General features: G+C 67.4%; 113 protein-coding genes and 1 pseudogene (1 of these 114 running past the window's edge). 71 read left to right on the forward strand and 43 right to left on the reverse strand.

What is annotated here, in order from left to right:
- Positions 1-279: 279 nt before the first annotated feature.
- On the forward strand, positions 280-1,440 hold the full coding sequence (locus AB0M24_RS24665; protein WP_363772170.1) for an FUSC family protein: 1,161 nt from the start codon (positions 280-282) through the stop codon (positions 1,438-1,440).
- A 159-nt stretch (positions 1,441-1,599) separates the two neighbouring features.
- Here the strand turns inward: AB0M24_RS24665 and AB0M24_RS24670 are convergent, their stop codons facing one another.
- On the reverse strand, positions 1,600-2,229 hold the full coding sequence (locus AB0M24_RS24670; RefSeq protein ID WP_363772173.1) for an HNH endonuclease family protein: 630 nt from the start codon (positions 2,227-2,229) through the stop codon (positions 1,600-1,602).
- A 104-nt stretch (positions 2,230-2,333) separates the two neighbouring features.
- On the reverse strand, positions 2,334-2,984 hold the full coding sequence (locus AB0M24_RS24675) for a hypothetical protein (RefSeq protein WP_363772176.1): 651 nt from the start codon (positions 2,982-2,984) through the stop codon (positions 2,334-2,336).
- Positions 2,985-3,052: 68 nt separating this feature from the next.
- Between AB0M24_RS24675 and AB0M24_RS24680 the strand changes: the two genes are divergently transcribed.
- Positions 3,053-4,342, forward strand: a complete 1,290-nt coding sequence (locus AB0M24_RS24680; RefSeq protein ID WP_112276682.1) for an adenylosuccinate synthase — start codon at positions 3,053-3,055, stop codon at positions 4,340-4,342.
- 1 nt (position 4,343) lies between these two features.
- Here AB0M24_RS24680 and AB0M24_RS24685 read toward each other — a convergent pair whose 3' ends face one another.
- The gene (locus AB0M24_RS24685) at positions 4,344-6,716 is read right to left on the reverse strand and encodes a M48 family metalloprotease (protein ID WP_363772180.1); all 2,373 of its coding nucleotides are present in this window, start codon (positions 6,714-6,716) and stop codon (positions 4,344-4,346) included.
- Between the two features lie 143 nt (positions 6,717-6,859).
- Between AB0M24_RS24685 and AB0M24_RS24690 the strand changes: the two genes are divergently transcribed.
- Genes AB0M24_RS24690 through AB0M24_RS24705 form a run of 4 tightly spaced genes read left to right on the forward strand, consistent with a single transcriptional unit; the run spans position 6,860 to position 10,380 of the window.
- Entirely contained in the window at positions 6,860-7,639 is a 780-nt protein-coding gene (locus AB0M24_RS24690) for an ABC transporter permease subunit (protein ID WP_363772183.1), read from the forward strand.
- The gene (locus tag AB0M24_RS24695; protein WP_363772186.1) at positions 7,624-8,325 is read left to right on the forward strand and encodes an ABC transporter ATP-binding protein; all 702 of its coding nucleotides are present in this window, start codon (positions 7,624-7,626) and stop codon (positions 8,323-8,325) included. The genes AB0M24_RS24690 and AB0M24_RS24695 overlap by 16 nt, the downstream gene beginning before the upstream one ends.
- Before the next feature lie 13 nt (positions 8,326-8,338).
- Positions 8,339-9,262, forward strand: a complete 924-nt coding sequence (locus tag AB0M24_RS24700) for an ABC transporter substrate-binding protein (RefSeq protein ID WP_363772801.1) — start codon at positions 8,339-8,341, stop codon at positions 9,260-9,262.
- The gene (locus AB0M24_RS24705) at positions 9,259-10,380 is read left to right on the forward strand and encodes an LLM class flavin-dependent oxidoreductase (RefSeq protein WP_363772189.1); all 1,122 of its coding nucleotides are present in this window, start codon (positions 9,259-9,261) and stop codon (positions 10,378-10,380) included. Before AB0M24_RS24700 ends, AB0M24_RS24705 begins: the two co-directional genes overlap by 4 nt.
- Here AB0M24_RS24705 and AB0M24_RS24710 read toward each other — a convergent pair.
- Both AB0M24_RS24710 and AB0M24_RS24715 read right to left on the reverse strand, forming a co-directional pair.
- Positions 10,370-11,452 (reverse strand): glycerophosphodiester phosphodiesterase, encoded by a 1,083-nt coding sequence (locus AB0M24_RS24710; RefSeq protein ID WP_363772192.1) that lies wholly within the window; start codon positions 11,450-11,452, stop codon positions 10,370-10,372. The genes AB0M24_RS24705 and AB0M24_RS24710 overlap by 11 nt on opposite strands.
- A 68-nt stretch (positions 11,453-11,520) precedes the next feature.
- Positions 11,521-13,086: a Na+/H+ antiporter gene (locus tag AB0M24_RS24715; protein ID WP_363772195.1), complete on the reverse strand. Its 1,566-nt coding sequence runs from the start codon at positions 13,084-13,086 to the stop codon at positions 11,521-11,523.
- Between the two features lie 28 nt (positions 13,087-13,114).
- Between AB0M24_RS24715 and AB0M24_RS24720 the strand changes: the two genes are divergently transcribed.
- From AB0M24_RS24720 to AB0M24_RS24740, 5 genes are all read left to right on the forward strand, one after another.
- Positions 13,115-13,375: a UBP-type zinc finger domain-containing protein gene (locus AB0M24_RS24720; protein ID WP_363772198.1), complete on the forward strand. Its 261-nt coding sequence runs from the start codon at positions 13,115-13,117 to the stop codon at positions 13,373-13,375.
- A gap of 125 nt (positions 13,376-13,500) precedes the next feature.
- A complete protein-coding gene (locus AB0M24_RS24725) occupies positions 13,501-15,390 on the forward strand; it encodes a TRAP transporter fused permease subunit (protein ID WP_363772804.1) in 1,890 nt (629 codons plus the stop codon).
- Positions 15,380-16,357 (forward strand): TAXI family TRAP transporter solute-binding subunit, encoded by a 978-nt coding sequence (locus tag AB0M24_RS24730; RefSeq protein WP_363772807.1) that lies wholly within the window; start codon positions 15,380-15,382, stop codon positions 16,355-16,357. The genes AB0M24_RS24725 and AB0M24_RS24730 overlap by 11 nt, the downstream gene beginning before the upstream one ends.
- Positions 16,358-16,373: 16 nt before the next feature.
- Positions 16,374-17,630, forward strand: a complete 1,257-nt coding sequence (gene purD / locus AB0M24_RS24735) for a phosphoribosylamine--glycine ligase (protein ID WP_363772201.1) — start codon at positions 16,374-16,376, stop codon at positions 17,628-17,630.
- A complete protein-coding gene (locus AB0M24_RS24740; RefSeq protein ID WP_363772204.1) occupies positions 17,627-18,535 on the forward strand; it encodes an ADP-ribosylglycohydrolase family protein in 909 nt (302 codons plus the stop codon). Before purD ends, AB0M24_RS24740 begins: the two co-directional genes overlap by 4 nt.
- Here the strand turns inward: AB0M24_RS24740 and AB0M24_RS24745 are convergent.
- Positions 18,525-19,373, reverse strand: a complete 849-nt coding sequence (locus AB0M24_RS24745) for an AraC family transcriptional regulator (protein ID WP_363772207.1) — start codon at positions 19,371-19,373, stop codon at positions 18,525-18,527. The two genes, AB0M24_RS24740 and AB0M24_RS24745, sit on opposite strands and share 11 nt — an antisense overlap.
- A gap of 485 nt (positions 19,374-19,858) precedes the next feature.
- On the opposite strand from AB0M24_RS24745, the gene AB0M24_RS24750 reads away from it, so the two are divergent.
- The 9 genes from AB0M24_RS24750 (at position 19,859) to AB0M24_RS24790 (ending at position 26,619) form a co-directional block, all read left to right on the forward strand.
- On the forward strand, positions 19,859-20,317 hold the full coding sequence (locus AB0M24_RS24750) for a hypothetical protein (protein ID WP_363772210.1): 459 nt from the start codon (positions 19,859-19,861) through the stop codon (positions 20,315-20,317).
- Positions 20,314-20,913 carry a DUF3558 domain-containing protein gene (locus tag AB0M24_RS24755; RefSeq protein WP_363772213.1) on the forward strand — a complete coding sequence of 200 codons (600 nt, stop codon included), beginning with the start codon at positions 20,314-20,316 and terminating at the stop codon, positions 20,911-20,913. Before AB0M24_RS24750 ends, AB0M24_RS24755 begins: the two co-directional genes overlap by 4 nt.
- A 9-nt stretch (positions 20,914-20,922) precedes the next feature.
- On the forward strand, positions 20,923-22,200 hold the full coding sequence (locus AB0M24_RS24760) for a hypothetical protein (protein WP_363772216.1): 1,278 nt from the start codon (positions 20,923-20,925) through the stop codon (positions 22,198-22,200).
- Positions 22,201-22,222: 22 nt separating this feature from the next.
- Positions 22,223-22,960 (forward strand): ESX secretion-associated protein EspG, encoded by a 738-nt coding sequence (locus tag AB0M24_RS24765; RefSeq protein ID WP_363772219.1) that lies wholly within the window; start codon positions 22,223-22,225, stop codon positions 22,958-22,960.
- A gap of 105 nt (positions 22,961-23,065) precedes the next feature.
- Positions 23,066-23,371: a hypothetical protein gene (locus AB0M24_RS24770; protein WP_363772222.1), complete on the forward strand. Its 306-nt coding sequence runs from the start codon at positions 23,066-23,068 to the stop codon at positions 23,369-23,371.
- 10 nt (positions 23,372-23,381) lie between these two features.
- Positions 23,382-24,539 (forward strand): WXG100 family type VII secretion target, encoded by a 1,158-nt coding sequence (locus AB0M24_RS24775; RefSeq protein WP_363772811.1) that lies wholly within the window; start codon positions 23,382-23,384, stop codon positions 24,537-24,539.
- A 20-nt stretch (positions 24,540-24,559) separates the two neighbouring features.
- Positions 24,560-25,690, forward strand: a complete 1,131-nt coding sequence (locus tag AB0M24_RS24780) for a pyridoxal phosphate-dependent aminotransferase (RefSeq protein ID WP_363772225.1) — start codon at positions 24,560-24,562, stop codon at positions 25,688-25,690.
- Positions 25,691-25,705: 15 nt separating this feature from the next.
- Positions 25,706-25,855: a hypothetical protein gene (locus AB0M24_RS24785; protein ID WP_030465871.1), complete on the forward strand. Its 150-nt coding sequence runs from the start codon at positions 25,706-25,708 to the stop codon at positions 25,853-25,855.
- A gap of 38 nt (positions 25,856-25,893) precedes the next feature.
- Entirely contained in the window at positions 25,894-26,619 is a 726-nt protein-coding gene (locus tag AB0M24_RS24790) for an ion channel (RefSeq protein ID WP_363772229.1), read from the forward strand.
- On the opposite strand, the gene AB0M24_RS24795 is transcribed toward AB0M24_RS24790, so the two are convergent.
- Both AB0M24_RS24795 and AB0M24_RS24800 read right to left on the reverse strand, forming a co-directional pair.
- Entirely contained in the window at positions 26,563-27,159 is a 597-nt protein-coding gene (locus AB0M24_RS24795) for an HAD-IA family hydrolase (protein WP_363772232.1), read from the reverse strand. The two genes, AB0M24_RS24790 and AB0M24_RS24795, sit on opposite strands and share 57 nt — an antisense overlap.
- Position 27,160: 1 nt before the next feature.
- The gene (locus AB0M24_RS24800; protein ID WP_363772814.1) at positions 27,161-28,162 is read right to left on the reverse strand and encodes a GntG family PLP-dependent aldolase; all 1,002 of its coding nucleotides are present in this window, start codon (positions 28,160-28,162) and stop codon (positions 27,161-27,163) included.
- Between the two features lie 123 nt (positions 28,163-28,285).
- Between AB0M24_RS24800 and AB0M24_RS24805 the strand changes: the two genes are divergently transcribed.
- The 7 genes from AB0M24_RS24805 to AB0M24_RS24835 are packed head-to-tail and all read left to right on the forward strand — an operon-like array spanning position 28,286 to position 33,695.
- A complete protein-coding gene (locus tag AB0M24_RS24805) occupies positions 28,286-28,804 on the forward strand; it encodes a SigE family RNA polymerase sigma factor (RefSeq protein WP_363772235.1) in 519 nt (172 codons plus the stop codon).
- A 17-nt stretch (positions 28,805-28,821) separates the two neighbouring features.
- On the forward strand, positions 28,822-29,508 hold the full coding sequence (locus AB0M24_RS24810) for a hypothetical protein (protein WP_363772238.1): 687 nt from the start codon (positions 28,822-28,824) through the stop codon (positions 29,506-29,508).
- A gap of 27 nt (positions 29,509-29,535) precedes the next feature.
- Positions 29,536-30,120, forward strand: a complete 585-nt coding sequence (locus tag AB0M24_RS24815) for a TetR family transcriptional regulator (RefSeq protein WP_363772241.1) — start codon at positions 29,536-29,538, stop codon at positions 30,118-30,120.
- 57 nt (positions 30,121-30,177) lie between these two features.
- The gene (locus tag AB0M24_RS24820) at positions 30,178-30,711 is read left to right on the forward strand and encodes a SigE family RNA polymerase sigma factor (protein ID WP_363772244.1); all 534 of its coding nucleotides are present in this window, start codon (positions 30,178-30,180) and stop codon (positions 30,709-30,711) included.
- Positions 30,708-31,460 (forward strand): hypothetical protein, encoded by a 753-nt coding sequence (locus AB0M24_RS24825; RefSeq protein WP_363772247.1) that lies wholly within the window; start codon positions 30,708-30,710, stop codon positions 31,458-31,460. Before AB0M24_RS24820 ends, AB0M24_RS24825 begins: the two co-directional genes overlap by 4 nt.
- A 25-nt stretch (positions 31,461-31,485) precedes the next feature.
- Positions 31,486-32,904 (forward strand): adenylosuccinate lyase, encoded by a 1,419-nt coding sequence (gene purB / locus AB0M24_RS24830; RefSeq protein ID WP_363772250.1) that lies wholly within the window; start codon positions 31,486-31,488, stop codon positions 32,902-32,904.
- A gap of 2 nt (positions 32,905-32,906) precedes the next feature.
- On the forward strand, positions 32,907-33,695 hold the full coding sequence (locus AB0M24_RS24835; RefSeq protein WP_363772253.1) for an MOSC N-terminal beta barrel domain-containing protein: 789 nt from the start codon (positions 32,907-32,909) through the stop codon (positions 33,693-33,695).
- Here AB0M24_RS24835 and AB0M24_RS24840 read toward each other — a convergent pair.
- Entirely contained in the window at positions 33,692-34,117 is a 426-nt protein-coding gene (locus AB0M24_RS24840; RefSeq protein ID WP_363772256.1) for a hypothetical protein, read from the reverse strand. The genes AB0M24_RS24835 and AB0M24_RS24840 overlap by 4 nt on opposite strands.
- A gap of 89 nt (positions 34,118-34,206) precedes the next feature.
- On the opposite strand from AB0M24_RS24840, the gene AB0M24_RS24845 reads away from it, so the two are divergent.
- Both AB0M24_RS24845 and AB0M24_RS24850 read left to right on the forward strand, forming a co-directional pair.
- Positions 34,207-35,082, forward strand: a complete 876-nt coding sequence (locus AB0M24_RS24845) for a phosphoribosylaminoimidazolesuccinocarboxamide synthase (RefSeq protein WP_363772259.1) — start codon at positions 34,207-34,209, stop codon at positions 35,080-35,082.
- A 50-nt stretch (positions 35,083-35,132) separates the two neighbouring features.
- Complete coding sequence (locus AB0M24_RS24850; RefSeq protein ID WP_363772262.1) at positions 35,133-35,783, forward strand: DUF2334 domain-containing protein; 651 nt, start codon at positions 35,133-35,135, stop codon at positions 35,781-35,783.
- Here the strand turns inward: AB0M24_RS24850 and AB0M24_RS24855 are convergent.
- Positions 35,746-36,369 (reverse strand): MBL fold metallo-hydrolase, encoded by a 624-nt coding sequence (locus AB0M24_RS24855; protein WP_363772265.1) that lies wholly within the window; start codon positions 36,367-36,369, stop codon positions 35,746-35,748. The genes AB0M24_RS24850 and AB0M24_RS24855 overlap by 38 nt on opposite strands.
- Positions 36,370-36,618: 249 nt before the next feature.
- Between AB0M24_RS24855 and AB0M24_RS24860 the strand changes: the two genes are divergently transcribed.
- A complete protein-coding gene (locus AB0M24_RS24860; protein WP_363772268.1) occupies positions 36,619-37,572 on the forward strand; it encodes a serine protease in 954 nt (317 codons plus the stop codon).
- Here AB0M24_RS24860 and AB0M24_RS24865 read toward each other — a convergent pair.
- A complete protein-coding gene (locus tag AB0M24_RS24865) occupies positions 37,556-38,548 on the reverse strand; it encodes an NAD-dependent epimerase/dehydratase family protein (RefSeq protein WP_363772271.1) in 993 nt (330 codons plus the stop codon). The genes AB0M24_RS24860 and AB0M24_RS24865 overlap by 17 nt on opposite strands.
- A gap of 137 nt (positions 38,549-38,685) precedes the next feature.
- On the opposite strand from AB0M24_RS24865, the gene AB0M24_RS24870 reads away from it, so the two are divergent.
- From AB0M24_RS24870 to purL, 4 genes are all read left to right on the forward strand, one after another.
- Entirely contained in the window at positions 38,686-39,225 is a 540-nt protein-coding gene (locus tag AB0M24_RS24870) for a hypothetical protein (protein WP_363772274.1), read from the forward strand.
- Between the two features lie 229 nt (positions 39,226-39,454).
- The gene (gene purS / locus AB0M24_RS24875) at positions 39,455-39,694 is read left to right on the forward strand and encodes a phosphoribosylformylglycinamidine synthase subunit PurS (protein WP_030465889.1); all 240 of its coding nucleotides are present in this window, start codon (positions 39,455-39,457) and stop codon (positions 39,692-39,694) included.
- The gene (gene purQ, locus AB0M24_RS24880; RefSeq protein ID WP_363772279.1) at positions 39,691-40,362 is read left to right on the forward strand and encodes a phosphoribosylformylglycinamidine synthase subunit PurQ; all 672 of its coding nucleotides are present in this window, start codon (positions 39,691-39,693) and stop codon (positions 40,360-40,362) included. The genes purS and purQ overlap by 4 nt, the downstream gene beginning before the upstream one ends.
- Positions 40,359-42,611, forward strand: a complete 2,253-nt coding sequence (purL, locus tag AB0M24_RS24885) for a phosphoribosylformylglycinamidine synthase subunit PurL (protein ID WP_363772282.1) — start codon at positions 40,359-40,361, stop codon at positions 42,609-42,611. The genes purQ and purL overlap by 4 nt, the downstream gene beginning before the upstream one ends.
- 19 nt (positions 42,612-42,630) lie before the next feature.
- On the opposite strand, the gene AB0M24_RS24890 is transcribed toward purL, so the two are convergent.
- Both AB0M24_RS24890 and AB0M24_RS24895 read right to left on the reverse strand, forming a co-directional pair.
- Positions 42,631-43,422 carry a lysozyme gene (locus tag AB0M24_RS24890; protein WP_363772285.1) on the reverse strand — a complete coding sequence of 264 codons (792 nt, stop codon included), beginning with the start codon at positions 43,420-43,422 and terminating at the stop codon, positions 42,631-42,633.
- A gap of 42 nt (positions 43,423-43,464) precedes the next feature.
- Positions 43,465-44,304, reverse strand: coding sequence for an aldo/keto reductase (locus tag AB0M24_RS24895; RefSeq protein ID WP_363772288.1), 840 nt, complete (start codon positions 44,302-44,304; stop codon positions 43,465-43,467).
- A 145-nt stretch (positions 44,305-44,449) separates the two neighbouring features.
- Here AB0M24_RS24895 and AB0M24_RS24900 point away from each other — a divergent pair, with 145 nt between their 5' ends.
- Positions 44,450-45,994: a recombinase family protein gene (locus tag AB0M24_RS24900; protein WP_363772291.1), complete on the forward strand. Its 1,545-nt coding sequence runs from the start codon at positions 44,450-44,452 to the stop codon at positions 45,992-45,994.
- A gap of 322 nt (positions 45,995-46,316) precedes the next feature.
- Here the strand turns inward: AB0M24_RS24900 and AB0M24_RS24905 are convergent, their stop codons facing one another.
- Genes AB0M24_RS24905 through AB0M24_RS24915 form a run of 3 tightly spaced genes read right to left on the reverse strand, consistent with a single transcriptional unit; the run spans position 46,317 to position 49,078 of the window.
- Entirely contained in the window at positions 46,317-46,535 is a 219-nt protein-coding gene (locus AB0M24_RS24905) for a hypothetical protein (protein ID WP_363772294.1), read from the reverse strand.
- 3 nt (positions 46,536-46,538) lie between these two features.
- A complete protein-coding gene (locus AB0M24_RS24910) occupies positions 46,539-48,734 on the reverse strand; it encodes a hypothetical protein (protein ID WP_363772297.1) in 2,196 nt (731 codons plus the stop codon).
- A complete protein-coding gene (locus tag AB0M24_RS24915) occupies positions 48,731-49,078 on the reverse strand; it encodes a hypothetical protein (RefSeq protein ID WP_363772300.1) in 348 nt (115 codons plus the stop codon). The genes AB0M24_RS24910 and AB0M24_RS24915 overlap by 4 nt, the downstream gene beginning before the upstream one ends.
- A gap of 518 nt (positions 49,079-49,596) precedes the next feature.
- Here AB0M24_RS24915 and AB0M24_RS24920 point away from each other — a divergent pair.
- The 4 genes from AB0M24_RS24920 (at position 49,597) to AB0M24_RS24935 (ending at position 50,990) form a co-directional block, all read left to right on the forward strand.
- Entirely contained in the window at positions 49,597-50,043 is a 447-nt protein-coding gene (locus AB0M24_RS24920) for an Imm1 family immunity protein (protein ID WP_363772303.1), read from the forward strand.
- Positions 50,030-50,323, forward strand: a complete 294-nt coding sequence (locus AB0M24_RS24925) for a hypothetical protein (protein ID WP_363772306.1) — start codon at positions 50,030-50,032, stop codon at positions 50,321-50,323. Before AB0M24_RS24920 ends, AB0M24_RS24925 begins: the two co-directional genes overlap by 14 nt.
- On the forward strand, positions 50,320-50,532 hold the full coding sequence (locus AB0M24_RS24930; RefSeq protein WP_363772309.1) for a hypothetical protein: 213 nt from the start codon (positions 50,320-50,322) through the stop codon (positions 50,530-50,532). The genes AB0M24_RS24925 and AB0M24_RS24930 overlap by 4 nt, the downstream gene beginning before the upstream one ends.
- A gap of 212 nt (positions 50,533-50,744) precedes the next feature.
- A complete protein-coding gene (locus AB0M24_RS24935; RefSeq protein ID WP_363772312.1) occupies positions 50,745-50,990 on the forward strand; it encodes a hypothetical protein in 246 nt (81 codons plus the stop codon).
- A 10-nt stretch (positions 50,991-51,000) separates the two neighbouring features.
- Here the strand turns inward: AB0M24_RS24935 and AB0M24_RS24940 are convergent, their stop codons facing one another.
- Together AB0M24_RS24940 and AB0M24_RS24945 are read right to left on the reverse strand one after the other, a co-directional pair.
- Positions 51,001-51,729 (reverse strand): MBL fold metallo-hydrolase, encoded by a 729-nt coding sequence (locus AB0M24_RS24940; RefSeq protein WP_363772314.1) that lies wholly within the window; start codon positions 51,727-51,729, stop codon positions 51,001-51,003.
- The gene (locus AB0M24_RS24945; RefSeq protein ID WP_363772317.1) at positions 51,730-53,223 is read right to left on the reverse strand and encodes a hypothetical protein; all 1,494 of its coding nucleotides are present in this window, start codon (positions 53,221-53,223) and stop codon (positions 51,730-51,732) included.
- A 524-nt stretch (positions 53,224-53,747) separates the two neighbouring features.
- Between AB0M24_RS24945 and AB0M24_RS24950 the strand changes: the two are divergent.
- Positions 53,748-54,572 (forward strand): annotated as a pseudogene (locus tag AB0M24_RS24950) (LysR family transcriptional regulator); the annotation flags it as partial.
- On the opposite strand, the gene AB0M24_RS24955 reads toward AB0M24_RS24950, so the two are convergent.
- Together AB0M24_RS24955 and AB0M24_RS24960 are read right to left on the reverse strand one after the other, a co-directional pair.
- Positions 54,489-55,538: a hypothetical protein gene (locus AB0M24_RS24955; protein WP_363772320.1), complete on the reverse strand. Its 1,050-nt coding sequence runs from the start codon at positions 55,536-55,538 to the stop codon at positions 54,489-54,491. The pseudogene AB0M24_RS24950 and the gene AB0M24_RS24955 overlap by 84 nt on opposite strands.
- Before the next feature lies 1 nt (position 55,539).
- Positions 55,540-56,463 (reverse strand): hypothetical protein, encoded by a 924-nt coding sequence (locus tag AB0M24_RS24960; RefSeq protein WP_363772323.1) that lies wholly within the window; start codon positions 56,461-56,463, stop codon positions 55,540-55,542.
- A 72-nt stretch (positions 56,464-56,535) separates the two neighbouring features.
- Between AB0M24_RS24960 and AB0M24_RS24965 the strand changes: the two genes are divergently transcribed.
- Positions 56,536-57,348: an SAM-dependent methyltransferase gene (locus AB0M24_RS24965; protein WP_363772326.1), complete on the forward strand. Its 813-nt coding sequence runs from the start codon at positions 56,536-56,538 to the stop codon at positions 57,346-57,348.
- A 60-nt stretch (positions 57,349-57,408) separates the two neighbouring features.
- On the forward strand, positions 57,409-59,574 hold the full coding sequence (locus AB0M24_RS24970) for an EAL domain-containing protein (protein WP_363772329.1): 2,166 nt from the start codon (positions 57,409-57,411) through the stop codon (positions 59,572-59,574).
- Positions 59,575-59,624: 50 nt separating this feature from the next.
- Here the strand turns inward: AB0M24_RS24970 and AB0M24_RS24975 are convergent, their stop codons facing one another.
- Positions 59,625-62,264, reverse strand: coding sequence for a glycoside hydrolase family 2 TIM barrel-domain containing protein (locus AB0M24_RS24975; protein ID WP_363772332.1), 2,640 nt, complete (start codon positions 62,262-62,264; stop codon positions 59,625-59,627).
- 150 nt (positions 62,265-62,414) lie between these two features.
- Here AB0M24_RS24975 and AB0M24_RS24980 point away from each other — a divergent pair, with 150 nt between their 5' ends.
- The 5 genes from AB0M24_RS24980 to AB0M24_RS25000 all read left to right on the forward strand — a co-directional run bounded on the left by AB0M24_RS24980 (position 62,415) and on the right by AB0M24_RS25000 (position 67,238).
- Complete coding sequence (locus AB0M24_RS24980; protein WP_363772334.1) at positions 62,415-63,002, forward strand: DUF3558 domain-containing protein; 588 nt, start codon at positions 62,415-62,417, stop codon at positions 63,000-63,002.
- A 117-nt stretch (positions 63,003-63,119) separates the two neighbouring features.
- Positions 63,120-63,494 (forward strand): transcriptional regulator, encoded by a 375-nt coding sequence (locus tag AB0M24_RS24985; protein ID WP_363772337.1) that lies wholly within the window; start codon positions 63,120-63,122, stop codon positions 63,492-63,494.
- Between the two features lie 14 nt (positions 63,495-63,508).
- Entirely contained in the window at positions 63,509-64,735 is a 1,227-nt protein-coding gene (locus tag AB0M24_RS24990; protein WP_363772340.1) for a PPE domain-containing protein, read from the forward strand.
- Positions 64,732-65,538, forward strand: coding sequence for an ESX secretion-associated protein EspG (locus AB0M24_RS24995; RefSeq protein WP_363772343.1), 807 nt, complete (start codon positions 64,732-64,734; stop codon positions 65,536-65,538). Before AB0M24_RS24990 ends, AB0M24_RS24995 begins: the two co-directional genes overlap by 4 nt.
- Positions 65,539-65,594: 56 nt before the next feature.
- Positions 65,595-67,238, forward strand: coding sequence for a glycosyl hydrolase family 28-related protein (locus AB0M24_RS25000; protein ID WP_363772345.1), 1,644 nt, complete (start codon positions 65,595-65,597; stop codon positions 67,236-67,238).
- Here the strand turns inward: AB0M24_RS25000 and AB0M24_RS25005 are convergent.
- Both AB0M24_RS25005 and AB0M24_RS25010 read right to left on the reverse strand, forming a co-directional pair.
- The gene (locus AB0M24_RS25005) at positions 67,235-68,893 is read right to left on the reverse strand and encodes a hypothetical protein (protein WP_363772348.1); all 1,659 of its coding nucleotides are present in this window, start codon (positions 68,891-68,893) and stop codon (positions 67,235-67,237) included. The two genes, AB0M24_RS25000 and AB0M24_RS25005, sit on opposite strands and share 4 nt — an antisense overlap.
- Positions 68,890-70,455, reverse strand: coding sequence for a hypothetical protein (locus tag AB0M24_RS25010; RefSeq protein WP_363772350.1), 1,566 nt, complete (start codon positions 70,453-70,455; stop codon positions 68,890-68,892). Before AB0M24_RS25010 ends, AB0M24_RS25005 begins: the two co-directional genes overlap by 4 nt.
- A 58-nt stretch (positions 70,456-70,513) precedes the next feature.
- On the opposite strand from AB0M24_RS25010, the gene AB0M24_RS25015 reads away from it, so the two are divergent.
- On the forward strand, positions 70,514-70,891 hold the full coding sequence (locus AB0M24_RS25015) for a sterol carrier family protein (RefSeq protein ID WP_363772353.1): 378 nt from the start codon (positions 70,514-70,516) through the stop codon (positions 70,889-70,891).
- On the opposite strand, the gene AB0M24_RS25020 is transcribed toward AB0M24_RS25015, so the two are convergent.
- On the reverse strand, positions 70,888-72,930 hold the full coding sequence (locus AB0M24_RS25020; protein ID WP_363772356.1) for an alpha/beta hydrolase: 2,043 nt from the start codon (positions 72,928-72,930) through the stop codon (positions 70,888-70,890). The genes AB0M24_RS25015 and AB0M24_RS25020 overlap by 4 nt on opposite strands.
- Complete coding sequence (locus AB0M24_RS25025) at positions 72,927-73,250, reverse strand: type VII secretion target (RefSeq protein WP_363772359.1); 324 nt, start codon at positions 73,248-73,250, stop codon at positions 72,927-72,929. Before AB0M24_RS25025 ends, AB0M24_RS25020 begins: the two co-directional genes overlap by 4 nt.
- Before the next feature lie 95 nt (positions 73,251-73,345).
- On the opposite strand from AB0M24_RS25025, the gene AB0M24_RS25030 reads away from it, so the two are divergent.
- From AB0M24_RS25030 to arfB, 7 genes are all read left to right on the forward strand, one after another.
- Complete coding sequence (locus tag AB0M24_RS25030; RefSeq protein WP_363772362.1) at positions 73,346-74,092, forward strand: maleylpyruvate isomerase N-terminal domain-containing protein; 747 nt, start codon at positions 73,346-73,348, stop codon at positions 74,090-74,092.
- Positions 74,092-74,415, forward strand: a complete 324-nt coding sequence (locus tag AB0M24_RS25035; RefSeq protein WP_363772365.1) for a hypothetical protein — start codon at positions 74,092-74,094, stop codon at positions 74,413-74,415. The genes AB0M24_RS25030 and AB0M24_RS25035 overlap by 1 nt, the downstream gene beginning before the upstream one ends.
- Positions 74,415-74,732: a hypothetical protein gene (locus AB0M24_RS25040; RefSeq protein WP_363772368.1), complete on the forward strand. Its 318-nt coding sequence runs from the start codon at positions 74,415-74,417 to the stop codon at positions 74,730-74,732. Before AB0M24_RS25035 ends, AB0M24_RS25040 begins: the two co-directional genes overlap by 1 nt.
- 137 nt (positions 74,733-74,869) lie before the next feature.
- A complete protein-coding gene (gene purF / locus AB0M24_RS25045; protein ID WP_363772371.1) occupies positions 74,870-76,375 on the forward strand; it encodes an amidophosphoribosyltransferase in 1,506 nt (501 codons plus the stop codon).
- A gap of 32 nt (positions 76,376-76,407) precedes the next feature.
- A complete protein-coding gene (gene purM / locus AB0M24_RS25050; RefSeq protein WP_363772374.1) occupies positions 76,408-77,469 on the forward strand; it encodes a phosphoribosylformylglycinamidine cyclo-ligase in 1,062 nt (353 codons plus the stop codon).
- Positions 77,470-77,522: 53 nt separating this feature from the next.
- Positions 77,523-78,671, forward strand: a complete 1,149-nt coding sequence (locus AB0M24_RS25055) for a SigE family RNA polymerase sigma factor (RefSeq protein WP_363772377.1) — start codon at positions 77,523-77,525, stop codon at positions 78,669-78,671.
- 10 nt (positions 78,672-78,681) lie between these two features.
- Entirely contained in the window at positions 78,682-79,110 is a 429-nt protein-coding gene (arfB, locus tag AB0M24_RS25060; protein WP_363772380.1) for an alternative ribosome rescue aminoacyl-tRNA hydrolase ArfB, read from the forward strand.
- Here arfB and AB0M24_RS25065 read toward each other — a convergent pair.
- Entirely contained in the window at positions 79,107-79,778 is a 672-nt protein-coding gene (locus AB0M24_RS25065; protein ID WP_363772383.1) for a response regulator, read from the reverse strand. The two genes, arfB and AB0M24_RS25065, sit on opposite strands and share 4 nt — an antisense overlap.
- Entirely contained in the window at positions 79,775-81,313 is a 1,539-nt protein-coding gene (locus tag AB0M24_RS25070) for a sensor histidine kinase (RefSeq protein ID WP_363772386.1), read from the reverse strand. The genes AB0M24_RS25065 and AB0M24_RS25070 overlap by 4 nt, the downstream gene beginning before the upstream one ends.
- Positions 81,314-81,443: 130 nt before the next feature.
- Between AB0M24_RS25070 and AB0M24_RS25075 the strand changes: the two genes are divergently transcribed.
- From AB0M24_RS25075 to AB0M24_RS25085, 3 genes are read left to right on the forward strand one after another with little or no spacing between them, the layout of a single operon-like run.
- Positions 81,444-82,412: a tripartite tricarboxylate transporter substrate binding protein gene (locus AB0M24_RS25075; protein WP_363772817.1), complete on the forward strand. Its 969-nt coding sequence runs from the start codon at positions 81,444-81,446 to the stop codon at positions 82,410-82,412.
- Complete coding sequence (locus AB0M24_RS25080) at positions 82,409-82,927, forward strand: tripartite tricarboxylate transporter TctB family protein (protein WP_363772389.1); 519 nt, start codon at positions 82,409-82,411, stop codon at positions 82,925-82,927. The genes AB0M24_RS25075 and AB0M24_RS25080 overlap by 4 nt, the downstream gene beginning before the upstream one ends.
- On the forward strand, positions 82,928-84,445 hold the full coding sequence (locus AB0M24_RS25085) for a tripartite tricarboxylate transporter permease (RefSeq protein WP_363772392.1): 1,518 nt from the start codon (positions 82,928-82,930) through the stop codon (positions 84,443-84,445).
- 44 nt (positions 84,446-84,489) lie between these two features.
- Here the strand turns inward: AB0M24_RS25085 and AB0M24_RS25090 are convergent, their stop codons facing one another.
- The 5 genes from AB0M24_RS25090 to AB0M24_RS25110 form a co-directional block, all read right to left on the reverse strand.
- Positions 84,490-84,999 carry a BTAD domain-containing putative transcriptional regulator gene (locus AB0M24_RS25090; RefSeq protein ID WP_363772395.1) on the reverse strand — a complete coding sequence of 170 codons (510 nt, stop codon included), beginning with the start codon at positions 84,997-84,999 and terminating at the stop codon, positions 84,490-84,492.
- Entirely contained in the window at positions 84,996-85,262 is a 267-nt protein-coding gene (locus tag AB0M24_RS25095; protein ID WP_363772398.1) for a hypothetical protein, read from the reverse strand. Before AB0M24_RS25095 ends, AB0M24_RS25090 begins: the two co-directional genes overlap by 4 nt.
- A 388-nt stretch (positions 85,263-85,650) precedes the next feature.
- Positions 85,651-86,013 carry a hypothetical protein gene (locus AB0M24_RS25100; RefSeq protein WP_363772400.1) on the reverse strand — a complete coding sequence of 121 codons (363 nt, stop codon included), beginning with the start codon at positions 86,011-86,013 and terminating at the stop codon, positions 85,651-85,653.
- A 321-nt stretch (positions 86,014-86,334) separates the two neighbouring features.
- The gene (locus AB0M24_RS25105; RefSeq protein ID WP_363772402.1) at positions 86,335-87,828 is read right to left on the reverse strand and encodes a CoA-acylating methylmalonate-semialdehyde dehydrogenase; all 1,494 of its coding nucleotides are present in this window, start codon (positions 87,826-87,828) and stop codon (positions 86,335-86,337) included.
- Positions 87,825-88,826, reverse strand: a complete 1,002-nt coding sequence (locus AB0M24_RS25110) for a LacI family DNA-binding transcriptional regulator (protein WP_363772404.1) — start codon at positions 88,824-88,826, stop codon at positions 87,825-87,827. Before AB0M24_RS25110 ends, AB0M24_RS25105 begins: the two co-directional genes overlap by 4 nt.
- A gap of 135 nt (positions 88,827-88,961) precedes the next feature.
- Between AB0M24_RS25110 and AB0M24_RS25115 the strand changes: the two genes are divergently transcribed.
- From AB0M24_RS25115 to AB0M24_RS25165, 11 genes are all read left to right on the forward strand, one after another.
- Entirely contained in the window at positions 88,962-89,957 is a 996-nt protein-coding gene (locus AB0M24_RS25115) for a Gfo/Idh/MocA family oxidoreductase (RefSeq protein WP_363772406.1), read from the forward strand.
- The gene (locus AB0M24_RS25120) at positions 89,957-90,817 is read left to right on the forward strand and encodes a TIM barrel protein (RefSeq protein ID WP_363772409.1); all 861 of its coding nucleotides are present in this window, start codon (positions 89,957-89,959) and stop codon (positions 90,815-90,817) included. Before AB0M24_RS25115 ends, AB0M24_RS25120 begins: the two co-directional genes overlap by 1 nt.
- Before the next feature lie 14 nt (positions 90,818-90,831).
- The gene (locus AB0M24_RS25125) at positions 90,832-91,818 is read left to right on the forward strand and encodes a sugar ABC transporter substrate-binding protein (RefSeq protein WP_363772412.1); all 987 of its coding nucleotides are present in this window, start codon (positions 90,832-90,834) and stop codon (positions 91,816-91,818) included.
- 15 nt (positions 91,819-91,833) lie between these two features.
- Positions 91,834-92,883 (forward strand): ABC transporter permease, encoded by a 1,050-nt coding sequence (locus tag AB0M24_RS25130; protein WP_363772415.1) that lies wholly within the window; start codon positions 91,834-91,836, stop codon positions 92,881-92,883.
- Positions 92,880-93,650 carry an ATP-binding cassette domain-containing protein gene (locus AB0M24_RS25135; protein ID WP_363772418.1) on the forward strand — a complete coding sequence of 257 codons (771 nt, stop codon included), beginning with the start codon at positions 92,880-92,882 and terminating at the stop codon, positions 93,648-93,650. Before AB0M24_RS25130 ends, AB0M24_RS25135 begins: the two co-directional genes overlap by 4 nt.
- Positions 93,647-94,579 carry a 5-dehydro-2-deoxygluconokinase gene (gene iolC / locus AB0M24_RS25140; RefSeq protein ID WP_363772421.1) on the forward strand — a complete coding sequence of 311 codons (933 nt, stop codon included), beginning with the start codon at positions 93,647-93,649 and terminating at the stop codon, positions 94,577-94,579. Before AB0M24_RS25135 ends, iolC begins: the two co-directional genes overlap by 4 nt.
- Entirely contained in the window at positions 94,576-95,481 is a 906-nt protein-coding gene (locus tag AB0M24_RS25145) for an aldolase (protein WP_363772424.1), read from the forward strand. The genes iolC and AB0M24_RS25145 overlap by 4 nt, the downstream gene beginning before the upstream one ends.
- Positions 95,478-96,365 (forward strand): 5-deoxy-glucuronate isomerase, encoded by an 888-nt coding sequence (iolB, locus tag AB0M24_RS25150; protein WP_363772427.1) that lies wholly within the window; start codon positions 95,478-95,480, stop codon positions 96,363-96,365. Before AB0M24_RS25145 ends, iolB begins: the two co-directional genes overlap by 4 nt.
- On the forward strand, positions 96,362-98,215 hold the full coding sequence (gene iolD, locus AB0M24_RS25155) for a 3D-(3,5/4)-trihydroxycyclohexane-1,2-dione acylhydrolase (decyclizing) (RefSeq protein WP_363772430.1): 1,854 nt from the start codon (positions 96,362-96,364) through the stop codon (positions 98,213-98,215). Before iolB ends, iolD begins: the two co-directional genes overlap by 4 nt.
- Positions 98,216-98,259: 44 nt before the next feature.
- Complete coding sequence (locus AB0M24_RS25160) at positions 98,260-99,006, forward strand: pentapeptide repeat-containing protein (RefSeq protein ID WP_363772433.1); 747 nt, start codon at positions 98,260-98,262, stop codon at positions 99,004-99,006.
- 85 nt (positions 99,007-99,091) lie between these two features.
- Positions 99,092-100,087 (forward strand): NADH:flavin oxidoreductase/NADH oxidase, encoded by a 996-nt coding sequence (locus AB0M24_RS25165; protein ID WP_363772436.1) that lies wholly within the window; start codon positions 99,092-99,094, stop codon positions 100,085-100,087.
- A 72-nt stretch (positions 100,088-100,159) separates the two neighbouring features.
- Here AB0M24_RS25165 and AB0M24_RS25170 read toward each other — a convergent pair whose 3' ends face one another.
- Positions 100,160-100,348: a DUF3073 domain-containing protein gene (locus tag AB0M24_RS25170; protein ID WP_363772439.1), complete on the reverse strand. Its 189-nt coding sequence runs from the start codon at positions 100,346-100,348 to the stop codon at positions 100,160-100,162.
- Positions 100,349-100,521: 173 nt separating this feature from the next.
- Between AB0M24_RS25170 and AB0M24_RS25175 the strand changes: the two genes are divergently transcribed.
- On the forward strand, positions 100,522-101,382 hold the full coding sequence (locus AB0M24_RS25175) for a hypothetical protein (RefSeq protein WP_363772442.1): 861 nt from the start codon (positions 100,522-100,524) through the stop codon (positions 101,380-101,382).
- Here the strand turns inward: AB0M24_RS25175 and AB0M24_RS25180 are convergent.
- The 5 genes from AB0M24_RS25180 to AB0M24_RS25200 are packed head-to-tail and all read right to left on the reverse strand — an operon-like array spanning position 101,325 to position 105,529.
- On the reverse strand, positions 101,325-102,503 hold the full coding sequence (locus tag AB0M24_RS25180; RefSeq protein ID WP_363772445.1) for an MFS transporter: 1,179 nt from the start codon (positions 102,501-102,503) through the stop codon (positions 101,325-101,327). The genes AB0M24_RS25175 and AB0M24_RS25180 overlap by 58 nt on opposite strands.
- A 56-nt stretch (positions 102,504-102,559) precedes the next feature.
- The gene (locus AB0M24_RS25185) at positions 102,560-103,132 is read right to left on the reverse strand and encodes an aerial mycelium formation protein (protein ID WP_363772448.1); all 573 of its coding nucleotides are present in this window, start codon (positions 103,130-103,132) and stop codon (positions 102,560-102,562) included.
- Between the two features lie 60 nt (positions 103,133-103,192).
- Positions 103,193-104,017 carry a 3-keto-5-aminohexanoate cleavage protein gene (locus AB0M24_RS25190; RefSeq protein ID WP_363772451.1) on the reverse strand — a complete coding sequence of 275 codons (825 nt, stop codon included), beginning with the start codon at positions 104,015-104,017 and terminating at the stop codon, positions 103,193-103,195.
- Positions 104,018-104,036: 19 nt separating this feature from the next.
- Positions 104,037-105,098 (reverse strand): folate-binding protein YgfZ, encoded by a 1,062-nt coding sequence (locus AB0M24_RS25195; RefSeq protein WP_363772453.1) that lies wholly within the window; start codon positions 105,096-105,098, stop codon positions 104,037-104,039.
- The gene (locus AB0M24_RS25200) at positions 105,095-105,529 is read right to left on the reverse strand and encodes a Fur family transcriptional regulator (protein ID WP_359842744.1); all 435 of its coding nucleotides are present in this window, start codon (positions 105,527-105,529) and stop codon (positions 105,095-105,097) included. Before AB0M24_RS25200 ends, AB0M24_RS25195 begins: the two co-directional genes overlap by 4 nt.
- 26 nt (positions 105,530-105,555) lie before the next feature.
- On the opposite strand from AB0M24_RS25200, the gene AB0M24_RS25205 reads away from it, so the two are divergent.
- Complete coding sequence (locus AB0M24_RS25205) at positions 105,556-106,398, forward strand: aminodeoxychorismate lyase (RefSeq protein WP_363772457.1); 843 nt, start codon at positions 105,556-105,558, stop codon at positions 106,396-106,398.
- Between the two features lies 1 nt (position 106,399).
- On the opposite strand, the gene AB0M24_RS25210 is transcribed toward AB0M24_RS25205, so the two are convergent.
- From AB0M24_RS25210 to AB0M24_RS25230, 5 genes are all read right to left on the reverse strand, one after another.
- Positions 106,400-108,895, reverse strand: coding sequence for a glycosyl hydrolase family 18 protein (locus AB0M24_RS25210; RefSeq protein ID WP_363772460.1), 2,496 nt, complete (start codon positions 108,893-108,895; stop codon positions 106,400-106,402).
- 123 nt (positions 108,896-109,018) lie between these two features.
- Positions 109,019-109,870 carry a biotin-dependent carboxyltransferase family protein gene (locus AB0M24_RS25215; protein ID WP_363772463.1) on the reverse strand — a complete coding sequence of 284 codons (852 nt, stop codon included), beginning with the start codon at positions 109,868-109,870 and terminating at the stop codon, positions 109,019-109,021.
- Entirely contained in the window at positions 109,867-110,454 is a 588-nt protein-coding gene (gene pxpB / locus AB0M24_RS25220; protein ID WP_363772466.1) for a 5-oxoprolinase subunit PxpB, read from the reverse strand. Before pxpB ends, AB0M24_RS25215 begins: the two co-directional genes overlap by 4 nt.
- Before the next feature lie 73 nt (positions 110,455-110,527).
- On the reverse strand, positions 110,528-111,145 hold the full coding sequence (locus AB0M24_RS25225) for an FABP family protein (protein ID WP_363772820.1): 618 nt from the start codon (positions 111,143-111,145) through the stop codon (positions 110,528-110,530).
- Between the two features lie 743 nt (positions 111,146-111,888).
- Positions 111,889-113,015 carry the 3' portion of a DUF222 domain-containing protein gene (locus AB0M24_RS25230; RefSeq protein ID WP_363772469.1) on the reverse strand. 79 nt of this gene lie beyond the right edge of the window, so 1,127 of the gene's 1,206 nt are visible here — the last part of the coding sequence; its start codon lies off the right edge, out of view; the stop codon is at positions 111,889-111,891.

The following is a 113,015-nucleotide window of genomic DNA, read 5'->3' on the forward strand; positions in this document are numbered from 1 at the left end:
AACTCGACGAAAAGCGTGTCGAGTTGACACCCCTGACCTGGCGCGGCCAACGATCAGCCACGACTCGTGACGGGACCCACCCCACCCAGAGTGTTTGCTAAGGGCAGCTCGGCTTCGCCGTCGCCCAAGCAGCTTGCCTTCGGCTTCGCCAAGGCAGCTCGGCTTCGCCTTCGCCTTCGCTCGGCTTCGCCTTCGCGTGAGATCGCGTACCTGCAGGTTGTGGTCCTTGGGCGTGGGATCAAGACTGACTGCGTTGCCGGGACTACTACGGGGTGAGCGGTGGGCGCGGTTCGGGATGCGGTCGGGCGTGGGCTTTCGCGGTGGCGCGGAGCTGCGTTGCCGATCGTCCAAAGTGCCCTGTCTGCGGGTCTTGCTTGGGTCGTCGCGACCCTCGTGATCGGACACCAGCACCCGTTCTTCGCGCCGATTGCTGCTGTTGTCTGTCTCGGAGTTTCGTTGGGGCAGCGACTGCGGCGGGTTGGTGAGCTCGTTGTCGGTGTCTCGGTCGGTGTGGGCGTGGGGGACGCGCTGATCAGCTGGATCGGGTCCGGGCCGTGGCAGATCGCGCTGGTCGTGGGGCTTGCGATGTCGGCGGCGGTGTTGTTGGACGGTGGGTCGGTCATCGCGTTGCAGGCCGGGAGCAGTGCTGTTCTGGTTGCCACGTTGCTGCCGCCTAGCGCCGGTGGCGGGTTTGATCGGATGATCGACGCGCTGACCGGTGGGCTTGTCGGGCTTGCGGTGGCGGCGTTGCTGCCTGCCAATCCTGTGACGGTGGCTCAGCGGCAGTTGAAGGTGCTTACGAACACCCTTAGCAGTGCGTTGCGGAATCTGGCTGAGGCGCTCACCGAGAAGGACGCGGTCAAGGCGGCTGGGGTGTTGGCTGAGCTGCGCGACAGTCAGACCACGATCGACGACTACAAGTCGGCGCTGCAGACCGGTAGTGAGATTGCGCGGATCGCGCCTATTCGGTGGCGTTCCAAGGACGAGCTCAGCAGGTATCAGACTGCGGCTGGGCCGGTGGACTACGCGATTCGCAACACTCGCGTGCTGGCGCGTCGGACGATGGCGGCGCTCAAGGCCGGTGAGCGGATTCCGGACGGTGTGCCGGAGGTGTTGCAGGACTACGCGAAGGCCGTTGATTGTCTCAAGGGCGAGCTGGAGAAGGGGCGGACGCCGAAAGATACGAGGGAGGCCGTGCGAAACGCCGCGCGGGATCTCACCGCGCGGCGTCTCGGCGGGGACGGGTTCTCGTCCAAGGTCGTGCTGGCTCAGATTCGCAGTGTGGCTGTTGATCTGCTGCAGGCCACGGGACTGAGCCGGGGTGAGGCGATGGAGGCGTTGCCGCCCCTTACCCCTCCGGCCGGTTCAGCAGGCCGAGAAGGAGCGAGTGAACCGGCTCGTGATCGCGAGGATCGGCCAGGACGCACGAACCGCCCGTGATCGCGTACCACTCCTCCGCGCCTTCGTAGCGGACCAGCGCGCGCAGCTTTCCGTCATCGGAGAGCTCCGTGCACAGCTCCAAGTCCCCGGTGACGACGCCGACCTCGTCGGTCATCACGCCACCAGGGCCGGCCACGAAAAGCGAGGAGAGTGTGTTCATCAGCAGGTGTTGAGCATTCCCGTCAGTGCGGTCTTCTCGGAACTCTGCAACGTGAGTCCCCAGTTCTTCTTGGTGCGCACCCACATCTTGGCGTACGTGCAGTAGTAGGACGTCAGCGGAGGCTTCCAGGCCGCCGGGTCCTTGTCGCCCTTGGCCTGGTTCACGTTGTCGGTGACCGCGATGAGCTGCGGGCCGGACACGTCGTTCGCGAAGGCCTGGCGCCGGGACGTCGTCCACGACGCCGCTCCGGACTTCCAGGCCTCCGACAGGGGCACGATGTGGTCGATGTCCACGTCGGAGGCCGCGGTCCACGTTGCGCCGTCGTAGGGCGAGAACCAGCGGCCGGACGTGGCCGCGCACGAGGAGTCCGTCACCACGTTGGTGCCGTCCCGCTTGAGCACGGCCTCGCGGGTGTTGCAGGTGCCCGACTGGGTGATCCAGTGCGGGAACAGGTCGCGTGAATAGCCGGTCGAGGAGCCTTCGCCGGCGACGGTCAGGGTGGCCAGTTCGGACTTCGCGGTTGCGGCGCTGGGGATGTTCGGCGGTGTCGCGAGTGCAGGGGAAACAAAACCAATGGTGAGAGCCAAAGCGGCAACTGAAACACCAATGGTTCGGTTAACTTTTGACATCATCCCGACCTTCCTTGTTGGAAAGTGATCGGGACAACCCTCTGTCACGTTATGGAATTAGGCAATGCTCCTGGGTGACACCCAAGTGAATGACAGGCGCACGGTTACACGCCCCTAACCAGCCTCAAGTCCTCGGTGTGGCGGTACCAGGTCCACTTGTCGACCGGCCGCGGATGCTTGTGACCATCCAAAACGGCTGTGGTGGGCAGGCAGCCGAGCTGGAATGCGCGCGGACGGCTTTCCCGGACGCGGGACCCGAGAAGGCGTTTGTTAACAATTCGCACAACCAGGCCCAAGCCGCCTTCGGGGTCCGGCGTGCATTCGATCCGTGACGCCTGGCCACGCAGTGTGTTGTCCGCGTCGCTGTAACCGACGCCACGAACCGGTGACAGCACGCCGAGACCCATCAGCACGCCGCCGACGTCGTCGCGCACGAACGGAACGGGATCTACGTCACCGTTGAGGGCGATGTCCAACGCGCGTGCCGGGTCGGTCGAAAGGCCCCAGAGCGAGGCAACGGGCGAATCGCCCACGGGCACGTAGCCGAGCGTCACCGAGCCGAGCTTCTCCTTGCGCAGCAACCGAACCCCGACCGCGGCGAGATCGGCGTCGGTACCCACCACGACGAGCCGTTCCGCGTCCAGGTGTTGATCGACGTGGTCCTTGCCGGGGCGGGCGGGAACGACGTGGACGTCGTCACGTTGAGTGATCATTGGCAACTGCGAGTTTCCGCAGGCCAACACGATTCCGTGCACGGTCATCTCCTGGTCTACCCTCGCTTACCGGCGTTCGCTCGAACCAGTCCAAGCGCTTGGAGTTTCACATGCCGGCCGTCGTGCTGATCGGTGCCCAGTGGGGCGATGAGGGCAAGGGCAAGGCCACCGACATCCTCGGTGAGCGTGTCCAGTGGATCGTCCGCTACCAGGGCGGCAACAACGCGGGTCACACCGTTGTCCTCCCGGACGGCCAGAAGTTCGCCCTGCACCTCATCCCGTCCGGCATCCTCACGCCCGGTGTGAAGAACGTCATCGGCAACGGTGTCGTGGTCGACCCCGGCGTGCTGCTCGAGGAGCTCGCGGGCCTGGAGGAGAAGGGCGTCGACACCAGCGGCCTGCTGATCTCGTCGGACGCGCACTTGATCATGCCGTACCACGTGGCCATCGACAAGGTGACCGAGCGCTACCTGGGCAAGGCGAAGATCGGCACGACCGGGCGCGGCATCGGCCCCGCCTACCAGGACAAGCTCGCCCGCGTCGGCGTGCGCGTGCAGGACCTGCTGGACGAGAAGATCCTGCGGCAGAAGGTCGAAGCCGCCCTGGACTTCAAGAACCAGGTGCTGGTCAAGGTCTACAACCGCAAGGCGCTCGACCCCGACCAGGTCGTCGACCAGGTGCTGGAGCGCGGTCAGCACTTCGTGCACCGCATCGCGGACACCCGCCTGCTGCTCAACCAGGCGCTGGACCGCGACGAGATCGTGGTGCTGGAGGGCTCGCAGGGCACGCTGCTCGACGTCGACCACGGCACCTACCCGTTCGTCACGTCGTCGAACCCCACGAGTGGTGGCGCGACCGTCGGCTCCGGTGTGGGCCCGACCCGCATCAGCACGGTGATCGGCATCCTGAAGGCCTACACGACCCGCGTCGGCTCCGGTCCGTTCCCGACCGAGCTCAACGACGACCAGGGCGAGTACCTGCGCAAGCAGGGCGGCGAGTTCGGCGTCACCACGGGGCGCAGCAGGCGCACCGGCTGGTTCGACGCCGTGATCGCCCGCTACGCCTCGCGCGTCAACGGCATCACCGACTACTTCCTCACCAAGCTGGACGTGTTGTCCGGCCTGGAGAAGGTCCCGGTCTGCGTCGCGTACGAAGTGGACGGTCGCCGCGTCGACGAGATGCCGATGACGCAGACCGACGTGCACCACGCCGTGCCGGTGTACGAGGAGCTGCCGGGCTGGTTCGAGGACATCTCGCACTGCCGTACGTTCGACGAGCTCCCGGCCAACGCCAAGGCCTACGTCGAGTACCTGGAGAGCATCATCGGTGCCCGCGTCTCGGCGATCGGCGTCGGCCCCGGCCGCGACCAGACGATCGTCCGCCACGACGTCCTGGGCTAGGTCACTGAAGGGCCGTGATCAGCTCCGCCAGCTGGCCGCGGCCCTTGATCAGTTCCCGGGCCATGGTGCCGTCGTCCTTCACCAGGCCGTGGATGGCGTCAGCGCACGCCTGGGAGCCTTTGTGCAGCGACTGCATGGTCTCCGTCCACTTCGCACCGATCGCGGCGTCGGGCGGCGGTGAGAACGGCTCTCCGGTGAGCTGAGCCAGCGCCACGCAGGTGGGCTCGAGGGCGGCGTCGTTGTCCGGAGTCGCCTGGGCCCACAGCGCCTCGTTCGCCCGCTCCACGGTCGCCAGCCGCTCCAGGCCGCCGTCCCTCTTCCAGATGCGCATCGCCTGCGCGGGATCCACGGGCTCGGGAGTTGTCGTCGTGGTCACCGGAGTTGTCGTCGTGGTGCTCGTGGGAGCCGGTGCCAGCAGTGGTGTGGCGGCCGGAGCCTTCGGCCACCACGACGCCACGGCGACCGAGAAGACCGCGAGCCCGATCAGCCCCCACGGTCGTCCCCGACGTTCGGTGCGGCCCACCGCGTACAGGCTTCCGGCGAGCGCCGCGAGCGTGCCGAACAACGGCAGCACCTGGTGCGGGCGCGTGGCGAGGACGCTGTCGACCTCGGCGTTGCCTTGCAGGTGGGTCAGCCAGATCACCCCGGTCCCGGCCAGCCCGATCAGCCAAGCCACGAGCAACGCGCCGATGCGGTCCACCCACCGGGATGCCACGAACACGACGACGAACTGCACGACCACCACCGCGACGATCTGCCAGGCCGTGACGACCAACGGGTCCGTCCAGCTGTCGAGCGACGCGACCACGAACGTCACGAGCACGCTTCCCAGGGCGCCGGCGGCCAGCGCGGGCTTGGGGAACTCGCGGCGCAGCACCAGCGGCACAAGCCAGACGAGTACGAGCGCCACGACGGTCAGCACTCGGTTGAAGTTCAGCAGGAAGGGGACCATCACAACGTCCACAACGGACTGGTTCAGGGCCGGATCGATGTGGTTGCGCCACGTCGCACCCGCGTACCGGGCCTCGGGAAACCAGCCCAGCAGCGTGAACGTGACCACGCCGGTCGACAGACCGAGATACCAAGCGTGCCAACGGGTGCGCACGAGCGTCGCGCTGTACCCGGCCCACACCGTCACCAACGTGGCCGTGCCGACGAGAGCCAGCGCGGCGATCGCGCTGGGCAGCGTGACGGGGTCGAAGTTGTAGGCTTCCAGCCGTTCGCCGAGCACGATTCCGAGCCCGACGGCGAGACCTGGCAACGCGAACACCCCGCGCCTGGCCCCGAATGCCGCGCCACGCCAGGCGATCAGCCCGATCAGCGCGGTGATCGCGACCGCCCAGCCGATCCGCAGGACGAGGAACGACTCGTTGCCGGCGCGGTACCAGGTCAGCGCGTGCAGTCCGGCGCGCAGATGCCACCACGCGAGCTGCAACGCGAGCGTGCAGCCCAGCACCTCCCAGAAACCCGGCCGCAGCAACGAGTCCGGGTCGCGCATCGCCGCGGACCTGGAGCTCGGCGCCGGATGCAGACCGAACCAGCGGCGCAACCAGCCGGAGGGCTCCAGCACGCGGTACGGCTCCGCGGACCCGGCCCAGCGCGCCACGACCACGTCAGCGTGCTGTTCCCGCGCTCTCAGCACCGCGACGCGAGCGAGGAACACCAGCGCCACCAACGCTCCGAGCCTCGCCACCAGACCGCCGGTGCCGATACCGGACAGCATGAACAGCACGAACAGCACGAGCAGGTACGGCACCAGCACCGCGACCACGAACGCCCGCCACAGCGCGAGAGTCGCGTACGTCGTGGTGATGTCGGACCGAACGTGCGCCAGTTCGTGCCGCACGATGGCGCGAAAGGTCGCCTCGTCGGTTCGGTGCAGGGCGAGCATGCCGACGTTCAGCACGACGTACTTGTGCCGGTGGTTGCCGAACGCCGCACCACCGGCGCGCACGTTGGTCGGGTCGAGCAGGAACGTCGGGGGTGAGAGACCGGCCATTGCGGAGAGGGCGTCGTGCAGCTCTTCCGGTACGGGCACGAGCTTTCGTCTGCGGATGCGCCACCAGGGGCTCGCGACGTAGATCAGCAGGCTGACCGCGAAGAGCAGCAAGAACCCGCCGGAGAGCCACAGCGCGTGCGGAACGACGAGCTCCGCCATGCACGCCCGGTAGGCGGCCCATTTCGACTCGTCAGGATCGACGAAGTACGAGAAGGTCAGGTAGAGCCCGGTGGTGGTCTGGCAGTGCTCGTCGTCGAGGTTCATGCCCGAGTAGTGGCCGAAGACGAACAACGTGGTCGCGATCGTCAGCAGCACGAGCGACGCGAACCTGAGCGTGGTGCCGGAAGGCACCCTCGATCTCTCCCCCTCGTTCATGTCCGAATGGTGAGTGGTGGATCCGGTGCTGTCACTCGGCCATTGGGATGTAAACCACCGGATCCCGATTATCTCGATGTCCGACTCGTTTTCACGATTTGGGCGTCGTTGACTCACGTCGTGGGCTCGCCTGTACTTCGGCCGTGGCCCTTTCACTTGCGGGAAAACGGACGCTGCCCCAGCGTTTACCGCTGCGCTGGCTCAGCCCGGCAGCGCTGGTTCTGCTGTGGCAAGTGGCCAGCTCAACGGGGCTGCTGTCGCCGGACAAACTCGCCTCTCCGCTCACCGTGCTCGAATCCGCCGGTGAGCTGATCGCGGACGGCCAATTGGGCGAGGCATTCGCGGTCTCGCTCGGGCGCGTTTTCTTCGGATTTCTCATCGGTGGCGTGATCGGCGTTCTTCTGGGTCTCGCGTCGGGCCTTTCCCGGTGGGGAGAGACGTTGCTGGATCCGCCGGTCCAGATGCTGCGGACGCTGCCGCACCTCGGCCTGATTCCGCTGTTCATCCTGTGGTTCGGCATCGGCGAGGAGCCCAAGCTCGCGCTGGTCGCGGCCGGTGTGGCGTTCCCGCTCTACCTCAACCTGCACGCCGGAATCCGGCAGGCCGACCCCGGCCTGGTCGAGGCCGCCCGTGTGCTCGGCTACACCCGGATCGAACGGGTCGTGCACGTCGTGCTGCCGTCCGCCGTGCCGCAAACCCTGGTGGGACTGCGGATCGCGCTCGGCACGGCGTGGCTGTCGCTGATCGTCGGCGAGCAGATCAACGCCGGCTCCGGTCTCGGCTTCCTGATCAACAACGCCCGTGAGTTCCTCCGCACCGACGTCGTGGTCGTCGGCCTCGTGGTCTACGCGCTGCTCGGCCTGACCACCGACGCACTGGTGCGCCTGCTGGAAAGGAGAGTGCTGCGATGGCGAGCCCGGTGATCGTTCGCGGTCTGCGCAAGGCTTTCGGTGCGCGGACCGTGCTGGACGACGTCGACCTGGAGATAGCGCCCGGCGAGTTCGTGGCGCTGCTCGGCCGCAGCGGCTGCGGGAAGTCGACGTTGCTGCGCATCCTCGCGGGCCTGGATCGGGAGATCACCGGAGAGGCACGGGTCTCCGGCGCCGTGTCGATCGCGTTCCAGCAGCCGCGTCTGCTGCCGTGGCGCAAGGTCTGGCGGAACATCGCGCTGGGCCTGCACAGGCCGGACGGGCACGCGGTCGCCCTCAAGGCGCTGGAGGAAGTGCGGCTGCCCGATCACGCCGACGCGTGGCCGCTGACGTTGTCCGGCGGTGAGGCACAACGGGTTTCGCTCGCACGGGCGTTGGTGCGCGAGCCCGACGTGCTGCTGCTGGACGAACCCTTCGGCGCGCTGGATGCGTTGACCAGGCTCGCCATGCACCACCTCGTGGAGGACCTCTGGGCCAAGCACCGGCCCGCCGTGCTGCTCGTGACGCACGACGTCGACGAGGCGTTGCTGTTGGCCGACCGGATCCTCGTGCTCGACGAGGGCCGGATCGTCGCCGCGCACGACGTCGACCTGCCCCGCCCGCGCCGCCGGGCTTCCGTTGTGGAGCAACGCACCCGCGTGCTCGCCGACCTGGGAGTGGATGTTGAAACAGCTGCTTAGCCTGCTCGCTGCGATCTTGTTCACGACCGGGTGTGCGGCGACCGCGCAGGACACTCCGGCGGCCGAGGTCGTGCTCAAGGTCGGCGACCAGAAAGGCGGTGCGAAGTCCGTGCTCACCGCCGCCGGCCTGCTGAACGACTTCCCGTACAAGATCGAGTGGTCGACGTTCACCTCCGGCCCGCCGTTGCTGGAGGCCGCGTCCGCCGGTGCGATCGACGTCGGCGGCGTCGGCAACACACCGCCGATCTTCGCGGCCGCCGCGAACGCCAAGATCGCCGCGGTCGGTGCCTCGCAGGGCCAGGTCGAGGCCGACGCGATCCTCGTTCAGGAGAGCTCGCCGCTCAAGACGGTCGCGGACCTGAAGGGCAAGAACATCGCGGTGGCCAAGGGAAGTTCGGCGCACGGTCAGGTGCTGCTGACGTTGCGCAAGGCAGGGCTCACCACCAAGGACGTCACGCTGAACTTCCTGCAGCCGTCGGACGCCTACAGCGCGTTCACCCAGGGCAAGGTCGACGCGTGGGCCGTCTGGGACCCCTACACCGCGCAGGCGCAGCAGGAGGCCAAAGCCCGCGTGCTCGCCACCGGCGAGGGCCTGTCGAACGGGTACGGCTTCCAGGTCGCGGGCCGCAAGGCGTTGGACGACAAGGGGAAGAACCCCGCGATCAAGGAATACCTGATCCGCTACTACAAGGCGCAGAAGTGGGCCGACACGCACCGCGAGGAGTGGGCGAAGGCCTGGTCCGCGGAGACGGGCCTCAAGTACGAGGTCGCGCTCGCCGCGGTCAACCGCAACGGCGACCAGGCCGTGAAGATCGACGACAGGCTCATCAAGTCCGAGCAGGAGCTCGCGGACGCGTTCACCGAGGACAGGACGTTGCCCGGCAAGGTCGACTTCGCGAAGTTCGTCGACACGAGGTTCCAGGGAGATCTGGCATGAGCGTGACGCTGCACTGGTTCCTGCCGACGTCCGGCGACGGGCGCACGGTCGTGGAGCACTTCCACGCCCAGCGCGCGCCCGCTGCCGGGGCACGTCGTGAGCCGGACATCGACTACCTGGCGCAGATCGCGCGCACGGCCGAGCAGGTCGGGTTCACCGGCGTGCTCACGCCGACCGGCACGTGGTGCGAGGACGCGTGGCTGACCACGGCCGCGTTGATCGCGCAGACCTCGACGCTGAAGTTCCTGGTGGCGTTCCGGCCCGGCGTGCTCTCGCCGACGCTGGCCGCGCAGATGGCCTCGACGTACCAGCGCATTTCGCGCGGCCGGTTGCTGCTGAACGTCGTCACCGGTGGTGATTCCGTTGAGCAGCAACGGTTCGGCGACTGGCTCGACCACGACCAGCGGTACTCGCGCACCGACGAGTTCCTGCAGATCGTGCGCGGAATCTGGACCGGGAAGCCGTACTCGTTCCAGGGCGAGCACTACCAGGTCGAAGGTGCGACCACCCTCGCCGTGCCGGACCCGGTTCCGCCGATCTACTTCGGCGGCTCGTCGGACGCCGCTTTGCCGGTGGCTGCCCGCAACGCCGACGTGTACCTGACGTGGGGCGAGCCGCCGGAGGACGTGGCGGCGAAGATCGCGCGGGTCCGTGCGTTGACGGACAGGCCGATCCGGTTCGGCATCAGGCTGCACACGATCAGCCGGGACACGTCGGTGGAAGCGTGGGCGGCGGCCGCGAAGCTGCTCGACGCGCTGGACCCGGCAGCCGTGGCGAAGGCGCAGGAACAGCTGCGGGCTTCGGAATCCGTTGGCCAGCAACGAATGGTGGCGCTGCACGGCGGCGACCTCAGCCGTGGTGTCCGCGGCCTGGAGATCTACCCGAACCTGTGGGCGGGTATCGGGCTCGTGCGTGGTGGCGCGGGCACCGCACTCGTCGGCTCACACGAGGAAGTCGCCGACCTGATCGAGGAGTACCACTCCATCGGCATCAGCGAGTTCGTCCTCTCCGGCTACCCGCACCTGGAAGAGGCATACTGGTTCGGCGAGGGTGTGCGGCCCTTGTTGCAGCAGAGAGGTCTGCTCGACAAGGACCGCACGCTCGTCCTCAGCGCTTGACCTTGGCTTCGATGGCCGTGTCGGGGTTGTCCGCGAACACGCCGTCGAGCCCGGTCTTGTAGAACAGCTCGTACTCCTCGAAGGCCCGGCCGTACGCGGCCGGGTCGACCGAGGACCGGAAGTCCGCGGGCAGGAACGAGTTCTCGTTGCGGAACGTCCACGAGTGCACGATCAGACCGACCTTGTGGGCGTCCTTGACGACGGTGGTCGGCTGCTTGAGGAAGCCGGCCGCGTCGCGCGGGATGATCAGGTCCTTGGTGAGGCCGACGCCGTCCGCGTACGAACGCACCTCGCGCAGACCGGCCGGCGTGACCAGGTCGGCGTAGGTCCGCTTGTCACCGGCGACGATGAAGTCGTACGGCGCACCGGAACCGTTGACCAGCTGGACCAGCGGCACGCGCAGCTGCTTGTTGAGCTGCTTGAGGTTCGCGACCTCGAACGACTGCACGTAGACCTTGGCGCTGCTGCGGTTGAGACCGTTGCGGTTCAGCGTGTCGACGAGCTTCGGCTCCAGCGCGAGACCGATCGACTGGAAGTACGTCGGGTGCTTGGTCTCGGGGTAGATGCCGATCTCACGGTGCAGCTCGCGGGACAGGCGCTTGGAGAGGTCGATGACCTCCTGGAACGTCGGGATCTCGAAGCGGCCGTCGTAGAGCGTGTTGCGCGGTCGGATCGCCGGGATGCGTTCCTTGGCGCGCAACGTCTTCAGCTCGGCGAGCGTGAAGTCCTCGGTGAACCAGCCGGTGACCGGCACGCCGTCGATGACCTTGGTCTTCTGGCGGTCCTTGAACTGCGGCAGGGTGCTGACGTTGCTCGTGCCGCCGATCTCGTTCTCGTGCCTGGCGACCAGCTTGCCGTCCTTGGTCGAGACCAGGTCCGGTTCGATGAAGTCGGCACCCATGCGGGCGGCGAGCTCGTAGGACGCGAGCGTGTGCTCGGGCCGGTACGCCGACGCGCCGCGGTGCCCGATGACGATCGGGCCCTTGTCGTCGTGCGCCGAAGCGGACGGCAGGGTTGCCACAACCGCGCCCGCGAGCACGAGCACGACGGCGGCGAGACCTCTCCGGTACATCCTTCGACCTCCCCTTTTGTGGTTGAGAGCGCACCCAAGCATCGCAATGCGAAGAGCAGGTGAACTCCTCATTCACGGGAGAGAGCGGCTTCCTCCAGGTCGAGTTCACGCAGCACCCGGAACAGGACCTCGTCGTCGATCTCCCCCGCGTCGCGCGCCTTGATGAACTCGTCACGCTCCGCGCTCAGCATGGCTCGGCGCAACCTCCGATAGGCGGCTGCGGGGCTTTCCTCCTCCTGGCGGCCAAGCCGTTCCCACGCCGCGTTGCCCCGGTGTTCGGCCAACGACCGCAGCTGGTCCGCGACGTGCTCGGGAACGTCGGCGATCTCCTCGTCCAGCCTCGTCACCGCGGCCTGCGCGGCCCGGTGCTGGACCTGCGCCTCGGCCAGCGCGTCCTTGCGCGCGTCGTCGCCCTCGAAGCCGATCTTGTTGATCACCCACGGCAACGTCGTGCCCTGCAACAGCAGTGTCGCGACCGTCACCACGAAGGCGCAGAACAGGATGACTTCCCGTCCCGGAACCTCGACCGGAATCGCGGCGGCTGCGGCGAGCGTCACCACACCGCGCATGCCCGCCCACGCGATCACCGTCACCTGGCCCAGGTGCGGAGGGCGCTCCTCGCGTTCCCGCTTCTTCGGGAAGATCATCCGGGGCAGGTAGGTGGCGGGGTACATCCAGACGAACCGCGCGAGGATCGTCGCCAGCAGCACGGCACCCGCGCCCAGCAGCAGGCTGGTGTTCAGGTCGACGTCGGCGATGATCGCCGACACCTGCAGCCCGATGAGCGCGAAGACGAACGACTCCAGCAGCACGTCCGCCGAACGCCACACGGCCGCGTCCTGCAGACGGGTCGAGTAGGTGCCGCGTGGCGAGTGGTGACCGACGTAGAGGCCGGCCACGACGACCGCGAGCACGCCGGAGAACTGGATGTCGAACGCGTGCAGCCCCTCTTCGGCGAGGAGGTAGGCCCCGAACGGCACGAGCAGCCCCAGCGCGCTTTCCAGCACGCCCTCGCAGAGCCGCTTGCGCAGGAAGCGGACCGCCACGCCGACCACCAGCCCGACCGCGATACCGCCCACCGTGACCAGCACGAACATGCCCACGCCGACGATCGGGTGCATGGCCGCGCCGACCGTGGCCGCCACCGCGACCTTGAACGCGGTCAGCGCCGTGGCGTCGTTGATCAGGCTCTCGCCGACCAGCAACGTCATCGCCTTGCGCTGCAGGCCGAGCTTGCGCCCGATCGCTACCGCCGCGACGGCGTCCGGTGGCGCCACGACCGCTCCGAGTACGAGCGCGGCGGCGAACGGGAGGTCCGGGAAGACGAGCTTCGCCGTTACGCCCACCGCGAACGTCGTGAACAGCACCAGCCCGACCGCGAGCAGCCCGATCGGCCGCAGGTTCGCGCGGATGTTGAGGTACGAGCTGTCCAGCGCGGCGCTGTAGAGCAACGGCGGCAACACCAGGACCAGGATCAAATGCGGATCCAGCTCGAACTCCGGCACGCCCGGTATGAACGAGACGACGAGTCCGACGGCGACCAGCACCAGCGGCGCCGACCAGTTCAGGCGGCGCGCGATGGACGTGACGATCAGCGCCCCGAGGAGCAGCAGCAGGAGTTCAGGCCCGACCATGCGCATATTCTGCGTAAAACTGGACGGCATGACCTGTTCGCACGTGGGAGCGCTGCCCCTTTCGGTGGCGCCCGAGTCGACCGAGGGCTGCGTCGACTGTCTTGCTCTGGGTGAGCGCAACTGGGCTCACCTGCGGATGTGCCTCTCCTGCGGGCACGTGGCGTGCTGCGACTCGAGCCCTCACCGGCACGCGACCGCGCACTTCCGCTCGTCCCAGCATCCGGTCATGCGCTCGTTCGAGCCGGGCGAGGACTGGCGCTGGTGCTATGTGGACAGTGCCATCGTGTGACCCGCTGCCAGAGTCTTTGCACTTCCTTTGGATTGATGGTCTGCCGGATGTGACCCGCGCCACCGTACGTTCGCTGCGTGGCCAACCCGGACCTCGCCCGCATCGTCGCGGAGCATGACGAAGAGATGCCGTCGCGCGCGCTCTCGCCTCGCTGGGAGCGCGCGCTGTGGGTTGCTGGGCTCCTGATCTCGTTCCTGGTGCTCAAGCAGGTGTTCTTCCCGTTCGCCAAGGGAAGCCAGTACTACCTGATCATCTTCCTGGCGGTCACGCTGCCGCTGGTGTTCCTCGCGTACGGCCGCGGTCACACGCCGCCGTGGTGGGACTGGGTGCTGTCGGCGCTGGCCTTCGTGGCGGCGTCCTATCCGCTGTTCGGCGGCTACGACGCGTTCCTCGACCGGCAGGGGCAGCTGACGTCGTTGGACGTGGCCGCCGGTGCCGTGTTGCTGGTGCTGATCCTGGAGGCGTGCCGGCGCACGACCGGATGGGTGCTTCCGGTGGTGTGCCTGGCGTTCATCGCCTACGCCTACTACGGCGGGTTCCTGCCGCCGTCGTGGTCGATCGCGCACTCGGGCATCGACTTCGCGCAGATCATCAACGCGTTCTTCAACGACGGCAGCGGGTTCTACGGGACGCCTTTGGACGTCGCGGCGACCTACATCGTGCTGTTCACGATCTACGGTTCGGTGCTGAACGCCTCTGGTGCCGGGAAGTTCTTCGTCGACATCAGCTTCGCGGCATTCCGGAAGTCGCGGACCGCGCCCGGACGCACGGCGGCGACGGCCGGTTTTCTCCTGGGAACCGTGTCGGGGTCTGGCACGGCGACGACGGTGTCGTTGGGTGCCGTGACGTGGCCGATGCTGCAGAAAGCCGGGTATCCCAAGGAGAACGCGGGTGGGCTGCTCGCGGCGTCCGGTATCGGGGCGATCCTGTCGCCGCCGACGCTGGGCGCGGCGGCGTTCATCATCGCGGAGTACCTGGAGGTGTCGTACCTGTCGGTGCTGATCTGGGCGATCATCCCGACGTTGCTCTACTACCTGGGCATCGCGCTCGCGGTCGAGGCCGACGCACGGAGGTTCGGCGCGCGGCCGGTGGACGTGGACGCGCCTCGGTTCTGGAGCGTGCTGAAGCTCGGCTGGTACCACTTCCTGTCGCTGGGAATCATCATCGTGTTCCTGGCGCTGGGCATTCCCGTCTACAAGGCCGTCGTGTACGCGACCGGTGTGGCGGCGTTGTTCGCCTTGTTCAACCACCGGCGTGAGTGGTTGCGGTTGATGGCCGACGCGTTGTCCGTCGGCGTGCGTTCGGCGTTCCCGGTGATCGCGGTGTGCGCGGCGGCGGGCGTGATCACGTCGACGATCACGAAAACCGGGCTGGGGCAAGCGCTTGCGGGTTCGCTGGTGGATCTCGCGTCGGCGCTGACGTCCGAGCCCGCGGTCGTTTTGATGCTGACGGCGGTGCTCGCGGCGATCGCGGTGTCCGTGCTTGGGCTCGCGGTGCCCGTGACGGCGTCGTTCATCATCTCGTGGGTCGTGATCGGCCCCGCGCTGACGACGCTCGGGGTCGAGCCCGCCGAGGCCGCGATGTTCATCTTCTACTACGCGGTGCTGTCCGAGGTGACGCCGCCGACCGCGCTGGCCGCCGTGGCCGCTGCCGCGCTGACCGGCGGCGACGTCATGAAGACGATGTGGCAGACGTGGAAGTACACGCTGCCCGCGTTCCTCGTGCCGCTGGCCTTCGTGCTGACGAACGAAGGCTCCGCGCTGTTGCTGCGCGGACCGTTGCTCGACTCGGTGTGGGCGTTCGGGGCATCCGCTCTGGGGGTGGCGGCTCTGGCCGTGCTGACCGGCGGCTGGCTCTTCGGTCCCGCCCGGCTGCCGGAGCGGTTGCTCTGCGTCCCGGCGGCGCTGTTCCTGCTTTACCTGCAGCCGTTGACGATCGGCATCGGGATCGGGTTCCTGGTGCTGGCCGTCGCGGTCCACGTGGTGACCCGGAGGAGGGTTCGTGATGCTGCGTAAGTACGCGATCGGTGCGATCGCGCTGGCGTTGGCGGTGTCTGGCTGTGGTGGCAAGCGAACACCGACGACGCCGAACGCGTCCGGTGGCGACGCGCCGTGCGAGGCGTCCGAGGGGCGGGTCACGATCGCGACCGGCAACTCCGGTGGCGTGTACTTCGTGCTCGGCGGCGGCCTGGCCAAGGTGATCAGCGACAACACCAAGCTGAAGGCGTCGGCGTCGGAGACCGGCGCTTCGGTGCAGAACATCCAGCAGCTCTCCGACGGCACGTACGACATCGCGTTCTCGCTCGCGGACACGGCGGCGGACGCGGTGAACGGCAAGGGCGCGTTCGAGGGCAAGCCGCAGAAGGTCTCGGCGCTGTCGCGGATCTACCCGAACTACACGCAGGTGCTGGTCAGGACCGATTCCGGGATCAACTCCATCGCCGACATGAAGGGCAAGCGGATCTCCACCGGCTCGCCCAAGTCGGGCACCGAGGTGATCGCGGGCAGGCTGCTGAAGACGGCGGGTCTCAACATCGACTCGGACGTCGCGGCCCAGCGTCTGGACCTCACCAAGACCGCGGACGGGATGAAGGACGGCAGCATCGACGGCCTGATCTGGTCCGGCGGCTTGCCGACACCGCAGATCACCGACATCTCGACCTCCCTCAAGGGCAAGGTGAAGCTGATCGACATCACACCGCAGCTGGACAAGATGAAGGAGATCAGCAAGGTGTACGACACCGCGCCGATCCCCGCGGCCACCTACGGGCTCGCCGAGACGCCCACGATCGTCGTGCCGAACCTGCTGCTCGTGAAGGACGACTTCCCGGTGTCCAACGCGTGCGCCCTGACCAAGCTGCTCTTCAACAAGAAGGCCGACCTGGAGAAGGTGCACCCGGCCGCGAAGGACATCACGATGGACAAGGCACGCGACTCCGACCCCGTCCCGCTGCACCCTGGAGCGAAGCAGGCGCTCGGCTGAACTACGCTGGGGCATCGTGCGCGTCCTGGTCATCGGGTCTGGAGCCCGTGAGCATGCCCTTGTCCTCGCGTTGTCGCGCGACCCGCAGCTGACTGCTTTGGCGTGCGCGCCTGGCAACGCAGGCATCGCCGGTCACGCCGAGATCTACGGCGTGGACGTCGCAGATGCTTCGGCGGTCGCCGCTCTCGCGAAGGAGTGGAAGGCCGACCTCGTCGTCATCGGCCCCGAACAACCGCTGGTCGTCGGGGCCGCTGACGCGGTCCGCGCGCTCGGCATCCCGTGCTTCGGGCCTTCTCGGGCGGCTGCCCGGATCGAGGGCTCCAAGGCGTTCGCCAAGGACGTCATGAACGCGGCGGGCGTGCCGACGGCCCACAGCGAGGTCGTGGACAACCCGGCGCGCCTGGATGCCGCTCTGGGGCGCTTCGGGCCGACGTGGGTCGTGAAGGACGACGGCCTGGCCGCGGGCAAGGGCGTCGTGGTGACGTCGGACCTGGCTTTGGCGCGTGCCCACGCGATGACGTTGCTCGACGGCGGCCACCCGGTGCTGCTGGAGTCGTTCCTGGACGGTCCCGAGGTGTCGCTGTTCTGCGTCACCGACGGTGTGTCCGTCGTGCCGCTGATCCCGGCGCAGGACTTCAAGCGCGTGGGTGACGGAGACCACGGCCCGAACACCGGCGGCATGGGTGCGTACGCGCCCCTGCCGTGGGCGCCAGAGGGTCTCGTATCTGAAATTGTTTCACGTTGCGTGCAGCCGGTCGTGGACGAGCTGCGCGCGCGGGACACCCCGTTCGTCGGCCTGCTGTACGCGGGTCTGGCGTTGACTTCGTCCGGCGTGCAGGTGATCGAGTTCAACTGCCGCTTCGGCGACCCGGAGACGCAGTCGGTTCTCGCGTTGTTGAAGTCGCCGATCTCTTCCTTGTTCCTGGCCGCGTCGACGGATTCGCTGTCGTCGCTGCCCGCGCTGGAGTGGGAGAACGGCTACGCGGTGACCGTCGTCGTGGCCGCGGAGGGCTACCCGAACCGGCCGCGCACGGGCGACGTGATCTCCGGCTCCGAGGCCGACGGCGTCCTGCACGCGGGTACCCGTCGTCGTGAGGACGGCGCGGTGGTCTCCGCCGGCGGCCGCGTGCTGTCGGTCGTGGGCACCGGCAAGTCGCTGTCGAAGGCCCGCGAGCGCGCCTACAAGCGCGTCGCGGACATCCACCTCACCGGCTCGCACCACCGTTCGGACATCGCGTTGAAGGCAGTCGACGGCCAGATCACCGTGCCGTGAGCCTGCTCGGCTCGCTGCTCGGTGGTGCGGTCGGCGACGCTCTGGGCGCGCCGATCGAGTTCTCGTCGATCGACGTGATCCGTCGTGCGCATGGTGACTCCGGACTTGTCGATCTCCCGGCTCTGGAGATCACCGACGACACCCAGATGACGCTGTTCACGTTGGAAGGCCTGCTTTTGGCGCGTCAGCACGGCCTGGACCCGTTGCTGACCGTGCGGGCCGCCTACGCACGCTGGCTGCACACGCAGGGCGGCCCGCTGGTCGCCTCCGACGGTTGGTTGATGTCCGACCAACGCCTGCACTCCCGTCGCGCCCCAGGCCACACGTGCATCACTGCCTTGAAGCACAACGAGAAGAACAACTCCAAGGGCTGCGGCGGCGTGATGCGCGCCGCCCCGTGCGCCGTGTGGTCCACCGACGTCCGCGAGATTTTCTCGCTCGCCGTCGGCACGGCACAGATGACCCACCACCACCCGAGCGGCTATCTGTCCGCGGGCGTGCTGGCGGTGATCGTGCAGGAGTTGTTGCGCGGCAACGACTTGCTCTCGTCCGTTGCTGTGGCGCGTGCGGAACTGGTCCGCTGGGAGGGCCACGAGGAGCAGACCACGTTGCTGGACAAGGTGGTCGGCCTCGGTTCGCTGACGCCCGAGGAGATCGAGTCCTCGCTGGGCGGCGGCTGGGTGGGCGAGGAGGCCCTGGCCATCGGCCTACACGCCGCCCTGGTGGCGCCGGACTTTCCTACTGCACTTCGTGTCGCTGTGAACCACTCAGGCGACTCGGACTCCACCGGCTCGATCTGCGGCAACATCCTGGGCGCCCGCGACGGCGTGTCCGTGATTCCTTCTTCGTGGCTTTCCGTCCTCGAACTGCGGGACGTGATCGAACGCCTGGCCCTCAGCTGGTGACGGGAATCCAGAGCTCGGCCCTGGCCTTGTCCCCGTCGATCTCGGTCTTGAGCATCGACGGCCCCTCAACACTCTCGTAGCTGTTGGACGGGAACCACTGCGTGTACACGTCCCGCCACATGTACTGAATCGTCTCGGGGTAAGGCCCTTCTGCGGTGAACACAGCCCACGTGTTCTTCGCGATGTCGAGCACTTCCATGTCTTCCGGCACGTCCTTCGTGGTCACGACGCCCTGGAAGTAGTCGAGCTGATCGCCCTCCTCAACCCCTTCCTGGTTGGAGGTCAAGGCGAGCATCCCGCCAGGCTCCCCGTCACCGAGCTCCTTGATCCTGTTCAGCGTCGGCATCCCGATGCCCTTCACGAACTCGACGATCGCGGGGTTCATCCCCAAGTGCACCAACGGCACCCGCGTCCCCCTGCCAACCACCTTGAACGCTTCCTTGTTCACGATCCGGTACTCCATGCTCGTACTCCCTTCGACAACCAACTTGAACGTGAGAATCTGCTGCGACTGCAACGGAGTCTTCTGGCTCCGAGCCTCCTGAGGTCCGACCCCGTGCATGGCCCTGAACGCCCGTGCGAAGGCCTCGTTGGACCCGTACCCCCACCTGACAGCGATGTCGAGCAACGAGTCCTGTCCACTGAGGACCTCATTAGCGGCCTTCGTGAGCCGCCTGCGCCGGATGTACTCGCTGAGCGGCACACCCGCCAGCGCACTGAACATCCGGCGCAGGTGGTACTCACTGGTACCGGCGATCCGCGCGAGCACCTTGACGTCGACCTCGGTGTCGAGATCCTGCTCGATGCGAGCCATGGCTTCGTTGAGTCGTTCCAGCACGTCCCCAACGCTATGGGCTGAGTCGTCGTCCTACCCGACTTCCTGTGCCCTATCCGATCGCCTTCCACACCTCGTCGACGGTCTTCCGCGCGATGCTCGTCACTCACGACCAGCACTGCGGCGGTGACACCACCGCTCCACGAGCACGAGAAACCCCGACAACGACCGCGATGATCAATCCGGCGCGGCTCTTCACAGGCGGTTGTGGCGGAAACCGCTGAAACGGATATGGCTGCTGATACACGTGTTGCGGTGGATAAGGCCGCTGCGGCCCGTGCACGTGCCCCCAGGTGGTCGCGCCCGTTCCTCCCCAAGTCGCGCGGAAGCTACCGGAATCGCCACGCGGCGCCAGCGGAAACGAAACGCAGAGTGACGTGGAACCAACGAGGGGTGGTCTTCGTCCAACCACAGGTACGTCTTACGCGGGCGTTGGTAGCCTGCGAAGCGGGACCGAACCGTTACCAACCGTACGGGGGTAGGACGTCGTGACACAGGAGAGCGCGGGGGCGGATGCCGCTCTCAGTGCCGTCGCAGCCGTGACCGGAGGTGCGGTGGGGGCCGCGATCAGCGCGTTCCACTCGGCATCGAACTTTCTGGACGGCCTCATGTCGGGCCCGTCCACTCAGAGCTTCCACGTCAACAAGGACAACGTCCTCAAGGCGGGCACGATCATCCAAGACCAGGCCAAGGCGCTCAGGCGCGCACTGGTCTCGGCGCAACACGACCTTCGAGTCTACGTCGACGGGAACTCGGCCGGCGAAGTGAGTGCGAACATCGCAGGCCTGTGGAATCGCCGTCTGACGACCGATGACGATTCCTATACGGGTCGAATTGAGAAGTACGTCGAAAGCCTCGAACACCTGGGTCTGCAGTTGAAGGAATCGGCTAAGCAGTACGGGTTCACCGACGAAGAGATCACTACTGTGTTCGGAAAGACGAAGTGAACAAAGCGTCGCTCAAGATCATCGCTGCAGCATCGTTGCTGTTGGCCGTCGCGGCATGCACGAGCAGTGGGGAGAAGGGCAAGCCCAACCCCACGTCTGGTGCTTCGCCTACGTCGGGTTCGTCAGACTCTGCCGGGGAGCTACCGAAGCGTCCAGCTGACCTGAAGCTCGATGGTGTTGACGCGTGCAAGTTGCTCACCCAAGCGCAGATGGATCAGGTCAGAGTCGCGGAAACAGTGCCGCAAAAGCTTGAGGTGGCAGGCCTCGGAGAAGCGCCTGGCTGCTTTTACGAGAATGGCCTCAAATACACCTATGCGGCCGCTCTGATCACGAACAAGGGTGTGCCCTTCTGGCTCAAGGGTTCCGGAAACGTGGACGCGAAGGTCGTAGATGTGGCGGGATATGGTGCCGCCCAGCTCACGCTCACCGGTACTCAAGGTTTCGACTGCGCTGTTGCGGTCGATGTTGCGGAAGGTCAGCAGCTGCACTTTCTGTATTCGCCTGGCTCGGAGAAGGGCGATTCGCAGGATCAACTGTGCAGCAAGGTCAACAAGGCCGCTGCGCTGGCGGTCGAGACTCTCAAGACCTTGAAGTGAGGGGGAGCTATGTCGGGCGAACAGCTCACTGACTGGAACTTCGACGGTTGGTCCAACCAAAAGCTCGCGGACGAGGTTCAGAAACTCACCGCCGGCAGCGGTGAACTCTCTCGGCAGTTCGCCAAGGCTTCTGATGTTCTCCGGGGTCTGGCCGGCAGCCTGCGCGACGTCGACGACGTGCTGCGCAACCAGTTGAAGACCCTCGGTATCGACTGGGGTGGCGCCGCTGGCGAGCAGGGACAGCAGAAGACCAAGGTCACCTCTGAGGGCTTCGACGATGCCGGCCAGGCGACCGTCGGGAACTCGGATGCGATGGCTCGGCAGGGCGAAAGCACGAGCACGGCCCGCAACAGCTCTCCCAACTCGGAGACTCTGCGCAAAGACTCCGAGACGAACCTGCTCGACAAGGGCGCGAACCTGATCGGCATCGAGACGGACCACGCGGCTGAGGTAGCGGCGACGAACCGCGCTCGGCAGCAGGCCATTGACAGCCTCAGCGGTTACGCCCAGAACAGTCAGAGCGCGATCGACTCGTTCCGGACGCCCAATCCGCCGCCGGACATCGTCGTGACCAGCGGTGCTGTTGCACCGCCCGTCGGACCTCCCGTCGGCCCGCCGCACGTCGGCACCCCCGGCTTCCCAGGCGGACCAGGCTTCACCGGCACCCCGGGCAGCCCCGGTTCGCCGGGTGTCCCGGTTGGACCGACCCCAGGCATCCCCGGCAACACCACGGGCATCCTCCCCGGCACCACCCCAACGCCGCTGGCAGGCGGCCCCGGCTTCCCGAAGCCGTTCCCGTCGGTCCTCCCAGCAGGCCTAGCCGCAGCAGGTGCAGCGGCAACGGGTTTGGCGGCCACCGCGGGTACCGCCAAGGGCGCGCAGGTCGTGGGCGGTGGACGGGGCCCGAGCCAGGCGCCCAAGACGCCGATCGCTCCCACCGGGCCGAAGGGTGCTCCGAGCACCATCGGCGCGGGCAAGGAAGGTCCCGGTGGGGCCGGTGCGAAGGGCGGGCCTGGGGCACTGGGAGCCAAGGGCGGCACGATGACGCCTGGTGGCGCGGCTGGCGTGGGTCCCGAGGGGACCAGGCCCGGGGCAACGCCGGGCAAGGGCGGAACGCCGGGCAAGGGTGCTGGGTCGCTCATGTCTCCCGCGGCCGGTGCGGCCAAGGGTGAGGGCGAGGAGGACGGCGAGCACGTGCGCAAGTACGGCGTCGACTCCGATGATGTGTTCGGCGACGAACGCATGGTGGTGCAGTCCGTCATCGGCGAAGACCCGAAGGACCAGTAATCCCTTGAGCTCACCAGGTTCTGTGGTTTTGTCCACAGTGGAGTTCGCCGTGGTCTGGGAGGCCTTGCGCCTCCCGGCCTCGCACGTCGCGCTCGACACGCGGATTCCCTCCATCACCCACACCGAGAAGGCTGAGGTGGTGAAGCGGGCCTGGGAGTCACTGGAGAGCAGAGGTCTTGCGCACAACGGCCGGGTCGTGCCGGAGTTGGCGGACGGGTTCTCGTTGCTGGCCAACGCGAGCGTGAAGATCGACCTCTGGATCTGGGCCGACCGGCAGATCAGCGGGCTGGCGGCGGCAATTGGTGACGAGGCGATTCTGGCTGTGCAGGATCGCGACGAGATGTGGTTGATCGAGGCGCGCGGGACGGCCCTTGCCGAGGCGGCGGTGTCCGTCGCGGGTGAGATGCCCGCCGGGTTCGGGCGCTCGATCAGCCTGCCGTACGACGAGCTCGTCAAGGCCGCCAAGGACGTTGGCACGGACGCGCAGAGACTTGTCACGATCCTGGAGCGGCAGGGGATGCGGCTCGGCGACGCGCAGGAGCTGGCCGGGATGTTGGACGGGACGTCCACGCGCGGGCAGTTCGGGGTGCAGCGCGACGGGCAGCGCGCCCCGAGAGTTGTTTCCTTCCACGACACGCACAACGGGCGCTATCTCCGGCAGCTCAAGCCCAGCAGTGACGGGCGGCAGTGGTGCACGATCACGCCGGTGGACAACCATCGGCTCGCCGCGGCTGTGTGGGAGCTGTTGCAAGAGGTCTGAGGAACGCCGACGCCCACCCCCGCGTCTCAATCTCGAACAATCACCCGGCCGTGGCGCACAAAACGTCCTAAGGTCGGCGAGGAGACGTTTAGGGGGTAGGCGCGCATGGCTGTCGCGAAGTTCAACACTGAGGCCATGGAACAGTGCCGGACAACCGTGAGCAGCCAGGCCGGGCAATTCGGCGCGATCGGTGACGGCTTTTCCAACCAGTACGGCAATTCGGACATCTTCGGAAAACTCGGCGCTTCTGGATCAATAGCGGGCGCGGTGACGGCGATGGACCAGGCCGGCACGCAGGAGTTCGAGGCCGCCGAGAAGGTGCTGCGCAAGGTCGAGAGCGCGCTCGACGCGATTCAGACCAACGTCACGGACACCGAGGACGCCAACAAGAACTCGTTGAAGGTGGTCTGACGTGAGCGCGATGGACGAGGTCGCGGGGCTGCCCGGTGGGGCTGAGCTGGCCGCGCTCGCTGACAAGATCGAGACCGCGCAACCGCAGGCCGTGCGCGACATCGCCAACCGCTGGAAGCAGGCGGCCGGCAAGTGCGGCGACCAGTCGAACGCCCTGCAGAAGTCGGTGAGCCAGCTCGACGGCGCCTGGGAGGGCAAGTCGGCGGACGGCTTCGTCGCCTACATGGGCAAGGTCACGAAGGCCGCCACGTCGATGACGGACGGGCTCAACGGTGCCGCGGCCGACCTGGAGGCGGCCGCGAACGCGTTGGAGACCGCCAAGACCCAGCTGACGACGATCTGCGAGAACCTGCTGAGCCGCGCGCGCCAGGCCCGCCAGCAGCTGCACGGCCAGCCGCAGGAAGACGTCGACAGCGTCATCAAGGGCTACGCGGCTGAGGCCACGAGCGACGCGAAACCTGTTGTCTCCCAAGCGGAAAGTGCCGTGAACTCCGCCGCCGGCACCCTCAAGGGCCGGCCGGGAGCGCTCGCGCCGAAGTTCTCGTCCATTGAGGACCCGAACACCCAGTCCTTCACGCCCGCACCGGGCAAGCCGATCGAGTGGGCTCCGAGCGCACCGCCGGACGACTCCACCAAGCAGTCCTCTTCGGACACTCCGCCCCAACAGCAGCAGCAACCGTCCCCGAGCCAGCACCAAGGAGGCGGCGGCGGTGGCGGCGGCAGCGAATCCGGCGGAGGCGGCGGTGGAGGTGGCGGCGGCGGAGGCGGCATGGGCCCCAGCGGCGGCCCGCCCTCGGGCAGCCCTCCTCCCGGCAACGTCCAGGAGTGGATCAAAGAGGCCATCAAGATCCTGCAGGCCAACGGCATCCCGGTCACCGACGACAACATCGACGAGATCTGGCGGATCATCGAGAAGGAGTCGAGCGGCAACCCGCACGCCATCAACCTCTGGGACTCGAACTACCAGGCGGGCCACCCGTCCAAGGGCCTGATGCAGTGCATCGACTCCACGTTCAACGCCCACAAGCTGCCCGGCCACGACGACATCTGGAACCCGGTCGACAACATCATCGCCGGCGTCCGGTACACGTTCAGCCGCTACGGCGGCTTCGAAGGCCACCCTGGCCTCAAGGCGATGGCTCAGGGCGGCGGCTACCAGGGGTACTGACCGGCGGTTAGCCTGACGGCATGCTGACCGTGGCCGCCCGCGCCGACGTACCGCCCTTCCACGTCATGGACGTGCTTTCCGCTGCCGCGCAACGGCAGCGGACGCACGGCGACGTGATCCTGCTGGCCGCCGGGCAGCCGTCCAGCCCGGCGCCGGAGCCGGTCCGCAAAGCAGCGGCCAAGGCTCTCCAAGAGCACGCGTTGGGCTACACCGAGCAGCTCGGCATCCCCGAGCTGCGCGGTGCCATCGCCGGGCACTACAAGCGCCAGTACGACCTCGACGTGACCGCGGACGACGTGGTGGTCACGACGGGGTCGTCCGGCGCGTTCACGCTCGCTTACCTCGCGGCGTTCGACGCCGGCGACAAGGTCGCTCTCGCACGGCCCGGCTATCCCGCCTACCGCAACATCCTGAAGGCGCTGGGATGCGAGGTCGTCGAACTGCCGTGCGGCCCGGAAACGCGGTTCCAGCCCACCGTCGACATGCTCACCCCGGACCTCAAGGGTGTGATCGTCGCCAGCCCTGCCAACCCCACCGGGACCGTCGCCGACGTCGAGCCGATCGCCCGGTGGTGCGAGGCCAACGGCGTCCAGCTGGTCAGCGACGAGATCTACCACGGCATCAGCTACGGCGAGCCGCTGCACTGCGCCTGGGAGACCTCGAAGGACGCCATCGTCGTCAACTCCTTCTCGAAGGCGTTCGCGATGACGGGTTGGCGGCTCGGCTGGATGCTGCTGCCGGAACGGCTGAGAAGAGCAGTCGACTGCCTCACCGGCAATTTCACGCTGTGCCCGCCCGCATTGGCGCAATACGCCGCGGTCGAGGCATTCCACCCGGACGCCTACGCGGAAACCGAACAACACCTGAAAAGGTACAAAACCAATCGCGACGTCCTCCTCGAAGGCCTGACGAACCTCGGCATCGACAAGCTCGCACCGGCCGACGGCGCGTTCTACGTCTACGCCGACATCAGGCACCTGACCGACGACTCGATGGCCTTCTCCAAGCGGCTGCTCGACGACACGGGGGTCGCGCTCGTCCCCGGCATCGACTTCGACCCGGTCGACGGGCACCACTTCGTGCGCATGTCCTTCGCCGGTGCAACAAACGACATCGAAGAAGCGTTGTTGCGTCTGAAGGCATGGCTGTAGAAGGGGAGGGCGCCCATGTGGGCGATCATCGGCTGGCTGGTGGCGATCTGGATCGTGCTCGCCGTCGTCGGAGCCGTCGTGAAGGGTCTTTTCTGGCTCGCTGTGATTGGAGGACTACTCCTCGCAGGCACAGCGGCTTACGGTGCGATCAAATCCCGCCGATGACCCTGGTCTAAATCGAGGACACCGCTCACCATGAAGCGGTGTTGCAGTCCAACGAGGCCCGCCTGGAACGGTGGGAGCGAAAGGTCGAGTGGCCCCTGACGGCACTCGCCGTGCTGTTCCTCGTCGCGTACGCGTGGCAGGTTTTCGACGACCACGGGAGCATGCACTTCACGCTCGAGATCGTGTTGTGGCTGGTCTGGGGCTTGTTCGCGGCCGAGTACGTCACCAGGCTGACGCTCGCCAACAACAAGGTCTGGTTCCTGAAGTCACACCTCTTCGACCTCGCGGCCGTGCTCCTGCCAATGGTGCGGCAACTGCGCGTACTCCGGTTGATCACGGTCATCACGCTGCTCAACAAGAAGTTCCAGGACAAAATCCGGCAACGCGTGAGCATTTACGTCGCGGGCGTGACGATCATCGTCGCTTTTTGTGCGAGTCTCGCCGTGCTGGACGCGGAAAGGCACGCCGAAAACGCGAGCATCACCACGTTCGGCGACGCGTTGTGGTGGACGCTCACGACGATGTCGACGGTCGGCTACGGCGACCGCTACCCCGTCACGGGCGAGGGCCGGCTGGTCGCGGCCCTGCTCATGGTCGGCGGCATCGCCCTGCTCGGTGTCATCACCGGCACGATCGCGAGCTGGCTCGTCGAGAAGCTGCGCGGCGTAGAGGAAGCCGAGCTCGAAACCGTGCAGGAGCTGAAGAAACTACGCGCTGAGCTCGCCGAACTCCGTGCGCAGCTCGACACGAGCAGCGGCGGCTGACGTCCACAGCCGAGCGTCCCAGCCCGCCACGAGCGCACCTTCCACGTTCGACAGCCGGTCGTCGTAGAAGACGAGATCCGACGAACCGACGACGGACTCCACGTGCTTCCAGATCGCGGCGTCGGGCTTCGCGTACCCGAGGTCGCCGGAGAAGACCAGGTGCCGGAAGTGCTTGGCCCACGGCACCTTCTCGGCCAGCCGCGCGAACGTCGACGGCGCGTTCGACAGCAACGCGAGCGGCACGCCCAACGCCGAAAGATCCTCAAGCAGCGCAACGGTTTCCGCGACTGGCTCGTCCAGCCAGCCCGCGTTGTCCATCGCGGTCATCTCGCGCACTTCGGCGTCGGTCAACGACAACCCGAGCGAAGCCCCGATCCGCCCCCAGTAGTCGGCGTCGGACCCACCGCGGTCGTAGGCGTCGCGATCCCAGTAGACCGACTCGAACCGCTCCGATGAAACGCCGAGCCGCTCGGCCATCAACGGCCGCGCAGGGTTCTTCTGGCTGATGACCTCGCCGAAGTCGAACACGATCCAGCGCATCTCAGGCGTCCTCTCGCACTCGGCGCAGCACTTCGGCGATGTCGGACGAGTCCACGTCGCCGTGCGTCACGAACCGAACCTTGCCGGACATGGGACTGGCGAAAACCCCGACCTCGCGCAACGACACCAAGGTCTTGTCCAGATCCGGCACCGACGCCAGCACGATGTTCGTGGCAGGCGGCGCGACGTCCCATCCCAACGCGCGCAACCCGTCAGCCAGCGCGGAAGCGTTCGCGTGATCGGCAGCCAGGCGATCAAGGCGGTCCAGGGCGACAAGACCGGCAGCCGCCAGCACCCCGCCCTGCCGAACCCCGCCGCCGAGCATCTTCCGCACCCGCCGTGCCTCGACGACGAACGCAGCGGAGCCGGCCACCACGGACCCGACCGGCGCCCCGAGTCCCTTCGACAGGCACACCTGCACGGTGTCCGCGCCGGAGGCCAGCGAAGCCGGCGTCACGCCCAAAGCCACCGACGCGTTCCAGAGCCGAGCCCCGTCGAGGTGCACCGCCAGCCCGACGGACCGAGCCGCCGCCACCAGCGACGTGTGCTCGTCAACGGTCGTCACGGTCCCACCGGAAGCGTTGTGCGTGTTCTCCAAGCACAACAACGTCGTGTTGAGCCCGTAGTAAGGCGACTCACCACCACCAGCGGCGACCACGGCCTCAGGCGTCATGGAGGCCAGCGCGTGCGGCATCCCACCGGCGAGCCACGCGGCGGTTCCGAGCTCGGCGTCCAGCACGTGCGCGCCCGCGGAAGCCAGGAACCGATCACCACGCCGAACGTGCAGGAACAACGCGATGAGGTTGCCCATCGAGCCGGAGGGAACCCAGAGAGCGGCTTCGACACCGAGCAACGCGGCGACGCGCTCCTCCAACGCGGCCATCGTGGGGTCGTGGTCCAGCACGTCGTCGCCGACTTCGGCCGACGCCATCGCGCGGCGCATCACCTCGTCGGGCTGGGTGACGGTGTCCGAGCGCAGGTCGATGGGGGTCACGACCTCGATCACATCACATCAGGCGAACGACCGAGGGGGTGATGTAGCTCTCGCCGATGGTTCGTGCAACCGTTGGTGCCTCAGATTCCGTCCGGTAAGTGCAACTCGAGGAACGAGCGGAGAGCAGTCCGCGTGGATCAGCGCGACGAGCAGGAGTTCGCGGAGTACTTCGTGGCTCGCCGTGAGGCCGTGCGCCGAACGGCATACCTGCTGTGCGGCGACTGGCACCGCGCTGACGACTTCGCGCAGACAGCGTTCGTGGCGGTGCACAGGAGGTGGCGGAAGATCCGGGACAAGCAGGCTCTCGACGCCTATGTGCGGCGCACGCTGGTGCGCGCGGTGATCGACGAGTCGCGCCGTCCGTGGCGGCGCGAGAAGTTCACCGACGAGCTGCCGGAACCGCCGACGACGGACAACGAGATCGGCGAGACGGTCGCGACGCGCGAGGCGTTGATGAAAGGCCTGCGCAGAGTCCCGCCGCGGCAACGCGCGGTGCTCGTGCTGAGGTTCCTCGAGGGCCTCGACGTGACGGCCACGGCCGAGGTGCTGAAGTGCTCGGAAGGAACTGTGAAGAGTCAGACCGCCCGCGGGCTGACCGCGTTGCGGGAAGCTCTCGGAGACGCGATCGACGACCTGAGGCCGGCCTCGTGAGGGAAAGGAGGACGTAGATGGACGAGCAGAAGCTCGCTGACCTGTTCCGCGACGCCGCGACGGACGCGCCACCGGCGTCCTTCGACGCGGGTGACGTCCGAACGGCTTCGCGACGCGCCACCCTCCGCAGGCGCAACTCCATTGCGGCCGGCACTACCCTGGTCGTCGTGCTCGGCTTCGGCGGTGTCGCGGCGGGCGCGGGCTGGTTCGGCACGAACACGAGCGGGAGCAACAACCTGGGGTCTGCGCAACAGCAGGAGGGCACCGGTGCGGATGCGCCGATAACCCCGCTGGAAGCACAGCCACCCCCCAAGAACAACCCCGGAGACGCGTCTACGCAGGGGGATGCGTCCAAGCCGGGGAGCACTGGTCTCGCGACCAGTGCACAACGCGCAGTGCAGGGCTGCGCGGCGGTGGACCGAGAGCTCGCAGACGCCCTCGCCGGCGAGCTTTCGGTTCCATCGGAACTCGCGGTCCTCCCCGCGGAGTCGTGCTCACCCCAGTCCCGCGCGGCCTCGTTCAAGATCGACGGCCTGACGGTCACCGCGATCGTCACGCCGGACTCGTTCGAGGTGCCCAGCGGTGCGCAGGCGGAGAAGAAGAAGGCCGCCAGCGGACAGGACCTCTACGTCTACACGCAGGGCGACGGCGAGCTCAAAGGCAAGGCCAGGCCCATCGCGGAAGCACTGGCCCCCAGGTTCTGATCAGTCGCCAAGTACTCTGGCGCGACTATGACGGCAGCAACCCCCAAGGGTGAGCGCAGGAGGCAGGCGCTCGTCGAGGCCGCGTCCGAACTGCTCGTGGAGGGCGGATTCGACGCGGTCAGGCACCGCGCGGTCGCCGAACGCGCAGGTCTGCCGCTCGCCTCGACCACGTACTACTTCGACTCGCTCGACGAGCTGATCATCGGCGCGGTCGAGTTCCACGGCCGTGCGGAGCTGGCGAGCTGCCGTGCGCGCCTGTCCGAGCTCTCCAGCGAACTGTCGGACGACGACGTGCTGATCGGCCTGATCCTCGACCTGCTCGTCGGCCAGGACGTCACCGACACCGAGACGATGCTGCTGCGCTACGAACGGCTCGTCGCGACCGGCCGCCGCCCGTACCTGCGGCCGTTGATGCAGCTGCTGTCCACCGAGCTGCACCGGCTGATCGCCGACATCTTCGCCCGCTCCGGCCGTGACATCAGCGCCGACCGCGTCGAGGAGCTGATCGCGCTCGTCGACGGCACGATGGTGAACGCGTTCATCGAGCTCAAGCCGGACCCGCGCGGCGTGGCGGCCAGGATGCTCCGAACGGCTCTTTCGCGTCAGGGATGATGCAACCTCGCGTTCCTCCGATGCGTTCCCCTGGTTGAGGACGCGAGAGGGGATCGCATGCGCAAGGCCGATGAACAGGGCTTTCGCGAATTCGCGGCAGCCAATGCCGCGTCTTTGCGACGCACCGCGTACCTCTTTTGTGGCGACTGGCACACAGCGGAAGACCTGATGCAGTCGTCGCTGATGAAGATGTACATGGCCTGGAAGCGGATCAAGGATCTCGACAACCTGATCGCCTACGCCCGCAAGGTGCTGCTGCGCACCTGGCTGGACGAGAAGCGCAGGCCGTGGCGCAGAGCCGAGCAGCGCGACGGGGAGCTGCCGGACGCCGCGGACGCGACCGCGGATCCCGACACCACGAGCGCCAAGCTGTGGGCGCGTGAGCTGGTGCACACCGCGTTGCTGCAGGTGCCGCCGAGGCAACGAGCGGTGCTCGTCCTGCGTTATTTCGAAGACCTGTCGGTCGCCGAGGTGGCGGTGGCCATGGGTTGTACCGAGGGAACGGTCAAGAGCCAGACGGCGCGCGGCCTCGCGACGTTGCGCGCCATCGTGGAGAAGCTCGACAGCAGTTCGGGGAGGGTCGCGTCGTGAGTGAGCAGGAGATCCGCGAGGGAATGCTGCTGGCCGTCTGGGACGAGCCGCCGCTCGACTTCGACCCGGACACGCTGATGAGGCGGGTCGAGCAGAAAAAAAGTCGTCGCCGAGCGCTGGTCGCTGTGGGCGTGGCTACGGCGATGATCGCGGTGGCGTCGTTGGCGCTGCCGGGGCTGCTGCCACGCGACAGGGACACCCAGCTCGGCTCCGAGAGCCCGACGAGCTCGTCGCCGACTCCGGTCGCGAAGTCGGAGAAGGAGCTGCAGCGCATCGGCGACCAGCTGGCGCAGGGGCTCTCCCACACCATGCCGAACCTGAAAGAGCAGGTGTACTCGGTCGTCCGCCGCGGGCCGTACGTCCACCAGCCGAACACTCCGACGCCGGTGAACCAGCCGGGCGATCCCGAGTTCTCCGGTTTCGTGTTCCTCACCGACGAGATCGGGCCGACCTCGCTCCAGGTGATCGTCACCAGGAACAGGTCCGCCGAGAGGTTCCTCTGCGACGGCGCGACCACGTGCAGGGACGTGCAGCAGAAGGACGGGTCGACCGTGACGGAGGCGGAGACCTTCGAGGGGCCTGAAGTCACGAAGTCGGTCGTGCTGCGCAAGCTTCCCAGCGGGCTGTACGCGCAGATCACCAGTCTCAACTACAACCCCGCCACCGGCAGCGGTCTGCGCCAGATGGTTCCGGTGCGCGTGGGCGTGCTCACAACGCTGGTCACGGACCCCAACGTGCACTGGGAGTGAGCGCGGCTTGCACTAATCTGGCGGGGTGAGCAAGCCGCGCATCGCCAACGTCCTCGCAGGTCGCTACGCCTCCACGTCGCTCGCGACGCTCTGGTCGGCCGAGCACAAGATCGTGCTGGAGCGCCAGCTGTGGCTCGCCGTGCTGCGCGCCCAGGCGGCCGCGGGCATCGACGTGCCGGCCGGTGCGATCGCCGACTACGAGCGCGTGCTGGAGCAGGTCGACCTGGAGTCGATCGCGGCGCGTGAGCGGGTCACGCGGCACGACGTGAAGGCGCGCATCGAGGAGTTCAACGCTCTCGCGGGCCACGAGCAGGTGCACAAGGGCATGACCTCGCGCGACCTGACCGAGAACGTCGAGCAGCTGCAGGTCCTGCGCTCGCTGGAGCTGATCCGGTCCAAGGTCGCCGCTGTTCTCGGACGGCTCGCGCGCCTCGCCGCCGAGCACTCCGACCTGGTGATGGCCGGCCGTTCGCACAACGTGGCGGCGCAGGCCACGACGCTGGGCAAGCGGTTCGCTTCTGGCGCCGACGAGCTGCTCGTCGCATTCTCGCGGCTGAACGAGCTGATCTCGCGGTACCCGTTGCGCGGCATCAAGGGCCCGGTCGGCACCGCTCAGGACATGCTCGACCTGCTGGGCACGCCGGAGAAGCTCGAGGAGCTGGAGCGCACCGTCGCCGGTCACCTCGGCTTCGAGCGCGTGCTGACGTCGGTCGGCCAGGTGTACCCGCGCTCGCTCGACTTCGACGTGGTGTCCACGCTCGTGCAGCTCGCGGCGGCGCCGTCGTCGGTGGCGAAGACCATCCGTCTGATGGCGGGCCACGAGCTGGTGACCGAGGGCTTCAAGCCTGGTCAGGTGGGCTCTTCCGCGATGCCGCACAAGATGAACACGCGGTCGTGCGAGCGCGTCAACGGCTTCGCGGTGATCCTGCGCGGTTACCTGTCGATGGTCGGCGAGCTCGCGGGCGACCAGTGGAACGAGGGCGACGTGTCGTGCTCGGTGGTCCGCCGGATCGCGCTGCCGGACGCGTTCTTCGCGTTCGACGGGCTGCTGGAGACGTTCCTGACGGTGCTGGACGAGTTCGGTGCCTACCCGGCCGTCGTCGCGCGTGAGCTGGACCGGTACCTGCCGTTCCTCGGGACGACGAAGGTGCTGATGGCGGCCGTGCGCGCGGGTGTCGGCCGGGAGACCGCGCACGAGGCCATCAAGGAGAACGCGGTGGCCGTGGCGCTGGCGATGCGCGAGCAGGGGCTGGCCCAGAACGACCTGCTGGACCGCCTGGCCGCCGACTCGCGCCTGCCGCTCGACAGGGCCGCTCTGGACGCGTTGCTGGCCGACCGCCTGTCGTTCACCGGCGTGGCGTCGGCGCAGGTCGCGTCCGTCGTGGAGCAGGTCGCCGCGGTGGTCGACAAGTACCCGGCCTACGAGCCGGAGCCGATCCTGTGATCGTGTCCGATCTGCTCGTCTATCCGATCAAGGGCTGCGGCGGGTACTCCGTCGCGGCGTCTCCGGTCGACCTCACGGGGTTGCGCGGCGATCGGATGATGATGCTGGTCGACGAGAACGGGGTTTTCCTGTCCCAGCGCAAGGTTCCGGCGATGGCGGCATTGCGTCCGCGCCTCGCCGACTCCGCGTTGGTCCACGGTGGACAGTCGTTCCCCGTCGTGCTCGACGGGCCGAGGGTTCCGGTCGTGGTGCACAAGTGGGAGGGCACCGGGATCGACCAGGGCGACGCCGCTGCCGAAGCGTTCTCCGACTCGCTCGGGATGTCCGTGCGACTCGTGCGGACGCCACCTGACCTGTGCCGGGAGTCGGGCGGGCAGACCGAAGGCCTGGTCGGCTACGCGGACGCGCACGCGGTGCTGATGCTCTCGCTGTCCTCTTTGGACGGCCTGAACTCGCGCATCCTGGAGCGCGGCGCGGAACCCGTGCCGATGAACCGCTTCCGTCCCAACGTCGTCGTGTCCGGGTGGCCGGAACCGCACACGGAGGACCGGGTGCGGCGCGCGGTGATCGGTGACGTGGAACTGGGCTACGCCAGGGACTGCGTGCGCTGCGCCGTGCCGATGGTCGACCAGGAGACGGGTCTGCGCGACGGTCCGGAACCGACGCGCACGCTGGCCACGTACCGGCGCGACCCGGACGGGGGCGTGATCTTCGGGATGAAGGCGGCCGTCATCGCCACCGGAACCGTCGCGGTCGGCGACAAGATCGACGTGCTGGAGTGGGCTGACTAGGCCTTGTGCCAACGCAGGCGGTCGCCGCGCTGACCGTCCTTCTTGCACACCAGCGGTTCACCGAGCAGACCGATGCCGCTCGCACCCTCGGGATCGCACCGCGAACCCTCGTTGACCAGCAGGCCCTGCTGCGGAGGCGTGCTCTTCGTGGTCTGCGGGGGCGGTGGCGGAGCCTGTACGGGTGGAGGCTGCGGCTGCGTGGTCGTCGTGGTGGTCGTCGTCGGGGTCGTGGTGTTGACCGTGATGTCGACGACGTCCGGTGTCGGCACGATGCTGACCGACTGCGTCGGAGTCGTTGGCTGTGAGCTCGCGGCGGGCGACGAGAGCGGGCTGGAGTCGATGCTCCACCCTGCTACGCCCAGCACGATGAGCAATCCCAGGCTCGCCAAAGCCGGAATCCACAGCGCCTTACGGGTGAGCACGGGTGCACCTTAAGCGTCAGAGAGCTTGATCTGTAGGGGTGAAGGGGTGTACGTCGGTTTCCGGAACAAGGGCACGTAGGCTGACCAGCGTGCCTACGCTCGCTGACTACCAGCACGTCGCCCGCGGCAAGGTTCGCGATCTGTACGACGTCGACGACGAGCTGCTGCTGTTCGTCGCGTCCGACCGCATCTCCGCTTACGACCACATCCTGAGCACGGAGATCCCGGACAAGGGCCGTGTGCTCACCGCGATGAGCGTGTTCTGGTTCGAGCGGCTCGCCCCGAACCACCTGGTCAGCCATGACGACGCGCGCATCCCCGCCGAGGTCCGCGGTCGCGCGTTGCTGGTGCGCAAGCTGCAGATGGTCGACGTCGAGTGCGTGGCGCGCGGGTACCTGACGGGCTCGGGCATGGCCGACTACACGGCGACCGGCGCGGTGTGCGGGATCGAGCTGCCGGCCGGGCTGGTCGAGGCCTCCGAGCTGACGCCGCCGATCTTCACCCCCGCGTCGAAGGCCGAGATCGGGGCGCACGACGAGAACGTGTCGTTCGACGTCATCGCGGAGAAGCACGGCGTCGAGCTGGCGTCGAAGCTGCGTGACCGGACGATCGAGCTGTACAGCGAGGCGCGCGCATACGCGTTGACGCGTGGCCTGATCCTCGCGGACACGAAGTTCGAGTTCGGGCTGGACGCTTCGGGCGAGCTGATCCTGGCGGACGAGGTGTTCACGCCGGACTCGTCGCGGTACTGGCCGGCCGAGGGCTACGAGCCCGGTCGCGTGCAGCCGTCGTTCGACAAGCAGTACGTGCGCGACTGGCTGACGTCCGACGCGTCGGGCTGGGACCGCAAGTCGGACGTGCCGCCGCCTGCGCTGCCCGCGGAGGTCGTCGAAGCCACCCGTCAGCGGTACATCGAGGCGTACGAGCGGCTTACTGGCCGGTCTTTCGCCGACTGGCTCGCGTGAGTTAGCTCCGCTTTCACGCGGATGTCACCACGGCGTGGCGCACTCAGAGCGTGCACTCACAGCTCGTGGTCTCACTGTCCGGCATCGGTCCGCAGACACTCGACCGATGCGCTGATCTCGCCGCGGCCCTGGATCCGCGGAAGGTGCCGTTGTCGCTGCTCGTGGTCCCCCGCGAGCTCGGCAAGGCGCAGGAATGGGTGCGGCAGCGGGCCGCGCTCGGCGATGACGTCGTGCTGCACGGTCTCGGCCAGCGACGGCTTCCTGCCTACGAGGCGGGGTTGTTGTTGACGGGTGCCCGCGTGCAGATGGACGCCATCGGGCTGAACACCGCCACGTTCGCGCCACGGCGTTGCGTCGCGTCGCCCGGCACGTTGCTCGCGCTGGCCAAGCACCGCTTCAACCGCTGCGCCGACGCCCACGCCGTGCGCGACGTCGGCACGGGGCTGGCCACCTTGGGCCGCCTGCACGCGCTGACCGAGCGCAGCAGCTTCGGTGAGCTGCGGTCGTTGGCGCTGGTCTACGCGACGGCACGGTCCGCGCGCCGCGGTGGCCTGACCCGGATCACCGTTGACGCCCGCGACCTGGACCGGCCCGGTGCGCGGCAGGCCGTGCTCGACGCCGTGGACATCGCTCTCGCCCACGACGCCGAGCCGACGACCTACGTCAAACTGCCGTCTCCTCGGCAGGCGTCAGCGGCCTGACCTCGGTGCCCTCCGGCTTGAGCATGTCGAACATCGCGTAGGCGTTCTGCGGCATCGACAGCAGCTTCTCGTGGATGGGCACGGCGACGCGCGGCTTGATCGCGCGCATGAAGTCGACCGCCTCGCCGAGCCGCAGCCACGGCGCGCCCGTGGGCAGTCCGAGCACGTCGACGTCCTCGTCCGGCACGAACAGCGAGTCGCCGGGGTGGTAGAACGCGCCGTCGCCGACCACGTACGCGGTGTTCGGCACGATCGGGATGTCCTCGTGGATCATCGCGTGCTGGCCGCCGACGACCTTGACCGTGGTGTCGCCGACCTTGAAGACGTCACCCGGCCGAGCGACAGTCGGATTTTCGGTCTGGTCGGCCGAACCCTCGTCGACGATCAGCTGCGCCCCGGGGTTCCGGGCAAGCAGCTTCGGCAGTCGTTCAGCGTCCAGATGATCGTAGTGCTGGTGCGTGATCAGCACTGCGTCCAGGTCTTTCACGTCCTCGAACCCCGCGGAGAACGTGCCGGGGTCGATCAGGATGCGCGTCGACCCGGTGTCCAGAAGCACGCAGGCGTGGCCGAAATGGACAACTCGCATGGATTCCTCCATTACCGACTTTTGGCGGGCTGACACGGTCAGGTGACGTCGGAAGTATCAAAAGGCATGAGGAAAACCCTGCAACTCCTCACGGCACTGGCGCTCGCCCTGCCGATGACGTCCTTCGTCCCTGCTACCACCACCTCTACACCTGCGCAGGCGGCCTCGCCCCTAGAGGCTTCACAGTCGCAGGAGATCGGCACTGAGGAATCGATCTCAGTCCGCGTGGGTGGCAAATCTCTTTCTACCGTGATCGACAGGCCGGGTTCCGGCTATGTGAAGATCCATTTCACCGATCTCCGGATCCTGCCCGGCGACGTGCTCACGGTGTCGAACCCTGACGGCACCGAGAAGTACACGTACAACCGGGACCTGCGGTCCTCCACGACGGCCACGCCTGACGCGACCGGCTTCTGGGCCATGTCGGTGACCGGCGAAAAAGCCGTGGTGTCGCTGAAGAACCCGCTGTCGCGCGTGCGGATCGACAAGATCACCCGCGGCTACACCGAGGCCGAGATGTCCTCGCAGCCGTCCGTGCAGAGCATCTGCGGCACGAACGACTACAAGGACGCGGTCTGCTACCAGTCCAGCAACCCGACCGAGTGGGGCAAGACCGCTTCCGTCGCGAAGCTGCTGAAGAACGGCGCCTCGTTGTGCACGGGGTGGCGGGTCGGCCCGAAGAATCACATGCTGACCAACAACCACTGCTTCACCAGCGTCAACGGCATCGAGGTCTGGTTCAACTACCAGTGCCCGACCTGCGGCGGCACCACGTCGGCCACGGTCACCAAGGTGCTGGCGAACAGCGTGATCAAGACCGATCGCAACCTCGACTACACCCTCTTCGACGTGAAGAACTTCGACACCATCAGCTCGTTCGGTTACCTCGAACTGGACGCGCGCGTTCCGGCCGTGGGTGAGGAGATGTACATCGTCGGTCACCCGGCCGGGAAGCTGAAGAAGTTGTCGTTGCGCGACAACAACAACGGCGGCGGCTACTGCGTCGTGCGCGCGGTGCGCGTCAACGGCAACGTGTCGCAGTCCGACATCAGCTACATGTGCGACACCGAAGGCGGCTCGTCCGGCTCACCGGTGCTGTCGAGGCGCACGCACAAGGTGATCGGGCTCCACCACTTCGGCGGCTGCCCGAACCAGGGCGTGCGCATCGACCTCGTCGCCGCGCAGATCAACCCATTGCTGTAAGGATTTCCTGCTCTTCCGCTTCGGTGAGCCCGGCCTTGCGAGGCCGGTCCAGCCCGAGGCCGCGCTCGTACTCCAGCGAGTCGAGCGCGGTCTCGGCCACCGGCCTCGTCTTGAGCCCGTTGGCGAACGCGTTGCTGACATCGCGGCCGACCATCTCCGCCCACGCCTGCGGCAACCACAGCGGCAAACTTCTCGGCCCGGCCCACGGGTTGATCTCGAGCTGCTTGAGAACGCTCTCCGGGACGCTCACGATCTGCGTGCCCGGCGCCGCCGTCGCCCCGGCGATCTCGCCCATCGCCATCTGGAACGGCATGACCGGCCCGGTCGAGTCGTACGTGCCCGTGACCCTCTCCTCGGCGGCGAACACGATCCACTGAGCCAGATCCCGCACGTCGATGTGCTGGAACCCGAGGTCGGGGCTGTCCGGAACCACGACCTTGCCGCCCTGGCTGAACCGCGCCGGCCAGTACCCGAACCTGTCGCTGGCGTCCTCGGGCCCGGTGATCAACCCGGCCCTGACGATGAAGTCGCGCCCCGCGACCGCCTCCCTGACGGCGTTCTCGCTGGCGACCTTCACACTGCCGTACCGCTCGGCCGTGAACTCCTGCGTCGGATCGTCCTCCAGCGGCGGCAGGAGCTCGTCGCTACCGCTCCCGTGATCCGCGTACACCGAGATGCTCGACACGAACGTCCAGTGCGGCGTAGTCGGCCCGAACGCCTCCAACGCGTCCCGCACCCAGTTCACCGAGTACTTGGACACGTCGATCACGGCGTCGAACTGCTCGCCCACGAGCTGGTCGAACGCTCCGGGCCTGTTTCTGTCGATCGAGACGAGGCGTGCGCCTTCAGGGACCTCGCCGGAGGCACCGCGGGCGCCGCACAGCACCTCGTGGCCCCGGCGCACCGCCTCCGCCGTGATGGCCTTGCTGAGGAACACGGTTCCGCCGAGCACCAGGATCTTCATGATCTCCAGCATCCGTCCGATCGCGCCGGACTGCCACCGGTCTCGCTTTCGGCGAAATAGGTCCTTGGAATAGGTCCAATACTCGATCGTTCGGACACGATCGACTGGACTTCCTGAACTGTCGCCCGAGACCGCCCGATGAACGTTTCGTGAGTCTGCACGCCTTCGTCGACGAGTCGCGGCGAAACGCCACCTACCTGCTTGCCGCTGCGATCGTCGATCCGGGTGAGCTGACCAAGCTGCGCAAGTTGCTCATGAGCCTGCGCATGCCGAACCAGCGCGAGCTGCACTTCAAGAAGGAGACCCCTGCTCGCCGCAAACAGATCTTGTCCGCCTTGGCGGCTGCCGTGATCCACGTCGACATCTACCTGGCGTGCTGCCGGAAAGGCGAGGAGCGGGCACGGCAAGCCTGCGTCGCCCGACTGACTGACGACGTGTTGAAGGCCGGCGTCACGCGGTTGGTGTTCGACAGTCGCGAGGTTCGGGACGACCACGACCTCTTGACCATCCGGACCGCTCTCGGCAAGTCCGCGTGGGGTACGGGCCTGTACTACGAACACCTGCCCAGTGAGAGCGATCCGTTGCTGTGGATCGCGGACATCGTGGCGTGGTGCTACGGAGCAGGCGGTGACTGGCTACGACGGGTTCAACCGCTGATGGGCGATGTCGTCGACATGAGGTTGCCCTAGAAAGCGCGAAGCACGGCGGCCGACCGTCCGGACGGGCACCGTGCTCACTTCTCCGGCTTACGGGCCGAAGCTGACACCAGATTAGCAAACCTCACGACGAGAGCAAGGTCGTTCACCCGTTGGTGAGTCGATGAAGATGTGCCCCCGACCACGTGTCGGCGAGATGAACCCCCAGGTCAGGTAGGGTCCGGTGGTACCGCCAGCCCCTCAAACCCGGGAGCAGTCTGTCGTGGCCCGAGTCGTCGTCGACGTCATGCCGAAGCCCGAAATTCTCGACCCGCAAGGCCAGGCGGTGGCGAACGCGCTGCCGCGTCTTGGCTTCGACGGCATCACCGCCGTCCGCCAGGGCAAGCACTTCGAGCTGGAGGTCGCCGACGACGTCGACGACGCCACGCTCGCCAAGATCGCTGAGACCTTCCTCGCCAACCCCGTGATCGAGGACTGGACCGTGCGCAGGGTCGAGGCATGAGGGTCGGTGTCATCACCTTCCCCGGCACACTCGACGACACGGACGCGATGCGCGCCGTCAAGTACGCCGACGGGGAGGCTGTGCCGCTCTGGCACGGCGATCACGACCTCAAAGAAGTAGACGCGGTCATCGTGCCCGGTGGGTTCTCCTACGGCGACTACCTGCGGTCCGGTGCCATCGCCCGGTTCGCGCCGGTCATGCAGGAAGTGATCGAGGCCGCGCACAAGGGGATGCCGGTTCTGGGCATCTGCAACGGTTTCCAGATCCTCACCGAGGCCCACCTGCTGCCGGGTGCGCTCATCCGCAACCACAAGCTGCACTTCGTGTGCCGCGACCAGTGGCTCAAGGTCGAGAACAACACCACGGCGTGGACCTCCCGGTACGACCGGAGCGCCGAGATCCTCGTGCCGATCAAGAACGGCGAGGGCAGCTACCAGGCTGATCAAAACACTCTCGACGAGCTCGAAGGCGACGGAAGAGTCGTCTTCCGGTACGTCGGCGAGAACCCCAACGGCAGCCGCAACGACATCGCCGGCATCACGAACGCCAAGGGCAACGTCGTCGGCCTCATGCCGCACCCCGAGCACGCCATCGACGCGCTCACCGGGCCCACGGACGACGGACTGGGCATGTTCCTGTCGCTTCTCGACACGGTGGTGAAGGCATGATCGACACCGTCAAGAACGCGGAAGCCACGCCCGACCAGGAGCAGCCCTACCAGGAGCTGGGCCTGAAGGACGACGAGTACCAGCGCATCAGGGAGATCCTGAAGCGACGCCCCACCGACGCCGAGCTGGCGATGTACTCGGTCATGTGGAGCGAGCACTGCTCGTACAAGTCGTCCAAGGTGCACCTGAAGTACTTCGGCGAGACCACGACCGACGAGATGCGCGCGAAGATGCTCGCGGGCATCGGCGAGAACGCCGGCGTCGTCGACATCGGCGGCGGCTGGGCCGTCACGTTCAAGGCAGAGAGCCACAACCACCCGTCGTACGTCGAGCCCTACCAGGGCGCCGCGACGGGTGTGGGCGGCATCGTCAGGGACATCCTCGCCATGGGTGCGCGGCCGCTCGCGGTGATGGACCCGCTGCGGTTCGGCAAGCCCGACGCGGAGGACACGAAGCGAGTCCTGCCCGGCATCGTCGCGGGCGTCGGCGGCTACGGGAACTGCCTCGGCCTGCCGAACATCGGCGGTGAGGTCGTGTTCGACGAGTCGTACCAGGGCAACCCGCTGGTCAACGCCCTGTGCGTGGGTGCCATGAAGATCGAGGACCTGCACCTCGCGCACGCGTCGGGCACCGGCAACAAGGTCATCCTGTACGGCGCGCGCACCGGTCTCGACGGCATCGGCGGAGTCAGCGTCCTGGCCAGCGAGACGTTCGACGGCGACGCCGGCAAGCGCAAGAAGCTGCCAAGTGTCCAGGTCGGCGACCCGTTCACGGAGAAGGTCCTGATCGAGTGCTCGCTGGAGCTCTTCGAGAAGGGCATCGTCGTCGGCATCCAGGACCTCGGCGGCGCGGGCCTGTCCTGCGCCACGAGCGAGCTCGCTTCCGCGGGTGACGGCGGCATGCACGTGTGGCTCGACCGGGTCCCGCTCCGGGCGACGGGCATGACCCCGGCCGAGATCCTCTCCAGCGAGTCCCAGGAACGCATGTGCGCGGTCGTCGAGCCGGAGAACGTCGACGCGTTCATGGAGGTCTGCAGGAAGTGGGACGTCATCGCCACCGAGATCGGTGAGGTGACCGACGGCGACCGCCTGGTGATCACGTACCACGACGAGGTCGTCGTGGACGTGCCGCCGCGCACCGTCGCCCACGAGGGCCCGGTCTACAACAGGCCGATCCAGCGCCCAGCGGACCAGGACGAGCTGCAGGCGAACACGCCGGACAGCCTTCCCAGGCCCGCGAACGTCCTCGAGCTCATCAAGATCATGGCGGCCAGCCCCAACCTGGCCTCCAAGAAGTGGGTCACCGAGCAGTACGACCGGTACGTCCGCGGCGGCACGGTTCTCGCGCAGCCGAGCGACGGCGGCATGATCCGGATCGACGAGGAGACCGGCCGCGGTGTCGCTCTCTCGACGGACTGCAACGGCCGCTACACCAAGCTCGACCCGTACGAGGGCGCGAAACTGGCGCTCGCCGAGGCGTACCGCAACGTCGCGGCCACCGGTGCCACGCCCGTCGCGGTCACCAACTGCCTCAACTTCGGCTCGCCGGAGGACCCCGGTGTCATGTGGCAGTTCGAGCAGGCCGTGAAAGGCCTCGCGGACGGCTGCGCGGAGCTGGGCATCCCGGTGACCGGCGGCAACGTCAGCTTCTACAACCAGACCGGCACCACGGCGATCCTGCCGACGCCGGTCGTGGGCGTGCTGGGCGTGATCGACGACGTCCGCCGCCGCATCCCCACCGGGATCGGCGCGGAGGCCGGCGAGACGCTGCTGCTGCTCGGCGAGACGCACGAAGAGTTCGGCGGCTCCGAGTGGGCCCACCACGTGCACGGTCACCTCGGCGGTCTGCCGCCGAAGGTCGATCTCCAGCGCGAGAAGCTGCTCGGCCAGGTCCTCGTCGCGGGCTCGCGCGACGGCATGGTCTCGGCGGCGCACGACCTGTCCGAGGGTGGTCTCGCGCAGACGTTGGTCGAGACGTGCCTGATCGGCGAGGTCGGCGCGCGGGTGTTCCTGCAGGGAGACCTGTTCACCGAGCTGTTCAGCGAGTCCGCCGGCCGCGTGCTGGTCGCCGTGCCGCGCACCGAGGAGCAGCGCTTCACCGACATGTGCACCGCGCGCCGCCTGCCGTGGCGCAAGGTCGGTGTCGTCGACCCGGAGTCGAACGCGCTGGAGATCCAGGGCCTCGGCGAAGTGCCGCTCGACGAGCTGCGCGAAGCCTGGGAGGGCACCCTCCCTGCCCTGTTCGACTAGGAGCCGGAGCGCATCGCCGTCAACTGGCGGCGATGCGCTGCAGCTGGTCGAACTTGCCGTTGAACAGGTTCTGGTCGCCGGGGAAGTTCCCGGCGGCCTGCCACTGCCAGATGGTGTGGAACTCGAAACCCAGAGGCAGCGGCCCCAGCTTCGAGTTGTAGTGCGCCACCCACAACGGGTTGTTGTCGCCGAACTTCACCGAGCCGCCGACGCACTTGTTCCACCAGCTCGTGGACGTGTAGATCGCCGGATGCCGTTTGGTGAGCGCGAAAACCCTGTCGCTGAACGCCTTCACCCACGCCGTCATCGCAGCCTGGTCCATCTTGTAGCAGGTGTCGCCGTACGGGTTGTACTCCATGTCCAGCGCGGGCGGCAGCGTGCGGCCGTCGGGTGACCAGCCACCGCCGTTGTTGACGAAGAAGTTCGCCTGCGCCACGCCGTCGGAGCGGTCGGGCAGCGCGAAGTGGTACGCGCCCCGGATCATGCCGACGTCGTAGGAACCGTTGTACTGCTGGGTGAACTTCGGGTTCCGGTAGTGGGTTCCCTCGGTCGCCTTGACGTAGGCGAACCGGGCGCCTTTGTCCCAAGAGGACTTCCAGTCGACGTCGCCCTGATGGCTGCTGACGTCCATGCCGGGCACTTTGCCTTCGGTGGGCGGGTCTTCTTCCGCCCGCAGGTCACCGAGGCCTTCGTGCTTCAGGATCTGAGACCCCGCGAAGTGGTCCGCGGAACCCTCTGGCAAGGGCGCCGCGGACGCGGGTGCCGGTGTCATACCGGCGACGATCGCCACGATGCTGATCAAGGTCCGCATGGACTAGATCGTGCGACCATTTGTCCTGATTTGCCACTGGGGTCACCCGTCCAGGCGGGTCAACTCCTCCTTGGTCAACTCCAGGTGGGTGGCCTGGGCCGAATCCTGGATGCTCGCCGGTCGAGAAGCACCCGGAATGGGGACTACCACTTCGGACTTCGCCAGCATCCACGCGAGGCACACCTGGTGCGCGCTCACGCCGTGCGCGTCGCCGATCTCCTTGAACGGACCGCTCAACGCACCCGCCTTGCTGATGCCGCCGAACGGGCTCCACGGCAGGAACGCGATGCCGAGCTTGTCGCACAGCTCGAGCTCCGGCTCGCTCGACCGGAACGACGGCGAGAACTGGTTCTGCACGGCCGTCAGCCGCCCGTCCAGGATGTCGTTGGCCAGCACGATCTCGTCCGGGTTGAAGTTCGAGACACCGGCGTAGCGGATCTTGCCGTTGTCCAGCAGCTCCTTCAGCGCACCGACGGACTCGGCGATCGGCGTCTTCGGGTCCGGCCGGTGGAACTGGTACAGGAAGATCTGGTCGACCCCGAGCCGCTGCAACGAGCCGTCGACGGCGTTCAGCAGGTACTCGCGGGTGCCGTTGAGAGCCCAGCCACCGCCGGGAACGCGGGTGTGGCCGCCCTTGGTGGCGACGAACACCTCTTCCGAACGACCTCGCAACGCCTCCGCGATCAACGACTCGTTGTGCCCGAAGTCGCTGTCGTCGAGTGAGTAGGCGTCGGCGGTGTCGATGAAGGTCACGCCCGCGTCGAGTGCGGCGTGAATGGTCTCGATCGCCTGCGCGCGGTCCGGCCTCCCCTGGATGGAGACGGGCATGCCGCCCAGACCGATGGCGCTGACCTCGACTTCTCCGATACGACGCTTCTGCATGACCTCCACTCTGGCCCACCTCGATTAAGCTGTCCAACGCAAAGAAGTGATCCCATTGAGCACTGCGGGTGATGAATCGTGGAACTCAGACAGCTGGAGTACTTCCTCGCGGTAGCTGACAATCTTCTGATGCATACTGCGGTGCATGGGTGCGATGCCGCGTCGAGCGATGGGCCGGACTCTCATGGAGACCGCCCCTGACCAGCTAGTTTGGGTCCTGTCTGCTCGTGAGTCGAGGACCAGGCCGGGCGATCCTGAGCAGGACTCCAAGGTTGAAGTCCAGATCGAGGACCTCAGGAAGTTCGCTCTGGGCATTGGTGGCCGAATTGAGCGCGAGGTTCTAGAGCCGAACACGTCGTCATTCAAGCGGCGTCGCGTGCTGCTTCCGGACGGTACTTATGGATACCGAGTTGTGCGGCCCGATTGGGAATCCATTTTGACGTCATTGCGACGTGGCGAGTGCAATGCACTTGCGGTCGTGGACATCGACCGTGCGACCCGTGATCCGCGTTTGCTTGAGGACGTGATCGACGCGGTTGAGCTGTACGGCGTATACGTGCGTTCAATGACGGGAAACATCGACCTATCTACTGACGAAGGAATCGCTAGCGCTCGCCGCTCGGTCCAGCAACGCAACGAGGAGTCTCGTAACACCTCCCGCCGTGTGGTGGAGGGAAAGCGGAAGACCGCAATGAAGGGCGGTAAGAACGGCGGGCCGAAGCGCGCGTACGGATGGCGCCAGGATCGAGAGACGCTGAACAAGCGTGAATACGAACATCTCCGAGCGCCACTACCGCGAATCTGGGCGGGTGCACTGACACCGTTGGGACTTGCGCTGGAATGGAACGAGCGAGGCATCAAGACTGTCGGGGGTGGACCGTGGCGGGCAGCCACGATCCGGAACATGTATTTGAATCCGCGCATGTGCGGAATCAGGACCTATCTGGATGAGATCCTGTATGACGACCACGGACTGCCCGTCCGTGGTCGTTGGCAACCGGTCATGACTGACGAGGAGTTCGCAAAAACGGTAGCTGCGTGGATTCCTGCGCAACCGAACGAGCGGTCACGGTTGGGCGCCAAGGGTAGCGGGTGGCGAACGAATACGTTGCTGTCACCATTCGTGCGGTGTGGGGCATGTATGGCCCGGATGGTCGGCTCATCGCGAACGAACCGCAAACGTGAGAAAGAAAAGTTCTACCGCTGTCTTGGAAGGAATCAGGGCGGATGCGGGTCAGTGGCGCGACTCGCCGCGCCTGTGGACGAGTATGTGACGGCCCTGGTCATCGCTGACCACGAACGGGTCGCATCGTCCAAGGTTGAGGACCTTCCGCCGTGGCCAAAGCAGAAAGATCTCACTGACCTTAAAGAGCGAATGGATGAATCCACTCGCCAGTACGAAGCCGGAACCTACAAGGCGGAAAGCTACTTCCCGAGTATCGCCAGGATGGAAGCAGTGCTAGCCGAACTGCGCAGTGAACAACGCAAGTACGAGCGGCGGCGTGAGGGCCGGAAATTGACGGTCTCCAACCTGGCAGCAGAGTGGGAGAAGCCAACTTTCAGCTTGGAGCAGAAACAGGCCGCGATTGCGACTAGCTTGACGGCAGTCATCATAAAACCCGCAGGAAAGGGTAAGCGATTTGATCCGAATCTGATCGAACCGGTCTGGAAGGTAGAAGGGGACGTCTGACTATTGATATGGGAAGCGGGGGTGACCGGAGAGACTCCGGTCGCCCCCGCTTCGTGTGGGCAGTGCGGTCACTTCGGGAGGGTTATTCCGTAGACGGCTGCTACGGATCGCGCCCACTCTCTCGACCTGGCGGGAGCGTTTGCGAGTTGCTGCTGCGCCCATTGCCTTGGTGTTGGGATAGTGATCGCTTCATCATCCTGCTTCTCGCTTTCGTTGTCTTCCTGTGCAGCTGTGCTTACTGAGTTGGTGTCACCTCCCAATTGGCCGTTCGCGTCCGGTGTATTCATCGTATGGTCATCACCTCCTTTCGGGTTGCTGCCTGTCATCCGAACAGCCCGGATAGGGCGGTGATCCCCGACACGATTACTGCGTTTATCGTGCGACCGATCTGTCCAGCGATCCCGGTTGGAGCGAGGCTCACTCCCAGTGCGAAACCGAGCACCACCGAAAGGATCTTCTGCTTGCCGTGCTTGACGGCGTAGAAGATCACCAGCGCCAGGATCAGCGGGACGGCCACGGTCACGGTTTGAGTGGTGGTCATGTGTCACCCCCTCTCCGCGCGGCTGAGAGCGTCGCTGACGGCCTGGCGGTGGTAGCCCTGCCGGTTGCGCCCGTCCTGCCTGATCTGGGCCGGAGAGAGCCCCAGAGGCCGCAACGCGTCCGCCAGGTCTTCCGGTGTCCAGTCCGCGTACCGGTCGTGCCGCTCGGCAAGCCGAGCCAACAGGTCCACGGTCCACACGCGGTCGTTGTCACCGAACGCGGCCAGCACGTCGGCGACCGCCATCCGGTCCAGCCCGGCAGGCTCCCCGCCACGCGGAGAAGGCAGCGCGGGCACGACACGGTGTCGACCCCCACCAGAGCGACCCTGCACGGGCACAGAACCGTTGGCGTGACGACGTTTCCGTGCCGCCTCCCACGACACCGCGTCCACACGCGGGCGGTGCGGTGCGCGCTGCCGCGCCCGGTCGCTGGTGTCCTCATCGGACACGGGCCGGAACTTCGACAGCACGGGGTCGCGGTAGTGCGGGGCGTAGACGTACCCGCACCCGGCATCCTCGGGGCTGTCGGCAGAGGCCGGGTTCAACCGGTCTGGCCGCCACCCCTCCCCGAGCATCGACGGGCCGAGTACCAACCGGACGTCCGCGTGCCGACACGCGTGCAGGATCTTGAGCGCCGTGGTGTCGGCGATCGCGTCCCCGAGCGTGTCCGACGTCGCCTCGGTCGCGGCCAGCAGAAGAGACACCCGCGCCTTACGTCCGATGCGGAGCAACTCCACCGCCATTTCCTTGGCAGCGTTGGACAATCGGCTGTACTCGTCCACGAATACGATCACCGCCGGATGCTCGGGTGAGGGCACCCACTCACGCCCCGGCATTCCCATGTCCCGCAACAGATGCGGCCTGACCTCCGCCAGAGCGAGCGCGTCCGCGAGAGCGTCCTCAATGCCCGCACGGCTGCGTTCCGAGCGTTCGATCGAGTCGCCTAGCACGTCCAGCCCGGTCCCTGCGGGATCGAGATCCCACACGGTCGCGTCCGCGCAGTCGGTGACCGCGTCAGCCAGCGTGCACAGGGTCGAGGACTTGCCCGAACCGGTGTCACCGATCACGACCCCGTGCACCCCGAGCAACCCGAGCGCCAACGGCTCTCCGGTGATCACCGAACCGACGTGTAACCGGTCGGTGATCGAGCGCGACACCAGCGGCAACGCCGCCCGCGCGGGTGCCGACGCAAGACCCGTGAACGGGTCCCGTTCGGCCAGCCGGATCACCACCCGGGCGCGGCGGGTGCGGTCCGGGGACGCCATCGCCCCGCCCGCAGGGAGATCGAGCGTGGTTTCCAGCGCGGCCAACTTGTCGACCACCTGACTCGGGGTGCCCCGGCGCAAGATCACCGGGACTTCCCACCCCCACGCCTGCCGCACCGCTTCCCCGACCATCCGAAGATCCACACCTTCGGTCTTCAGCGCCCGCGCCACGGCGTCAGCAGCCTCCGCGCGGGTGTGCGCGTCAGCGATCGGAAACGGTTCGTCCGGACCACTGTGGACGATCAGATCGAGGTCATGATCAACAGCCGCCGGCCGAGGGTGAACACCCCGTCCTACCAGCGAAAACAGGCCAACCATGATCGCGACCGCGGTAGCGTTCCCGATCTTGCTCGCAGCCCCGGTCACGAGCAGCGTCATGACCACGGCCGTGATCAGTACGAGCACCGTCCGCAGCACGGCCAGACGCGCCCACTCCTCACGCAACCGCTTCGCGGTCCCGTGACGCTGGTCGTCGTCCATCTGCTTGACCAACGCCGCGTAGGACGAGTGCGCCGACGCCCACCGCACGGTGCGCGAGAGCACCCACCACGCGCCCACCAAAGCGTCAACGGTCACCCGCCAGGCCCAGCGCGGCGCACGGCGCGCCACCCAGCACACGCCCCGCCAGGCCGCGCCCGCCGCGCGATACCGCAGCCAACCGGCCGCGTCCCGCACGGGCGGGCCAGCGACCCGCCACACGGCTCGCACGGTTCGGCGCAGCAGGCCTTCCAGCACAGGCCAGACGCGCCAATCCGCAAGCGCCGCAACGCTTCTCCGCGTGCGGGCTGACACAACGAGGTAGGCGGGCGAGCACAGCACGCGCTCGACCCACCACGCCACGGCCGCATCAACCACAACCGTGACCGCGCTCAACCATCCGAGCCGGGTTGCGCGCACCCGCGCTGCCCACGTCCGCATCACATCACGCACGTTCATCGGCCACCGTCCACGCGAATCGCGTGTGCCTGTGTTCGCGGTTCGGGAATCGAGCTCGGGGAGCTGGTCACCGCGTCGGTGTCCAGCCACGCCGCCCGCACCGCGTCCCGCGACTGTTCCTCGGGCGAGCCGGACGAGAGCGTTCCGCGAGCGTCCATGAACACTCGCGCCATTTCGTGCTCACTGACGTACTGCGTTGCGACGGCGAGCACCGCCGCCGCTTCCCTGGCGATTTGCCGGTAAATCCAACCGCCATCGCGCTCTGCCGCGATGGTCGGGAGTTCTTCGCCCAGCCATGCCAGGTGGAACAAGCGGTTCTGCATCTGTTCTGGAGTTTCGAACATGAGGTAAACCCAATCTCTTAGCGGCGACTCTCTTGTGAGAGCCGTGCCCCGCCTTGGTGCAGGGCGACGACTCAAGTAAGCCGCCCGCCAAAAGGAACATCTATGACAGATCCCGCATACGCTATGCGCTTCCCCGAATATCCTCAGGTCAGGCGCTCGCGCGTCATGATCGACATACAAAAGTTGGGTAAATCAAGCTCAATATGCTGGATCGGTATGTTGATCTCTGTCACGTGTCTACACCGCGCCTGAGCTGCGTAAACACCCCTGCGGCCGAGGGTTGGGCACTTCCATTCCTCAATACTCTTCGTCTAGCGCTGGTCGTTCGCCCTGAGGAGTGAGCGTGAACACGCAGGCTATCCCCCGCAGAGTGGCCGTGACCTGCGGATATGCGGGATTGCGGGTAACGCTACCCGCAAACTGTCATAGACCCCGCTAACTGCTGGTGGGCTAATCGGTCTGGTTGGTCGCACACGTGACCGCACAAGTATGCAGAGGCGCGATGAGATTGTGACCGAATGTCGATGATTGTGACGGCGATCCTCAGTACGCAGATAGGCCGTTCGGCACACGGAATCATCGAATGTGAGCAGCTGATAGAAGAGATACTGGATACCGAACACTTGGGGTGGGAAACGCTTCTCGCGGTCGGGGATGTCGAGTTCTACCGCGATCGATCGGGGCCTTACCCCAACCATCAACTCAGGGTCAGCGTTTCACCGAAAAACGGTGTCGCCGCCTTGAGCTATACCGACCACGACGACCCCGCCTTATCCATTGCCAACTCCCACAACCCGGACGGTAGCAGCCCCGCTATTGACCTGGTTTTCAACGGCGACACCAGAGCGATATTCCCGCGCTCCGCACTGATCCCGATTTCTCTCGCACGTGCCGCGTTGACGGAGTGGCTGACAACCCGCTCACGCCCCACGTGCATCGAATGGGTGCCCTATGACGAGTACTGACCACCACGCCCACGTCTACGACATTCCTGCGGTCGACAACTACGGCAACCGAATCACCATGCGGCTCAGCTGCGTCGGACCTGCCATCGTCACCGTGGAATTCCTCACCGCGAACAGTGTCCGGCTTGCCGAGTACCACGTCTCCATCACCAACACAGGCCACCTGCTCACCGCGATGAGTGCCTGCGAACGATCGGCTCGCATGTGGCCTGTCGACGCCGAAACCGTTGCTGTGCAACAGGAACGTCCGTGCGCTCGAACCGACGGCGACACGGTATGAGCGACCAGAACGCCACCCCTGAGATGCCGCAAGAGGAAGTCATGACGGTTGAGCCTGCCGGTAAGTTTGTACCGACTGCGGAAATGGACAACGCAGGAAATGTGTGGCTGTCGCTGACCGACGAACAGCGCTCGGAGTTGTTGCATCAGCGACGTGTCAATCACACGTCGACTAAACCCTTGCCAGGAGGGGGGAAGCGTGAAGCCTGATCTCATTGACTTCATCTGTTTTGTCCTGCTGACCGCCGTATTGCTCGCGGTTTGCCGCTTCGCGCGGTTCCACAAGACGAAGCGAAAGAAGCAGCCCCACGCAGCCGTCTTGCTGCCGCTGATCGAGCGGCGATCCCTTACGTGCAAACTCTGCCCGATCGGTGGAGTCTGTACGGAAATACAACACCAGTAGAGTGGGAGGAGATATATTCGTGGCTGCTGAAGTTCTGACTGAAGACTTGCTGCGCGTTTCGCTGGAACGGTTGGCACGTGAGGTTGTTAAAACTCATCCCCAGTTTGATGAAATGCTTGCAATGCGTCTGATGCGCACATGCGGACTGGTTTCAGACCCAGTGCGAGCGGAGTATTTTCGGGAACTTGGCGTGTTGCTCACGGATCTCGGCCGCCTGTATCTTGCCGAGGCTGATGTACTCAAAGGTGGCACGGAGCAGGAATGAGGTGCGCCATTCATTCTCCGATGACCTGTTGCAGGCCCGGCTCTGCCAATCTGACGGGTATAGAGTCGGGCCACGGATACTGAAACCCTACGGGGCGGCCGGGGATGTGCGTTAGAATCAACGCTCTTGCATCAGCGCCAATTGCTGTGTCGTACGCCTGTTGAGGGGTCAAATGGTACTCGGAGTGGCTTTCGGCCCCGGCCTCACAGAGAAACAGGTCGGCTTCTGACGCCAAGTCCTTCAATGCATCACATGGTCCAGTGTCACCCGAGTATGCGAACGACTTATCGGCGCGAGTGATCCGTACACCAAAGGCAGTCACGGAATGGTGAACTGCGCGGCTATGGACATTGAATCCGCCGAGCTTTGTGATCTGGCCGTCTGAGATATGGCCGATGGTGAATAGTGAGCTACAGACATCGCTGTCTGCCTCACCTGACAGGAAGTAGTTCATCCTGAGGTCCCAGCCCTCAGGGCCGAGTATAGAAATCTTCTTGGCGTTGGGCGTGTTCATTGCCCAGTTTGCGAGTGCGGGCAAGTCGGCGAAGTGGTCCGGATGCAAATGGGAAATCCAAACACCTGAAAGTTCGTTCGGGTCAACGCACTCAAGCAAGGCGGCGAAAACGCCCGATCCGCAATCGAGGAGGATGGTCGATTCATTGTCAGACAAGAGGTAGCCCGAGCACGGGCTATCGCGACGGGGGAAAGGCGTCGCAGACCCAAGAATGGTCAGCTTCATCTAGTCGCCTTCGGGTTCTGGCTTTGGAGCGGTGTCGCCCAAGAAGGTCGAGATCTTCTGCTGAAGGTCAACGGCAGGCTGCGATCGAGCGAACACTTCATTTTGGAGTTGCTTTTGCATGTCGCGGAGCCTGCGTATAGCGCCTTCGACCCTGTAGGTAGGTGCAATCTCAAACAGAGGTGCGATCGACTGTGCCGCGCTGACGACGTCATTTTCATGCAAAGCGGAAGCGGCGATGTCTGCCCGAATCACTGCAATATTGGCGAAATGTTCGGGTGATTCAGTCAGGTAGCGCGACAGTGCTTGTGTCAACTTTTCTCGCGCCCGGCTGTACTCGCCCGCCCACAGATAGGCAGTTCCGATGCAGCGGAGGTGATTCGGCTCGGAGAACAAGATCATCCCCCGTTCTTCTTCTTTGGCTCCCTCAATCGGGTTGGCCTCTGCTCGCTCTATGGCTGCATGAAGGCCTTCTTTGTCGCCCAGTCGTGCCAGCGCGCGCACCCTCATCGAAGTTGCTCGCATGAAGCCGGATTTTGTTACTGCAACGGCTAGAGCGCGCTCTGCGAACGTGGCAGCCTTAAGCCAGTCCTTCATCCAAAAGGTATTTGCCGATTGAAGGCTGAGGACCCATGATCGAAGCTCTGCGAATTCTGAGGCATCGGCGAATTGTCTCGCTAGTCTGAGCTGATCCGCAGCAGCTTCATATAGCCCGTAGAAGTCGCTCGATGCGCCCGCTAGATAGCCGAGCGTTCGTGCTCCATACGCATACAATTGTTGTTCTTGGCTAGGTAGACGTTTGCTCTCCAGCAAGATGAAGATGTCGTTGCGTAGCTGACGGCTCCGATTGAAGGTTTCAAGCGGATCTTTCGAGATGAAGTCGAAAGCAAGCTTCCTTACTTCGTCCTCGATCTGGTCAAGAGTCGAATAATGAAGTTCGGTCACAGGATGCCTCAATCCGTAGTTGACGGACTCTTGTGCCGCAAGTCGTACAAACTGAACGTCGGAGGTTGCCCTGTGATCGGCGACCGCAAACTCGTAGGCAGGTTCTAGCCAGTCGGGTTGAGGTTTGGAAACTGCATTGCCGAAGCCGGAACGTGCACCGTTGCGGTTCTCGATCAGTGTAACGTCAGCTCGATTTTCTCCAGGAAAATCGAACCACAGAAGGTCTTTGGGTAGGTGCAAGGCCGTCGCGTACTCCAGCAGGGCCTTGAGATTCTGCTCTGGCTTTACGCCTTCGATTCTGCTGACCGCTGTCTGGCTCAATCCAAGCCAACGGCCGAATTCTTCTTGACTAAGGGGCCGTCCGAGGAGTTTCAGAAAACGCTCGTGCTGCCGATATGCCCTGAATATCCTTCCTATGTGATGGCTGTTGAAGGCTGCGCGCATCTCGTCTGTAAGAAAGAACTCTCTTGTCAACCCGGCGGGTGGTTTATTAAGTCCACCAAATTCCCGGAGACAGCGGCCGCACATCAGAGTCGTGTTGTCCGTGGCCAAGGGGGTATCGCAGTTTCCGCATCGGCGCTCACTCGGGGTCAAGGCGCCACGTCCACGGTTCGGGGTCATGGCAGGACTCTCACCTCATGCGGTCCGAGTGCTAGCGGATCTCCAGACTACTCCTTGATCACGTCGGTTTCGTGGACTTGCAAATTGCAGCCTGTAGGGGGTCGCAGGCACGGATAGCGGCCACACGCACGTGGGTTTGCTGTAGGCAGACGAATGGTGCCACCCCATAGCTAGCCCCCTACGGGACTACAGCGCAGCTCAGGCGATGTCTGGAGCCGCTACATCGCTAGCCCTACGCCCCTACGCTGTAGGGGCGGCAGTGGACCGCTGTAGGGCCCTGGGGGTTGGCTGATTCTTGGGCTTGCGTTGGGCCCTTGCGGCGTCAAAGTTGTTGCAGTGCAAGGCTTTCAGCTTTGGGGTGATGGTTCTGCGTGTGCGCACTCGCCAGGTTCGAAGTGCTGTTGATCATGCTTCGAGTGGCAGCGTCGGACATTTGCTAGAGGAGGAGGCGGCCGATGGACATCTATGCAGGTCAGGGCATTACTCTGGAGGCACTTAGGAGATTCGTAGTTGTCGCCGACGAATGCCATTTCACGAGGGCCGCGCGCCGGATGCACGTCTCCCAGTCAGGTCTGTCGGCGTCGATCCGTGCGCTGGAGGTCGAGCTCGGCGCGCCGCTGTTCCTGCGCACGACCCGTCAGGTCGAGCTGACCCAGGCCGGCCGCGCGTTGCTGCCCGAGGCACGTCGCGCGTTGGGCAGCGTCGAGTCGGCCAGGGACGCGGTCGCCGCCGTCCAGGGACTGCTGCGCGGCACGTTGTCCGTCGGCAGCCTGCAGTGCCTGCACGTGGTGCACCTGCCGGCGGTGCTGGCGCGGTTCCACGAGATCCACCCCGGCGTGGAGATCAGGATGCGCCAGTCCGGCAACGCCGAGCTGGTCGAGGAGGTCCGCGCGGGCCGCCTCGACCTCGCGTTCGTCACCCGGCAGCCGAAGATGGCCGACGACCTGCGAGTGTCCACTTTGGCCACCGAGCCGCTGGTGCTCGCGTGCGCACTCGGAAGTCCTTTTGCTGCAAGAGAAAGCGTGATGCTGGCCGACCTCGCCGGGCTGCCGTTCGTCGACTTCAACGCCGACTGGGGCACGCGCGACGAGGTCGACCGCACCCTCGCGGCAGCCGGCGTCGAGCGGCACGTCGCCGTCGAGGTCAACGACGTGCACTCGCTGCTGGACTTCGTCGGGTTCGGCCTCGGTGTCGCGCTAGTCCCGCAGTCCTTCGCCGTCAAGACCGACAACGCGTGCTTCGTCGGCCTTCGCGGGGACCTTCCCGTCGCCGAGACCGTCGCGGTCACCGGCAACACGGTCAGCGCCGCCGCGAGCGTCCTGCTCGACATGGTCGGCGAGGCCAAGTCCGGCCGCCTCCGTGCTGCCGGTTAGCCGCCAGCCGGTCGCGGGCTCGCGGAACTCGGTGCCCTCCAGCACTGTCATCTCGCCCTTCTGCACGGTGGGCGGTTTCGGTGACGGGTGGAAGAAGTTGCCGACCTTCGAGATGCCGTCCGAGTCGTTGCCGAGCTCCACCTCGCCGTGGAAGGCGACCTCCTGGAACGAGATCCCGTGCTCGAACTCCGCGTTGGCCAGCTGCAACCTGCCGTGGAAGGTGCCGCCGGAGAAGAGCGTCACGCGCTTCACGTGCAGGTTGCGCAGGTTCGTGATGCCGTAGAACTGCGCGCGCCGGGCGACGAACCGGTTGACGTGCCTGCCGTCCAGCGAGAAGTACTCGAGGCTCGCGCCGGTCAGGTCCAGGTCGTAGTGCTCGTGCTTGCGCTTCTTCCCCCACGACAGCGTGTCCTTGATCAGCCGTTGCGCGGTCAGCCGCACCTGGTGCTCCAGCCTGGTCTCCTGCGACACCTTCGCGGTGAAGTCCTGGTCCGGGTCTTCCGGCTTGGCCAGGTGGGCGGGATGGTCGAACGGGCGGCGCAGGTACGCGCACAGCACGTCGAGCACGGTCTGCCGGTAGCGCGGAGTCGACTTCGCGAGCCACGCCAACGAGTGCATCGCGCCCACCCGCACCTGGTCGGCCTCGTTGCCCAGCAGCTCGACCGAGCGTGCGAACCGCTCGTCGGCGACCTTCTCGCTCTCCAGGAAGTGCTTGCGATCGTTGAGCCACAACGCGTACAGCGCGACGATCGCGCCACCCGCGACGCCGGCGGTCTTCACGATTTCGACCGGCGGGGCCTTGAACCACCACAGCAGAACGGAGGTGGCGGCCGTGACGACAGCGGCCATCACCACCGCGAGTGCCCACTTCACGTCAGTTCCTCCAGGCTTCCGGCAGTTCCGGTGTGACCGTGAACGTGCAGCCCTCGGCCTTCACGTCCGCCCACTCCGAGCCCGTGAACTTGGTCTCGGCCTGGAACTTCGACTCGGTCATCACCGCGAGCCCGCGCGCCTTGAACCGGCTGAACCACGCCTTGCCGCGGAACTCGGTGTGGTGCATGTAGAAGCGGCCGTTGACCTCGGCCTCGGTGAGGTAGACGTCGCCGTGGATCACCATGTGGTGAAACGCGTTGGCCTCGTTGAGGTGCGCGACCCGCAGGACGAGGTCGCCGACGTGCCGGTACGAGAGGTCCATGTAGTGCAGGTGGGCCTTCGTGAGGTTGAGGTCGTACTTGACCGGGTTCTTCTCCTCGATCCGCGGCAGCAGGTCCTCGATCAGCCGCTGCGACGTGAGCCGGACCTCCAACTCGATCTCGTTCTGCTCGTCGTCGAGCTCCTCGATGTCCACCACGCGCCGGTACGGCCGGCGCAGGTAGGCGCAGAGGATGTCGAGCACGGTCTGCGTGTACTCCGGGCGCGACTTCGCCAGCCCGGCGAGCGCGTGCATCGCGCCCACGCGAACCTGGGCCGCATCGTGGCCCAGAAGCTCCACAGCGCGCGCGAACCGTTCGTCGGCCACACGTGACCTGTCGTGCTCGATGCGCTGGCTCTCGAGCTCCTGGCGGGCCTCCTCGACCCTGCGGCGCCGGTCGTTGAGCCACAACGCGTAGAGCGCCACGATCGCGCCGCCCGCGAGGCCGCCGGTCTTGATGGCCTCGTGCTTGGGAGCGCCGGGGTCGATGAGCAGCAGGACACCACCGACCAGCACGAACGCGCACACCGACGCGAGAATGGTCGGAAGCAGCAAACTTCTGGCGCGGCGGTGCTTGCGCTCGGCGTCGCCTAACAGGAACCTCACGAGATCGGCATTCTGCCAAGCGGCGGGTGCATGATGGGCGGGAACGGCTCCGAACGCGGATGGGGTGAGCAGGTGGAGCGGCCGAACTGGGCGCCGGGGGACATCGACCTGGAACGTCCGAGTGTCGCGCGCGTCTACGACTACCTGTTAGGTGGCGCGCACAACTTCGCCGCCGATCGGGAAGTCGCCCAGAAGACCCTCGAGATGATGCCCGAGGTTCGCACCGGCGCCCTCCAGCACCGCGCGTTCCTCCGGCGGGCCGTGCGCTACCTGCTGGGCAGGGGCGTCCGGCAGTTCCTCGACCTGGGTTCCGGCATTCCGACGGTGGGCAACGTCCACGAGATCGCCCAGGCCGTCGACCCGGCCACCAGGGTCGTCTACGTCGACCTGGACCCGGTCGCGGTCGCGCACAGCCGCTCGCTGCTCGACGGCAACCCGCGGGTGAGCGTGCTGCAGGCCGACGTGCGCGATCCGGCGGCGGTGCTCGCCTCTCCCGAGGTCAACGACCTGCTCGACTTCGACCGGCCGATCGCGGTGCTGATGATCGCGCTGCTGCACTTCGTCCCGGACGACGACGATCCGCTGGGCATCCTCGCGGGCTACCGCGACCGGCTCGCTCCCGGCAGCTTCCTCGCGCTGTCCCACGCCGGCTTCGAGGCGGACGAGGAAACGCCGGAGATCCGCGCGGCCCGCCGTGTCTACGAGCGGGGCGTCACGCGGACGACGTTGCGCAACAGCGCGGAGTTCACGAAGTTGTTCCACGGATTCGACCTGGTGGAACCCGGTGTGGCGCGCCTGCCGACGTGGCACCCGGAGGCTCAGGACGACGACGGCGCCGCGCACAGCCGGTTCCCTGGGTTCGGCGCGGTAGGCCGAAAGGCTTAGAGATGACTCCGCAGGGCGACCGCCCGTATGCTGCGCGTTCGTGGCGTTAGGGCCGAGCAGATGACCGAACGGGTAGACCAGCGTTTGCGTGAGGACCGCTCTCCTTTGGACCCGGCCGTTCTGGCCGGAGCCGAGTCGTTCGCGCGCAGCTGGGCCACGGCCGTCATCGGGTCGAGCTACGTGCCCATGACGCGGGCCGAGGTCGCGCAGCACCTCCAGGACCTCACCGAGACGCTCGTCGAAGCCCTGTTCGCCAGCCCGTTCCGCACCGCACCCGGCTACGAGATCGGTTCGAAGCTGGTCGACGCGCACTTCACCGGCACGGACACGCTGGGCCGCACGATCCAGCTGCTCGGCGACGACCTGCTGGCCGAGCTCGGCTTCCCCGGCGACGAACGGCTGCTGTCGCGGCTCGCGGCTCTGCAGGGCGCGCTGGCCGCCGGCTACGCCCGTGCGCTGCGGGAACGCACGCTCGCCGAGCAGGAGGCGATCAGGGCGGCCGTCCTGGACGCCCGCGACCAGGCGGAAGCGATGCTGCGGGCGTCGGAGGCCCGGTTCCGCGCGATGTTCACCGAGGCCGCGATCGGCATCGGCATCGCGGACATCGAGGGCCGGATACTGGACGTCAACCAGGCCCTGCAGGACATGCTCGGGTTCAGCGTCGAGGAGATGCGCCAGTACAATGTGCGCGACCTCATGCACCCCGAGGACGCGGGCAGCGTGTGGCGGCTCTACGACCAGCTCATCGCGGGCGAGTGCGACCACTACCGCGCCGAGAAGCGCTTCCACCGGGCCGACGGCGAGCAGGTGTGGACGCACCTGACGTTGTCGCTGGTCCGCGACGACCACGGCGAGCCGCAGTACCAGGTCGCGATGATCGAGGACGTCACCGATCGCCACCTGCTGCAGAACCGCCTGCGCTACCAGGCGTTGCACGACCCGCTGACCGGTCTGCCGAACCGCGCGCTCTTCCTCGAACGGCTCGGGCGCGTCTTCAACAACCGGGCCAAGCACGTGCGCGCGGGCCTTTGCTATCTGGACCTGGACGGCTTCAAGGTCATCAACGATTCGCTGGGCCACGACATAGGAGATCAGCTCCTCGTCGAGGTCGGCCGCCGGCTTGATCACAGCGTTTCCGGCGAGGGCAAGCTCGTCGCGCGCATGGGCGGCGACGAGTTCGTGATCCTCGTGGAGGGGTCGACCGGCGAGCAGGACATCGTCGACGTGGCGGACCGGGTGCTGACCGAGCTGGAGGCGCCGATCCGCATCGCGGGCCACGAGCTGTCGGTGTCGGCGTCCATCGGCATCGTCGAACGGCAGCTGTCCGGCACGACGTCGGCCGACCTGATGCGCGACGCGGACATCACGCTGTACTGGGCCAAGGCGGACGGCAAGGCGCGCTGGGCGTTGTACGACCCGGAGCGCAACGCCCGCGAAGTGGCTCGCTTCACGCTGTCGGCCACCATGCCCCGTGCGTTGGAGCGCGGCGAGTTCTACGTCGAGTACCAGCCGCTGGTGCGCCTGGAGGACTCGACGGTCACCGGCGTCGAGGCGTTGGTGCGCTGGCAGCACCCGGAGTTCGGGCGGCTCGCGCCGGACCGGTTCATCGAGCTGGCCGAGGAGACCGGTCTGATCGTCCCGTTGGGACGGTGGGTGCTGCGCAAGGCGTGCGAGGAGGCGCGGCGCTGGCTGGAGGAGTTCGGCGACGCGGCCCCGTTCGTGTCGGTGAACCTCGCCGTGCGCCAGTCGCGCGACCCGGAGCTGGTGCGCGACGTGAAGCGCATCCTCGACGAGTGTGCGCTGCCGCCGCACCACCTGCAGCTGGAGCTCACCGAGTCGGCGATCATGGGCACCGCCGACGAGCCGCTCGAAGCGCTGCGGGCGTTGTGCGACATGGGCGTGCGCATCGCGATCGACGACTTCGGCACGGGGTACTCGAACCTGGCGTACCTCAAGCACCTGCCCGTGCACGAGCTGAAGATCGCCGGCTCGTTCATGGAGGGCCTGCGCGCCGAGACCGAGGAAGACCCGGTCGACTCGCAGATCGTGGCCACCCTCGTGCAGCTGGCACACGCTCTGGGTCTGGGTGTGACGGCCGAGGGCGTGGAGACGCCGGCTCAGTCCGCGCGCCTGTTGCGTCTGGGCTGTGACACGGGCCAGGGCTGGTTCTTCGCCCGGCCAGGACCACCCGAGAACATCGACAGCCTCCTGCGTGGAGACCTGTAGAACGCGAAACGGCCGCCGGGTCTCCCCGGCGGCCGTTTGCGTTGCAGGGACTAGCGCTTGCTCACGTTGTGGCCGGAGACCTCCACGACCGGCTGGGCACCGCCCAGGTCGGACGCGCGGTACTCGGCCCTGATCGTCTGGGTCTCACCGGGGAACAACGTGATGTAGTTGTCCGTCCAGTCGACCGGGAGCACCTCGGCGCCACCCGTGCCCTTGCGCAGCGACGCCCGCAGGAAGAACGCCACGGAAGTGCCGGTGTTCTTGATGGTCACGTGCGTGGCCTGCCTGCCGTCCGTGCCCGGCGTGGTGGCAGTGGACACCGACACCTGGCCAGCCTTCAACGAGCTCAGCGACTTCAGGTCCGTGTACGCGGACTGCGGCGTGTACCACCAGTCGCCACCGTTGTAGTTCAGCGTGTCCGCCTTCGTGGACAGCCAGTACACGTTGCGGTCGATCTCCTTGCCGGACGCGTCCTTGAGCAGCAACCGCACGAAGTACGCGGTGGACAGGCCCGACGGCTGCGGCAGGGTGCCGACCTTCACGGAACCGTTGGCCTTGGCCGGAACGGAACGCGTCTCGTTCGCCTTCTGCGTGCCGTCGGAGTTGAAGACGGTCACCTGGAGGCTCAGGCCTTCCTGCGCCTGCAGACCCATGTTCACGACGGCGAGCGACTTGTCGTCGTAGGAGTACTGCGCGTGCAGGGCCTTGTTCGCCGTCTTGGCACCGAAGTACGAACCCGCGGTCGCGAGGTTGTAGTTGTAGAGGTGCCAGTACAGCTTGGGCCACGGGTCGTTCTGCATCCAGTAGATGACGCCCTGCGCCTGGTTCGCGCCGGTGTCGGAGAAGTCGCGGCCGAACGCCTCGAACTGCGCGCGGTTCGTCTCGTACTGCTGCAGCTGGGACTTCTTGACGAAGTCGTCCACGTTGGACGGCTTGCCGTACCGGTTGTCGAGCGCCGTGCCCCAGATGCCGATCTTGCTGAAGTTGCCCGACGGCGACAGGTGGTACTGCGACGCGTTGTAGTCGGTCAGCTTGTTGATCTCGGCCTGGCTCATGAACTTCTTGAGCTCGTCCATCTCCGGGATCGCGAGACCGGGACCGATCTCCGACGCGAAGCCCGCTGAACCGCCCTTTTGGTTGTTGTACCAGTAGACCGGCGGCTCCCACCAGTACGGGCCGTCCATCTTCATGCCCGAGTCACCGAGCTGCGGAGAGCTGCGGCGCGCGGCCGCGGTGACGATCGGCGTCTGCCAGTTCGCCCGCTTCAACGCGTCCAGGTAGATCTTCTCGACCGCGGCCACCGGGGCCTCGTCCGAGCCGATCAGGAACGTGAACACGCTGGGGTGGTTGCGAATCCGCTTGGCCTCGCCCTCGGCGGACTCGCCGGCGACCCGCTTGTCCTCGGCGGAGAAGCTGCCGGTGCCCTGCCACTTCGAGCAGCACTCCCAGCCCGTCATGATCAGGATGCCCATGCGGTCGGCCATGTCGTAGATCTCGTCGTTCTCGGGCTTGCCCTCGAGACGGATCGTGTTGAGGCCCATGGACTTCGTCAGCAGCAGCTCGTCGGCGATCTTCTGCACGTTGGTGCGCAGGAAGAGGTCGGAAGACCAGCCGCCACCGCGGATCAGGATCGGCTTGCCGTTGATCTGGTACTGGATGTTGCCGCTGACCATCTTCGAGGTGACCTCGCGGATGCCGAACGTCGTCTTCTGCTCGTCCGACTTCGCGCTCGCCACGGTCGCGGTCGCCGTCGCGTCGTACAGCGGCTGCGCGCCCATCTGGTACGGCCACCAGACCTGCGGGTTGGTGACGTTCAGCGTGAACGTGACGGTCTTGGTCTCGTTCGCGGCCAGGCTCACGTTCTGGCTGTAGTTCTGGCCTGCCGCGCTGCCGGCGACAGTCGTGGTGACCGCGCTGCCAGTGTTGTTGCGCGCGTCGACCTTCACGGTGACCGTGGCGCTGTTCAGGTTCGGCAGCGGCAGGTCGGTCGTGACGTTCAGGCCGCGCAACGAGACCGGGCCGCTCGCGACCAGGTCGACGTCGCGGAAGATGCCCTGGTTGCGGTCGGGCGGGAGCTGGGACCAGTCGATGAAGTGGATCACCAGGTCCTTGGCCGGGTCCGCCGCGGACGCCTTGATCGCGAGCGCGTTGTCACCCTTCTTGAGCAGGCTGGTGACGTTGAACTCGTAGGTCGGGTAGGCGCCGACGACCGTCTCGCTGCCCGCGATCTTCTTGCCGTTCAGCCAGATCTCACCGCGGGAGATGATGCCGCCGTTGAGCTTGAGGAACGTGTTGACGCCCGGCTGCGGGTCGGCCTGGAAGACCTTGCGGTACCACCACGGCACCTGGAAGTCGGCGCGCTGGGCCTTCTTCAGGTTGTCCGAGTAGTTGACGTCGCCGTACTTGTTGTTCGCGATCAGTCCGGCCATGACCGTGGACCGCTTGGGCACGGTGAGCCATCCGGAGTCCGAATAGCCCGTCCCGGAGATCACGTCCCCGGCCTGGGTGGCGGTCTTGGAAGTCTGCATCCGCCAGTCGGGGATGGTGGACACGGATCCGGGGCTGGCGGCCACCTTGAGCGCCGCTCCCGTGCCGGGCACGGGGCCCGCGTTGGCTGAGGTACCTGGCACGAACAGGGCCAGACCCACTGCCGCCACGACCAGTGTCGGTAGTGGTCGGTTGCGCAGCATGTCGCTCCTCGACGCATCGGGGCGGCGGCGCTTCGGGGTATCGTAAAGAAGGTTTCCTTTTTGTGAGGTCACCGGCAATGCGCCTTATGGGTGACGCGGGACACATCAATCGCGACACTCCGTGCCTGGCGATCGACTACGTTGGCCCGCATGCGTCGACTTGTCGTCCCGTTCGTGCTGGCAGCGGTCCTGACCGGGTGTTCAACAACCGAAAAAGGAACCCCCTCCGCGGGCAACCCGACACCGACGACCGGAACTTCTGCCGGTTCTGCCCCCGTGGACAGGCCCAAGGCCGTCGACATGAAGACCCTCGACCCCTGCTCGCTGGTCACTCCCAAGGCGAAGACGACGCTCGGCATCCGCAGTGCGGGGTCGGTCTCCGCGGACGCCGACTACGGCGACGGTGCAAAGGCGTGCGGTGTGGGCTACGAGGACACCGCCTACAACTGGAGCATCAACACGATCGTCAACGGCGGTGCGGACAGGCTGAAGAGCACCGAGGGCAAGGAGAGGGAACTCACGGAGCTCAAGGTCGCCGGTTACCCCGCCTACCTCGGCAAGGGCAAGACGCAGGGCACCGGCTCTCCGCAGTGCGAGATCTACCTCGACGTCCACGACGGGCAGTTGCTGCTGGTCGAGGTGAACGCACCGTTCGGCAAGGACTCCGCATTGGACGGTGCCTGCAAGAAGGTCAACGCACTGGCGGAAGTTGTGGGAACCGCGCTCGCGACGAAGTGAGTAGAAGTACTCCCCTTGTACCGGGAACCGGTCACTCACGTCATGCATCAGAGCTAAAGTCGTCCCAAATGCACACGCGGCCCATCACTGGGGGGCCGTATCTGAGGAGGGTGTGCCGTGTATCTCGCGGATGGTGGTGGCGGTGGCGTGTCCACGCCCCCGGAGTTCGGTCAGCGCAAGCTGAAGGTGGACCCGTCTGCCATTCCCGAGGCCAGAAAGGCCTTCCAACACGCGCTCGACGAGTTCGACACCAAGATCAAGCGTGCTCTCGACCAGCTGCCCACGAAACCCTGGGCACAAGACCCGATCAGCAGCGAGACGTCGAAGGCGTTCAACGAGCAGACCTCCGGCAAGGCGCTCGCGGCGCTGCGGATCTACCGCGAGCAGATCGCCGGCGTGGTCGACCAGCTCAAGATGATCGAGGAGCAGTACCGCAAGGTCGAGGGCGACAACACGGCCATGTGGGGCAAGCACCAGCGGGACCTGGGCTGAGAGGGGGCTGACCGATGACTGACCACCGTTACCAGGGGTACGACCACCCCGAGCTCTACAAGATGATCAACTCCGGTCCCGGCGTCTCCGCGTCCATCCCGGTGGAGCAGGGCTGGAAGACGATCAAGGACACGCTCGCGCAGATCGACGGCGACCTCCACGCAGCGCTCGCCAAGATGGGTGCCGGCTGGGAGTCCGACGCCGCCGATGCCGCTGGCGCGGCGCTGTCGCCTCTCGCCGAGTGGGCCGGGTTCGCCGAAAAGGGCTCCGGCACCATGGAGAGCTCGGCGCGCCTGCAGGGCGAGTTCATCGCCGACGCGCGCAAGAAGATGCCGGAGCCCGTCCCGGTCACCACCGAGAAGCCCGGCCTCCTCGACGTCGGGCTCGGCGTGCTCACCGGTCCTGTCGGCATGGCGCACGTCGTGGGCCAGCAGATGGACCACGAGAAGCAGGAAGCCGCCGCGGACAACGCCGCGGCCCAGGCCGTCAAGGTCATGGAGGACTACCAGTCGGACAGCCGCTGGAACTCCTCGACGCTCGGCGAGTTCCCGGAGCCGCCGAAGGTCGTGATCGACACGCCTCCGCCGGCCAACACCGGCACGGAGAACACGCGGGTCGGCTACACGTCCACGGGTCCGTACTCGCCGTCGGGCCACACCGGCACGACCTCGACGTCCTCCACGTCGACGACGACGGGCCAGCAGCAGACCTGGACGCCGCCGCCCACCGACACCACGCACACGTCGTGGACGCAGCCGCCGACGCCCACGCCGACGCCGCCGGTCCAGCCGCCCACGAACCTCCCGACCCCGACGCCCACTCCGACGCCGACCCCGGTCACCGGTGGTCCGGTGTTCACCCGGCCGACCACGAGCGGCACCACCGGTGTCCGCGGCGGTGGTGGCCCCGGTGGCGTTCGCGGTGGTCAGCTCGGTGGCGGCAAGGCGTTCGGCCCGATGTCCGGCTCGCTCGGCGCGTCTGGTCAGCAGGGCGCGATGAAGCCCGGTGCCATGGGCATGGGCGCTGGTCCTGAGGGCATGCGCGGCGGTGCCATGGGTGCCGGAACCGGTGGCAAGGGTGGCGCCGCTGGTGCCGCCGGTGCCGGTGGCGCGCACGGCCAGAAGGGCGAGGGCGAGGAAGACCTCGAGCACAAGGCGGCCGACTACCTGGTCGAGACCGACGACGTGTTCGGCGACGAGCGCATGGTCGCGCCTCCGGTCATCGGAGGCTTCTCGGAGTGAGCCTGTTCGGCGCACCGGCGGAGAGGGAGCCGATCACTCTCTCCGCCGAGGAGTTCGACGTGGTGTGGGAACGGATGAACGTCGGCCCGATGCCGCTCGTTCTGAAAGTTCCCACGCCCGGTAAGACGCGGGACGAGCGCATTCAGCTCGAGAACCGCGTCTACCAGCAGTTGGACTACCGGCGCCTGGGCAACTCGCGCGGTCTCTCGTCCGAGCTGGACGGGTTGCTGCGGATGTTCGTGAAGCCCGAGCGGGAGGCGGACGGCCGCCTCTGGCTCGGCCACAGCCTGCGCGTCCTCGCCGTTGCGAACGGTGACTGGGGCGCACTGGCGACGTTGCGGGACACGCAGCTGACGTTCCAGCCGTGGGCGGGCTCCGGACTCGCCTCGGCGGTGCTGTCCGTGCTGCCGTCGCACCCCGCCGGAACAGGGCTTTCCGTGACGATGCCCAGCGAGGACATCGAGAAAGCGATCTCCCAGACCGACGGCTCGCCGAAGTCGATGGAGGCCGCGTTCCGGGGTGTCGGGCTGCGCGAGGACGACGCCAAGGCGCTGGTGAAGATGTTCACCGGGATCGTGCACACCGGGAACTTCGGGGCAGCCGCGCGGGACAAGTACGGCAAGCGCTGCCGGCCCGAGCGCGTGATCGCGTTCTTCGACACCGAAGAGGGTCGCTACCTGCAGCAACGCCGTTCGTCGAACGGTCAGCCGCCGTGGAGCACGTTCACCCCGACCGACGGTCGCCGGATGATGCACCAGGTGGACGAGCTGATCTCCGAAGCGGTTCGTTCCGCAGGCGCCTGATCTCTGGTTTGATCTGACCACCGCCGCCGTGGCCAAGACCCCTTGGAGACGGCGAAATGAACATCGACAGACGGCGATTCCTGCTGGCTACAGGGGTCGCGCTGGTCGGCACGTCAGCGACGACGGGCATGGCTTCCGCCGATGCCTCCGCTTCGCTGTGGACTGAGTTCGTGAAGAACCCCTACAACCACCCGCAGATCCCGAACATCGCCTACGCCGGCTACCGGACGGGTGAGCGGCCCGCACGTCGTCCGGTCCTGGCGAACGTGCTGTTCTTCGGCGCTCGTCGCGACGGTTCGGCCGATGCCTCGGTGGCGATCAACAAGGCGATCGAGTTCGTGGGCAGGTTGGGCGGTGGCACCGTCTTCGTGCCGCCGGGCCGCTACCGGATCGACGACATCATCCGCATCGGCTACGACAACGTGGTGCTGCGCGGCGCGGGCAGCGCGAAGACGACCTTCTACGCGACTCGTTCGCTGGAGGAGATCGTCGGCATCAACCGCAGCCGCTACGGCTCGGAGAACTCGGCGTGGAGCTGGTCCGGCGGTCTGGTGTGGGTGTGCCACCGCGACCGCTACCAGCCGCTGGTCGATGCGATCAAGGCGAAGAAGTGGCCTTTCGAGGGCTGGACGGGCAACGAGCTGGAGCTCGGCAAGACCCTGACCAACGTCACCGGTTCGGCGGCGCGCGGCTCGTTCGTGGTGACCGTCGAGAATGGACGGTCGCTGCGGGCCGGTCAGCGCGTGCTGCTGCGGCTGGACGACGACAAGTACACGTTGCCCAAACACATGTGCGGTGACGTCGAAGGCACGACGACGTACAAGTGGGACGACAAGGACAAGCTCCTGTCGTACTTCCCGTTCCTGTGGCCGGTGAAGGTCGAATGGGTGCGGGGCAACAGGGTCAAGCTCGCGCAGCCGTTGCCGCTGGAGATCCGCCCCGAGTGGAAGGCCCGCCTGACCACGATGGCGCCGGTCGTCACGGGCGCGGGCGTCGAGGGCATCAAGATCGAGATGTTCAAGGTGCCGACGCCGAAGCACTTGCAGGACAAGGGGTACAACGGTGTCGCGTTCCAGTGCGCGTGGGACTGCTGGGCCGACGACGTGCACGTGCAGGACGTCGACAACGGGTTCCTGTTGGTGTCCTCCAAGGGAATCTCGCTGCTGAACACGCGGGTCTCCGGCCGTGGCCACCACCACGCGTACGCGACGCGCGAGCAGTCGCACGACAACCTGACCGACGGGTTCGTGATCGAGGCGCCGTCCGAGCCGTCGCAGGCCGGTGCGGGCAACCACGGCCTGAACGTCGAAGGCCTGTCGTGCGGCAACGTCTGGACCCGTGGCCGCATGGACCACGACGTGTTCGACACGCACCGCGGTCTGCCGTTCGGCAACGTCCGCACCGAGATCACCATCAACAACGTCGGTGCGCACGGCGGTAGTGCCAACGCGGGTCCGTTGTACGGAGCCAGGTTCGCGCACTGGAACGTCACGGTCACGAACCAGCGTGCGGGCAACGTGCGGATCGACCAGGTGGCGCCGTGCAGCGCGACCGTGGCGATCTCCGAGGTGCGCGACTTCGGTCAGATCGACAAGCCGGACTTCACCGGTGCGTTGAACTCGCGGCTGGAGCTCTACGGCACCAACGACGTGACGCCGCGCAACCTCTACGACGCACAACGGAAGCTGCGCCGCTCCTAGAGTTTCACCTCGTCGAGGTCGGTGGGGAGCACGAAGCTCTCCACCGACCTGCCGATCTTGCGGGTCCAGCCTCGATCGGTGAGTTCCAGCCGGTACGAAAGCGAGACACCCGGCAGGTCGCAGGGCTTCGAGCCGGCGAGCAGCAGGTGCTGGCCGTAGTTGCGACCTGCCTCGCTGAGCGTCGGCAGCACAGCGAGGAACTCCGGGTCTGTCTTTCCGTTCACGCAGATGAGCAACTCTGGCAACGGTTGTGCACCTGCGGGCTTGGCTGCTCGGTAGTCCCAGGTCGTGCGGTGACCGTGCTCCGCCAACGTCCTGGTGCGTCGCTCAAGATCGTTGAGCAGGTCTCCGTGCCACGCGTGCGGCACGTCGTCGAGGCCGATGGACTCGCCGACGAACATGACCCGCAGGTCGTCCGGTGAGTGCCGGAGCAGTTGGCCGAGGATCAGCGAGCGCAAGGCGTTGGCGCGTTGTTCGGGCGGTGCGACAACTTCGCCGTGCGGACCCATCCCGTCCTGCAGGTGGGTGGACTTGAGGTCGACCTCCACCGGCTGCCCGTACTCGTCGGCACCCACCGGAGCGCGGTACTGCAGGGCGACAGGACGTGGTCGCCACGAGTGCGTCGGCATCTCGTGCAGCGTGTGGAAGTCCGGCGGTGGCTCGGGCTGGTTCATCAGGGGTGGCAACGAGAACGCGAGCTCTTCGAGGTTCGCGGGCGGAGTGCCGCCGATCCGCTCGTCCGTCAGCGCGTGCTCGCCGTCGAGCAGCAGTTGGATTCCTGACTTGCCGACCTCCTTGGCGACGAGCGCGAGGTCGTTGGCGAACGACGGATCCGCGGCTTGGAGATCCTCGAACCCGTTGACGCAGACCAGAAGCTGCGGCAGCACCTGGTCGAAGCCGCGGTGGTGGAAGATCGTCCAGGTGTTGCCGACGACCTCCAGCCGGCGTTCCGACTCTGCCAGCAACACGTCCGCGATCCGCGCGGGATTCTTCGCCGCGTCACGGTGATGGGCCAGCACGTGCGGTGCCTGGTCGAGGCCGTCGAACGTGTCCGTGTCGTGGGCGTCGATGAAGATCGTCTGGAACAACCTGGGCGAGTGCGTGGTCATCAAGCCCAGCACCAGACTTCGGAACGCACCGCGCTCGGTGGCGCTCAAGTGCTTTCCCGTGCGCCACTTGCCGTCGACGAAGTGGGTCAGCTCGACGACGACCGGTTCGCCCGCGCTGTCGACGCCGATCGGGACCTTCCACCACCTGCCCTTCCACGCCAGGGTCTTGCTGAACTCGTGGATTCCGTGCAACGCCAGGAAATCCAGGACCTCGACCCGCAGGCGGACGCGTTCGGGAAGATCGCCGAGCACGCGGGCGGTGATCACCACCTGGACGTCGCGCGCGGTCGTGCTGATCCACCGGACGGCGTCGGCGAGCCCGGGATCGTTGTCCGTGCACAGCTTCCAGTCGTCGATCAGCAACGTGGCACCGGGCTCGCCGCCGCGTTCGAACCAGGTCAGCAGGTTCTGGCGGCGGCGTTCGTCGGCGGGGTCGAAGCTGACCGCGGCCTGCGACTCGCCGCGTCCGATGCGATAAACCCCTTGTCCCGCAGGGGTTCGTGGCGCCACGAGAGCCGCGGGCCCGACCAGTGCTCGATGGGTCACGGCATCGCGATCTGCGACTGGAGCCCGTCCGGCAGCGTGAGACCGAAGCCGGGCAGGTCCGGGACCAGCGCGGCCTGCTGCTTGCCGAGCAACGAGGTGGCAGGGTCGTCCAGCCGGAACTCGATCGCGAAACCCAGGCTCTGCCGGATGAACGCGGGCACCTGGTCCCACGACCGCGCCGTCACGACGATGTGGCGTTCCGGGTCCAGCGGTTCGCCGGGACCGTCGAGCAGCTGGTAGTTCGGCAGCTCGTCACCGAGAACCGTCGCCAGCGTGCGCAGGGCAGTGCTCTTGCCGGTGCCGGGTTTGCCGACGATCGCGCCGTAGCGGCCCTGCTCGGTGAACGCGGGAACGATGACGTCGCGCCGTTGCTGGAAAGGCTTGTCCACCACGCCAATCGCGCCCGGAGGCAGCATGTCGAGCGTGAGCCCGACCTGGTTCGCGTGCAGCGACGGCAGGGCGATCTGGTGTGCGGGCGGGCTGGAACCGGCCAGCGCCCCCGGCAGCACGTCGACCCATTCCTCGAGGTCGAACGGCGGCACTCCGGACGGCCACTCCGGCATTCTCGCCCGCAGCTGCTCCGGGAAGGTCTCGCCGGAGAACAACAGGTAGACGCCCATGACGCGGCCGGCGCTGACGAGGGCGTCCAGGGTGTCCTTGAAGCGGGGCAACCGTTCCATCAGCACTTCGGCGCTGTCCACGCAGACCAGCAGGGCGGGCAGCGGGTCGAGGTTCGCGCCCGCACGCTGCTTTTCGCGGTAGTCGTGGAAGTTGCGGCAGCCGTCGGCGTTGTGCACGAGCTGCTGTCGTCGGTTGAGCTCGCCTTCGAGGCCGACCCGGAACCGTTCGAGGACCTCGTTCGTCGTGTCGCCGTTGAGGCTGAAGGTGACGTGTGGTGCCGCGTCCAGACCGTCGAACACACCGGTGTTCTTGGGGTCGAAGCAGCAGATGTTCAGATCCGTCGACGAGTGCGTGACCATGAGCCCCAGCAACGCGGCGAGCAGCTTCTGCTCCCGTTGCGCCGCCGGCCCGAGGTACGTGCCCGAGTAACCGTCGCCGTCGACGTCTATGTGCAGGTACACCGGCCAGCCGCGCTCGTCGTGGCCCACAGCCGCCTTGAGGTCACGCCGCTCGTACTTGTTGCTCAGATCGGTTTCGATCCCGTGCAGCCCCAGGAAGTCCGCGGCCTCGCCATGCAGGTGGCGCTTCAGCCCTTCCGGCAGATCCGCCCACTTCCGCGCCGTGACGACGACCTGCACACCCCGCGCCGGCCCGAACGCCGCGATCCACCCGACACTGCGGTCCAGGTCCGCGTCGAACTCCACGCACAACGCCCAGTCGTCCACCAGCAACACCGCACCCGACGGCGCCCCGCGCTCGAACCAGTCCAGCAGACTCCGGCACCCCGGCTGATCCGACGGGTCGAAGGTCGCCGACACGGGCAACGGGTCAGCCCCGCGCCCGATCCGGTAGACCGCCATGTCCGGCGCGGCCGCGAGAGCAGCCGTCAACCGCTCCCTCGTCGCCTGCCCGGAACCGACGACGGCGAAGTTCCTGATCACGGTTCAGATATACCAACAGCTCAGGGACCGCCGCTGCCGCTTCGCTAATGTGGGCGACGTGCCAGCGAAGCCCGTCGACCCCGCCGAGATGCGAGCCGCCGTGCAGGCCGTGCTCCCTTGGCTCCAGGGCACAGCCGACCAGCCGGAACGCCCAGCCCTGGCCGCCGCCGTCCGCCTCAGCCTGCGCACCCTCGAACACATCGCACCGGGCCGCAGCGTAGAGGTCCGAGTCCCGCCGTTCGCCGCCGTGCAGTGCGTCGAGGGCCCGCGTCACACCCGCGGCACGCCCCCGAACGTCATCGAAACCGACGCCCGCACGTGGCTCGAACTGGCCACCGGCACCCTCGACTGGTCCGAGGCGCTGGACGGCGCTCGGGTCACCGCCTCAGGCACCCGAGCCGACATCTCCGCCCTGCTGCCGATCGTCCGCTTCTAGAACCACGAGCCGATCGTGTTGTCGTAAACGGACTTCGCACCGTCCGAGATGGCGCCACCAACGTCCTTCACAACCTCGACGCCACCCTCAACGACAGCCTTGCCGCCCTCGTAGACGTCCCGCCCGAGCTCACCGACGTTGCCCACGGTGTCGATCGCGAAATCACCCACGTCGCTGGCGACCTCACCGACCGTGCCGACCGCATGGCGGCCCGCGTCACCCCAGTTGCCCTTCGAGATGTCGTCGACCACCTGGCCACCACCGCGCCAGACGTCCTCGCCGATGTCGACGACTTCCTTGCCCGTGTTGACACCCCAGTCGATGACCGGGCCGACACCCGGCAGGTTCGAACCGGGCACCTCGACCGGCACCGGCGAGTCCTGCCACCGCTGCTCGGTCACATCGCCGCCGTGGCCGGTCGCGATCTTCGCCAGGTTGCCCAGCGACTCGGAGTCCTTGTCGTAGTAGGAGGAGTGCGCTTCTCCCACCCAGGTCTCGCCGGAGGTGCCGAACTGCTTCGCGCCGAACGACGCGTCGTACGGGCCGGTCGACGACCCGTCCTTGGTGAACCAGTCGCCACTGGTGCCCTGGATGACCGGGTCGTGCTCGGTGCCACCGACGTACACGTGCCCGGCGCCCGGTCCGAGCTGGTTGACGTTGGACGCGCCGACGCCCGGAGACCCGACGAACGCGATGTCGTCGGCCTTGAGCCCGTTGTCCATCGCGGAGTAGCCGACGACCGTGCTGCCGTAGCTGTGGCCGATCACCGTGACGTGCGCGTTGGGGTTGACCGCGCGGTAGTTCGCGACGTCCTGCGCGAGGAGCTTGCCGCCCTCGATCGCCTGGGCCGGGTCGTTGACCTGGCCCAGTGCCGCCGCCGGGGCGTCGTAGCCGAGCCACTGGATCGCGGCGCCGTCCTTGCCCATCGCGTTGCTGAGGTTCGCGGCCTGCGACATGCTGAAGCCGCCTTCGAGATCCGAAGTCGTCCCCGGCACGCAGACGGCGAGGTTCTTGGCGGTGTCCGGGTTGCCGAACGCGATGGCCATGGTGCCCTCCTTGCCACCAGGACCGTCCGGACTGTAGGCGAGGATGAAGGCCTGCTTGCCGTTCTTCTCGACCTCGTCGCCGGCCATGATCAACGACTTGTTCGCCATCTCCGCGTTGTGGGCGCGGCGTGCGGCGTCGTCGTACTGGGCCATCAGTTGCGACCCCTGCGGGTCGTTGCGCAGCGCCCGCTGGCCCTCCGACGACTTCGGGTCGACGCCCAGTTCACGAGCGCGGTCCGCGAGCTGCTGGTCCAGCGCCGTCTTCTGGTCGTTGAACCGCTTCATGTCATCGGCGACTCGGAGGCGGTTCGCCTTGTCCAGCGCTTCCGCCGGCAGGCCGGGAAGCTGGCCGAGCTCCTGGAACTTGGTTTCCAGCAACGCCTTCTGCTGGTCCGCGCTGAGCGACTTCCACCAGGCGGCGACGGTTTTCGGGTCGGTACCGGGCGGTGGCACAGGAGGTAGCGCTCCGCCGCCACCGGCGCGCTGGGCGGCGCGATCCCAGCCGCAGTCCGTTCGGGCGGACTCCTCGAAGCCGGGCGGAATCTTGGTGAGCGCACCCGCGTAGGACCGGAGCACGTTGTCGTAACCCGACTTCACCTTGTTCAGGGAGTCGTTGACCTGGTTCGCGAGCGTGCGGGTCTGCTCCTCGTCGAGACCCGGCGGACGGCTGCGCCACACGTTGATCGCCTGGTCTGCGGCACCACGCATCTGGCCGTAGGCACGGGATGCGGCCTGAACGATGTCGGCACCCGCGCCAAGTCGCTGCGCCGCGGCCTTCGCGGCGTTCACGGAAAGCTCGGCGCGCGCGGCGAACTTGCCGGAGGCGTCGCCGACCCAGCTGCTCACCGCCGTCTTGCCGCCCTTGGCCACGGTGTCCCCGGCGCGGCCGACCGCGCTGATCGCACCCGTGATCGGGTCGGCGGCGGCAGCGATGCGGCTGACGTCACCGGACGCGAGCTTGCCGTAGAGGCTCTCCGGATCCGTGTAGCTCACTTGCCGCCCCCAAGTCCCTGGAAGAGCTTCGTCAGCACCGAGGCGTGGTTGTCGTCCGTGCGCTGGTAGGCGTCGGCGTTCGACACGAGCCCCTCGGCGGCGTCGGTGATCCACGCGGAGCCGCGCTGGAGGTCCTGGGCGTGTGTTCCGACGAATTTGGACAGTGCGTCCGCGAACTCAGCGGCCGCGTCGACCTCGCCGAGCGCACCGGCGTCGAGCTTGAGCATCGAGATCAACTCCGCTGCCTCGCGCACCGCGTCGGAGCCGTTGCCGAACTCCTTGGACGCGTTGCGCAGCAGTTCTGGCTCAACGCCGAACATCGCACACCCCCTGTTGGTCCTCGATCACTGCGACGCAGCCACATCATCGCCGGTTCCCCGCTCGTGCGCGGACTGTTTCGGGCACGATGTCGCTCATGGTGCAGACGGGGTGGACGGCACAGCGGTGGACCGCTGTGTTCGTCGAGCAGGCGGAGATGTTCCGCAAGGCGGTGGCCGACGCGGATCCGGCCGCCGAGGTGCCGACACGTCCGGGATGGACCGTGCAGGACCTCGTCGTGCACCTCGCGCGCTTCCTGGAGACCTCGACCGCCTACCTGCGCACGGGCAGCCGCAACCCCATGCGGCCGCCGGTACCGAGGGGTGGGCTGTCGCCGCTCGAATACCTCGACCTGCAGGTAGCTGAGGCCGGAGAGGTCCTGGCGGCCGTGTCCGGCAACCGGCCCGTGTGGACGTTCTCACCGGCCGCGCCCGATCTTGCGTGGGTGTGGCACCGCCGGATCGCACACGAGACTGTGCTGCGCCGGTTCGACGCGCAGACGGTCGTCCGCCAGGTCGTCGCCACGGATCCGGACCTGTGCGTCGACGGCATCGACGAGGTGCTGACCACCATCGTCGCGGCCAAGCTCGACGGCGACTCGCCCACCGAGGTGTCCGGCACGGCCGTGGTCCGGCCGACCGACGTGCCCGAGTCCTGGCTGATCTCCCTGACGGCGGGTGAGGTTCCCGAGACCCGTGCCGCTGCCCCCGGCGAGGAGGGCGACGCCCAGGTCACCGGCGATGCCGAGCTCGTCTACTTCTGGCTCTGGAACCGGATGAACCTCAAGGAGATGACCGGCGACCGGCGCGTGCTGGACGTCCTCAAGGTCGGACGGGGGCACTGATGCGCAAGCTCGTTGTGGTGGTGACCGCTTGTCTGCTGCTCGCAGGCTGCGCGGCCTCCTGGGAGGGGCAGGAGGTCCGCTATCGGATCAAGTCCCTCGACACCAGCAGCCCGACCGAGTTCTTCCGCCTCGAACTGGTGGGTGACGCTCCCAAGGGTGCGCTGGACCCGCAGGACTTGGCGCGCAAGCCGGTGCAACCGAGTGCGGTGAGCGGCGGTGCGGCAGTCGGTGACGAGTTGCTGTGCCTGGTCGAGCAGAAGAAGGGCAGCGCGATCGGCGACTCGCACGTCGTGACGCTGGTGAAGAGCTGCGAGAAGGCTTGATGCGCAAGATCGTGGTCGTGCTGGCGGGCTGTCTCGCGTTGTCCGGCTGCGCCACCTCCTGGGACGGCGAACTCCGGTACAAGATCGTCGAGGTCGACAACACCACCCCGACCGAGTACTACCGGCTCGAGCTGGTGGGCGAAGCCCCGAAGGGTCTGCTGTGGCAGGACGGGCTGACCCCGCAGTTCAAGCAGCCGGACTCGGTTGGGGGCGCGGCCGTGGGCGACGAGGTGGTGTGCACGGGAGAGCAGGAGCAGGGGAGCCCGTTCGTCTACTGGTCCAAGGACACCAAGATCAGCGGGTGCCAGAAGGCCTGAACGCATGATCGAGTGGTCTGAAGTGGGCCGAAGGCATGAGTTTGGTCACCTCACCAGGGGTTCGGAGGGGGTAGTTGGCCCCCCGCTCCACTTACACTCGGGGAGCAGCCAGCCCCATCCGTGAGGGAGCCAACTCGGTGGTCGCCGACCATTCCCAGCCCGAACAGGAACCCCGTGAGGAGTGCGGCGTCTTCGGCGTCTGGGCTCCGGGCGAGGACGTCTCGAAGCTGACCTACTACGGGCTCTACGCCCTGCAGCACCGCGGCCAGGAGGCGGCGGGCATCTCGGTCGGTGACGGGGCGCAGGTCGTCGTCTTCAAGGACCTCGGGCTCGTCAGCCAGGTCTTCGACGAGCAGGTTCTGCAGTCGCTCAAGGGCCACGTGGCCGTCGGGCACTGCCGTTACTCCACCACCGGGTCCACGACCTGGGAGAACGCCCAGCCGACGTTCCGCACCACGGCCGCCGGCAGCGGGTTGAGCCTCGGCCACAACGGCAACCTGGTGAACACCGCCGAGTTGTTGGAGAAGGCCAAGGAGCTCGGCATCGTCGAGCGCAACGGCGCGACGACCGACTCGGACATCCTCTGCGGCCTGCTCGCGCACGCGGCGGCCGACAAGGGCATCGAGCAGGCGGCTCTCGAGCTGCTGCCGACGGTCAAGGGCGCGTACTGCCTGACCTTCAGCGACGAGTCCACCCTCTACGCGGCACGGGACCCGCACGGTGTCCGGCCGCTGGTGCTGGGCCGGTTGGAGCGGGGCTGGGTCGTGGCGAGCGAGACCGCGGCGCTGGACATCGTCGGCGCGAGCTTCGTGCGCGAGGTCGAGCCCGGCGAGCTGATCGCGATCGACGGCGACGGCCTGCGCAGCACCCGGTTCGCGACGCCCGAGCCCAAGGGCTGCATCTTCGAGTACGTCTACCTGGCGCGCCCGGACACGACGATCTCCGGCCGCAGCGTCCACGCGACGCGCGTCGAGATCGGCCGCCGGCTCGCCAAGGAGCACCCGGTCGAGGCCGACCTGGTGATCCCGGTGCCCGAGTCCGGCACGCCCGCCGCGATCGGGTACGCGCAGGCCAGCGGCATCCCGTACGGGTCTGGCCTGGTCAAGAACGCCTACGTCGGCCGCACGTTCATCCAGCCGTCGCAGACCATCCGCCAGCTGGGCATCCGGCTGAAGCTGAACCCGCTCAGGGACGTCATCCGCGGCAAGCGGCTGGTCGTCGTGGACGACTCGATCGTGCGCGGCAACACGCAGCGCGCGCTCGTCCGCATGCTGCGTGAGGCCGGTGCGCTGGAGGTGCACGTCCGGATCGCGTCGCCGCCCGTGAAGTGGCCGTGCTTCTACGGCATCGACTTCGCCTCGCGTGCCGAGCTCATCGCGAACGGCCTGGACGACGACGGCATCCGTCGTTCGGTCGGTGCCGACTCGCTCGGCTACGTGTCGCTGGAACAGCTCGTCGCGGCGACCGAGCAGCCCAAGACGCGGCTGTGCTCGGCGTGCTTCGACGGCGAGTACCCGATCGAGCTGCCGCCGGACGCGCTCATCGGCAAGCACCTGCTGGAGGGCCTCAAGGGCGTGTCGGGCTCAGCCGCCCCCGTCCTGGCCAACGGCTATGGTGCCGAAGACGCACTGCGTCGCCCCTGACGCCTGCCAAGATCCAAGTGGAAGAAGTTGACGTGACCGACAGCGCCAAGGCCACCTACGCCGCCGCCGGAGTCAGTATCGCCGCAGGTGACGAGGCGGTGGAGAAGCTCAAGCCGTGGGCGGCCAAGGCGCACCGGCCCGAGGTTCTCGGTGGCATCGGCGGGTTCGCCGGCCTGTTCCAGCTCAAGCTCGACCGCTGGAAGGAGCCGGTTCTCGCCTCGTCCACGGACGGCGTCGGCACCAAGATCGCGGTCGCGCAGGCGCTCGACAAGCACGACACCGTCGGCATCGACCTGGTCGCGATGATCGTGGACGACCTGGTCGTGTGCGGTGCCGAGCCGCTGTTCGTGCAGGACTACATCGCGGTCGGCAAGGTCGTGCCGGACAAGATCGCGGCGCTGGTCAAGGGCATCGCCGAGGGCTGTGTCCAGGCCGGTTGCGCGCTGCTCGGCGGCGAGACGGCCGAGCACCCCGGCCTGATGGGCGACGACGACTACGACATCTCCGGCACGGGCGTCGGCGTGGTCGAGCAGTCCAAGCTGCTCGGGCCCGACCGGGTGCGCGACGGCGACGTCGTGATCGCCATGGGCTCGTCCGGCCTGCACTCCAACGGCTACTCGCTCGCCCGGCACGTGCTGCTGGAGATCGCGCGCATGCCGCTGGAGGGCCACGTCGAGGAGTTCGGCCACACCCTCGGCGAGGAGCTGCTGGAGCCGACCAAGATCTACGCCAAGGACTGCCTCGCGCTGATCGCCGAGACAGAGGTCCGCGGGTTCTCGCACGTCACCGGCGGTGGCCTGGCCGCGAACCTGGCCCGCGTCCTGCCGGAGGGCCTGCACGCGACGCTCGACCGCGGCACCTGGGCACCCGCGCCGATCTTCCAGCTCATCGCCCAGCGCGGCCGGGTGGAGCGCGAGGAGATGGAGAAGGCGTTCAACATGGGCGTCGGCATGGTCGCCGTCGTCGCGCCCGAGGACGTCGACCGCGCCCTGGCCGTGCTCACCGCGCGCCACGTCCCGTCGTGGGTGCTCGGCGAGATCACCAAGGCCGAGGTCGGCGGCGCCGCACTCGTCGGAGACCACCCCAGGTTCTGAGGCAACCTTCTACGGTCGTCGCTGCGTACTAAGCGGCGACCGAGGAGGGGCACTTGGACCGCGACCGCGAGTTCGGGGAGTTCGTCGACGCACGCGCTCTCGTCCTGCGCCGCACGGCGTACCTGCTGTGCGGCGACTGGCACCGCGCGGAGGACATCGTCCAGAACGCGCTGATCAAGCTCTACGTCGCCTGGTCCCGCGTGCGCAAGGACAGCGTGGACGCCTACGCGCGCAAAGTGTTGGTGCGCACCGCGATCGACGAAGGCCGTCGGGGTTTCTTCCAGCGTGAACGCACGGTCGACGTCGTGCCAGAGCCCGCCATCACGGACGACTCGGCGGACTTCGACCTGCGTCTCGCGCTGGACGCCCTGCCGCCGGGCCAACGCGCCGTTGTCGTGCTGCGGTACTGGGAGGACCTGAGCATCACCGAGACCGCCCGCATCCTCGGCAGGACGGAGGGCACGGTGAAGAGTCAGGCGGCCAAGGGGCTCGCCGCGTTGCGCGAACTGCTGGAGGACGAGCCGAAGCTGCGGATCTACCGGTCCGAGGTCATCCGCAAGGGCAAGGCGAAGCTCACCCGCAGGCGCACGGCGATCGCGGGCGCGATGGCGATGGTCGTGCTGGTCGGACTGGGCACGACCGGCTACGTGCTGCAGTCGCAGATCACCATGAAGGACTCGGCGGGGTCGGCGGTGTCGTCCGGTGTCGTCGACCGCAACGCCCAGCTCACCCAGATCCTGCGCGCGGCCGACGTGATCCCTGCCGGAGTCACCGCGCAGGGCGTACCGGGAGTCCCGGCAGGTGCGCTGCAGTTCTTCGACACTCAGGAAAGCCGTCGCGCCGTGGCGTTGCTGAAGGACGCCCAGGGCACCAGCGCGATGACGATCGAAGTCGACCGCACCAACGCCGCGGACTTCAGCAAGTGCTACGAGCCCGAGGTCGCGCCGTGCGAGCTTCGCGAGGTCGACGGCATCAAGGTCCGGTCCAGCATCTTGGGCAAACAGGACGGCGTCCACATGTACCAGGTGGAGGCGCTTCGGCCAGACGGTTCGTTCGTCAAGGTCATCAACGTCAACGTGGGAGAGTTCCGCACCAACGCGCTCGGCAGCCCGAAGCTGGAGGGCGCGAAGACCAGGCCTGCGCCCGTGCTCGACCGCGAAGTGCTGATAAAGATCGCGACACTGCCGGGGTTGACCTTCTAACCTTGCAGGCATGAACGACGTGACCGTGACGAGGACGCTGGTGATTCCGGCGTCCGAGTTGCGCGAACGTTTTTCCAGGTCAGGTGGGCCGGGCGGGCAGGGAGTGAACACGGCGGACAGCCGTGTGGAGCTCTCGTTCGACCTGGCTGCCTCGCCGTCGGTGCCCGAGCACCTCAAGGCGCGGATGCTCGACCGGTTGTCCGCGCGGCTCGTCGACGGCGTGCTCACGATCGCCGCGTCCGAGCACCGCGCGCAGCTGCAGAACCGCGGCGCCGCACGGGAACGTCTCGCCGCGATCCTGCGCGCAGCCGCCGCCGCACCTCCGCCGGTGCGCAGGGCGACCAAGCCCACGAAAGGCTCGCAGGAACGGCGCATCGCACAGAAGAAGCGTCGTGCGGACACCAAACGCGGCCGCGGTCGCGCAGGCTCCTGGGACTAGGCGCCGGACACGAGAGCGTAGATCCTCTCGGGCCGCCCCGTTCCCCCGTACCGCAACCGAACCTCGGCCCGCCCGGTCGTCACGAAGTGCTCCAGGTACCGGCGCGCACTCACCCGTGCCACACCGGTCGACGACGCGCATTCCGACGCCGAAAGCCCTTCCGCGTGCTCCTTCAACGCCTTCTCCACGAGCCGCGCCGTCTCCGGCGTCAAACCCTTGGGCAGCAACGGTTTCGAGGTAGGCCGAGCACCGAACACCTGGTCCACGTCGGCCTGTCCGGCCGAGTCCAGCCGGTGCAGCTTGTCCCGCAACGACGCGAAGTGCGCGAGCTGGTCGCGCAGAGCCGAGTAGTCGAACGGCTTGATCAGGTAGTGCAGCACGCCACCGCGCATCGCACTGCGCACGGTCTCCACGTCGGTCGCCGCCGTGATCACGATGACGTCCACGTCCTCGTTGGCGCGCAACGACTTCAGCACTTCAAGCCCGCTGACGTCCGGCAGGTAGATGTCGAGCAGCACCAGATCCGGTTTCAACGACGCGACAGCGCGCAACGCGTCCCCGCCGGTGTGCGCGACCCCGACCACCTCGAAACCCTCGGTGCGCGCGACGTAGCCGCTGTGCACCTTGGCCACCATGAAGTCGTCGTCGACGACCAGCACCCGGATCACCAGGGCAGCCTTGCGGTGAAGACCGAACCCGACACGTTCACCGAACCCCCGCGCCGCAGGCATGCTCGCCTGATCAGCGCGAGCCCGATGCCGCGTTCGCCGTGCGATGCCGCCTTGGTCGTGAACCCGTGCCGGAACACCTCTTCCGCGAGTTCCGGCGCCACACCGGGACCGGAGTCGCGCACCACGACCTGGACCTCGTCGTCCAACTGCATCACACCCACCTCGATCCACTTCTGAGCGCCGTTCGTGCTCAGCGAGCTCAGTGCATCCAACGCGTTGTCGACGAGATTGCCCAGCACCATGACCAAATCCGCAGACAAAGCTTCGTCGACGCGTCCCAATACGCTGTCCGGGCCCATCCTCAGCGCCGTGCCGCGTTCGGCGGCCAGAGAAGCCTTCGCGATCAGCAGCGCGGCCACCGCGGGGTCGCCGATCGACGAGCTGACCTCGGCCCGCCACTGGTCCTGCGCCGAGCTGATCTGGTGGATGTAGTTGCTGACCTCGTCGTACTCCTTCAGCGCGATCAGCCCGGCGATGGTGTGCAGCCGGTTCGCGAACTCGTGCGCCTGTGCCCGGAGCGTGTCCGTCGCGTGCTGCGAGGCGTCGAGTTCGTGTTGCAGCGCAAGGAGTTCCGTGCGGTCTCGCAACGTCACGACCGCGCCCTCGCCGCCCTCGATCGGCATGCGGTTCAACGTGAGCACGACACCCTGCCGCAGCACCAGCTGGTCGACACCGGTCGCGCGCCCGGTCAGCACGTCGCGCAGCCGTTCGTTGAGCTCCAGCTCCTCGACCGAGCGGCCGACCGCGTCCTCCGGCAACGCCAGCAGGTCGCTCGCGTGGTCGTTCACCAGCGTGATCTTGTTCTGCCCGTCGAGGCCGACGACGCCTTCCCTGATGCCGTGCAGCAACGCCTCGCGGTTCTCAACCAGCGCGGTGATCTCGTGCGGCTCCAGCCCGAGCGTCTGCTGCTTCACCCTGCGCGCCAGCAGCAACGACCCGGTGACGCCGATGACCAGCGCGATCGCCAGGTACCGCAGCACGTCGACGGGCTGGTCCAGCGCGCCCGCGAACAGACCCGGTTCGATCGCGCCCGCGATCACCATGCCGTTGACCCTGCGGCTCACCTCGTCGAACACCGGCACGTGCGCCTCGATCGACCCCTTGACGGTGCCGACCCACGCCTTGCCGTCCAGGGCCGTCGTCGGAGTGTCCAAAGTGGTCCCGATCTGGGACGGGTCCGGCGACGCGATCACGATCCGGTGGAGATCGACGATCAGCACGTAGGAGGCACCGGAGAGGCTCCGCGCGGTCTCGGCGGGCGCGGCCAGGATCCGCCAGTTGCCCATCGACGTCTGGACGACGTTCGTGGCCGCGACGTTCTCCGCGACCGACAGCATCCGGCGCTCCTCGTTGGAGCGAAAGTTGCTGCCCGTCTGGACGACCGTCAGCGCGCCGACCGCGCACAGTAGCAACGTGACGACTACGAGTTGCCACACTAGGAGCTGGCTGGCCAGGGAACGGCGGCGACGCATGAGACCTCCCGTGACCAGAAGAACCAAAAGAAACCTTAGAAGCGCAAGAGCGACATCAAGGTTTACACCAGAGCAACATGTCGAACCACGCGGATGAGAGGCGGGGATCACAGTGTCGGTGAAGGTGTGGGTGGCGGTGGCGACGGCGTTGCTCGCCGTCCTGCTGGTGCCACCGCTGCTGACGCCCGGTGCGGACAGCGGCGAGACCAGCCAGGTGCGGGCGTTGCGCGTGCTGGTGCCGAACCAGCCCGGCGGCGGTTACGACATCACGGCCCGCACCGCGGCGAAGGCCATGGAGGACGCTGACCTGCTGCGCAACGCCGAGGTGTTCAACCTCCCCGGCGCCGGCGGCACGGTCGGGCTCGGACGCACGGTCGGCGAGCGCGGCAACGGCAAGCTGATCATGTCGATGGGTCTGGGCGTCGTGGGCGCGGTGTACACGAACAAGTCGCCGAACTCGCTGCTCGACACCACCCCGATCGCGAAGCTGATCGAGGAACCGGACATCGTCGTGGTCGCGAAGGACTCGCCGTACACGTCGTTGCAGCAGCTCGTGGACGCGTGGAAGGCCAACCCCGGCACGGTGACGGTCGGTGGTGGTTCGGCTCCCGGCGGACCTGACCACCTGGCGCCGATGCTGATGGCCAAGGGCGTCGGGCTGGCGCCGAAGAGCGTCAACTACATCCCGTTCGACGGCGGCGGCGAGCTGCTGGCTTCGGTGCTCGGCGGCAAGGTCGCGTTCGGCGTCTCCGGCGTCGGCGAGTACCGCGACCAGATCCAGGCCGGCACGTTGCGGGTGCTCGCGGTGACGAGCTCGAAGCGCATCGCGGGCATCGACGCGCCGACGCTCAAGGAGTCCGGTGTGGACGTCGAGTTCACCAACTGGCGCGGCATCGTGGCTCCTCCCGGCATCACGCAGACCGACCGCGACAAGCTGGTCGACCTGCTGGAGCGGCTGCACAAGACCCCGCAGTGGGCGGAGGCGGTGCAGCGCAACGGCTGGACCGACGCCTTCGCACCGGGAGACCAGTTCAAGACCTTCCTGGAGAACGAGAACAAGCGGGTGGCAACGGTGCTGAAGGACTTGGGGCTGGCATGACGTCCGAGACCGAGACGGGGACCAAGACGTGGTTCCGCGAACGTTCTGAGCTGGGCATCTGCGCCCTGCTGGTCGTGCTCGGCGTGCTGGTGCTGACCGACGCGCTGCGCATCCCCACCGACTTCGCCCAGCGCGGCCCCGTCGGCCCGAAGGCGGTGCCGATCCTGGTCGGCTCGCTGCTGCTGGTCGTCGCGGTGCTGCTGGCCCGTGACGTGCTGCGCGGCGGCCGCGGCGAGGCGGAGGGCGGCGAGGACGTCGACCTGAGCGCACCGGCCGACTGGCGCACGGTTCTGCTGCTGTGCGGTGCCTTCCTGGCGAACGCCGCGCTGATCGGCCTGGTCGGGTTCCCGATCTCCGGCGCGATCCTGTTCTGGGGCTCGGCCTACGCACTCGGCAGCCGCGCCTACGTCCGCGACCCGCTGATCGCGGCCGGCCTCTCGATCCTCACCTTCGCGGTGTTCAACAACCTGCTCGGCGTCCCTCTCCCCGGTGGCCCGTTGATGGAGGTGTTCTAGGTGGAACAACTGCTCGACGGCTTCGCGACCGCGCTGACGCCGACACACCTGCTGTTCGCCGCGATCGGCGTGCTGCTCGGCACCGCGATCGGCGTCCTGCCGGGCATCGGCCCGGCCATGGCGGTGGCACTGCTGCTGCCCGTCACCTACGGCATGGAGCCGACCGGCGCGTTCATCATGTTCGCGGGCATCTACTACGGCGGCATGTTCGGTGGCTCCACCACGTCGATCCTGCTGAACACACCGGGCGAGAGCGCCGCGGTCGTCACAGCGTTCGAGGGCAATCCCATGGCCCGCAAGGGACGTGGTGCGCAAGCGCTTGCCGCGGCTGCCATCGGCCACTTCACCGGCGGCATCATCGGCACGATCCTGATCGTCCTGCTGGCGCCGTTCGTGGCCAAGCACGCCGTCGACATCGGTGCGCCAGATCTGTTCGCGATCATGGTGCTGTCGTTCATCGCGGTCACTTCGGTGCTCGGCGCATCCCGGATTCGCGGCGTCGCGTCGTTGCTCATCGGCCTGACGCTCGGCCTGGTCGGGTTGGACGAGATGACGGGCCAGCAGCGCCTCACGTTCGGCTCGCTGCACCTGGCCGACGGCATCGACGTTGTTGTTGTGGCCGTGGCTCTGTTCGCGGTCGGCGAGGCTCTGTGGGTCGCGGCCCACCTGCGCCGCAAGGCTTTCACACCGATCCCGGTCGGACAGCCGTGGTTGTCGAAGGCCGACCTCAAGCGCACCTGGAAGCCGTGGCTGCGCGGCCCGGTGATCGGCTTCCCGTTCGGCGCGATTCCCGCCGGCGGCGCGGAGATCCCGACCTTCCTGTCGTACGTGACGGAGAAGCGGCTCTCCAAGAACAAGGACGAGTGGGGCAAGGGCGCCATCGAGGGCGTCGCGGGCCCGGAGTCCACGGCCTCCGCTTCCGCCGCGGGCACCCTGGTCACGATGCTGACCCTGGGCCTGCCGACCACCGCGGTCGCGGCCGTGATGCTCGCGGCGTTCCAGACCTACGGCATCCAGCCCGGCCCGTTGCTGTTCCAGCGCGAAGCCGGCCTGGTGTGGGCGTTGATCGCGTCGCTGTTCATCGGTCTGACGCTGCTGCTGGTGCTCAACCTGCCGTTGGCACCGTTGTGGGCGAAGCTGCTGCGCATCCCGCGGCCGTACCTCTACGCGGGCATCCTGTTCTTCGCCTCGGTCGGCGCCTACGCGGTGAACGCGGACGTCTTCGACCTGATGCTGATGTTCGTGATCGGCCTGCTGGGCTTCGGCATGCGCCGCTACGGCCTGCCGGTGCTGCCCGCGATCATCGGCGTGATCCTCGGTCCGGCCGCGGAACAGCAGATGCGCCGCTCGCTGCAGCTCTCCGACGGCTCGCTGACCGGCCTGGTCAACAGCCCGATGGCGATCGTGGTCTACGTGATCATCCTGCTGATCGTGTTCTTCCCGCTCATCAAGAGGTTCCTGCCGAAGCCGACGCCTCCTGCGGCTCCGGTCGAGGAGCGGGAGAAGGTCGACGCCTGATCACGTGAGGAGGCCCCCGTCCGTGCGGTCGGACGGGGGCTTTCTCATGCGCTGCGCACGATCAGGATCGCGAACGGTTTGTCGTCCTCCGGTCCGCTGACCGCGAGCTCGGTCTGCTCCCGCAACGTGGCCCACAGCTCCATGACGCGCGCCACCTGCGGCGCGGGCAGTCCGCAAATCGTCACGAACGCCCGCACCTGGTCCGGTTTGGTCGGCAGCTTGCCGCGCTTGAGCAGGGAGTAGGCCTGGCTGCGTGGAAGCACCTGGCCCGCTCGGCGGGACACCTCCGGCAGGGTCAGCCCCGACCGCACGTGGATCGTCCGCAGCAGCTCGATGAACTCGGCCGCGGTGGCGGCTCGCAGCTCGGCGGTCGACGTCGCGATCAACGGCCACCCCGGCTCGGGGTCGACGCCGAGCTCGGCGCCGAGGATCATCCGCACCTCGCGGTACGCCGCCAGCGCTTCCGCTCTGCGGCCCGACCTGGACAGACCGCCCACGAGCTGGGCCCAGAGCCGGTTCAGGCGTTCGAGCGGATCGCCCTCCGGGTAGGTCATCGCTCGTCGTCCTGCCAGACCACCATCGGGCTCGCCGGGGGCAGCGGGCCGAACCGGGCGCTGAACAGGCGGCTGCGGCCCAGGGTGGTGGTCACCGCGAGGACAGCGCTCGTCGTGGCGACGGCGACGACCGGCGAGTGTCCCTGCGCGAGCATCCAGCCGGTGAAGACGAACGCGGTCGCGGCCAGCAGGACTGTGCTGGTGGTGGAGGTGGAGCACTTCCGTCGCGGGTGCAGTGCCCCGCTGTAGGGGGTGGTGGTCATTCGAGCTCCTGGAAAAGGGGGGACCCGGCGCAGGGCGGCACCTCACGCCGGGCGGACCAGCTGGGTTGGCGGAACAGCGAAAAGCCGGATGTGCGGAAAGCGTCAGTGCGGGCAATTGGCGTTGCCGCGGACTCCGCGACATAACGGCTCGACGACGATCCTGTCACTCAGACGGGTGAATGCCAACTGAATCGCCGTCCACGTTTTTCATGTCCTGTACAACGGCGTCCGGCTTCGTCCAACGGCGTCCAACTGGCCAGTTTTTGTCACCTTTTCAGGAGTCGCTGACCATGTGAGGGGCAATTGGTCGTATTGACCAGGTCCAATGCCGTCCAACGGTCTGGTCGGCGCCTGTGCGGACCGTTAGGCTTGCGAACGTGCCGGAATGCTATTCCGGTGCCGAGTTACCCCTGGCCGAGCTTTGGACCAGCTGAGCAGCGGGGTGCGGCCTCCTGTTGGCGCGGGAGGCCGTCACGCGCCGCCACTGCTCCACCCACCCGTCGAGCGCGTCAGTGGGCTCTCCGCACGCGGTCAGGAACGCGCGCAGCTGGTCCTCCCGCTTCGGGAACCGGAACGTGCACAGGGCGTGAGCACTGCTCTTCGGCAGCACGCGGGTGCCGGCGCCGGCCGACACCTGCTGGTAAGACAATCCTCTCGCAAGGCGCAGCTGGTTCAGCGCGCAGACGAACTCGGGGCGTGTGGTGGCGCGGCGTGCTGTCGCGAACGGACTGTCGTCCTCGCTGGGCGACATCGTGTTCGGTCCTCCTGCTGCGGCGTTCTTCTCCCTTTCCGGCGAGGGCTGTAACGAACGAGTGCGCGCTCGCGAGAAAGGAAGCGGTGTTCGACTGTGTGAGCGCGGATCTTACCTCCGTGTCCAGCTCCTTTGTCGAACCGATCGGTCGTGCCGGAATATTCCATGATCGGCGAACTGCGGAAAGTGCAACAGGACAATCGTTCGCTTAGTTCGTCGGTGCAGATCAGCGGGCTGTGGCCACCGGAATTGGTTCGTACCAAATAGAAATGGCCGTCCTGTTCGCTGAATGCGGACAGGACGGCCCTTGCGGCGGACGGGTCAGCCGTGGGTGGGGAAGCCCAGGTTCACGCCGTGCTGCTGCGGCCACCGAGCCGTGATCGCCTTGGCCCGCGTGTAGAACTTCACGCCCTCGGCGCCGTGCACGTGCGTGTCGCCGAACAGCGAGTCCTTCCAGCCGCCGAACGAGTAGTAGGCCATCGGCACCGGGATCGGCACGTTGATGCCGACCATGCCCACGTGCACGCGCCGCTGGTACTCGCGCGCGGCCAGGCCGTCACCCGTGTAGATCGCTGTGCCGTTGCCGTACTGGTTGGCGTTCACCAGTTCGACGGCGTCCTCGAACGTGTCGACGCGCACGACGGACAGCACAGGGCCGAAGATCTCGTCGGTGTAGATTGTCATGTCCCGCGTGACGTGGTCGAAAAGCGTTGGCGCGAGCCAGAAACCGCCCTCGGCGCCCTCAGGGGCGTGTCCGCGGCCGTCGACGACCAAGGAAGCGCCGGCAGCCTCGCCCGCGTCCACATAGGACTGAACCTTGTCCCTGTGCACGCCCGTGACCAACGGACCCATCTGAGCCGAAGGATCCGTGCCAGGGAGCACTGCAGGGTGCAGGTCGCGGGTGCGCGAGGCGATCTTCGAAACGAGCTCGTCACCGGTCTCACCCACGGCCACGACCACCGAGATCGCCATGCAGCGCTCACCGGCGGAGCCGTAACCGGCGGAGACAGCGGCGTCGGCGGCCACGTCGAGGTCGGCGTCCGGCAGCACGACCATGTGGTTCTTCGCGCCGCCCAACGCCTGCACGCGCTTGCTAGCCGCGGTGCCGCGCGAGTAGACGTGCTTCGCGATCGGCGTCGAGCCGACGAACGACGCCGCGGAGACGTCCGGGTGGTCGAGCAGGGCGTTGACCGCGAAGGCGTCACCCTGCAGAACGTTCAGCACGCCGTCGGGCAGCCCTGCCTCCTGGAACAGCTCGGCCAGCCGCACCGAGGCGGACGGGTCGCGCTCGGAAGGCTTCAGAACAAAGGTGTTTCCGCACGCGATGGCGATGGGGAACATCCACATCGGCACCATCACGGGGAAGTTGAACGGCGTGATGCCCGCGACCACACCCAGCGGCTGCCGGAACGAGTACGCGTCGACACCGCGCGAGACCTGCTCGGAGTGCTCGCCCTTGAGCAGCTGCGGGATGCCGCACGCGAACTCGACGACCTCCAGGCCGCGCTGCACCTCACCGGCGGCGTCCGAGAGCACCTTGCCGTGCTCGGACGTGATGATCGCGGCGAGCTCGTCGCGATGGGTGTGCAGCAGGTGGCGGTAGGCGAACAGGATCCGCGACCGTGTCGAGAGCGACGACTCGGACCACGAAGCCGCTGCCTTCAACGAAGACGACACCGCGAGGTCGACGTCCGCCTGCTCCGCGAGCACGACCTGAGCGGCGACGTCACCGGTCGCCGGGTTGAAGACGTCGGACGTGCGGGACGACACCCCCGTGGTGCGGGCGCCGTCGATCCAGTGGGGGATGGTGCTCAACGCGGTCCTCCTGGGGGAGCGGTGGTGTTGCGGACGACGAGAGAGGGATTGAGGAGATGGCGCACGGGCTCGGTGCGCCCGTCACGCACTCGCTGCAGGAGAGCGAGGGCTGCCAGCCGGCCGAACTCGGCACGGGGCTGGTCGATCGTGGTCAGCGAAACGTGGCGAAGTGCTGCCAGTGAAGTGTTGTCGTACCCGACAACGGAAACGTCCTCGGGCACGCGCAATCCCGCGTCCTCCAACGCCGAGATCGCGCCGACGGCGTTGAAGTCGTTGCAGGACAGGATGGCCGTGGGCAGGGCGTCGTCGGCCAGCAACGACCGGATCGCCCGCGCACCGGCGGCGTCGGTGTACTCGGAAGCCACGACCTGTGGCACCAGACCGTGTGCCTCCATCGCGGCGACGTACCCGCGCCGACGAGGACTGGCCTGGGAGCCTTCGCCGCCGTCTAAATGAGCGATCCGCTTGTGCCCCAACGAGACCAGGTGGTCAACGGCCAGCCGCGCGCCCTGCTCGCCGTCGTCGTTCACGGTATCGACGGCGGACACACGAGAAGACCGGGCCACGAGCACGATCGGCAGCTGTTCGGCGGCTTTCCCGATTGCTGTCGCCGGAACGACAGGGGACAGCAGGATCAGTCCGGCGGGGCGGAAGGAGAGCAGTGATTCCAGAGCCCGGCGCTCACGGGCGGGCGAGCGGCCGCCGGTGTTGATGATGATGTCGAACCCCTGCTCGCGCGCCACTTCGTCGATGCCGTCCACGACCTCGGCGAAGAACGCGTTGTGCAGGTCGGACACCATCACGCCGAGCACGGTCGACGTGCGCGACGCCAGCGAGCGCGCCATCGCGTGCGGTGAGTAGCCCAGTTCCTCCGCGGCTTTCAGCACTGCGGTGCGTCGCGCCTCGCTCACCTTGGGTGAGTTGCGCATGACCAGTGACACCAGTGCCCGGGACACGCCCGCGCGCTCCGCCACGTCCTCCATCGTCGGCCGAACCACCTGGAACCACCTCCCCTCACGTCACGAGCAGGAAACCCACCCTTGACACCCGTGTGACTGAAGCTACAGCATTAGAGCGCTCCAACCAATAGAGCGCTCTAACACATCACAGCCGATGAACAGGGGAAACCTGCGATGCGGATCGGAGTAGCGGGTGTCGGCAGGATCGGCACCATGCACGCCACCAACCTCGCCGCACTGGATCGAGTCGACGAGGTGCTTCTCTTCGACCCGGTGCCCGGTCGTGCCGCGCAGGCGTCGGCTGACATCGAGGGGACAAGGGCTGTCGACGACCTGATCGGGCTGCTCGACAACGTCGACGGGGTCCTGCTCGCCACCCCGACGAACACCCACCCGGACATGCTGCGCTCCGCCATCGCGCGGAACGTCCCCACGCTGTGCGAGAAGCCGATCGCGAGCGACGTCGAGGAGATGTCCGCGCTCGTGGAGGACGTCGAGAAGTCCGGCGTCGAGGTGCTCGTGGGCTTCCAGCGCCGGTTCGACCCCGCGATCTACGAGCTGCACCGCCGGATCCGCGCGGGCGAGGTCGGCGACATCTACCTGGTCAGGGCGGTCGGCAACGACGCGAACCCGCCGGACTTCTCCTACCTGCCGGCGTCCGGTGGCATCTTCCGCGACCTGCTGATCCACGACCTCGACTGCGTGCCGTGGCTCGTCGGCGAGCCCGTCGTCGAGGTCTACGCGAGTGGTTCCGTCCTGGTGCACCAGGCGTTCGCGGACGCCGACGACGTCGACAACGCCGTGGTGATGCTGAAGTTCGCGAACGGCGCGCACGCCACGCTGGCCGGCGGCCGGCACGACCCGGTCGGCTACGACCACCGCATCGAGGTGCTCGGCAGCAAGGACTCGCTGGTCGCGGGCGTCGACCCGCGCACCCCGCTGAACTCGCTGGAGCCCGGTGGCCACGTCGCCGGACCGGACGCCTACCCCGGTTTCCCGGAGCGCTTCCACCGCGCGTACGTCAACGAGATGAACCTGTTCACGCAGGTCATCGCGGGCGAGGTCGCGAACCCGTCACCGGCGCGGGAGAGTTTGATCAGCCTCCGCCTGGCTGAAGCCTGTGAGCAGTCGCGTCGCAGTGGCGCGCCGGTCCGCATCGAGGGGAAGTAATGGCGAAGATCGCTGGGGCACCGATCTCCTGGGGCGTGTGCGAGGTCCCGGGCTGGGGCAACGTGCTCCCGTCCGGCACGGTTCTCGCCGAGATGCACCAGCTCGGCCTGAAAGCCACGGAACTCGGCCCGCCCGACTACCTGCCGGCGGACCCCGAGGCCCTCAAGACCCTGTTGGGCAGCCACGAGCTCACCCTCGTCGGCGGCTTCCTCGCGGTCACCCTGCACACCGACGTGCAGTCCACTCTGGACGAAGCCGACCGGGTGGCCGCGATCCTCAAGGCGGGCGGGGCCGAGGCGCTCGTGCTCGCCGCCGCGACGGGTCTCGACGGTTACGACGAGACGCCGAAGCTCAGCGACGACGAGTGGAACACCCTCGTCGACACCTGCGCGAAGATCCGTGAGATCGCCGCAAAGCACGGCTTGAAAACCGTGCTGCACCCGCACGTGGGCACCCACGTCGAGCGGGAGGCGGAGGTCGACAGGTTCCTCGCGGACTCCGATCTCCAGCTCTGCCTGGACACCGGCCACCTCCTCATCGGTGGCACGGACCCGGTCGAGCTGGCGCGCCGCTACCCGGACCGGATCGGTCACGTGCACCTCAAGGACGTGCGTGACGAGATCGCGGCGAAGGTGCGCAGCGGCGAGCTCAGTTACACCGATGCCGTGGAACAGGGCATCTACGTGCCGCTCGGGGACGGCGACGTGGACGTGGAAGCGCTGGTGAAGCTCGTTCAAGAGGCGGGCTACACCGGTTGGTTCGTGCTTGAGCAGGACACCCAGCTCAAAGACGGAAGTCCGGTGGACAAGCCACTGAAGGACACCGCGCGCAGCCTCGCGCACCTCAGCAAGATCCTCTGAAGGGACTGGAGACGATGAAGTCTCGCTTGGTCATCCGCGCGGGCGTTGCTCTCGCCGGTGTTGCTCTACTCGCCGCCTGTAGCGGTCCCACGGGTACCAATACCCAGAACACGCAGAACAACAGCTCGTCCGGCAGCTCGGGTGACCTCAAGGTAGCCGTGATCACGCACGGCACCTCGGGTGACGCGTTCTGGAGCGTCGTGAAGGTCGGAGCGGAGGACGCGGGCAAGCAGCTCGGCGTCGGCGTCACCTACAACTCCGACGGCGACCCCGGCGCCCAGGCCAAGCTGATCGACAACGCCGTGTCGCAGAAGGTCGGCGGCATCGTGGTGTCGATGGCGAACCCGGACGCGCTGAAGACCTCGATCGAGAACGCGGTGAAGGCCGGCATCCCGGTCATCACGATCAACTCCGGCAGCGCGAAGAGCGCGGAGTTCGGTGCCATGGCGCACGTCGGCCAGGAAGAGACGATCGCCGGTGAAGAGGCCGGCAAGAAGCTCAAGGCCGCGAGCAAGACCAAGCTGCTCTGCGTGATCCACGAGGCCGGCAACTCGGGCCTCAACCAGCGCTGTGACGGTGCCCGCACCGGTTTCGGCGGCTCGGTGGAGAACCTCCAGGTCGACATCTCCAACCCGACCGACGTCGAGGCGCGGATCAAGGCCAAGCTGCAGTCCGACACCGCGATCGACGGTGTGCTCGCGCTCAACCCGCAGGTCGCCGTGAACGCCGCGTCGGCCATCAAGGGTGCGAGCTCGAAGGCGCAGGTCGCGACGTTCGACCTGAACGCGGACGTGGTCAGCGCGATCAAGGCCGGTGACGTGCTCTTCGCCGTCGACCAGCAGCAGTACGAGCAGGGCTACCTGCCGATCGTGATGCTGAAGCTCTTCAAGGACAACGCGAACACGCTCGGCGGTGGCAAGCCCGTCCTCACCGGTCCCGGCTTCGTCGACAAGTCCAACGTGGACAAGGTCGCGGAGTACGCCAAGGCCGGCAAGCGCTAAGGAGTGAGCGGAGAGATGACCGTGACGGCGCAAGCGCCACCGGCGGCTGACGAACGGCTGAGCAAGCCCAGGGTGATGGATCAGCTCATCAAGCGCCCTGAGATCGGCGCGATGCTCGGCGCACTGCTCGTGTTCCTGTTCTTCTCCGTGGTCACCGAGCAGTTCCTGAGCCTGGGCGGTGCGGCCACCTGGCTGGACGACGCGTCCATGCTCGGCATCATGGCGGTGGCCGTGGCGCTGCTCATGATCGGTGGCGAGTTCGACCTGTCCGCCGGTGTCATGACCGCGTCCACGGCGCTTGTCACGGCCATCCTCTCCACCCAGCTGGGCCTCAACGTCTGGCTGTCGTTGCTGGTCTCGCTCGCCTTCGCGTTGTCGGTGGGCGCGTTGAACGGCTGGCTCGTGATGCGCACGGGCCTGCCGAGCTTCATCGTGACGCTGGGCAGCTTCCTCGCGTTGCAGGGCCTCAACCTCGGCGTCACGCGTCTCGTCACCGGCAGCGTGCAGGTGTCGGGCATGCGCGACACCGTCGGGTACGAGTCGGCGGGGTTCCTGTTCGCGTCGACGTTCCAGGTCGGTGGCCAGAGCTTCTACGTGTCGATCATCTGGTGGCTGCTGTTCACGGTCATCGCCTCGACCGTGCTGATGCGCACCAAGTTCGGCAACTGGATCTTCGCGGTCGGTGGTGCCGCGCTGTCGTCGCGCGCCGTCGGTGTGCCGGTCGTGCGGTCGAAGATCCTTCTGTTCATGACGACCGCGTTCGCCGCGTGGCTCGTCGGCTCGATCAACATCCTGCGGTACGCGAGCGTGCAGGCGAACCAGGGCATCGGGCTGGAGTTCCAGTACATCATCGCGGCGGTGATCGGCGGCTGCCTGCTCACCGGTGGCTTCGGGTCCGCGGTGGGTGCGGCGATCGGCGCGCTGATCTTCGGCATGGCACGGCAGGGCATCGTCTACGCCGGGTGGAACAGCGACTGGTTCCAGCTCTTCCTCGGCGTGATGCTGTTGGCGGCCGTGCTGGTGAACAACATGCTTCGCCGTCGGGCGGAAAGGGTGAAGCGATGACCGCGCTCATCGAGACCGAGAACATCGGCAAGACCTACGGCAGCGTCATCGCGCTCAGCGATGTGTCCACTGTGGTCAACGCCGGTGAGGTCACCTGCGTGCTCGGCGACAACGGCGCCGGCAAGTCGACCCTGATCAAGATCCTGGCCGGAGTCCATCAGCACGACCAGGGCTCGTTCAGGGTCGAGGGCGACGAGATCAAGTTCTCGTCACCGCGCGAGGCCCTGGACCACGGCATCGCGACCGTGTACCAGGACCTCGCGGTCGTGCCGCTGATGTCGGTGTGGCGCAACTTCTTCCTGGGCTCGGAGCCGACGACCAAGTTCGGCTTCCTGGACCGGAAGAAAGGCCGGGACATCACCAAGAAGGCGTTGTCCGACATGGGCATCGACCTTCGTGACGTCGAACAGCCGGTCGGCACGTTGTCGGGTGGTGAACGGCAGTGCGTCGCCATCGCCCGCGCCGTGCACTTCGGAGCCAAGGTGCTGATCCTCGACGAACCGACCGCGGCTCTCGGCGTGAAGCAGGCCGGTGTGGTGCTGAAGTACGTGGCCCAGGCGCGTGATCGCGGCCTCGGCGTCGTGCTGATCACGCACAACCCGCACCACGCCTACCCGGTGGGCAACCGGTTCCTGCTGCTCAAGCGCGGCCGTGCGCTGGGCAGCTACGAGAAGGACGAGATCGACATCGGTGAGCTGACGCGCCAGATGGCCGGTGGCGCCGAGCTGGAGGCACTGGCTCACGAGCTGCGGGGTGTCGAGGCGTGACGTCTCTGGAAGTGCTGACGGTCGGCCGGGTCGGTGTCGACCTCTACCCCGAGCAGTCGGGGGTGCCGCTGGCCGAGGTCAGCACGTTCGCCAAGTCGCTCGGCGGGACCGCGACCAACGTCGCGGTCGCCGCCGCGCGGCTCGGCCGTCGTGCCGGGGTGCTGACCAAGGTCGGGCCGGACGGGTTCGGAACCTATGTGCGGCAGGCACTTGAAGGCTTCGGGGTGTCGTCCGAGTACGTCGGCACCTCACCGGATCTGCTGACGCCGGTGGTGTTCTGCGAGCTCAACCCGCCCGCGGATCCGCCGTTGCTGTTCTACCGCCTGCCGACCGCGCCGGACCTCACCCTGAGCGAGGACGACGTGCCGTGGTCGCTCACGCGCGAGGTTCCGCTGTTGTGGGTCACCGGCACAGGGGTTTCCGCTGAGCCTGCTCGTACTTCGCAACGGATGATGCTGGCGAACCGGGCGCGGCACGGGCACACGGTGCTGGACCTGGACTACCGGCCGATGTTCTGGCCGGACGTGAAGACCGCGCGCGAAGAGATCAGCTGGATGCTCGATCACGTGACCGTGGCCGTGGGCAACCGGACCGAGTGCGAGATCGCGGTCGGCACGTCGGATCCCGACGAGGCCGCGGACCGGCTGCTGGCACGCGGAATCTCGTTGGCGCTGGTCAAAAAGGGTGCCGAGGGCGTGCTGGTGGCGACGCCGGAAGGCCGCTGGACCGTGGAGCCGACGCCGGTCGAGGTCGTGTGCGGGCTCGGCGCCGGTGACGCGTTCGGCGGATCCGTGGTGCACGGCCTGCTGTCGGGCTGGGACCCGGTGAAGATCGCCCGCTACGCCAACGCGGCCGGCGCGATCGTGGCGTCCCGGCTGGCCTGCGCGGACGCGATGCCGGACCAGAAAGAGATCGAGGACGTGCTGTGATCACTGACGAGCAGTGGGCTGCCCTGCTGGAGACCCGCGCGACCGATCCGGGTGCGGTTCGCCGTGCCTACCAGGCGCGTCGCCGGCGGAACTCGTTGCTGAACGGCAAGTCCACGCTGTTCCTGGTCGCGGCGGACCACCCGGCGCGCGGTGCCCTCGGTGTCGGCGGCGACCCGCTGGCGATGGCCGATCGACGGTCGTTGCTCGCCCGGTTGCTGACGGCGCTGGCGAATCCCGAGGTCGACGGTGTGCTCGGCACGCCGGACGTCATCGAGGATCTCCTTCTGCTGGACGGCTTGAACGAACGCGTGGTCATCGGCTCGATGAACCGCGGTGGCCTGGCCGGTGCGGACTGGGAGATCGACGACAGGTTCACCGCCTACGACGCGTCGTCCATCGCCGCGTTCGGGCTGGACGGCGGCAAGATGCTGCTGCGCCTGGTCGACTCGGATCCCGGCACGATTCCCACCCTCGAAGGCTGCGCGCGGGCCGTCACGGAACTCGCGGAACACGGCCTGATGGCGATGGTCGAGCCGTTGCCGTACAAGCGTGATCACAACGACAAGCTGGTGCTGCAGAAGGACTCCGCGGCGTTGTCGCGTGCGTCGGCCGTGGCCGCCGGCTTGGGCGCGACCTCTGCCTACACCTGGCTGAAGCTGCCCGCGCCGGACGAGCCGGACGTCGTGCTGGACACCACCGCGTTGCCCGCGCTGGTGCTCGGCGGCGTGCCGTCCGAGAAGCCGGAGGACGACCTCGCGTCGTGGGGCCGCTCGCTGCGCCACCCGACCGTGCGCGGCCTGGTCGTCGGCCGCGCGTTGCTCTACCCGCCGGACGGTGATGTCGCCGGCGCCGTCGCTGCCGCCGCTGAAGTCCTACGTACCGCAAGGGGAATCACGGTATGACTCTGCACCGTCCACACGGGACGCTCTCCACGCCGACCGAGGTCGTCCACCTCATGCCGGAGGACGCGGGCTGGATCTACACCGGTCTGCGGGTGATGCGGATCGAGGCCGGGTGGGTGCACACGATCGAGACAGGCGAGTTCGAGGCGTTCGTGCTGCCGTTGGCCGGATCGCTGACGGTCGAGGTCGACGACGAGCGGTACGAGCTGCAGGGTCGTGACTCGGTGTTCACGCGGGTCACGGACTTCGCTTACGTGCCAAGGGATGCCTCGGTGACGCTGTCCTCGGAGGACGGTTGCGAGGTCGCTCTGCCGATGGCTCGTTGTGAACGCAGGTTGTCCCCGAAGTACGGCCCGGCGGACGGCGTTCCGGTCGAGGTGCGCGGCTCCGGCAACGCCACCCGGCAGGTCACCAACTTCGGCACGCCCGGCGTGTGGGACCACGCGGACAAGCTCAACGCGTGCGAGCTGATCACCCCGGACGGCAACTGGTCCTCGTACCCACCGCACAAGCACGACTCCTCGGAGCCGTGCGAGGTGGAGAACGAGGAGATCTACTACTTCCGGATCGCGGACCGGGACCAGGTCACGCCGTCCCGCACCGGTTTCGGCCTCCACCGCACGTACACCGACGACGGCACGATCGACGAAGACGTGACCGTGCGCGACGGCGACGTGTTCCTGATCCCGCGCGGCTACCACGGTCCGTGCGTCGCGGCGCCGGGTTACCCCATGTACTACCTCAACGTCCTGGCCGGACCGGGCGACGAACGGTCGATGGCGTTCTGCGACGACCCGGCGCACACCTGGGTCCGCGACAGCTGGGCCGATCAGGAGCTCGATCCGCGTTGTCCCGTGACGACTTCCGAAGGACGGGTCAAGTGAAGCTCACCACCGCACAGGCACTCGTCCGCTGGATGCTCGCCCAGCGCACCGAACTGCTCGACGGCACGCAGGCACCGCTGTTCCCCGGCGTGTTCGGCATCTTCGGCCACGGCAACGTGCTCGGCCTCGGCAACGCCCTGGAGGAGGTCCGCGACCGGATCCCGGTCTGGCGCGGGCACAACGAACAGGGCATGGCTCTCGCCGCCGTCGGCATCGGCAAGGCCACCCACCGCCGTCAGGTCGGTGTCGCCACGTCGTCCATCGGCCCCGGCGCCCTGAACATGGTCACCGCGGCCGGCGTCGCCCACGCCAACCGCCTGCCGTTGCTCCTCCTGCCCGGCGACACCTTCACCGGCCGCGCCCCGGATCCCGTTCTCCAGCAGGTGGAGCACTTCCACGACCCGACCGCGACCGTCAACGACGCGTTCCGCGCGGTCAGCCGCTACTTCGACCGGATCACCCGCCCCGAACAGCTCCTGTCGACGCTGCCCCAGGTCGCGCGGGTGCTCACCGACCCGGCGGACTGCGGACCGGTGACTTTGGCTCTGCCGCAAGATGTTCAGGCCGAGTCCTACGACTTCCCGGACGCGCTGTTCACCCCGGTCGTCCACCGCCCACTGCGCCTGCGCCCCGACCTGAACGCCCTGGCCGAGGCGGCGCGAGCGATTCGCGGCGCGTCCCGGCCGTTGCTGGTGCTGGGCGGTGGCGTCCGCTACTCCGGCGCCGCTGGCCGCGCGTTGCGGTTCGCCGAGCAGCACGGCATCCCGATCACCGAGACCACCGCGGGCCGCACGCTGGTCCCGCACGACCACCCGCTGCACGCCGGACCGCTGGGCATCACGGGGTCGACGTCCGCGAACGTCCTGGCGGGCGAGGCCGACCTCGTCATCGCGGTGGGCACCCGCCTGCAGGACTTCACGACGGCGTCCTGGACGGTGTTCTCTCCGGACGTGCACCTGGTGTCGCTGAACGCGGCCCGCTTCGACGCCGTGAAGCACGGCTCGTTCGCGCTGGTGGCCGACGCCGACGAGGGCCTGCGCGAACTGACCGACGTCCTCGGCTCCTGGGAAGCGCCCGCTGACTGGGCTCGCCGCGCTCTGACCGAACGCGCGAAGTGGGACGCCCACATCACGTCGTTGCGCCAACCATCTGAAGGCCTGCCCACGTACGCGCAGGTCGTCGGAGTCGTGAACGACGTCAGCGGTCCGACGGACTACGTCATGACCGCATCGGGTGGCATGCCCGGCGAGCTGATCGGTGGCTGGCGCGCCACCGGTGAGTCCACAATGGACGTCGAGTACGGCTTCTCCTGCATGGGCTACGAGCTCGCGGGAGCCTGGGGCGCGGCCATCGCCCACACCCGGGGCGTCGTGACGACTCTGCTCGGCGACGGCTCGTACCTGATGCTGAACTCCGAGCTGTTCTCCGCATCCTTCGCCGGGCACGGTTTCGTGGCAGTCGTCTGCGACAACGACGGCTACGCGGTCATCCACCGACTGCAAACCGGCCAGGGCGGCGCGGGTTTCAACAACCTCTACGCCGACTGCACCACCAGCCACGCCGAACCCCCGCGCACGGACTTCGCGGCCCACGCGGCAGCGATGGGCTGCGCGGTCTTCCCGGTCGACTCCCTGAGCGAGCTGGAAGGCGCCTACCGCAAGGCCCGCGAGGTGGCGGTCGGCGAGAAGCGGCCGGCCGTCGTCGTGATCCGCACGCACCCGTCGTCGTGGACCGAGGCCGGAGCGTGGTGGGAGGTCGGCGTGCCGGAAACGTCCCACCGCCAGGAGATCGCCCAGGCTCGTGAGGAAGTTCTGGAAGGAAAGGCCCAGCAGGTCCGCTATCTGACCTGATGGCGGATACCGCGTGCCGTGGGTCATCGAGAGGATGGCCCATCATGCGGTCGCGAACGCTCTGGCTCATGGCCGCCGGTGTCGCCGGCGGCCTCGTCGTTCTCGTGTTCGTGCCGCACCAGGCCCAGTCGCAGATCAACCTGCGCATGTCGTTGCTGCACCTCTTCGGTGGCCTGGTGATCGTCGCCGCAGCCGTCGAGGCCTGGCGCCACGCCCAGGCGCACAGGGACAGCCGGATCACCGACCGGTTCGGCAGCGCCGTCGAGCGCCTCTCCGGCGAGAACACCGACATCCGGATCGGCGGCCTCCACGAGCTGGAGCAGATCGCGCTCGACTCTCCGAAGGACCGCCGGTTCGTGCAGATCACCATCGAGAGCTTCGTGCGCAACCGGGTCCCGTGGACCGGGCAGGTCGACGAGAGCGCTCCCGACGTCCAGGTCGCGCTGGCGATCCTCACCCGGTCGCCGGCCGCCCTGAAGCTGTCGCGGGTGGATCTGCGCGGCGTCGACCTGGAGGACCGGCAGCTGGCCGGCTCCGACTTCCGCGGCTCCAACCTCCGCCGGGCCACCCTGCGCGGGACGAGCCTGCGCGACGCCTCCCTCCGCGACGCCGACCTCGAAGGCGCTGATCTCCGTGGCGCCGACCTGACCGGAGCGGATCTCCGGGGAGCGGACATGAGAGCGCTCAACCTGGACCAGGCACGTCTGGACGGCGCGCACGTCGACGGCAAGACCATCTGGCCGCCCGGTTTCGCCAGGTTTGGTGTCTCTGCGTCACTGTTCAGTGACTGAGACAACCCCACGAGGGGGAACAACCCGCAGGCAGGCCCGCTTGAACAGTTAGTTAGGTCTACGAACTGTTCAGAGGGAGCTTCCCGTGAGCTTGCTGTTCTCCCCGCTGACCCTGCGGTCGGTCACCCTGCCCAACCGCATCGCGGTGAGCCCGATGTGCCAGTACTCGGTGAGCGCCGAGGACGGCATCCCGACCGACTGGCACCTCGTCCACCTCGGCTCCCGCGCCGTCGGCGGTGCCGGCCTGGTGATCGCCGAGGCCACGGCGGTCGAGCCGCGCGGCCGGATCTCCGCGCAGGACGTCGGCATCTGGAACGACGAGCAGGTCGCGGCCTGGCGCAGGATCACGAGCTTCATCAAGGAGCACAACTCGATCCCGGGCATCCAGCTGGCTCACGCGGGGCGCAAGGCGTTCGGGGACTGGGTTCCGGTCGCGCCGACCACCGAGCCGTTCCCCGGTCTGAACACGCCGGAGAAGCTCGAGAACACGACCGCGATCGTCAAGGCGTTCGTCGACGGAGCGCTCAGGGCGATCGAAGCCGGCTTCGAGGTGCTGGAGATCCACGCCGCCCACGGCTACCTGCTCCACGAGTTCTACTCCCCGCTCACGAACGAGGGCAGCCTCGAAGAACGCATCGCCCTGCCCGTCGAGGTCACCGCGGCCGTGCGGGCAGCGGTGGGTCCCGAGGTTCCGGTGATCGTCAGGATCTCCGGCACCGACTGGGTGGAGGACGGCTGGACCGCCGACGACAGCGTTGTGCTGGCACAGGCGCTCAAGGCCGCGGGTGCGGACCTGATCGACGTGTCCAGCGGTGGCAACACCGCGCAGGCGGACATCCCGATCGGGCCCGGCTACCAGGTGCCGCTCGCCGAAGCGGTGCGACGCAAGGCAGACGTGCCCACGGGTGCGGTCGGCCTGATCACCGAGGCGAAGCAGGCCGAACAGGTGTTGACGGACGGTTCCGCCGACCTGGTGCTGCTCGCGCGCGAGTTGCTCCGCGACCCGTACTGGCCACTGCGTGCGGCGCAGCAGCTGGGTGTGGAGGTCAAGGCACCGAGGCAGTACGCCAGGGCGTTCTGAAAGAGCCCTCAGAGTTCAAGGGCTGGGCGCCGGAAGACCGGCTGCCCAACCCTTGAACCCCGAAGGCTGAATTCAGCGACGGTAGTCGTCGTAGTCGTCGTACGGGTCGTCATGTGGCTCGTCGCCACTACTCCCGTTCGACAACGACCTTTCGTCACCAGACAGCTCGCGCTGCAGCGCAGCGAAGTCGGTCTCATGAGAGCTGTATTTGAGCTCCCTGGCGACCTTCGTCTGCTTGGCCTTCGCTCGGCCGCGCCCCATGGCTCGACCCCCTCGCACAGGGACGGGGGCGGCCGGGGGAACGGCGGCCCCACTCGTCTCGACAACTAGTTCCTGGTAACTACCGTACCGTGCCGATGGGGTTCCTCGCGACGCGGTAGGCGTGACACGTACCGCCAAATCTCGTGGCCGCCCTCGCGTGGAAGGATGGACAGGTGCCCAGACCGTTCGTCGCCTACCTACGGGTGTACGAACCGTTATCGGTATTGGACGCACCGCTAGCGGCGAAGGTCGAAAAAGCCCTGGAAACCGGGCCTGTCCTCCGGTCGGAGGTGGGCGACAGGGAGCGCGAGCTGTGGTTGCGATCACAGTTGGGGCACAAGCTGCTTCCGGGCGAGTCGTTCGACGTGATGACGATCAGTCCGGCCGAGGTTCCGACGTCCGAGACCGCTCGTGTCGGCCCAGGACCTCTCGTCTGCCCGTTGGACCTCAGGGCGCGCTCCGCCGCCGCTCTCGTGGGCTTCCTGGCCACTGCGCCGCCGATCCTGCAGGACGCCGCTCTCGGCGTGGCCCCGGAAACGGTCCGAGCGCGCGCGTCCTCCGTGATGGCCGAGCTCGCGGCAGGAGCGGTCCACGTGATCTCCACGACCTGGACGGTGCCGCTGCCGTGGTTCGCCCTCGTCGACCCCGCCCAGCGCCGCGTGGTGCTCGCCAGCGCCCAGGACGACCCCGAGCGGCAGGTGTCCTGGCGGGTCGCGATGGCCGACGCACGCCGGCGCGTCGCACGGGCGCTCAAGGTCGTGAAGTCGTCGCTGGGCGAGGACGGGCCCGCGAAGATCCTCGCCGACACCGGACGCTGGCTGGAGAACTTCCACCCGCACTCGGCCGTCGAGCTCGACTACGGCGGTCTGGTGCAGCTGCTGGAGGACAAGGACCTCCTGGAGGACACCTCGGCGGCCGACGTCAACGCCATCGTCGAGGCGCTGGAGAACGGTGACGCCGAGGAGGTCGCGTTGCGCTACGAGACGCTGCGCGAGTTCTGGGGCGAGCTGGCCCGCAGGGAACGCCACGGCTGAAGCAACACCCGCGCGGCCACGGCGGCGACGGCTGCCAGCACCATCGCCGCGGACCACCCCACGTGCACGGCGACGAAGCCGGCGAGGAACGGCGTGATCGCGGCGCTGAGGTAGTTGGCCGAGTTCTGCATGGCGATCGCGGTGGCACTGCGCCCGTCCGGCGCGAGCTCGCCTGCCTCGGTGACCGCGAGGCCGTTCCAGCACACCGCCAGCGCGGTCGTCGGCACCAGCACGGCGACCAGCGCGGGCACCGGCGCTTCGTCGAGCACCGCGACCAGCACGAACCCGACCGCCATGACCATCGCGATGATCTTCAGAGGCCCCACCCTGTTGCGCACCCGGTCCGACCACACGCCCACGGCCAACCTCCCGGCGCCGCCGACCACCTGCGCGATGCCGAACACCACAGCGGCGGCTGTGACCGTCATGCCGTGAGCGCTCAACAGGGGTACTAGCAGCGCGGTCGCCGTGAACTGCGGAACCACCAGCAGCCCGCTGGCCAGCGACAGCCTCAGCAGCTTCGGATCCTTGAGGATCAGCCCGTGATCACTGCCCGCTCTGGTCGCACCGGGCGGCTCGCGGACCAGCAGCGCCACCGCGAGCGCGACGAAGGCGGTCACGGAGGCCAGCGCCACGAACGCGACCGGCACGCCCTGGCTGATGGCGATGCCGGGCAGCACCGCGGCGGTGAGCGCCGCGCCCAGCGGCGTGGCCGTCTGCCGGACACCCATCGCGAGCCCTCGGTTGCCCGCGCTGAACCACGACATGACCGCACGCCCGCTGGCGGCGTTCACGCTCGCCCCGAAGAGCCCGGCGCCGAGCAACGCCAGCCCCGCGAGCCACGCGTTGCCGAGCGCGACCGCGAGCAGGCAGGCAGCGGCTCCAACGCCGCCGATCGTCATGGTGAGCCGTTCGCCGCGGCGGTCCGCGAAGACTCCCCAGGGCACCAGCGCGATCATGGTGCCGAGGTTGACCGCCCCGAGCAGCAGCCCGACCTGCGGCAACGTCAGTGAGAAGTGCTGCTGGAGCTGAGGGCTGATCGCGGGCAGGCCGAGGAACACCGCCGCGTTGACGCCCTGCGCCAAAGCCCCGATGCACAGCACGACCCAGCGATACCCCATGAGGGCACGCTAGGTCGCCTGTTCAGAAAGTGGAACGACCGTCCCAGAATGTGGAATCAGTTCTTGGGACGGCGGCTGTGTCCGCGCTCGGCCGCCAGCAGCTCGTCCACCGACGCACTCCCGCGCTGGTAGCGAGACGCGATCTCGGCGTTGAGCTTGTCCACGACGACCTGCACTTCGCGCCGCCGCACCGACACCGACGCCTCTTCGGAGATGAACGTCTCCAGCACCTCGCCCAGCTTGGGGTCGGACAGCTTGCTCACGTCGGAGAGGTCCACGTCGGAGATGAGCGCCTCGACGTGCCGTTGATGCGCATCAGCACGTGACGGCTCATGGGTCTGATACCGGCCTAGACCAGTTGCCGGACCCACCGCGTTCGTGGAGAGGATCGTGGCCAGCTGCTCCACCACCGCCGAGCCGCCGGAGCTGCGGCGCTCCTGCTCCGCACGCACGATGTCGATCCGCGCGTGCAGCAGCCGCCGCAGGTAGGACAGGTCGGTCTCTTCCTGCGCTGCCTCGTCGCGGAGTTCGCGCACCTCGACGAGCGGGCGCTGCTCGACGCCCTCCGTGTAGTCGGGGGCGAGCACCCGGTCGATTCGGCGGCGCCCGCCAGGACGCACCTCGATCACGTGTCCATCCTGCGGTAGATCCTCCTCACCCGCCAACACATCCCATGCACCAAAGTTGTCTCAAATGTGCACGCCCAGGAGCTTTCGCGTCTCATCTGGTGTCAAAGCGGGTCGTTGCGCGATCTTGGCCAGACCAGCGGCACGCGCTACGAGCTGTGCGTTGTCCCGCACCGGCACGCCTCGCGAGTAGCTGATCGTGTCTTCCATACCCACTCGGAGGTGGCCACCCGCGCCCAAAGCGGTGAACATCACGGGCAGCGTGGTGCGACCGATCCCGGTGGCGGAGAAGGTTGCCCCGTCCGGCAGAGCGTTGACTGCGGCAACCAGCGTCGCGGCATCGCCGGGCATGCCGCCGGGCACTCCCATGACGAAGTCCACGTGCACGTGACCGCCTGCGGGCAGCCCGTGCTGGTCCAGCAGCCTCTTCAACGACGCCAGCTGGCCGATGTCGAAGATCTCGTACTCCGGGACGATGCCGCGTTCCTGCATGCCCTTGTGCAGCGCGACGATGAACTCCCAGCGGTTCATGAACACGTCGTCGCCGAAGTTGACCGTGCCCATCGTGCAGGACGCGGAGTCCGGCATCGCCTCGAGCACGCGCAGCCGGTTCTCCTCGGGGTCGTGCACCGACCCACCGGAGGACAGCTGGACGACGAGGTTCGTTTCGGAGCGCAGAGCCTCGACAGTGGCCTTCAAGCGGCCGAGGTCGAGCGACGGCTTCGCGTCCTCGCCACGGATGTGGACGTGGATCATGGCCGCGCCTACCTGCTCGCAGCTCTGCGCCGTCGCGACCAGCTCTTCCAGGGTCACTGGAAGCTGCGGGACGTCGGCTTTCGCGTGTTCCGCTCCGGTGGGAGCGACCGTGATGAGCGTGCCCTGGGACATAGGCCCGGACTCTAGGGGTTCAGCCCCTCAAGTTGCGAACAGCTTCCCTACCGAGACCAGGGGTGTCCGGCGGCACCGAATCGGGGTCGATTCGTGCCTGAACCTCCCTTTCGGGTGCTCCGGCGACGAGGTCCGCATCCACCGGAACAGACCGCTTGACCAGCGCCAACGCGATCGGGCCCAGCTCGTGGTGCAGTGCCACGCTGCCCACCCGGCCGACCACGCGGCCGTCCAGGGTCACCGGGTCGCCGGTCTCCGGCTGGCCGTCGGCAGAACCATCCAGGTGGAGTAGGAGCATGCGGCGCGGCGGGCGGCCCACGTTGTGGACCTTGGCGACCGTCTCCTGGCCCCGGTAGCAGCCCTTGTTCAGGTGCACGGCCGGGTCGATCAGGTTGACCTCGTGCGGGATCGTGCGCTCGTCGGTGTCCACGCCCTGGCGCGGCCGCAGGGCCTCGACCCGCAGCGCCTCGAACGCGAAGCTGCCGGCCGGGCGAGCACCCGCGTCGGTGATCTTCTGCCACCAGTCCACGAGCTCGGCGCGCGGCACCAGCAGGTCGAACGAGCGCTGAAGCGGCCACGACGTGCGGCGGACGAAGCCCTCGCCGAGCGCGTCGACGCCCGTGGGCACGGGGATGCCGAGCTTCTCCAGGATCGCGGGCGCGTCCGGTCCGATGATCGACAGCAGCGCGAACTCGGACGTCGCGTCCCGCGGCTCGACCTTCGACCAGAAGACCATCTTCCGCAGGTACTTGAGGAGCTCGTCGACCTCCTCGACGTCCAGGAACACCGTGCCGCCGACGTTCGCGACGACCATGTGGTGTTCGAGGCGGCCCTGCGCGTCGAGGATCAGCGCCTCGGTCGCGGCACCTTCACCGAGCTGCTCGAAGTGCTGGCTGGTGAGCTGGTGCAGCCACGTGAGCCGGTCCTCGCCGGGGATCGCGATGACACCCCGGTTGGAGCGGTCCACGACCACGACGGACCGGGCTGCCGAACGTTGCTCGGCGAACGGGTCGCCGTAGTGCCAGGCAACACCTGCGTCGGAGGAATCGTCGGGCGGCGGGACGGCTCCTGGGAGGGTCACTCGGTCTCCTGCTCCTGCTTCAGACAGTCGCGGCACGTGCCGGACAGCGCGAGGTGGCTCGCATCCAGTTCGAACCCGTCGCGCTCCCGCAATGTTCCGACCAGCGGGTCGAGCAGCTCACACGGGATCTCGTCGATCCGTCCGCACACGTGGCACACCAGGTGCACGTGCTGGTGGTCGTCGACCGAGTAGCTCGGCGCACCGTGGCCCAGGTGCGTGTGCCGAACCAGACCGAGCCGGTCGAGCAGGTCGAGCGTGCGGTAGATCGTGGTGATGTTGACCGTCGGCGCGGTCTCCTGGACGCGCTGGCAGATCTGCTCGGGCGTCGAATGCTCGAGCGACCTCACCGCGTCCAGCACGAGCTGACGCTGCGGCGTCATCCGCATGCCGCGGTCGTGCAGCGTTTTGCGCAGGCCTCTTGCGGTCTCCACAACCCCAATGTTAGTAGGCTGATTCCATGCGCGTGCTCGCACTGCTCGACGGAACCCTCGCTGACCCCGACTCGCCGCTGATCCGCGTCGAAGACCTCGGACTCATGCGCGGTGACGGCGTGTTCGAAACGATCCTCGTGGTCGACGGGAAGCCCCGCGAACTCACGCCCCACCTGGACCGGCTCGACCGGTCCGCAGCCATGCTCGACATGCAGCCTCCTCCGCGTGCGGAGTTCGAGCGCGCGATCGAGCTCGTCATCGGCAACTGGACCGGTGGCAAGGAGTTCGCGCTCAAGCTCGTCTACACCCGCGGCATCGAGGGCGGCGACGGCACGGGCACCGGCTTCGCGCTCGGCATGGAGATCGGCGCGAAGGTGCTCAAGCAGCGCGCGGAGGGCCTGTCCGCGGTGACGCTGGACCGCGGCATCGAGCCGGACCTCGCCGACCGCGCGCCGTGGCTGCTGCTGGGTGCCAAGTCGTTGTCGTACGCGATCAACATGGCCGCGATCCGCGAGGCAGAGCGCCGCGGCGCGTCCGAGGTCATCTTCACGACGTCGAGCGGTTCGGTGCTGGAAGGCCCGACCTCCACCGTCGTGCTGGTGCGGGGCAAGACGCTGGTCACGCCGCCGTCGAAGCTCGGCATCCTGCCCGGCACCACGCAGTACGCGTTGTTCCGCGCCGCCGAGCGCGCCGGCTGGACCGTGCTCGTGGAGCCGATCCAGACCGGCGAGCTCTACGACGCCGAGGGCGTGTTCCTCGCGTCCAGCGTTCGCAAGATCACGAGGGTGACCACGCTGGACGGCAAGCAGCTGCCCGACTCGTCGGCCCTGCTCACCGAGCTGCAGGGCCTGTACGAGTCCGAGTACTGAGTTACCTGAGACCGGCGTCGACCGCGGCCATCAACGGGCCGCGGTCACCGGACATTTCCCAGAACATCGCGCCCAGCAGGTTCTTCGACTTCAGCCACGCGGTCTTCTTCTGGATCGACCAGGCGTCGTCGAAGGTCCACCACTGGTTGCCGGTGTAGCAGGACGTCGCCACGGCCACTTCGTCGTGGTAGACGGTGCAGTTCGGCACGGACGCGATCAGGTTCGCGTACCCGCGCGTGCCCGCCTCCTCCGGGAACTGGCCCGGTGCCGCGCCACCAGCTGCCTGCCACTCGCCGTTCTTGCCGCCGTTGGTCACGTTCTGCCAGCCGCGGCCGTAGAACGCGAGCCCGAGCGTGATCTTGCGTGAGGGCACCCCTGCGTCGAGGTAGGCCTGCACGGTGCTCGCCACGTCGAAGTGGAACGGGTACGGGTCGTCCGGGTCGGGGTAGAGGTTGCCCTGGTGGCCCGTCCGGTTCGGCTCCCACGAGTTGTCGCTGCCGGAGCCGTGGAAGTCGTAGCCCTGGACGTTGAAGATGTCCATCGACTGCGCGACCCGTCCGAGCTCCCAGCCCGCCGCGATCTTGGCCGTGTCGGCCGGCGTGAACGCGGTCAGCTGGTAGCGCTTGCCGGTCGTGGCGCCGTACGCGTCGATCTGCCGGCGGAACTCCTCGATCAGCAGGCTGTTGTTGACCTTGTCCTGCGGGCCGAAGTGGTTGCCCGCGTGGCCTTCTGCGCCCGGCCACTCCCAGTCGAGGTCGAAGCCGTCGAAGATGCCCGCGGCGGTGCCGGGGCCGCCGGCGCCGTTGTAGGTCGGCAGGTTGCCCTTGAGGTAGACGTCGATGCACGACGACACGAACTTCTTGCGCGAGGCGTCGGTCGCCGCCACGTCGGAGAAGTACTTCGAGTACGTCCAGCCGCCGAGCGAGATCAGCACCTTCAGGTTGGGGAACCTGGCCTTGAGCTTCTTGAGCTGGTTGTAGTTGCCGCGCAACGGTTCCCAGCCGCTGTCCGCCACGCCGTCGACGGACTGCGCCGCGCTCATCGGCCTGCTGTAGTCGGCTTCCGCGTCACCGGCTCCGTCGCCCTGGTTGGGGTCCTGTGGGTTCGGACTCGTGCCCTTCGTGACGCCGTGCAGACACGTCAGGTTGACCGGGTCGATGTTGCCGAACGCGTAGTTGACGTGCGTCAGCTTGGCGGCGTCCATGTCCTTCACGAAGTACTGGCGTCCGTAGATGCCCCACTGCACGAAGTACCCGACACGGGCGTACCCGCCGACGATGTCACTCGTGGTCTCGGTCAGCGCGTTGCTCGCACCGGACACGTTGTCGTAGGTGTCGCGGGCCCTGACGGTGAAGGTGTAGCTGGTCGACGGCGCGAGGCCGCTGACGGTTGCCGTCGTGCCGGAGACCGTCATCTTCACGGTCGAGCCCTGGTAGACGTCGTAGTTCGCGACGCCGCTGTTGTCCGTGGAAGCGTTCCACGCCAACGTGATGCTGCCGGCGTCCTTGGCGGTCGAGCGCAGGTTCGCCGGTGTGGTCGGCGGGGTCGTGTCGTTCGCAGGGTTGTTGGTCGTGACGCTGACGGCCGCGCTCGGCGCCGACTGCGTGCCCTTGGTGTCCTTGGCCCGCACCGTGAAGGAGTACGCGGTGTTCGGGTTCAGGCCGGTGACGATCGCGGACGTCGTGGTGCTGCTCGTCGCGAGGGTCGAGCCGTTGTAGACGTCGTAGCCGGCGATCGGCAACGAGCCCGCGGTGGAGGCGTTCCACTGCAACGTCACCGTGCGCGTGGTCTTGGACGGTGAGGTGAGGTTGCCCGGTGCGCTGGGTGGCGTGTCCGGGGCGCCGCTGCAGTTCGCGTTGTTGATCCGGCAGGTGGTCGGCTCGACGTTGCTGCTGATCGAGAACGTCGGGCTGTACGGCTCGGTGCTGCCGCCCGCCGCGACGCTCTTGTTGTAGTGGGCGGGGGTGACCGTGACCTGGTTGCCGGACTGGCTCACGGTGCCGTTCTGGCCGTTGCTCACCGTCACGCCGGCGGGCAGCGTGAAGACGATCGACCAGTCGGCGATGGCGGCGGTCGTGTGGTTGCGCACGATGAACTTCGCCGTGCCACCCGCGACCGAGTAGTCGGCCGTGACGCCGGTGGGTGCCGGTGCGGGGTCACCACTGCCGTCGCAGGCCATGTTGTTGATCGTGCAGGTGGTCGGCGAGGCCGCGGCGCTCAACGAGAACGTCGGGCTGTACGGCTCGGTGTTGCGGCCGACCGGGATGTTGTTGATGTAGAAGGCAGGAGTGAGCGTCACTCTCGTGCCGGTCTGCGTCGTCGTCGCGTTCTGGGCGTTGCTGACGGTGACACCGGCCGGGAGGTCGAACTTGATCGACCACCCGTTGAGCGCGGCCGTGGACGCGTTGGCGACCACGAACTTGCCGGTCGTACCGGTGAGGGAGAAGGTCGCGGTGATGCCCGTGGCGGCCTGTGCAGGGACCGCCAATGCGAGCACAGCGACCAAAATCGCTAGTAGGGCAGGGATTCGGCGCATGCGGAGCTCCAGGTAGGTAGAGGTCCGCGGCGGCCTGGCTGTTACGGTACTTTGGTCTGGACCACTAGGTCAACGCCGTGGGCCTCAGCTGATCGGGCGGAACCGGACGCACGTCCCCGGCCGCGCCTGGCCGAGAAACCGCAGGTGATCACGGTCGACGACGCCGATCACGGGATAGCCGCCCGTCGTCGGATGGTCGTTCAGGAAGACCACCGGCTGCCCGTCCGGCGGCACCTGGACCGCGCCGGTGATCATGCCCTCGCTGGGAATCTCGCCGTCACGACGATTCAGCTTCGTGCCCTGGAGTCTCGCGCCCACGCGGTTGCTGCGGTCGCTGACAGACCATTCCCCTTGTCGCAGCTGGGTTTCCGCGTCGTCGAACCAGTCGTCGCGCGGGCCGAGCAGGATCGGGATGACCAACGTTTGCAGCGCCCTGTGCGGTGGGACCACGTCGGCTCCGGTTGGGACGTTCGGCGTACCGAGCGGCAGAACGTCGTTGTCGCGCAACGGGTCTGGACCGATTCCGGACAGCAGGTCGGTCGAGCGGCTGCCGAGTTCCTTCGGGACGTCGATGCCGCCGGAGACCGCGAGGTAGATGCGCAGTCCGGTGTCCGGGGTGCCGATCTTGAGCGTCGAGCCTTTCGCGAGGTGCAACGGCTGGTGCGAGTCGGCTGCCCTGCCGTCGATCTGGAGTGTGGTGGGTGGCCCGGTCACCGCGACCGTGCAGGACGCGTCGGCCGTGATCTCCGCGCCACCCAGCAGGAGCTCGATGCCCGCCGCGGTCTCGTCGTTGCCGACGAGCCGGTTGGCGAGCTTGAGCGAGTCGGGGTCGACCGCGCCGGACGGGGGCACGCCGAGATGCGCGTTGCCGGGCCGTCCGAGGTCCTGGATCAGGGCCTGCGGACCGGTGCGGACGATCGTGATCTCGCGGTTCATGCCACCACGAACCTGACCTGGTCGCCGGGCTGCAACAGCGCCGGGGTCTCGGCTTTGGCGTCGAACAGGGTGATGTCGGTGCGTCCGATCAGCCGCCACCCGCCTGGCGTCGCCCTCGGGTACGCGGCCGTGAACTCGCCCGCGATGCCGACGCTGCCCGCCGGGACCTTCGTGCGCGGGGAGTGGAGCCGCGGCTGCTGGAGTGGTTCGGGGAGGCCGGTCAGGTAGCCGAAGCCGGGGGCGAAACCGCAGAACGCGACCTCGTAGGTGGCCTCGGTGTGGAGCCTCACGACTTCTTCCGTGCTGACCTGTGCCGTCTCGGCGACCAGGTCGAGGTCCGGCCCGTCGTAGCTCACCGGGATGGTGATCTCGCGCGGGTGGTTCGCCGGCGCCTTGGTGAGGTCGACGGTGGCGAGCGCCGCCCTGACCTGGGTGAGCGCGCCCTTGACCAGCACTGTTCTGGCGGCCGGGACCAGCTCCTCGATGCCGTCGAGGTCCGCGAGAGCCGCGCGAACGGCCGCCACCTCGGTCAGAGAGTCGACCTCGACCAGAAGAGCGTCGGTTCCGCAGCGCCGCAGCAGCATGGCCCCATGCTACGGGGAATCGTGGGATTGTTGAACAATCCCACGACCCGAAGTTTGCGCGTGTCCGCGTGTCTCAGCCGACGATGCGCTTGAGGTGCGCCGACGCGTGCGGCTGCATCTGCTGGCCGACCATCGCACGCTCCTCCACGTAAGCGAGGTCGCCGTTGTTGACGATGCCGTAGAGACGCTGCGACGCGAGCACCTCCTTGGCACTCGACGTGCGGATCACAGCGTCCGTCTCGAACTCCCACGAGGTGTTCGTGCGCGGCTTGCCGTAGTACAGCTCGACGATGCCCGTGTTGTGCGTGAGCAGCAGCTCGATCGTGTCGTCGGCCTGCGGGCGCCAGAAGCCTTGTTCTCTGGCTGCCGGGCGGATGACCTCGCCGGCCTCGTTGAGCAACCAGCTGCGCGCCTCGTAAACGAGGAACGGGCGGCCGTCGTGCGCGAAGGTGATCTGCTGGCCGAAGCGGAACGGACCGTCGATCGTCGGGTAGACGATCTCGCCCTCGCCTCGCCAGACGCCCACCAGCGGGAGGACCGCCAGGAGAGCGTCGTTCAGGTTCGCGCCTTCCCTCAGGTTCGCCGTGTCGCCCGGGATGGGCATGTCGGTGAACTGGGGGAGGTTGCGTTCGCGGGTGGAGGCGGCGCGCTCTTCTGCCAGGCGGATGGCTTCGTCGCCGCTGCCGGGGATGGGGCCGCTGCCTGAGGCGGCGCCGGGGGTGGGCGTGGTCATCGCTGGTCGCTGTAGAGGCGGTAGACCACGTAGCCCGCGAACCACATGACCGCGATCGTCACCAGTACCAGGAGTCCTGTGAAGATGTGTTCCACGGTGGGGAGGATATCTCGCCTGGGGTTTTGCGCTGGGGTGTGGTGGTGGAGGACACCGGGGGCCGTTCCGGGCGGGCGGGTCCGGGTGGGCGGGTCGGCCTGGCACCGAACGTGGCTGTTCCAGCGGGGTTGGTCGCGTGCCGTGCGTCGTCTCGCCTTGCGTGGGTGGGCGCGCGGGTCAAAGACCGGACGGGCTTTGGTTTCGTCATCGCCGCTTCGCGACGATTGCGATTGGGGCTTGACTTCGGGTCCCTTGCGAGGCGCTTGTTCGGGCGGAAAAGGTCGGATGCTCCGCACCCGCCCGATCCGAAAAGGGTAGCACCTCGCACCCAAAGTCAAGCCCCAATCGCTTTGCGCGCGTGGTTGCGTTTTGTTGTTCGGGCGGCGGTCATTACCGGTGTTTCGCGTTGTTGTGCTCTCGTTCGGCTCGGCTTCGCCATCGCCGCTTGCCTTCGGCTTTGCGGGAGTGCCGCGCGTGCCGCGCGGGACGTTGTCCGCTCGTGGCTGACTCCCGGCTAGGCACACAACGGCCCGGCTGACAATGGCCCGGCTGAAAACGACCCGGCGCCCAATAGCCCGACTCCCAATGGTCACTCGCCTGACGGTTCAGGCGGCGGTGTGGAGCTGGTTGCGTCTGGGTTTTCGTTCCGGGTCCAGCCATGGCGGCGGATAGAACGTCGGGATGCCGTGAATCAGCTTCACTTCCCACTCGCTTTGGTGGATCAGCGTGTGGTGGTGGCGGCAGAGCAGAACGGCGTTGCCGACCGATGTATCGCCGCCGTCGGCCCAGTAGTGGATGTGGTGGGCATCGCAGTGCCGGGGTGGTCGTGAGCAGCCTGGGAAGGCGCAGCCTCGGTCCCTGGCGACGAGGATTCGGCGGATTCCCGCTGGGAAGGTGCGGGTTTTGCGGCCGATGTCCATCGGCTGCGACTGGCCGCCGAGGATCATCGGGATGATGCCCGCGTTGCAGGCGAGCTGGCGGACCTGGTCGGCCGGGATGCGCTCGCCGTTGTCCAGCAGAGCGTCGCCGGTCTTCGCGGCCAGGTCGTCGTAGCTCATGGTGAGGGTCAGGGTGACTGGCTCGCCGCCGTGCTCGGGCAGTTGGTCGGCGCGCACCATCAGGTTGACCAGCTCCGCGAAGGCCTCACCCTCGCGTTCCGAACGGTCGCGCTGGTCCGGGCCCTCGCCGGTGTCCGGGCGGGGCTTGGCCAGCGGATCGAGAGCGGCCTCGTAGGCCGCGCCGGTGACCTTGTCCAGCAACGCCCGGATCTCCAGCATGCCGTCCTTGCGCCAGCGCTTGTAGTGCTGGTTGACCAGGCGCTCCGGCTGGGGCTCGCCCGGCTCGGGATCGTCCTGGTAGAGGCCGTAGGCCAGGCCCTTGCCGAAGTCGCCAATGGCCTTCGGCTCGTGCTCGCGGGCGAAGTCCACGACGAGGTTCTCGACCTCGGCGGGCAGGTGCTTCATCGCCTTGGCGATCTCCGCCACGTGCGCGATCGACAACGCACCCTCGGCCGCAGCTGAGGCGGTCTCGGGGAGTTCGGGAGCGAGTTCGCTGCCGGTCGGAGTGATCGTGCCACTCAACAACGCCGAATTAGCGACCATCTGCCTGGCGGTGTTGCGATCGCAGCGAATCGCATGCTGCAACACATACGCCACATCTTTATAACCAAGCTCAGGCCCGGCCCCGCGCCGTTCCAACTCAGCGATTTCCTGCATCTGCTCGAAAAGCTCAA

It is taken from the genome of Lentzea sp. NPDC051838 (assembly GCF_040681245.1).
Lineage (GTDB): Bacteria > Actinomycetota > Actinomycetes > Mycobacteriales > Pseudonocardiaceae > Lentzea.

What these genes read in the sequence shown, in the direction of transcription:
- AB0M24_RS24670 (WP_363772173.1), bottom strand. Translation starts at nt 2,229, where the DNA reads ATGTCAAAAGTTAACCGAACCATTGGTGTTTCAGTTGCCGCTTTGGCT.
- AB0M24_RS24680 (WP_112276682.1), top strand. Translation starts at nt 3,053, where the DNA reads ATGCCGGCCGTCGTGCTGATCGGTGCCCAGTGGGGCGATGAGGGCAAG.
- AB0M24_RS24685 (WP_363772180.1), bottom strand. Translation starts at nt 6,716, where the DNA reads ATGAACGAGGGGGAGAGATCGAGGGTGCCTTCCGGCACCACGCTCAGG.
- AB0M24_RS24695 (WP_363772186.1), top strand. Translation starts at nt 7,624, where the DNA reads ATGGCGAGCCCGGTGATCGTTCGCGGTCTGCGCAAGGCTTTCGGTGCG.
- AB0M24_RS24705 (WP_363772189.1), top strand. Translation starts at nt 9,259, where the DNA reads ATGAGCGTGACGCTGCACTGGTTCCTGCCGACGTCCGGCGACGGGCGC.
- AB0M24_RS24710 (WP_363772192.1), bottom strand. Translation starts at nt 11,452, where the DNA reads ATGTACCGGAGAGGTCTCGCCGCCGTCGTGCTCGTGCTCGCGGGCGCG.
- AB0M24_RS24715 (WP_363772195.1), bottom strand. Translation starts at nt 13,086, where the DNA reads ATGGTCGGGCCTGAACTCCTGCTGCTGCTCCTCGGGGCGCTGATCGTC.
- AB0M24_RS24720 (WP_363772198.1), top strand. Translation starts at nt 13,115, where the DNA reads ATGACCTGTTCGCACGTGGGAGCGCTGCCCCTTTCGGTGGCGCCCGAG.
- AB0M24_RS24725 (WP_363772804.1), top strand. Translation starts at nt 13,501, where the DNA reads ATGCCGTCGCGCGCGCTCTCGCCTCGCTGGGAGCGCGCGCTGTGGGTT.
- AB0M24_RS24730 (WP_363772807.1), top strand. Translation starts at nt 15,380, where the DNA reads ATGCTGCGTAAGTACGCGATCGGTGCGATCGCGCTGGCGTTGGCGGTG.
- AB0M24_RS24760 (WP_363772216.1), top strand. Translation starts at nt 20,923, where the DNA reads ATGTCGGGCGAACAGCTCACTGACTGGAACTTCGACGGTTGGTCCAAC.
- AB0M24_RS24770 (WP_363772222.1), top strand. Translation starts at nt 23,066, where the DNA reads ATGGCTGTCGCGAAGTTCAACACTGAGGCCATGGAACAGTGCCGGACA.
- AB0M24_RS24775 (WP_363772811.1), top strand. Translation starts at nt 23,382, where the DNA reads ATGGACGAGGTCGCGGGGCTGCCCGGTGGGGCTGAGCTGGCCGCGCTC.
- AB0M24_RS24780 (WP_363772225.1), top strand. Translation starts at nt 24,560, where the DNA reads ATGCTGACCGTGGCCGCCCGCGCCGACGTACCGCCCTTCCACGTCATG.
- AB0M24_RS24785 (WP_030465871.1), top strand. Translation starts at nt 25,706, where the DNA reads ATGTGGGCGATCATCGGCTGGCTGGTGGCGATCTGGATCGTGCTCGCC.
- AB0M24_RS24795 (WP_363772232.1), bottom strand. Translation starts at nt 27,159, where the DNA reads ATGCGCTGGATCGTGTTCGACTTCGGCGAGGTCATCAGCCAGAAGAAC.
- AB0M24_RS24810 (WP_363772238.1), top strand. Translation starts at nt 28,822, where the DNA reads ATGGACGAGCAGAAGCTCGCTGACCTGTTCCGCGACGCCGCGACGGAC.
- AB0M24_RS24815 (WP_363772241.1), top strand. Translation starts at nt 29,536, where the DNA reads ATGACGGCAGCAACCCCCAAGGGTGAGCGCAGGAGGCAGGCGCTCGTC.
- AB0M24_RS24820 (WP_363772244.1), top strand. Translation starts at nt 30,178, where the DNA reads ATGCGCAAGGCCGATGAACAGGGCTTTCGCGAATTCGCGGCAGCCAAT.
- AB0M24_RS24855 (WP_363772265.1), bottom strand. Translation starts at nt 36,369, where the DNA reads ATGCGAGTTGTCCATTTCGGCCACGCCTGCGTGCTTCTGGACACCGGG.
- AB0M24_RS24865 (WP_363772271.1), bottom strand. Translation starts at nt 38,548, where the DNA reads ATGCTGGAGATCATGAAGATCCTGGTGCTCGGCGGAACCGTGTTCCTC.
- purQ (WP_363772279.1), top strand. Translation starts at nt 39,691, where the DNA reads ATGAGGGTCGGTGTCATCACCTTCCCCGGCACACTCGACGACACGGAC.
- purL (WP_363772282.1), top strand. Translation starts at nt 40,359, where the DNA reads ATGATCGACACCGTCAAGAACGCGGAAGCCACGCCCGACCAGGAGCAG.
- AB0M24_RS24890 (WP_363772285.1), bottom strand. Translation starts at nt 43,422, where the DNA reads ATGCGGACCTTGATCAGCATCGTGGCGATCGTCGCCGGTATGACACCG.
- AB0M24_RS24895 (WP_363772288.1), bottom strand. Translation starts at nt 44,304, where the DNA reads ATGCAGAAGCGTCGTATCGGAGAAGTCGAGGTCAGCGCCATCGGTCTG.
- AB0M24_RS24900 (WP_363772291.1), top strand. Translation starts at nt 44,450, where the DNA reads ATGGGTGCGATGCCGCGTCGAGCGATGGGCCGGACTCTCATGGAGACC.
- AB0M24_RS24905 (WP_363772294.1), bottom strand. Translation starts at nt 46,535, where the DNA reads ATGACCACCACTCAAACCGTGACCGTGGCCGTCCCGCTGATCCTGGCG.
- AB0M24_RS24910 (WP_363772297.1), bottom strand. Translation starts at nt 48,734, where the DNA reads ATGAACGTGCGTGATGTGATGCGGACGTGGGCAGCGCGGGTGCGCGCA.
- AB0M24_RS24915 (WP_363772300.1), bottom strand. Translation starts at nt 49,078, where the DNA reads ATGTTCGAAACTCCAGAACAGATGCAGAACCGCTTGTTCCACCTGGCA.
- AB0M24_RS24920 (WP_363772303.1), top strand. Translation starts at nt 49,597, where the DNA reads ATGTCGATGATTGTGACGGCGATCCTCAGTACGCAGATAGGCCGTTCG.
- AB0M24_RS24925 (WP_363772306.1), top strand. Translation starts at nt 50,030, where the DNA reads ATGACGAGTACTGACCACCACGCCCACGTCTACGACATTCCTGCGGTC.
- AB0M24_RS24930 (WP_363772309.1), top strand. Translation starts at nt 50,320, where the DNA reads ATGAGCGACCAGAACGCCACCCCTGAGATGCCGCAAGAGGAAGTCATG.
- AB0M24_RS24940 (WP_363772314.1), bottom strand. Translation starts at nt 51,729, where the DNA reads ATGAAGCTGACCATTCTTGGGTCTGCGACGCCTTTCCCCCGTCGCGAT.
- AB0M24_RS24970 (WP_363772329.1), top strand. Translation starts at nt 57,409, where the DNA reads ATGACCGAACGGGTAGACCAGCGTTTGCGTGAGGACCGCTCTCCTTTG.
- AB0M24_RS24975 (WP_363772332.1), bottom strand. Translation starts at nt 62,264, where the DNA reads ATGCTGCGCAACCGACCACTACCGACACTGGTCGTGGCGGCAGTGGGT.
- AB0M24_RS24980 (WP_363772334.1), top strand. Translation starts at nt 62,415, where the DNA reads ATGCGTCGACTTGTCGTCCCGTTCGTGCTGGCAGCGGTCCTGACCGGG.
- AB0M24_RS24990 (WP_363772340.1), top strand. Translation starts at nt 63,509, where the DNA reads ATGACTGACCACCGTTACCAGGGGTACGACCACCCCGAGCTCTACAAG.
- AB0M24_RS25000 (WP_363772345.1), top strand. Translation starts at nt 65,595, where the DNA reads ATGAACATCGACAGACGGCGATTCCTGCTGGCTACAGGGGTCGCGCTG.
- AB0M24_RS25025 (WP_363772359.1), bottom strand. Translation starts at nt 73,250, where the DNA reads ATGTTCGGCGTTGAGCCAGAACTGCTGCGCAACGCGTCCAAGGAGTTC.
- AB0M24_RS25030 (WP_363772362.1), top strand. Translation starts at nt 73,346, where the DNA reads ATGGTGCAGACGGGGTGGACGGCACAGCGGTGGACCGCTGTGTTCGTC.
- AB0M24_RS25035 (WP_363772365.1), top strand. Translation starts at nt 74,092, where the DNA reads ATGCGCAAGCTCGTTGTGGTGGTGACCGCTTGTCTGCTGCTCGCAGGC.
- AB0M24_RS25040 (WP_363772368.1), top strand. Translation starts at nt 74,415, where the DNA reads ATGCGCAAGATCGTGGTCGTGCTGGCGGGCTGTCTCGCGTTGTCCGGC.
- arfB (WP_363772380.1), top strand. Translation starts at nt 78,682, where the DNA reads ATGAACGACGTGACCGTGACGAGGACGCTGGTGATTCCGGCGTCCGAG.
- AB0M24_RS25070 (WP_363772386.1), bottom strand. Translation starts at nt 81,313, where the DNA reads ATGCGTCGCCGCCGTTCCCTGGCCAGCCAGCTCCTAGTGTGGCAACTC.
- AB0M24_RS25080 (WP_363772389.1), top strand. Translation starts at nt 82,409, where the DNA reads ATGACGTCCGAGACCGAGACGGGGACCAAGACGTGGTTCCGCGAACGT.
- AB0M24_RS25090 (WP_363772395.1), bottom strand. Translation starts at nt 84,999, where the DNA reads ATGACCTACCCGGAGGGCGATCCGCTCGAACGCCTGAACCGGCTCTGG.
- AB0M24_RS25095 (WP_363772398.1), bottom strand. Translation starts at nt 85,262, where the DNA reads ATGACCACCACCCCCTACAGCGGGGCACTGCACCCGCGACGGAAGTGC.
- AB0M24_RS25100 (WP_363772400.1), bottom strand. Translation starts at nt 86,013, where the DNA reads ATGTCGCCCAGCGAGGACGACAGTCCGTTCGCGACAGCACGCCGCGCC.
- AB0M24_RS25115 (WP_363772406.1), top strand. Translation starts at nt 88,962, where the DNA reads ATGCGGATCGGAGTAGCGGGTGTCGGCAGGATCGGCACCATGCACGCC.
- AB0M24_RS25120 (WP_363772409.1), top strand. Translation starts at nt 89,957, where the DNA reads ATGGCGAAGATCGCTGGGGCACCGATCTCCTGGGGCGTGTGCGAGGTC.
- AB0M24_RS25125 (WP_363772412.1), top strand. Translation starts at nt 90,832, where the DNA reads ATGAAGTCTCGCTTGGTCATCCGCGCGGGCGTTGCTCTCGCCGGTGTT.
- AB0M24_RS25130 (WP_363772415.1), top strand. Translation starts at nt 91,834, where the DNA reads ATGACCGTGACGGCGCAAGCGCCACCGGCGGCTGACGAACGGCTGAGC.
- AB0M24_RS25135 (WP_363772418.1), top strand. Translation starts at nt 92,880, where the DNA reads ATGACCGCGCTCATCGAGACCGAGAACATCGGCAAGACCTACGGCAGC.
- iolB (WP_363772427.1), top strand. Translation starts at nt 95,478, where the DNA reads ATGACTCTGCACCGTCCACACGGGACGCTCTCCACGCCGACCGAGGTC.
- AB0M24_RS25160 (WP_363772433.1), top strand. Translation starts at nt 98,260, where the DNA reads ATGCGGTCGCGAACGCTCTGGCTCATGGCCGCCGGTGTCGCCGGCGGC.
- AB0M24_RS25170 (WP_363772439.1), bottom strand. Translation starts at nt 100,348, where the DNA reads ATGGGGCGCGGCCGAGCGAAGGCCAAGCAGACGAAGGTCGCCAGGGAG.
- AB0M24_RS25180 (WP_363772445.1), bottom strand. Translation starts at nt 102,503, where the DNA reads ATGGGGTATCGCTGGGTCGTGCTGTGCATCGGGGCTTTGGCGCAGGGC.
- AB0M24_RS25190 (WP_363772451.1), bottom strand. Translation starts at nt 104,017, where the DNA reads ATGTCCCAGGGCACGCTCATCACGGTCGCTCCCACCGGAGCGGAACAC.
- AB0M24_RS25205 (WP_363772457.1), top strand. Translation starts at nt 105,556, where the DNA reads ATGCGCGTGCTCGCACTGCTCGACGGAACCCTCGCTGACCCCGACTCG.
- AB0M24_RS25215 (WP_363772463.1), bottom strand. Translation starts at nt 109,870, where the DNA reads ATGAACCGCGAGATCACGATCGTCCGCACCGGTCCGCAGGCCCTGATC.
- pxpB (WP_363772466.1), bottom strand. Translation starts at nt 110,454, where the DNA reads ATGCTGCTGCGGCGCTGCGGAACCGACGCTCTTCTGGTCGAGGTCGAC.